Genomic DNA, 113,992 nt, shown 5'->3' on the forward strand with positions numbered 1-113,992 from the left:
GGAGGTGGCGGTCGTCGCGCACGGCGGCGCCCTGACCGTCACGGTCGGCGACGACGGGGTGGGCATGCGGAACGGCGGCAGACGAAGCGGCCTCCGCAACCTGAGCGAGCGGGCGGAGCGGCTGGGCGGCGGCCTCGACGCGCACACCCGGCAGCCACCCGCGCACGGGACGACGCTCACGTGGCGGGTCCCGCTGGAAGAAACGGAGGACTGACGGCTATCCGGAGTCGGCATCGTTCTCGTGCACATGCGCGGCGATGACCGCGGCCTGGACACGCCGCTCCACGCCCAGCTTCCCCAGAAGCCGGGAGATGTGGTTCTTGACCGTCTTCTCCGAGAGGTACAGCCGCTCTGCGATCTGCCGGTTGGTGAGCCCCTCGCCGATCAGCTCCAGAACGGAGTGCTCCCGCTCCGAGAGACCCGCGAGCCGCTCGTCCTCCGGGGACTTCCGCTCCTCGGGCCCCCGCAGCGAACGCATCAGCCGGGCCGTGGTCGCCGGATCGAGCATCGACTGCCCCGTCGCCACCGTGCGGATCGCCGACACCAGATCGGACCCGTTGATCTGCTTCAGCACGTAGCCCGCCGCCCCCGCCATGATGGCGTCGAGCAGCGCGTCCTCGTCGTCGAACGAGGTGAGCATCAGACAGGCCAGCCCGGGCAGTCCGGAGCGCAGTTCCCGGCACACCCCGATCCCGTTGCCGTCGGGCAGGCGCACATCGAGGACCGCCACATCGGGCCGCAGGGCCAGCCCTCTGGCGAGACCCTGCTCCGCCGTCGCGGCCTCGCCCACCACTTCCATGTCGGGCTCGTCATCGATCAGGTCGCGCAGCCCCCGGCGTACGACTTCATGATCGTCCACGAGGAAGACCCGCGTCAGTGCTCCGGGAACCGGCGGACCGGACATGGTGACCTCTCTGCTCGGCGGACACACAACCGCCCCCACTCGAATTGTCCGCCATCACGCGACTTCCGGACACCGGTGGAGCCTCGACCCGGTTCCACGGCACACGGTCGCGGGGCCGTGTCAGTGGGCCCGGTTACGGTGCACGGCATGACGCATTGGATACACCGCGCGCTCCCGCACCACGAGGAGACCAACGTCGTCTTCTTCCGGGGGTTGTCCCTGGACACGCTCGTGCGAGGACTCCTCGACCAGCAGCGCATGCCACTCGCGTACGCCGGGGGAGCCGACTGGGGACTGGTGATGCACGACATGTCCAGCTGGGAGTGCGGCGAGTACGACCTCGCCGATTACGGACGGCTGTGCCAGGACGGCGGCGAACTCGGTGTCTTCGTGACCGAGCCGTGCTGGGCGAAGGCCCACGGGCCCTCGTTCCAGTACTACCGCGACGGGCGCCTGATCACGGGCTTCAGCTTCGAGACCCCGTACTTCCGCGCGGGTGAGGAGCCCGATCTGCTGTTGCCCGTCCTCACAGCGGCCCGTCCGGCCGGGCCGGCGGATCACGACCGGGAGGACGACGAGGAACGTACGGTGCGGGCCGTCAGCGGCTTCTTCTCCTTTCCCGAACTCGAAATGCCTTGACCGGGGCGCCCGGAGGAAGATCGCTAATCTGAACGAGTGCTTTCATACGACGAGTTGACTTCACCGGAGCGCGAGCTGTGGGACGCGTTCCCCGAGGGACGCCGTGTGGACCTGCGCACGGGTGTGCCCGAGGACGACCGGGTCACCGAAGGGGGCGCGTGGGGTCCCGGGCGGACGGTTCGTGCCGCCGTGATCGCGGCGCTGCTCTCGGGTGGGAACGCCGTGCGGCCCGGCGCCGTCGCCTGCGTGGAACTCGTCGGCGCGCGCATCAGCGGCCGTCTGGACCTCTCGGACGTGGAGATCGGGCAGGCTCTCCGGATCGAGGAGTGCTGGTTCGAGCGGGCACCGAAGCTCGTCGGGGCGTCCGCCCGGACGATCCGCGTCGTGGACAGCCTGCTGCCGGGCCTCGAAGCTGCCCTCGTACGGGTCGAAGGGCACCTCGATCTGTCCCGGTCGCGCGTGGAGGGGTGCCTGGACCTGCTCAACGCCTCGGCGGCGGGCGAGTTGGTGCTGAACGGTACGCGGGTGTGCGTGTCCGAGGGCTGGGGCGTGATCGCGGACGGCCTGCACACGGGCGGCGGCATCTTCTGCATGCACGGGTTCACCGCCCGGGGCGGGATACGCATGCTGGGCGCGCAACTGTCCGGCGGACTGTTCATGCAGGGCGCGCACCTGGAGCGCCCCGTGCCGTTGGGGCGCCCGGGTCCGGGCGGAGTGGCCCTGGCCCTGGACAACGTCGTGGCGCCGACGCTCAACTTCTCCGGCGGTTTCACCTCCGACGGGACCGTGCGGCTGCGGGGCGCCCGGGTCTCGGACCTCCTGACCTTCGAGGGAGCGTTCCTGAGCGCGGCACCCGGCGGCGACGGCAGGGCCCTGGTCGGACGCGCCATGCAGGTGTCCGACCTCGACCTCGCCCTCACCCGACGACCGCTCGGCACCGTGGATCTGCGCGGCGCGCAGGTGGCCTCGCTCCACGACAACGAGCACAGCTGGCCGGACGTGGTGGAGCTGGAGGGCTTCGTCTACGACTCCCTCAGGGCACCCGGGCCGAACGGCCGCCGGGGGTCCGCGCCCGGCCGGGTGGCGTGGATCCGGCGCGGTCCCGGCTACAGCCCGCAGCCGTACGAGCAGTTGGCGAACTGGTACCGGAAGGCGGGCCACGACGACGACGCCCGCCGCGTACTCCTGGCCAAGCAGCGCCACCGGCGCCGTACGCTGTCCCCGGCCGCGCGTGCCTGGGGGTATCTGCTCGACGGGTCCATCGGCTACGGCTACCGCCCCTGGCTGGCCGGTGTCTGGCTCTTCGTGCTGACCCTCCTGGGCACCCTGGCGTTCGCCGCGCACCCTCCCGTCCCGGCCAAGGAGGGCGAGGGCGCCCCGTTCCAGCCCCTCGTCTACACACTCGATCTGCTGATCCCCATCGGCGGCCTGGGGCAGCGCACGGCCTGGTACTGGGCCGACGGCTGGCTCCAGTGGCTGGCCTACCTCCTGATCGCCTTCGGCTGGGTGCTGGCGACCGCCGTCATCGCGGGGGTCACGCGCACCTTGCAGAAGAACTAGCCGGTGCCGGCGCGGCGGCACCGGTCACACCGTGGCGGAGCCGCGCGCCGGGCGGCGGTTTCCCCCTCGGGTACGCGGAAATGCCTTCGACCGGTCACCGCTGGTGCGGCACGCTCTGCGGTATGACCACGCCATCCTTCATTCCCGGACTGGAACTCTCGCGCCGCTTCTACCGCGAAGCCGTGCTGCCGCTGCTGGACGAGACCGTCCCCGGGCTGGCGCACTCCGCCGCCCGGCTCGGCAGCGGTTCGGAAGTCCTCGGGTTCGACACCGCCCGCTCCGCCGACCACGAGTGGGGACCCCGGTTGGAGGTCTTCCTGCACCCGCGGGACGCCGCCCGTCACGCGGCGGACATCACGGCGCTGCTCGCCGAGCGCCTGCCGAAGACGTTCTGCGGCTACCCGACGCACTTCGCCGAGGCGGGCGACGACGGCATCGGGGTCATGCGGGAGACCGGGGGACCGGTGCACCACCGGGTGACGGTCACCGACTCCGGCACCTGGTTCACCGAGCGGCTGGGATTCGACCCGGGCCAGGGCGTCGCACTGGCGGACTGGCTGGCCGCCCCCGCCCAGCGCCTCGCCGAGGTCACGGCTGGTGCGGTTTTTCACGACGGCCTCGGCGACCTCGTACCGGCCCGGACCGCGCTCGGCTGGTACCCCGATGACCTCTGGCGGTACCTCCTCGCCTGCCAGTGGCGGCGTATCTCCCAGGAGGAGGCCTTCGTCGGACGCTGCGGCGAGGTGGGCGACGAACTCGGCTCCGCCGTCGTCGCCGCCCGGCTGGTGCGCGACCTGATGCGGCTCTGCCTGCTCATGGACCGCCGCTACCCGCCGTACGGCAAATGGCTCGGCAGCGCCTTCGCGCTCACCGCCCAGGGGCCCGCCCTGACACCGGTGCTCACCGCCGCCCTGGCCGCGACCGACTGGCACACCCGCGAGCAGCACCTCGCCCGTGCGTACGAGACCGTCGCGGCGGCGCACAACCAGCTGGGCCTCTGCGACCCCGTCGACCCCACGACACGGCCGTACCACAACAGGCCGTTCCAGGTCCTGCACGCCGAACGCTTCGCGGGGGCCCTGACCGCCCGGATCACCGACCCGGCCGTCCTCGTCCTGCCACCGGCCGGCGCCGTGGACCAGTTCATCGACAGCACCGAGATCCTCAGCCGCCCGGACCTCTCCCGCGCGGTCACTCACGCGATTGAACTGCCTTAGCCGGTGCGGGGCTGGAGGAGCTTGAAGACCAGGCGGGCGGCGGTGCGTCGGGTCGCGTGCCGCAGCCGCACCGGGGCCGGCAGGGCCGGAGGCGGCGTCGGGGGAGTGGCGGCCAGGCGAGGGAAGAGCGCTTCGGCGTTGGTGCGGTTGACGGCGGCGAGTGCGCCCCGGTCGAGGTTGCTGTCGAGGCCGCCCACGAAGTACTGCCCGGCGGGGGTGGGGGCGAACGGCCAGTCGCTGCCGAACAGAACGTGCCCGGGGCGGGCGAAGGTGAGCAGGGTGGGCAGGGCGGCGGGGCTGGAGGACAGGGCGGTGTCGAAGTAGAAGGAGCGGAAGTCGTCCAGTACGTCGAGCGGGCTGCGCGCGGTGTCGTTGGCGATGGTCAGCGCCATGCGGTGTGAGGAGTAGGGGACGAAGCCGCCCGCGTGGCTGAGGATGAACCGGATGTCCGGGTAGCGGCGCGGTATGCCGTTGCGGACCAGGAGGTACGCGGCGCGGGTGGTGTCCAGCAGGAAGTCCGCGGCGAAGGCGGGGATGCCGTCGACCGGGGGAGCGGGCAGCTCGGCCGGGTGGACGAAGACCACCGCGCCCCGGTCGTTCAGCGTCCGCCACAACGCGTCCTGGCCCTCCGCGCCGAGATAGGTCCCCCGGTTGTTGGCGAGCAGGGTGACGCCGTCGGCGTGCAGCTCGTCCAGCGCGCGCCCGGCCTCGGCGGCCGAGGCGTCGGTGTCGGGCATGGGCAGGGTGGCGAAGAAGCCGAAGCGGCCGGGGTGGCCGGAGACCAGGGCCGCGGAGTGGTCGTTGAGCCGTCGGGCCAGACCGGCGGCCTCGGCGGGTCCGGTGAGGAAGCCGGTGCCGGGCGTGGAGACGGAGACGATCGACGTGGTGGTGCCGAGCAGGTCCATCAGGCGCAGGGCGGACTCGGCGCTCCAGTCGGGCAGGGCGCGGCCCCCGGCGTCGGCGATGCCGGCCCCGGCGAGCGCGTCGCGGTAGAAGCCGGGCACCACGTGCTGGTGGACGTCGATGCGCTGTGCCGAAGGGGACACGAAGGAGCCTTTCTCACGTTGTCGGTCGTTCGCCGGGCTCACGCCTCGCTCCTCGCCGCCAGGCGTGCCGCCGCCTCGTAGACCAGCTGGGCGTGCAGTTCGAACATCGCCACGAGGTCGACGTCGTCACCGTTGATCTCCCGCTGGACGAACAGCCCGTCGGCGCCCGCGACGGCGTACGTCGTGAGGGCGTGCAGGGACTCCTCGTCGAGGCCCGGGACGAGCTCCCGGGCCGTCTCGGCGATCTTCGCGCGGGCGATGTCGCGGACCTGGAGGAACACGGTCCGGCCGCGGGGTTCGGCTGGGCGCCGTTCCAGCGCGAGCATCAGACCGAGCCGGAGGAAGTCGGGGGCGTCGATCAGCGACTTCGCCACGCCCCCCGCCATGGCGGTGACGCGTTCCAGCGGGGTCCCCGTCCCCTCGCTCGGAAGCTCGACGGCCGCGAGCCACGTCTCGAAGCTGCGCTCGATGACCGCGGCGATCAGATCGTCCTTGTCCTTGAAGTGCCAGTAGATCGAGCTGGCGGGCAGCCCGCACTTGGCGCTGACGGCCGCGATCGACGTGCCCTCGTACCCCCGCTCACCTGCGATTTCCACGGTGGCGTCGAGGATCCGCTGCCGCGACTCCACTCCGTTCGCGCGCTTCTTGCGGGTCGTCTGCGGCTTGGTCATGGGAGGTGCCCCTCTGGGTGTGCGCTCGTTCGCCGGCGGCTTGACCGTATCCGGCAGCGGCCCTACCGTAGCACTCGTTCCAATTGGAGTGAACGCTACAGCAAGAGCCGAGCGGCATGATCGACAGTGAGGTGGCCCGATGAGTGGGACCGAGGCCGGGGCAGAGACCGAGGACAGCGCCTACGACGTGGCGGTGATCGGTTACGGGCCCACGGGCGTGACCGCGGCGAACCTGCTGGGTGCGAGGGGGCTGCGCGTCGTCGTCGTGGAACGGGATGCCGAGATCTTCACGCGCGCACGGGCCATCTCCACCGACGAGGAGGTCGTCCGCATCTGGCAGCGCACCGGCCTGGCCGAGCGCCTCAAGCAGGACATGCTGACCGAGCGGCCGGTGGACTTCGTGGACGCCAGGGGCCGAACGTTCATCAACGCGCACCCCACGTCGCGCGGGCACGGCCACCCGCCGCAGATGTTCATCTACCAGCCCGCGCTGGAACAGGTCCTGCGCGACGGCGTCGACCGCTACCCGAACGTGAAGATCCTCCTGCGCCACGAGTGCCTGCGCCTGCGCCAGGACGCCGACGGGGTGGAGCTGACCGTGGTCGGCACCGCCGACGACGCGGTCCGACGGCTGCGCGCCTCGTACGTGATCGCGGCCGACGGCGGCTCCAGCCTCACCCGCGCCCAGCTGAACATCGGCTACGAGGGGCGCACGTACGAGGACCGCTGGGTCGTCATCGACACCAAGATGCTCAAACCCTGGCCCGACCACGACAAACTGCGCTTCCACTGCGACCCGGCCCGCCCGGCCGTCGACTGCCCGACCCCGCTGGGCCACCACCGCTACGAGTTCCCCCTCCTGCCCGGGGACGACGAGAAGCACCTGGTCACCGAGGACGCCGTGTACCGGCTGATCTCCCGGTACGGGATCGGCCGCGACAGCATCGAGGTCCTGCGCGCCACCGTGTACAGCCACCACGTCCGGTTCGCCTCGCGCTTCCGCGTCGGCCGGGTCTTCCTCGCCGGTGACGCCGCACACGCCATGCCGCCGTGGATCGGCCAGGGGATGGCCGCCGGTGTGCGGGACGCGGCCAACCTCTGCTGGAAGCTCGACTCCGTCCTGCGCGGCGAACTGCCCGAGAGCGTCCTCGACAGCTACGAAACCGAACGCAAGCCGCACGTCAGAGAGGTCACCAAGCGGGCGGTGCTCGTCGGCCGCGTGATCACCGAACGCCGCCGCCCGGTCGCCCGCGTCCGCAACACCGCCCTGCGCGCCCTGGACCGCATCCCGGGCTTCGGCGACCGGATGCAGGACTCGAACTGGATCCCCGTCGCCCACTACGACGCGGGCCTGCAGGCCCGCCCCCGCACCAGGGCGACCGGCCACCAGATCCCCCAGCCCTGGGTGACCGGGCCCGACGGAGAACGCGTACGGCTGGACGACGCCCTCGGCGGCCGCTGGCTGCTGCTGCACGCGGGCCCGCCCACCACGCAGCCCGCGTGGGAGCGCCTGGGCGTCGATTCGCTGACCGTGCTGCCCGCGGGCTCCCGCCCGGCCGAGGGCGCCCTCGTCGACAGCGACGGCGTCCTGCTGCCCTGGCTGACCGGGCGCCGCGTCTCCACCGTGGCGCTGCGCCCCGACGCCTATGTGTACGCCGCCGCCCCGGCCGGGGGCCAACTCCCGCCGCCGCCTGCCGGATTCGCCCCCGCGCCACGGCCTTCCGCGATCACCGCCCAGTGAGGACCACCATGACCACACCCACCGAAGTCCCCGCGATGCGCGAGCGCCTGCTCGACGTCCACGGCAAGAAGATCTTCGTCGCCGAGACGGGCCGGGGAGCGCCCGTCCTGCTGCTGCACGGCGGCGGCCCCGGCGCCTCCGGCCTCTCCAACTACAGCCGCAACATCGCGGAGTTGGCCGAGGAGTTCCGGGTCATCGTGCCCGACCTGCCCGGTTACGGACGCAGCAGCAAGGGCATCGACCCCACCGACCCCTTCGGCGCCCTGGCCGCCGGCATCCGCGGCGTGCTCGACCGACTCGGCCTGGAGAAGGCCCACGTCGTGGGCAACTCCTACGGCGGTTCCTGCGCCCTCCGGCTCGCGCTGGACACCCCGGAGCGGGTCGACCGCATGGTGCTCATGGGCCCCGGCGGCATCGGCACCACCCGGGCGCTTCCCACCCCGGGCCTGAACAGCCTTCTGAACTACTACACAGGAGAAGGGCCCTCGCGGAAGAAACTGGAGACGTTCATCCGCGACTACCTGGTCTTCAACGCCGCCCGCGTGCCCGATTCGGTCATCGACGCGCGCTACCAGGACAGCATCGACCCCGAGGTCGTCGCCGCCCCGCCGCTCAGGCGCCCGAAATCGCTGCGCACGCTGTGGAAGATGGACTTCACCCGCGACAAGCGCCTGAATCGGCTGGCCGTGCCCACCCTGGTGCTGTGGGGCGCCGAGGACAAGGTCAACCGCCCGTCCGGCGGCCGGATGCTGGCCGAGCGCATGCCCCACTGCGACCTGTACGAGGTCGCCAACACGGGCCACTGGGTGCAGTGGGAACGCGCCGAGCTGTTCAACCGGCTCTGCGCCGACTTCCTGGCGGGCCGCCGATGAACACCACACCCTCGGTCTTCGGCTCCGTCCACCTCGGCTACCTCGTCATCGAGTCCAACCGCTTCGATGACTGGCGCCGGTTCGGCACCGACGCCATCGGCATGCACCACGACGACGTCTCCCGCGACGTGATGCGCTTCCGCCTCGACACCCACGCGTGCCGCTTCCTCATCCGGCGCGGCCCCGCCGAGGACGTGGTGGCGATCGGCTGGCACATAGACGACCACACCTCCTTCGAAAACATCGAGGCCCGCATCCGGGCCCACGGCGTCCCCGTCGTACGGGGCTCCGACGAGGAAGCGGCACTGCGCGGCGTGGAACGGCTGCTGCGCTTCCCCGGCCCCAAGGGCATCGTCCAGGAGATCTACACCACCCCGGTCATCTCCCCCGAGCCCCTGCGGATGCTCGCCTCAGGATGGGTCACCGGCGACGCGGGCATGGGCCATGTCGCGATCACCTCTGCCAGGCCCACCCTGATGCGCGGCTACTACAACACCGTCTTCGACGCCCGCTTGACCGACTACATCGACGAGACGATCAGCGGCGTCAAGCTCAAGATCCGCTTTCTGCGCGTCAACGAACGCCACCACTCCATCGCCATCGCCGCGGTCCACGGCCTGCCGATCGACCCGATCCGCACCCGCGTCCAGCACCTCAACATCCAGGCCGACAGCCTGGACGACCTGGCCCGGAGCTACGAGCGCGTCCACGAACTCGGCTTCGACATGGCGCTGTCGGTGGGACAGCACACCAACGACAAGGAACTCTCCTACTACGCCCGCACCCCCTCGGGCTTCGAGTGGGAGGTCGGCTGGAACCCCCTCGTCATCGACGAGCGCACCTGGGAGCCCACCACCCACCAGAGCATCAGCATCTGGGGCCACCGGCCCGTCGGCCGGACGATCATCGACACACTCGACCAGTTCCGGCTCGGCGCCCGGTCCCTCGTCCGGCCGGAGCGCACCGTCCCGGCCCTCAGCGGCACCGGCATCCCCGACGACTGACCCGGCACGGTCAGGTGCCCACCGCCCGCGCCCCCAGCACCGGCAGCAGCCGCAGCTTCTCGTCGTCCGGCGAACCCGGCGTGGCGGTGTACACCAGCAGCGTCTGGTTCTGCTCCGGGTCCAGCAGGACCTGGCACTGAAGGGTGAGGACGCCCAGCTCGGGATGGCGTACCAGCTTGGGGTCCACCCGCGGTACGTCGATCTCGTGCGCGCTCCACAGGGCCGCGAACTCCTCGCTGCGTTCCAGCAGGAGGTCGCGCAGGTGCTCGGCGCGGCCGCCCGCACCCTGCCGCGAGTACGCGTCCCGCAGGCCGGAGGTGAAGAAGCGGCTGTGCAGCGGGTGGTCCTCCTCCGGGTACAGCAACCGGGCGGCGGGATCGGTGAACCAGCGGTAGGTGAGGCTGCGTCCAGGTCCGGTGAACCGCGTCTGGTCGCCGAGGAGCGCGATCGCCGCCGGCGTCTGGGCCAGGGTCTCCGCCACATCGCTGACGACCTGCGCCGGGGTGTCGTCCAGCCGCCCGAGGATGCGCATCAGGCCGGGCGTGATGTGGTCGGAGCGCAGGTTGCCGGGGCGGGAGGGGGTGTTGTGCCCGGCGATCCGGAACAGATGGTCCCGCTCGGCGAGCGAGAGGCGCAGACCGCGGGCGATGGCGGCGAGCATCGGCTCCGACGGCTGCGGCCCGCGCTGCTGCTCCAGGCGGCTGTAGTAGTCGGTCGACATACCGCTCAGCGCCGCCGCCTCCTCCCGGCGCAGACCCTGGGTGCGGCGGCGCGGCCCGCGGGGCAGCCCCACGTCCTCCGGTTGCAGGGCTTCGCGTCGGGTGCGGAGGAAGTCCGCGAGTTGTGCTCGGTCCACGGTTCCAGTCTCCCTCGTGGCCCCGGTGCCTGACATCCGGGGCGCGGTCGTGAAGGTGTGCGGGCCCGGCCGGGCCCGGTCCCTCAGAGCAGCATGCCGCCGGACGCCTCGATGCGCTGTCCCGTGACCCAGGAGGTGCCCTCGGCGAGCAGCGCGGCAGCGGCGGCACCGATGTCGTCGGGCTCACCGGGGCGGCCCATCGCGGTGACACCGCTCAGCATGGAGCGCATGCCCTCGTCGTCGCGGACCCCGCCGCCACCGAAGTCGGTTCCGGTGGCCCCCGGCGCCAGGGCGTTGACCGCGATGCCGCGCGGCCCCAGCTCCTTGGCGAGGTACCGGGTGAGGATTTCCACTGCGCCCTTGGCCGCGGCGTACGCGGCGGTCGGCGCGGCGATGAAGCGGGTCAGGCCGGTGGAGACATTGAGGATGCGGCCGCCGTCCTCGATCAGGGGCAGCAGGGCCTGGGTGAGGAAGAAGACGCCCTTGACGTGGACGTCCATCAGCCCGTCGAACTGCTCCTCGGTCGTCTCCGCGAACGGCGCGTGCACGCCGTGTCCGGCGTTGTTGACGAGGATGTCGAAGTGGTTGCGGCCCCACTCCCGGTCCAGGGCCTCACGCACCTGCGCGGTGAAGGCGGGGAACTCGCCGGTGTCCCCGGTGTCCAGCCGCAGGGCGACCACCGTGCGGCCGAGCTTCCTGGCCGCCTCCACGACGGCCTCCGCCTCCTCGGCGTGCGAGCGGTAGGTGAGGATCAGGTCGGTACCGGCCTCGGCGAGATGCAGGGCGGTGCTGCGGCCGAGGCCCCGGTTGGCGCCGGTGATCAGGGCGATGCGGGTCATGGTGGCTCCGTTCGGATCATGGTGCGGGCGGACCGGCCGGTCCGTCGCCGCCTACTCCTCAACGATCGCGCGGCCAGAAGGTTGGATGAAGGCCGCGGTTATCCAGGGATCACGGATCCCCCTTTCCGGCGGAGTGGGAGGGCGAGGTGCCCGAGGTCATAGGGTGACTGAGCGTGTGAACCGACTTCGAGGAGCCGAAGGTGACCGGAACCGGCGTGCGGTGGCTTGCGGGGGCGCTGGTCATGGCCTGCCTGCTGCTCGCCGGGCCCAGCGCCTCGAACAGCGTCTACACGGCCCAGCCGCTGCCGGCCGGCGCTCCCGAGGAGATCGTGCCGAACCGGGTCATGACCTGGAACATCTGCAACCCCTGCAGGGGGAGCGGGCAGAACGGCGGCCGAGCGGCGGAGATCGCCACGTACGCGCCTCAGGTCATCGGTTTGCAGGAGGCGTGCGTGGGTGATGTCGAGAGGATCCGGGACTATCTGCGGTACAGGTACGGGCTGGTCTACCACGTCGCGTACGGATCGGTGCTGCCGAGTTGGAGCCGGTGCGGGGGACTGCCGTGGAGCCCGGGAGGCTTCGGCCAGGCGATTCTCTCGGCCGCCCCGATGACGGACCGGGTGAACGTGGAGTACCCCGAAGGCGGTTCCGAGGACCGCGGGTACATGGCCGTCACGACCCTCGTGGACGGCCGGCCGGTCCGGGTCTTCAACACGCACCTGGCCGAGCGGCGACAGGCACCGGTCCGCGCGAAGCAGACCCCCGTGCTGGCGAAAGCGATCGCCCGGTATGACCGGACGATCGTTCTCGGCGACTTCAACGCGGTGCCCGACGCCCCCGAACTCACCGCGATGTGGGACGTGGCGCAGGACGCGGACCCCGGGTGCGGCCCCTCCGGGACGGGCGCCTGCGAGCCCACCACCGACTGGCGCAGCAAGTTCGACTACATCTTCCTTCGCGGCTTCGACCCGTTGAAGCAGCAGGTGCACCTCACGCCCTGGTCGGACCACGATCTCGTACAGGCCGACCTGAGCCGGACGTAACCACGACGCCGGCTACCCGCTCCGGGTCAGCAGCCCGGCAGCGATGACCTCGGCGACAACGGCGGCGCCGCGGCTGTTCTGGTGGATGTGGTCCGTCGTGAGCACGAGACCCCGCCGCCGCGAGATCGCGTCGAGGCTGCGGCGCAGCACCGCGTGCTGGACCAGGACGCCGATGGTCGCCGCGGGCGTCGCCTCCTCGTAGGGGACCGGCGGCGGGTCCGCCCGGCGCAGCTCCTCGATCTGGCGTTCGTGGAGCGGCAGGTAGGCCACCTCGCTGTCGGCGGCGACCTCGGAGATCAGACTGCTGTACGCCCGCGAGGCCTGTGCCGCCGGTCCGTCGAGCCGCTGGCCGAGTACCGGGAGCGACAGCAGTCCGATCGTCGCGTCGGTCTCCGCCCGCAGCCGCGCGACAACGGCTCCCAGGCACTCCTGGAACCAGCCGGCCGACGGGCGCGCGGGGAGCCTCTTGCGCTTCATGGCCTGCTCGACCCGGTACCCGGCAAGGCTCGCCCGGGCGTCGTTGGTCCCGATCAGCACGGTGATCACATCGGGCGGGTTCGCGACGACGGCGTCGAGGCGCTGCAAGAGGTTGTACGCGAAGTCGCCGTTGACGCCGAAACGGGCGGGCCGTACCTCACCGGGAGGACCGAGTCGTGCGAGTAGATCCAGGTAGTCGACGCTGAACTGCGCACGGGTGAGGCTGTCGCCGAGGCAGGCGACGCGTGTCGTCACGACGCGTCCTCCGGCCCGGACGTGCCGACGCCTTCGGCCGGGCGGCTACCGGTCCGGGGGCGGTGGTCGGTGCCGAGGGTCGCGGTGACGGCCAGGAGGGACGTCGGCCCCGCCATGTCGACCGTGTGCCACACCCCGGCCGGATTGATGCTGGCCTCGCCCGGCCCGAGCCGAACGTGATCGTGGACCCCGTTCACGTCGCGCGTGATCGTGACGGACCCGCTGAGGCAGACGACCAGCTCGTCGCCCGCCGGGTGGCTCTCCCAGTGCTCGCCGGGCCCGTCGCCGTCGAAGATCATCACCATCCGGCCCTCGGCACCGTCCGCCGCGACCGCGGTGCTGTACGCACGGAGCACCTCCGGGTCCCAGGCGAAGCCCTCGATGGATCGCGCTCTCGATCCCAGCCCGAGGTGGACGGGGGTGGTCCGCAGGTCCACGGCCTTGTGTTCGTGATTGACGAGTCTCATGCCGACGATCGTCCACGCCGGTGATCGGGCGGTCTTGAACAAATGGGAAGAGCGGCCGACGGCTACCCGGCTTCGAGGAGGACTTCGCCGCGACGCCAGGCCGTCGGTGACCGGCCGGTGAACTCGCGCCAGTCCCGTACGAGATGGGCCTGGTCCGCATAACCGGCGACGGCTGCCACGTCGCCCCACGGGAGCGGGTCCCGCGCAGCCGCCAGCTCGTGTGCGTGCTCGAAGCGCAGGACCCGGGCGACGGTCTTCGGTGAGAGGCCCAGCTCACCGCGGAACCGCTCGGTGAGGTACCGGCGGCTCCAGCCGAGCTCCGCGGCGACCGCGCCCACCTGCACGCACCCGCGCGCGGCGACGAGGCGGCGCCACGCCTCGGCCACCTCGGGGCGCACCCGGCGCACGGGCCCGACAGCCCGCAGCAGCAATTCGTCCAGCACGGCGAACCGCGCCGCCCAGGTCCTCGCCGACCGCAGCCGGTCGACCAGCTCGACGGCGAGCGCCCCGAGAAGTTCGTCCAACGGGACCAGCCGGTGGGCGAGCTCGGCGGCAGGCATGCCGTAGACGGCCCGGGCCCCGAGCGGTGTCAGCGCGATCTGGACACCGCGCTGACGTCCGTCGTGGTGAATGGCGACGGACCGGCACATCAGACCACCGGCCACACCGCCGAACCGGTCGAACGGCGACCCGTCGTCAACACCCGCCGCCACCTCCAGAGGATCCGACAGGCTGATCACCGCGGTGAGCGCACGGCCCGGCGGTCCGCAGTGCACTCCTGCGGGGAGGGCGCGGAGGTCGAAGCCGACGTACGAGTCGACGTACTCGCGCAGGGCGGGCGCGGGACGTGCACTGATCCCGGTGGCCGTGGGGTCCTCCATTTTCCCGAGCTTACGAGCCGCCCGGCCGCGTACGGCGACCGGTCAGCGGGTGCGTTCGTAATGACGGCGGGCCTTCTCGCGGTTGCCGCAGACGGCCATCGAGCACCACCGGGCGCGGTTGGCGCGGCTGCGGTCGATCAGGAACAGCCTGCACGCGTCATTGGCGCAGGGGCGCAGCCGGCCGGGCAGTTGCTCCTCGGTGGCCGCCCAGCCGAGAACGGCCTCGACGGCCAGCCGGGCGTGCGGCGGAGTCCTGACCGACCAGCGCAGGCCGTCGGAGCTGATCTCCGGAACCTGGTGGACGCCTTCGAGCAGCGGGCTCAACGCGGACGGCGGGCTGTCCCCGCGTACGACGTCCCGCAGCACGTCGCGGGCCTCGCGCAGCAGTGCCAGCTCCGCGAGGCTGCCGTCGCCGCCGTGCTCCCGCGCCCAGCGTCGGCCTGCCGCCGGGTCGTGGAGGGCGTCCTGTTCCTCGCCGTTGACCAGCGGCCTGCTGTTGAGCAGGTCCAGCAGGGTGTCCATCGGCCACCGCTCTCTCTAACCGGATCGATTCGTTTGACAGGTTAGCGCGCTCGCCGCATGCTTGCACCACGACGCACTAACCAGATCAACGACTTAAAGAGGTTAGGTATGAGCTCCGTACGCCACCGGACCGCCACCGTCGACGGTCACGAGATCTTCTACCGCGAGGCAGGCCCCGCCGACGCCCCGACGATCGTCCTGCTGCACGGCTTCCCGACCAGCTCGTTCATGTTCCGCGAGCTCATCCCGCTCCTGGCCGACCGCTACCACGTCATCGCGCCGGACCACCTCGGCTTCGGCCACTCCGACGCCCCCCTCGCCACGGAGTTCAACTACACCTTCGACGTCCTCGCCGAACTCACCTCCCGACTCCTCGACCAACTGGGCCTGGACCGCTACGCCCTCTACGTCCAGGACTACGGCGCCCCCCTCGGATGGCGCCTCGCGCTCCAGCACCCCGAACGGATCTCCGCCCTCGTCACCCAGAACGGCAACGGCTACGAGGACGGCTTCGTCGAAGCGTTCTGGACCGACGTCTGGGCGTACGGCGCAGACCCCGGCCCCGACACCGAACCCGCGGCCCGCGTCGCGCTGAGCCACGACGCCATCCGCTGGCAGTACGTCCACGGCGTACCCGACCCCAGCCTGGTCAGCCCGGACACGTGGGAGCACGACTTCGCCCTCGTCTCGCGCCCGGGCAACGACGAGATCCAGCTCGCTCTGTTCCGCGACTATCGGAACAACCGCCCGCTCTACCCGCTGCTGCACGAATACCTCCGCACCAGCGGGGTCCCGGTACTCGCCGTGTGGGGCCGCAACGACGAAATCTTCGCCCCGGCCGGTGCGCGAGCCTTCGCCCGCGACGCCAAGGACGCGGAAGTACACCTGATCGACGGCGGCCACTTCCTCCTGGAAAGCCACCTGCACGTCGTCGCGGGATATGTGCGCGGCTTCCTCGGCCGGGTGCTGGGACAACCCGAATCCCGCCCTCAGGACGTGCTGAGGGAGACTCCGTCAACGGTCCAGAACCAGTTGTTGCCGCCGGTGTAGCGGAAGCGGACGCGGGCGCTGGTGGCGCCGGACGGGACCCGGAGCGTGACGGCCTCGGCGCGGGACGGGGTGTCGGCGGTGTAGGTCTTCACCGTGACCGGGGCACCTCCGTCCCAGGACACCGACACCTCGCCCTTCTGTGGTGCTTCCTGGCGGTAGAGGGTGGTGTAGCGCAGGACGGCGGTGGACCCGCCGGTGACCGCCCAGGCGGGGCTGACGAGCGTGGAGTCGAACGTGCCGCTGGAGGACTTGTCGACCCACTCGTCCCCGTCGGCCACGGCGAAGACGTCGCGGGCGCGGATGTTGGACTCCCGCTGCTGGCCGCGCTCGGCGGCGGTCCAGAACTCGTCGGTGGTGAAGGACCAGCCGCGCCACTCCGTCATGCCGCCGGTGCCCATCGCCCCGTTCTCGACGGACCAGCCGACGGGCGGGGTGTGCGTGAAGCCGGTGAGGGTGGCGGGGATGCCCATCTCGTCCACGCGGGCGGTCAGTTGCGGGCGCAGGGTGTCGAACGCGTCGGGCACGGGCGTCTGGAGCGGTCGGCCGTCCAGGCCCCACGAGGCGTCGATCGCGATCCCGAGATGGGCGAGCGCTGAGGCGGCGACGTCCGGCATCTTGATGTCGTACCGAGTGGTGCCGGCCGCGATCGCGCCGCCCCTGGCGATGAGGAAGGTCTGCCGCTCCGGATCGCTGTTGCCGCCGTGGCCACCCGCGTCGGTGTGGCCGTGATCCGCGGTGACCATGATCAGCCAGTCCTCGGAGGCGTACGTGGACCTGCCGGTGACGGCGGCCAGGATCTGGCCCACCTGGCCGTCCGCCGTCTCGATCGCCGCCCGGTACTGGCTGCTCGCCGCGCCGTAACTGTGGCCCGCGTGGTCGATGTTGTCCAGGTGGACGAAGACCGCGTCCCGGTTGCCGTCCCGCAGCTCGGCCACGGCGCGGCTGGTGGTGCCGGTGTCGTACTCGGCGGAGGGCGTGGAGACCCGGGTGTCGACCGCGGGGGAGAGGACCGTGTCGGTGATCGGGGCCCAGGAGGAGACCGCGTACGTCGAAAGGGCGGGCTTCGCCGTCTCGGCACGGGTGAGGAAGTCCGGGTACGTCGCGAAGGCGTGCCCGGTGAACGCGTTGTCCTTGACCAGGTGCTTGTCGGGCCACACACCGGTGAGGACCGTGGCCCAGCCCGGTCCGGACAGGGTGGGGGCCAGAGGGTCCGCGTAGATGCGGCTGGCGGCGGTGACGCCGCCCGCCATCAGGGTGTCGAGGTGGGGCGCGGACGCGTCCTTGATGCGGGCGAGGAGCGCTCCGTCGAGACCGATGACGAGCACCTTGGGGGTACGGGCGGCCGCGTGCGCGGTGACGGCGGTGAGCGGTGCCGCGACGGCGGCGAGGGCGGCGGAGAGGAGCACTGTGCGGCGGGACGGTCCAGCGGACATGGAAGAGCCTCCGTGATCACGTGGGGGTGTCGGACCCGCGCCGGTGCCATGACATCGGCGTGGGTCCAGACCCGTTATCTTTCCGCGACAACGCGTCGCGGGTCCATACCTCTGCGGTGGGACAACTCCCGGCGCTCAGCTGCCGGTTGCCGACTTCCAGGCATCCACGTAGGAGTCGAGCCCGGCACCGATCTCCGCCCAGTCGGGCTCGAAGACGTCGACGCCCCGCATCAGCCGTGCGAGCGCCTCGGCGTTGGCGTCGGTGGCCTTGACATCCGTACGGGGTGAGAATCCGCCGCCGATGGCGCTGACGTTCTTCTGCGCCTCCTCGGAGAGCATGAAGTCGAGCAGCTTCTTGCCGTTCTCCGTGTGCGGCGCCTTGGCGACGAGACCGGCGGCGTACGGGAGGGCGAAGGTGGTCGGCCGGCCGTCGCCCTTCGCAGGGAACCAGATGCCGAGGTTCGGCATGTCCTTGGACTGGGCGTAGTTCATCTGTACGTCGCCGTTGGCGGCGAGCAGTTCGCCCTTGTCCACCTTGGGGGCGAGCTTGCCGGTGGAGGCCGAGGGGCCGACGTTGTTGGCCTGGAGTTTCTTCAGGTACGCCATCGCCGGCTCCTTGCCGCCGAAGTCGTGCATGGCCTTGATGAGCACGGCCGTGCCGTCACCGGCCACGCCCGGGGTGGAGTACTGGACCTTCTCCTTGTACGAGGCGTCCAGCAGGTCCTCCCAGGACTTCGGCGCGGTCTTCAGCTCCTTCTTGTTGTAGATGAAGCCGAAGTAGTTGTTGACGACCGAGGTCCAGGTGGAGTCCCGCGCCTTGTCCGCGCCGTCGACCCGGTCGGAGCCGGCGGGTGCGTACGTCGCCAGCAGCCCCTTGGCGCCGGCCTGCTGGATGAAGGGCGGCAGCGTGACGAGGACATCGGCCTGGGTGTTGGTCCGCTCGCGCTGGGCGCGCTGGACCATTTCGCCCGAGCCGCCCTCGACGTACTTGACCTTGATGCCGGTCTTCTTCTCGAAGTCGGTGAAGACCTTGTCGTACCAGCCGTCGTTGTTCTCGCCCTTGAGGCCGTCCGCGCTGTAGACGGTCACGGTCTTCTGGTCCGAAGCGGAGGAGGAACCGCAGCCGGAGAGCGAGGCGGCGAGGGCCAGACAGCCGGTGACGGCGGCGAGGGGCGTGAGGTGATTGCGCATGGGTGGGTGACTCCTGGTGGGTGGGAACGAGGGTGGGTGCCACGGGTGTTCACCCGCGGGCCGGGTGCGCGGATCAGCGGTAGGAGGCCCTGGTCCGGATACGGGAGACGCCGAGCAGCACCAGCAGCGTCGAGGCCATCAGGACTGTGGCGACGGCCGCGCCAGTGAAGAGCGAGCCGCGGTCGGTCGCGGCGAAGACCTGGACCGGCAGCGGTGTCCAGTCCGGCGGGTAGAGCATCATCGTGGCGCTCAGCTCCCCCATGGACAGGGCGAAGCAGAGCCCCGCGGCAGCCGTGAGCGACGGCAGCAGGAGCGGCAGCCTGATCCGCCACAGCGTGTACGCGGGTCCGGCGCCGAGACTCGCCGCCGCCTGTACGTACACGGGGTCGAGCCGCACGAGGGCCGCCGAGACCGACTGGTGGGCGAACGCCGTGACGAGCACGGTGTGCGCCAGGATGACGATCCACGGCGTCCCGTTCAGCAGCAGCGGCGGCCGGCTGAAGGCGACGAGGACCGCCAGGCCCACGACCACGGACGGCACGGCGACCGGCAGGACGAACAGAGCGTCCATGAACCGTTTGCCCCGTCTGCCGAGGGACGCTCCGGCGAGGGCCGCCCAGGCGCCGACGAGCAGGGCGAGCAGACCGGCGGTGACGGCGGTGACCAGACTGGTGGTCAGCGCCCGCAGCGAATCCCCGCTGGTGGCGGCGGCGTAATGGGCGACCGTGGGACCGGAGGGAAAGGCGCCGGACCAGTGGGTGGCGAAGGACGCGGCCAGGATCACCAGCAGCGGCACCGCGAAGAGCGGGAGGAAGAGCAGGAAGAAGACGAGGCGGATCGCCCACCGGGCGGCCCTGCTATGCACCAGCACGTCGGCTCACCACCCGGTACAGGCCGTACAGGCCCACGGAGATCGCGATGTTGACGACGGCGACGACGCAGGCGGCCGGATAGTCGGATTCCAGGATCGCCTTGCTGTAGACGAGCATCGGGAGGGTGGTGACGCCCTTCGCCCCGGTGAAGAGCACGATGCCGAACTCGTTGAGGCACATCACCAGGACGAGGCTGCCGCCCGCCGCGAGCGCCGGCAGCGCCTCGGGAAGGATCACCCGGCGCACGATGCGGAGCGGTCCGGCACCCAGCGAGGAGGCGACCTCGATCTGCGCGGTGTCCAGCTGCGAGAACGCGGCCAGCAGCGGGCGCATCACGAACGGGGTGAAGTAGGTGATCTCGGCGAGCAGCACCCCCCAGGGCGTGCCCAGGAAGTGGAAGGGCCCTTCGGCCGCCCCCGTCACATCGCTCCAGACGCCGTTCGCCATGCCGGTGTTCCCGTAGACGAAGAGCAGCGCCAGGGTGATGAGGAAGGACGGGAACGAGAGGAAGACGTCGATGAACCTGGCGACGAGACCGCCGCCGGGGAACGGGACGAAGGCGATCACCAGGGCCAGGACGAAGCCGAGGACGAGACAGCCGGCGGCGGAGCCCGCCGAGAGCCAGACCGTGGTGACGAGCGCCGAGCGGAAGGACGCGGAGCCGAAGGCCTCGGCGTACGGCGCGAACGAGAGGCCGCCCCCGTCCGGGCTGACGGACTGCCGGACCACGAGGAACAGCGGATAGAGGAAGACCAGCGCCAGTGCGACGACCGGGGGCAGCGCCCAGAGGAACGCCGGCGCGCGACGCCGCTCACGCGGTCCGGGCCCGGTGGCGGGCAGCGAGGGCCGGGGGCCGGCCGGCACCGTGGCGGACTCCGGTACGCGGGTGGGCGCGGCGCTAGACATCGGAGCCTCCGGACGGCCCGGCCGCCGGGAGCAGCACGGCGTCCTCGGCGGCGAAGTGGAGGGTGAGCTTGTCGCCGGGTGCCGGAGTCTCGCGCAGTTCGCGCACATCGGCCGTGAGGCGGTGCCCCGAGACGTCCACGCGGAGACGGTGGGTGTCCCCGCGCCACTGGACCTCGGCGACGGTGCCGGTCAGGGCGTTGGGGCCGGCCCCGAGCGCGACCCGGTGCGGGCGTACGCAGAGCGTGGCGTACTCGCCGGAGCGGGCCCCGCCGGTGGTGATGGCGAGCGCCTGCCCGGCGAAGTCGACGGTGTCCGCTCCCGGGCCGACGCGCACCGGCAGGAGGTTGGCGCTGCCGACGAAGGACGCGGTGAACTCGGTGCGCGGGCGCCGGTACAGCTCCTGCGGGGTGCCGCAGTCCTGGAGCCTCGCCCGGTCCATGACCGCGATCCGGTCCGCCAGCGTCAGCGCCTCGATCTGGTCGTGGGTGACGTAGAGGATCGACACCTCCGGAAGTTCCCTGTGCAGCCGCGCGAGTTCGGCCAGCATGCCGGAGCGCAGCTGCGCGTCCAGGGCGGACAGCGGCTCGTCCAGGAGCAGCACCGAGGGCCGGATCGCGAGGGCGCGGGCGATGGCGACCCGCTGCTGCTGGCCGCCCGAGAGCTCCCGGGGGTAGCGCTTCGCGTAGGCGCTCATGCCGGTCATCTCCAGCGCCTCGCCGACCCGCACCGGTAGGTCGGCCCTGGGTGTCCTGCGCGTCCTGAGGCCGAAGGCGACGTTCTCCTCGACCCGCATGTGCGGGAAGAGCGCGTACTGCTGGACGACCATGCCGATGCCCCGCTTGTGCGGGGGCAGGTCGGTGACGTCACGGTCACCGAGGCGGACCCGCCCGGACACGGGGCGCACGAATCCGGCGACGGCGCGCAGCGCGGTGGTCTTGCCCGACCCGGAGGGGCCGAGCAGGGCCATGACCTCGCCGGGCTCGACGGTGAGGTCCAGCCGGTCGAGGACCACGTTGCCGTCGTACGCGACGGTGACCTGGTCGAACCGGATCCCAGGTGCGACTGCCCCGGCCGTCATGCCTCGGCCCCCGCGATCAGTCCGGGGAGCTCGGCGACGGACCCGAGGACATGGGTGGCCCCGTGCCGGAGCAGCTGCTCCCGGTCGTGGGCGCCGGTGAGGACGCCCGCGACGATGCCGGCTCCGGCGCGCACCCCGCTGAGCATGTCGTACGCGGTGTCCCCGGCGACCGCGATCCGCCGTACGTCGTCCACGGCTCCGGTGCGCAGCAGCGCGGCGAGCACCATGTCCGGGTAGGGGCGGCCCCGGCCGCCCGCGTCCGCCGGGCAGAGCGTCAGCGTGGCCAGGTCCTGCCAGCCGAGGGCGGCGAGGATGGCGTCCTGGGTCACTCGGGCGAAGCCGGTGGACAGGACGACGGTGCGACCGGCGGCACGGAGTTCCCCGATGGCCTCGCGGGCGCCGGGGACCGCCGCGATCGCCCCGGCGTCGACGAGTTCGCCGTACGCCTCCTCGAAGGCGGCGTTGGCGCGCTGTGCCTTGTCCTCGTCCCCGAAGAGGTGCCGGAAGACGGAGATCTTGGACTCGCCCATGGTGGCGCGGACGTAGTCGAGCTTCTCGGTGTGGTCGGCGGAGCCGGCCTCGACACCGAGGCGTCCGGCGGCGACGGAGAACGCCCGCTCGACGAGGCCGCCGTCGGCGACCGTGGTGCCCGCCATGTCGAGGACGACGAGTCGGTAGGAGTGGTCATGCGTGGTCATCTTCACCAGCCCAGTTCGTCGGCGGTCTGTTCGGCGATGGCGGGGGAGCAGGTCATGCCCCGTCCCCCGGGCCCGGTGACGAGCCAGACCCCGTCGGCCACCTGCTGGCGGTGGACGACGCGGCCGGTGTCGGTGCACTGGGCGTACACCCCGGCCCAGCGGTGCCGGATGCGTGGCAGCGGGCGGCCGAGGAAGGACTCGACGACGCCGGTGAGGTGCTCGTACGGCTCCTCGACGGTGTCGAACGAGAAGGGGTGCTCGTACTCGTGGGTGTCCCCGATGGTCAGTCCGCCATCCAGGCGCTGCACCATCAGCAACTGCATCCGGTGTGCGGACGCGGTCGGGGCCTGCGCCTGCCCGTCGTTGAGGGCGTCGAGCGCCGGGCCGCCGTACGCGGGGTAGTAGCGGAAGCTGTCGGCGTCCGCGACCGAGGTGGTGAGTGTCTCGCCGAGCGGGTCGGTCTGCATCATCTGGAGACGGACCCGCCGCACCGGCAGACCGGGGCCCGCCAGCTCACGGACGAGGCCGCCGAGCCAGGCGCCGGTCGCCAGGACGACGGCGTCACCGGTGTGTACGTCACCGTGGTCGTCGCGCACCGATGCGGTGCCGACCACCTCGCGGACCTCGCGGCCGCCGAGGAAGGTGTACCGGCCGGACGCCAGCAGCGCCTGTTTGAGGACGAGTTGGGCGGTGCGCGGCTCGACGGCCGCGTCCCGCTCGCACCACAGGGCGGAGCCGAACGCGCCGCGCAGGGCGGGGTTGATCGCGCGGGCCTCGTCGGCGGTGACCAGCTTGTAGCCGCGCGCGGCGGCGTCGTCCCGGGCGACGGCCGCCTCGGCGACGGCGACCTCCAGGTCGGTGCGCAGTGGGGTGAGCGAACCGCAGGGGCGGAAGCCCAGACCGGGCACCTCCGCGCCGATGCCCTCCCACAGCTCACGCGCCCGCAGCGCCGTATCCAGCTCCTCGCCACCGGCCCGGCCGCTGACCCATATCTGTCCGAAGTTGCGGAGCGATGCCCCGCGCGCCTCACTCTCGCGCTCGATCTGTACGACCTCGTGGCCGCGGTTCACTGCGTGCCAGGCGTGCATGGTTCCCACCACGCCGGCTCCTACGACGATGACCTTCACGGCGGCAACACTCCTCGGGGCCGGTGACTCTTTTCGGACTGCGGAGCGACGAGACGGTAAACGGACTCGCAAGCTTGGACTAGACCCGTTATCTTTCCGTGACCACGAAATCGGGAGGAAGGCCGCATCGGCTCCCATCCGGCCGGTCAGTGCGGTCGCGCGTGACCCAAGTGCGTACGGAAGGAGAACCGGTCGCCCCGGAAGAGGGTGCGGACCCGTTCCAGCGGACGGCCGTCGGCATCCCGCGACAGGCGGTGCAGCAGTAGCATCGGCAGGGCGGGCGGGGTACCGATGAGCAGCGCCTCGCGAGGCGTCGCCAGCACGGTCTCGATCCGCTCGTCCGCGTCCCCGAAGGAGAGCGAGAGCTTCTCGGTCAGGTACGCGTAGAAGGAGGAATCCGGATCGAACCCGGTGTCCAGGGCGGGCACCCGGGCGACGGTGACATAGGTGCTCTCCAGCCCCACCCGCTCGTCGTCGGCGAGCAGCACCCGCTCCATGTGCCAGACCGGTTCGCCGGTCTCCACCTCGATCTCGGCGGCCAGCGCCGCCGGGCAGGGGAAGCGTTCGAGACCGATGAGATTCCGCCCAGGCCGCCGGCCCTGCCGACGCACGCCCTCGGTGTAACTCGCCAGCGAGAGCGGCTGCTCCAGCTTGGGACCCGCCACCACGGTCCCGCGCCCCTGCCGGCGCAGCCGCCCCTCCAGCAGCAGCTCACGCAGCGCCTGCCGGACCGTCTCCCGCGACACCTCGTGGCGCAGCGCCAGGTCCCGCTCGGTGGGAAGCGTGTCTCCCTCCCTCAGATCATCGATGAGGGAGAGGAGTTGTGCCTTGACCGCGTAGTACTTCGGAATGCGGCCGTGCTCCGGGATGCCGGAGCGCACGGGGGCGCCAGGTGCCTGATCGTTCGGATAGTCCACCCGCCGATGGTGGCACGGGAGCGCTGCCTCCACGCAGGCGGCAGGCCCGCTGGCCCTTCGGCTCGGGAATCGTGTGCTGCGGGCTCTAGGCCAGCCGGAACACCGGGCCGCGCGGGGTGAACGGCAGTGACGCGCCCTGTGGGATCAGGTAGGCGTGCTCGCGCCGGATGCGGAGGACGTCGCACCAGCCGTCGGTGATGATGAGCACCGGCGCGCCCGGCGGGAAGTCGTCCGCCCGCTGCAACAGGTCCACACCGGGCTGGAGTTCGGTGCCGCCGCGGCCGCGTACCCGCACCCGGCCGGCGATCTCGGTAGGCGGCAGGTAACCGGCGTCGTAGGGGGCGGCGTCGCAGAAGACGACGCGTGCCGCGGGTACGTCGCGGGCCTCGGCGTACGAGGCGATGGCGCCGAGGGCCTTGCCGAGCAGGGTGCTGTTCATCGAGCCGGAGGTGTCCAGCACGACGCCGAAGGTGCAGCGGGCCGTCTCCTGGGGCGGGAAGTACCGTCCGGCGCGCGGGATGTCGGGGGTCGATGCCTGCCGCCGCGCCGGGCGCGCGTACGACCGTACGGGCTCCGGCCGGGGAACGTACTCGTCGAACCAGCGGGCCAGCCGCGCGTCCCACGGCACGGGCGGGTGCGCCAGGGCGCGGATCTCCTGGATCAGCCCGGCGGGCAGGAGGCCGCGCTCCCCGTACTGGTGCAGGTCGAAGCCCTGCACCAGCCCCCGCCGGTAGAACTCGTCCAGGTCGGTGTACGGACCGGCACCGGCATGCGGCAGCGGCTCGCCGAGGATGTCCCCGGCGCCCTTGCCCCGCAGCGTCGCGAGCCTGCGACGGCGGCGCAGGTCGTGCGCGATGCGGTCGTACACCTCCTCGGTGGACAGGCCCCGCAACTCCGGGTCGTACAGCAGCCCTTCGGGCATGTCGCCGACGCGCATCTGGACCAGCCAGTCGTTGACGACGTAGTCGGCGGCGACGTTGAAGAGGAACGGGTCGCGGCCCCCTCGGCGTTCGCCGTGCCGCAGCGCGGCGTGCAGCATCTCGTGCGCGAGGACGAAGCGCCATTCCTCGTCGGTGAACGCGCGCAGCGGGTTGATGTAGATCTCGCCCGCGACCGGACTGACCGCGGCGATGGCGATGTCCTGCGTCCGGGCGAGTTCGGCGTCGGCCACGATCTTCAGGCCCGCGGCGAGCCCGCCCAGCAGGGGGTAGGAGGAGACGAACCAGTTCAGGGCACGGTCCCAGGGCCGCTGGGGCGTGAGCGTCCCGGTGACCCGGTCGCGGCGGCCTCCGGCCACGTCCATCGCGGCGGACACACTGCGGGTCAGCGCGTGCGCGAAGGCGGTCTCCCAGTCCGGGACCGCCGAGTTGTTCCAGGTCTTCCAGGTGGTGAGCACCTGGTCCGGGTGCTCACCCGCGGTGCCGCAGTGCTCGTGAACCGCGGGGATGCCGTCGCGGCGCCACCGGGCGGCGAGCAGTTCCTCGTCGCCACCCGGAAACGACTCCGGCAGGGCGAGGGGCGCCCGGCCCATCGGGTGGCTGGCCAGGAAGCGGTTGACGACCACGCAGCGTGCCGCGAGGTCGAAGCGGTCGGGCTGTTCGCGCGGTTCGTCCGCCGAGGCGGGCACATGGCCGAAACCGAGATGCAGCAGACAGTGGGCAAGCGCCCACGCCCACTCCGCCGGATCGGCCCGTTTGGTGGGGTGTACGTGGATGGTGCCGTTCGACGTGACGGCGGCCAGTCCACCGGCCGGGGTCAGCTCGCACGTGGCCTGGCGGCACACGGACGCCTCCACAGCGGCGAACGCCGGGTTGCGCTTGACGAGCGCGAGCCCGGCGGCGAAGGCCTCGGTGGCCGGGTCGACCGTGTTCTTGTTCTTCCCGTCCTTGCCCCCGCCCCCGCGCCCGGCGGCCCCCTTCACCGCCGGGCCTCGACCAGCCGGGGCATGTCCCGCGCGGCGTCCACGAGGAACCACGCGGGCAGCACGGGCAGCCCGTCGGCGTCGTCCGCGATGACGGTCTGCGCGACCTCGACCGAGATCTCGGCCAGCTGGACGAGCAGCGACTTGGCCCGGTAGGCGGTCTGCCGCAGGGACGGCGAGACGTGCTTCTTCTCGCGCGGCAGCTCCTTGACCAGGCGGCCCCGGAACGCGTCGGCCAGGTAGTAGAGCAGGTCGCGGTCCTCCGGCCGCTTCGGCCAGGAGGCGTCGCCCTTGAGAATCGCCTCGATGCCGAAGGCATGACGGACGATCTTCGCGTAGCCGCAGAAGGAGACGGCATGAGCGGGCGTCAGCGTGCCGTGCACCACGACCTTCAGGGTCTCCTCGTCGATCTCCGGCCCGAAGGAGTGCAGGGCGTCCGAGAGCATGTGCCAGGAGCGGGGCGTGGAGAACGGCTCCTCGGTCTTGGGCGGCTGCGACCACAGGTGGTCGGGGCGGTCCACGAGGTAGTCCGTCACCCACGGGTGGACCCCGTTCTCGCCCGCCCACACGAGCCAGTCCGCCGCCGAGGCCCGGAGGTGGACATGGGTGAGCCGGTTGACCAGGGCGGAGGCGATGGGCCGCGCCAGCGCGTTGTCCGTGGCACGGTTGCCTGCCCCGATGACGATCGAACCGGCGGGCAGCTCGTAGGACCCGATACGCCGGTCCAGGATGAGCGAGTAGAACGCCTTCTGCACATCGGGGGTCGCCGCGTTGAGCTCGTCCAGGAACAGGCAGTACGGCTCGTCCCGGGCGATGGACTCCGGCGGGCAGAACACGGACCGGCCGTCGCGGATCTGGGGCACCCCGATGAGGTCCTCCGGCGCGAGCTGGGTCCCGAGCAGGCTGACGCACTCCAGCCCCAGGGACTCCGCGAACTTCCGTACGAGCGACGACTTGCCGATCCCGGGCGCGCCCCACAGAAACACGGGCCGCACGGTGGCGAGGCCCAGCAGCAGTTCGGGGATCTGAGCGGGGGTGACGGTGACGGCAGCCTGCACGCGGGAACGTTCCTTCGGATTCCGGGAGTCGGAGACCGCCAGTATGCGGAGGCGGAATGGCGCGCGCAGCCCAATTTCGAAGCAACCCGGACTAGGGCGTGTTTCGAAAGTCCCGCCTGCCGGGCGGGCGGACGGCGCTACTTTCGAAACACGCCCTAGCACTGGCCCCGGGCATCGATCTGCCGGGAGAGCCCCTGGAAGAACTCCTGAAGACTGGCCGCGGCAAGGTCGAACTGATCGGACCAAGAGGCGGTGGCAGACCTCCAGACGCGTCCCGAGCCCGCCAGCGCGAACAGATGCCCGCCCCCGTCACTGGCGAACACCAGGGCGGGCTCCTCCCCGTCGATCGAGACGGCCCCGTAAGCGCGGAAATGGTCCGCGACCAGCGAGGCAGGGTGGACGAAGCAGCCGTTGTCGACATCGGGCAAGGAGACCTCGTCGATCACCCAGTACATCGTCGTCAGGTCCGACGGGACCGGCGTCAGCTCCACGAGCGCGCCGGTGGCTCGGTGGCTCGCATCCGAAGCGCGCACGACCACGTTGCTGCCCGGATCGAAGCCGAACCGTGCCTGGAACGATGTCATGAGCTCCGCGAGCGCCGCATCCGTCCGCTCACACCAGGCGCGAAGCCACTCGGCATCAAGCCGTTCGTCGGCCACAGCCACCACCTCTCCTTGCCTCGGCCGCGATCTTGCCGGCAGCCGGCCACTGGTCTCACGGTCTACTGACCGGTATACAGGCGGGGTTGGATCCGCTGGGCACCAGCGGCCGGGTGCCGTGCGACGTCCTGTGCACCTTGGTCACCGCTGCCCTTCCGCGGATTGTCGGAACTTTCGGGGAGGGCATCATGACGCAGCGGAATCGTCCGGGCAGGGCCGTATCCAAGCGACGCACCGCCGTCGCGCTGGCCGCGTTGAGCAGCTGCGCGCTCACGGCCGGCTTCACCGGCACGGCCTCGGCCGCGACGGGCGGCGCGCACGGTTCGCCCCGCACCTCCTACGTGGCGCTGGGCGACTCGTACACGTCCGGGCCTCTGATCCCCACGCAGGTCGACGCGAACTGTGCCCGTTCCGACCACAACTATCCGTCGGTCACCGCGCGCGAGCGCCACGTCACCTCGTTCACCGACGTGAGCTGCGGCGGGGCGACGACCGTCGAGATGTGGGAGGCGCAGGGCACCAACGGGCCGCAGTTGGACGCGGTGAAGAAGGACACGGACCTCGTGACCCTTCAGATCGGCGGCAACGACGTCGGCTTCGGCTCCATCATCGGCACCTGCGCCACCCTCAGCGCCAAGGACCTCGCCGGCAACCCCTGCCAGCAGTACTACGGGGCCAAGGGCTACGACCAGTTGACGCTGAAGATCCTCCAGACGGCCCCCAAGGTCGCCCGCGTGCTGCGGGAAGTGCACCACAAGGCCCCCCACGCACGCGTGGTCGTCGTCGGCTACCCGGACCTCCTTCCCGACGACGGCACCGGCTGCTTCCCCCAAGTCCCGTTCGCCGCGAAGGACTTCCCCTACCTGCGGGACACGGAGAAGCGCCTCAACCTGATGCTGCGCGCGGTGGCGTTGCTGAACCGGGCCGACTACGTGGACACGTACGGGCCCACCGTGGGCCACGACATGTGCAAGGCACCCGCCGACCGGTGGATAGAGCCGCTGAGCCCCGCGGCGCCCGCCGCTCCGGCCCACCCCAACGCGAAGGGCGAAGAGGTCATGGCACAGGCCCTCCTGAGGACCCTCGACAGGGGTGCCGGACGCCACTGACTCATTCCGCGGGCACGCGGGAGAAGTGGAAAGCGGCCTGGACCACGAGCACCACGGGCAGGGCGAGGAGCAGGGACCACGGCACCGCACCGACCGCGGCCAGGAGGCAGATGACGGGAAGGGCGAGGAGGGTGGGGATCGTTGAGATCAGCGCGAGGCGCGCACGGATCCGTCGGTTCATCAGCGGACTCCTTGGGGCGGACGAGAACGCGGGGGCAGCCACAGCGGGTGCGGGTCAGGAGGAGCTGTGGCGAGCCCGGTCCAGATACTCGGCCAGTTCTCGCCAGTCGTCGGCCGGAGCATCGGGGTCTCCCGACATGGCGGCCGGATCCTCGTGCCAGGCAGCCCTGACTCCGGCGGAGATACGGGCATCGCCTCCGCTGAACAACGCGCTCAGCTCATCCATCCGGGCCACCAGGAGGCGGACCTTCCGATCCGTGGCGGGAGTGCCGGCCGTACGGAGTCGTTCGGCTCTCCGGTACAACTCGGGCCACTCGGCTTCGAGCAGGTAGTGCATGGCGGGTCCCAAGGCGGCGGCCCGGGTCCGCAGGACCTGCATCTCGTCGGCGTCCAGATGGCGGCGCAGCGTGTGCTCGCCCTCCGGACCGGCGCCGCCGATCGCCCGCAGCGCGTCGAGCAGCGCCGCGGCCGCCGGAGCCTCGTCGGCCGACAGCTCCTCACCGAGCCGTACGAGCCGCTCACGCAGGACACCGAGCGCCTTGATGGACGCCTCCACCCCCGCCAGATGATCCCGGACCAGCCGCAGCGGATCGACACCCGCGTCGAGGCAGACAGCGATGGAATCCAGCGCCAGCCCGAGGCCGCGCAGCGCCAACACCTGATAGAGACGGACGAGGTCGTCCTCGGTGTACTCCCTGTGGCCTCCCGCGGTGCGCCGGGAGGGAGTGAGCAGCCCGATGGTGTCCCAGTGGTGCAGCGTGCGCACGGTCAGACCGCTGGCCTCCGCGAGCCGGCCCACTCTCCAGGTTGCAGAAGTGGTCATGGAGCCACCATGCATCCTCACGCCACGTGAGGTTCAAGCTCTGGCGGCTCCTTTTCGTAGGACGTCCGGTGGCTAGGCCGCCCGCCGCCCCGTCCGCAGCTCCCGGCCGTTGGCCAGGGCCTCCGGGTCCAGCGACAGGGACACGGCGGCCGTCGCGCCGACGTCCGCCAGGCTCTCCGCGTCGGGCAGCAGCTCCACGCCGTCCGCGCCGGGCCGGTGGATGAGCACGGGGACGTACTCGCGGGTGTGGAAGGCGTGCCCGGCTGTCGGGTCGTTGCCGTGATCGCCGGTCACGATGAGGCGGTCGCCCGGTGCGTCGAGGAGGGCGACGAGCGCGGCCAGGCCCGCGTCCGCCTGTTCCAGGAGGCGTCCGTAGCGCTCGGTGTCCTGCTGGTGCCCGGCCAGGTCCGTCTCCTGGATGTTGGACACCACCAGGCCGTCGCCGCAGGCGCGTACCGCTTCGAGGGTGTGCGTGAGGACGTCGGCGGTGTCCACGGCCGGGTGCCGGGCCGCACCCTCGCAGGCCAGGATGTCGGCGGCCTTCCCCACCAGGGTGACCGGGATGCCCGCGCGGGCGGCCAGGTCGGGGAGCTGGCGGGTGTGGTCGATCGGGGCGCCCAGGTGCTGCACTTCGAGACCGCCGTTGCGGTAGAACCCGGTGGCGGGGGTGTCGAGGCCCACCGTGCCCTCCTCACCGGCCCGTACGAAGCGGTCGAGCGGGCCGTCCGCGTGCCCGCCCACCGCGATGACCCGCGCCACGGGAGCGACGGCGCGTACCGTGCGGGCCACGGCGAGGATGCCGCCCGGCCCGTCGAACGGCAGGTCCTCCAGCCGCCCGGAGGCGTTCCAGTTGATGCCCGGGTCGGCCTCCAGGTTGTCGTGGACCAGCACCGCGCCGTCCACGACCAGGAGCGGCCTGCCGTCCAGCCGGCCGACCCGGTGGCCCGCCGCTTCGAGGGCGGCGGTCACCTCGTCCAGGTGGTCGGCGAGCCGCGCCACGGTCACCCGGCTGAAGTCGGCGCCCATCATGGTCTGGTGCCCGGCGAAGGTGTCGGCGCCCGGATAGCCGAGCGCGGCCCGGCCCGCGGCGACGGGCAGATGGGTGCGCCGGGCGAGATCGGGGTGCGGGTGGACCAGGCCGAGGCCGAGCGAACCCAGCACGGGCAGCCGCAGCGGGCGGCCGAAGGCCTCCCGGCAGTGGTCCAGCACATGCCCGCAGGTGTCGGCGGTCAGATCGCCGGGGCGCGTGGTGCCCGCGTCGGGCATGGCGCCGATGCCGAATCCGTCGATCACGACGATGACGGTCTTGGCCATGGGGTGCCTCCTCAGCTCAGGGACCGGCCCTGGGCGTCGTACAGACCGTTGAGACGGGGCGTCCCGGAGGAGAGTCCGGAGACGACGGCGACGGTCGAGCGGGTGACGAAGATCTGGGTGCGGAAGGCGAGCAGCGCGGTGTCGCCGATGCGGACGTCCTGTCCGGGGGCGGGCGCGTCGAGCAGCCGGTAGTAGTCGATGTTCTCGGCGGGCGCGTCCAGCACGTTCAGACGTGCCCCGGTGCGCGGCAGCAGGGCGCTCCTGATGTGGGAGCGGGCGTAGAACCCGCCGCCGAAGACGGCGGGGCGGCCGTCGTCCAGGGTGTGGGCGACCTCGGTGACGTACACGTAGGCGGGGGTCTCGGGCTGCGCCGGGTCGACCGCGTGCAGCGGGGTCGTGCCGGTCAGCGCGTGGCCCGGCTCCCCGTGGGTGGCGCCGAGGTCCGCGAGGAGCGGCAGGGAGGCCATCGAGGTGGCGCTGGGGGCGCTCAGCAGGAGGTCCTTGTGGCCGCGGCCGGTCAGTGTCTCGCGGGCCTTGAGGGCGAGGGCGAAGTTGGGCGTGGCGTACGGGGCACCCGTCGCCGGGTCGCACAGCACGCACGGGAAGGCGGTGACCCCCGCGATCCGGATGCCGGGAAGGCGTTCGGCGGCGTCGGCGAAGGCGTCGAGCCGGTTGAGCGGGACGCCGCCCTCCTGGCCCGGGTAGACGGTCCCCTCGGCGCCTTCGAGACGGATCAGGATGTCCTGGACGAACCCCAGCCGCCTCGCGGTGTCGGAGACCGCGCGGGCGTTGTCCAGGTCGTAGACGGTGACGGTCTCGGGACGCCACGCCAGCATCTCGGGCAGGGCGCGGCGCGGGATCTGGACGAGGTGGCCGAGGTTGCCGGCACGGGCGCCGGAGGCGTGCAGGGTGCGCGCCTCGGGCGGGTCGATGGCGGCGTAGCGGGGGATGTGCCGGGCGACGGCCCGGATCAGTTCCGGGTTGCGGCCGAGCTGTTTGACGACGAACCAGAGTGAGAGGCCCAGCCGTTCGGCCTCGGCGGCCAGCAGCGCGGCGTTGGCCTCGACGGCGTCCAGGTCCATGACATAGGTGTCCGGCGGGATCGCGCCCTCGTCGTGCAGTGCGGCCGCGGCCTCGACGAGCCCGGGATTGCGGGTCAGTACGGTGTCGAGAAACACGGTCAGTCGCCCTTCCGGTCGTTCAGCGCGGCCAGCGACCGGCGCAGGATCTCGATGACGAGGTCCGCGCCCGCCCGCATCGGGTTGATGCGCACGGTCCAGTCGGTCAGTTCGGGCGAGTCGTCCAGGGCGGAGCTGGACATCCGGTAGAAGAGCGGCGTGATCTCGTAGCGGGAGTTGGAACCCACCGGGTACGGGGCCGCGCCGAAGCGGGCGGCGACGGCGGGCAGCTCCCTGGCCACGGGCCGGTCGAGCCGGACGAGCAGGCACCGGTCCTGTGCGTTGGCGAGCCGGACCTCGGCGACCCCGGGCACCTCGCCCGCGGTCAGCCGCTCGGCGACCTCGGCGCCGACCTGGGACTGCACGGACCACATGAGCGGTACGTGGGTGAGCGCACGCAGCGCGTCGAGCGCCTGGTGTCCCTGGACCTGGCCGCCGCCGGAGTAGTTGTCGCGGCGGATGTGCTCGATCAGGTCCCCGGCGCCGACGACGATGCCGACGCCCTCCGGGCCGTGCAGCTTGAACAGCGAGAAGCAGGAGGCGTCGGCGCCCAGTTCGACCCCGGCCGCCGGGGTGCGCATCACGGCGTAGTTGTCGTCGACGACCGTGCGGACGCCGGCGGCCCGGCAGGCGGAGAGGACCGCGCCGGGGTCGTAGGAGTCGGCGAGCCGCTGCCGGGTGTGCTGGACGTAGGCCCAGCGGAACCGGCCGGATTCCAGGGCCCCGCGCAGCTCGTCGGGATCGTTGAAGTCGGCCTGCACGGTCTGGACGCCGAGGCCGCGCAGCGTGACCTCGGTGGTGCGGTAGACGGGCGCCCGGTGGATGAGGAGGGGGTCGCCCGGCCGGACGGCGGCGGTGAGGGCGGCCCGGATCGCGCCGGTGCCCGCGCCCTGGACGAAGGCGGCGCCCTCGGCGCCGAAGAAGTCGGCGAGGACGGACTCGACGCGGGCGGTGGTGGCGGGGCGTCCGAGCCCGGGCACGACCCCGGCGTCGGAGGCGAACAGCTGCGGGCCCTCGAAGTGACGGGCGGTGGCCTCGATGAGCCGGAACTGCCGGGCGACGGCGTCGGCCGGGGCCACGGTCGCCAGCGGGTAGGTCCGGGGGAGTACGGGGTGCATGGTCAGCTCTCTTCCACGTTCACGCCGCTGAGGAAGCGCAGCGGATTGCGGCGGGTCAGCAGGTCGATCAGGTCGTCGTCCACGCCCGCCGCACGGACCTTGGGCAGGAAGCTCCCGAAGAGGTGGCCGTAACCCTGGCCCCCCTCGGAAGTGAGGTAGCCGTGGCGGGAGATGTCGCAGCTGAGCAGGACCCGGTCGGCGTGCCCCGCCTCCAGGAGGGCGAGCAGGAGCCGCAGCCGGGTGTCGTCGCTCTGGTAGCCGTCCTTGCCGACGGTGTCGAAGGCGACGTACGCGCCGCTCGCGGCCAGCTCCCGGTGCACCGCTGGATCGTCCAGCAGGTCCTGATGACCGACCGAGATCCGGTGCGGGGGCAGCCCCTCGGCGGTGAGCAGTTCCAGCTGAGCGAGGCCGCCGCGGCCGAGCTGGGCATGGGTGGCGACGGAGAGCCCGGTGGCGAGGGCGGCCCGCGCCGAAGCACGGAGCACCTTGTTCTCGGGCGGCGTCGGGACGTCCCCGTGGCTGCCGATCTCGCCGAGGACGCCGGGACGGATGCCGGTCGTGCCGATGCCGTCCTCGATTTCGCGGACGAGGGTGGCGGTGAGGTCCCCGACGCTGCCGCTGTCGATCTCGGGGGTGTGGAACGGCTCGTAGTACCAGCCGGTCGCGGCGACGACGGCGACCCGGGCATCCCGGGAGATCCGGGCCAGGGCGCGCACGTCGCGGCCCATGCCGCGGCAGGTCAGCTCGATGACCAGGGCGAGTCCGTACTCCTCGCGGAGTGCGGCCAGTTCGGCGGTGACGGCGGCGGCGTGCCGGCCGGCGGCGAGCACGGCGCCGCCGTCACCCCGGTGGTCGAGGTCGAGGACGAGGTGTTCATGGGCCAGGGCGGGGCCCCGTACCGCGTCGGGGACGATGTCTCCGAGAACGGTACGAAGCACGGGGGCGGGGCTGTTCATCGTGGGGGGTCCTTCTTGGGTCGGCCTGTGTGATCAGGGGCGTGGGGCTATCCCTTGATCGGTGTGAACAGGTCCATCCAGTACAGGAGGTTGAGGAGGATGCCGCCGACGATCACCGCGGCCGGTGCCGCGGCCATCCGGACGACCGGCCGGCCCATCGCCTCGTTCAGCAGGTAGAGCCCGCCGACGACGAGGATGCCCAGGCCGCCGCCCATGGCGTTGGCCGCCATCAGCGAGCCGAAGAGGATCGCCAGCTGGAGCGTCTCGCTGATCGCGCTGCGCAGGTGCTCCGAGGAGTCGCGGACGCTGGGCAGCCGCCCGAGGAGCTTGCCGATGTAGGACAGGGCCAGTACTTCGGCCGCGAAGACCAGGGCGCCGACGATCGCGGCGAGGAACGGGTTCGGCATCAGGTACCCGATGGGGTACACGAGGGTGAAGCCCGCGATGCCGTACGCGCCGGAGGCCAGCGCGGTGGTCGCGATCAGGGGGATGAAACCGAAGACGCGGTAGAAGTCGACCTGCGCCGCCTCCGAGTACTGCCCCTTCGCGATCAGGAAGCTGGTCGCCTCGCCGCCGCCGAATATGTGCATCTGGGCGAGCACACAGACCCCGGCGCCCAGCACCATGAACAGGGGCAGGTACCGGCGCAGCCGGGCCGCGCTGGCGCTGAAGAGGGAGGCCATCGGGTCGTCACCCTCGATGAGGGGTTCGCTCACGCCTGCGGCCCTGTCCGCCTTGCGCTGGGCGAGGTCCTTGGCGACGGCGAGACCGATGAGCATCAGCACACCGACGGCCATCGCCAGCGCGCCGGCGAACATGTTGGGCCACAGCTTCATGGTCATGACGACCAGGGCGAACTCCAGGACCCCCGCGATGCCGCCCCACTTGCGGCCGAACTGCTTGGTGATGGCCAGCACCGGGAACAGCGTGAAGAGGAAGAGGATCGGGGTCGACATCTGCTGCATGGCGGTGATGAAGTCGACCGGCAGGTCATGCGCCACGTTGTTGGCGCCGTTGAGCCCGAAGACGACGACCGCGCCCCAGGCGCCGCCGAGGATGGGGGCGAGCCACTTCTTCGGCGACAGCATGCCGAGGATGTCGGTGGGCAGGAAGAGGAGCCACGGGTTCAGCACACCGGTGGACAGGGCCATCGGGGCGCCGAGCCCGAAGATGAACCCGGCCGAGAGGCCGAACGAGACCGCCGTCGTCGCGCTGCGCGTGGTGCGCCCCTGGATGAAGTCCAGGAGGAACGGGCGTACGCCGTCGTTGAAGACGGCCAGCGCCATGTGGGAGATGTACGCGGTCAGCGCACAGAGGGCTATGACGGTCAGTTGCTGGGCCAGCGAGAAGTCGAGGCTCGTACCGGCTGCGAGTGTCGTACTCACGGGGTCACTCCTTCGTGCCCGGGGTGATCAGAGCGGGGTGGCTGGAGTCAGCCGCGGGCGGCGATGGCGCGCGCCATTAGGGGAGCGATGGTGTCGATCTGGTCCATCGAGAAGCCGAAGACCTTCTTGCCCTCGTCCAGCAGGGCGGTGATCTGCTCCTCGGTGGGGACGGTGCGGCCGAAGGTGTGGCAGACGGCGCTGCCCATCAGGCCGACGAGGACGCCGAGCGAGGCACCGGCGCCCGTGTGACAGGTGCCCAGGTAGTAGTCGGCCTGGGCGACGCGCAGCTTCATCGCGGCGTCCATGTCGCTGGAGGCGGTGACCTCCAGGCCCTCGATGCCGAGCTGCTTGATGGTCTGGGTGACCTCGGTCTTGCCGACGCCGCCGGCGAGGATCTTCGTCATGTCCTGCTTCTTTCCAGAGGGTGGGGACGGGGTGGTTCAGGAGGAGGGGGCGGCGGGCGTCTGCTGCGCCAGCACCGCGAGGTGCATGCCGAGGAAGTTCACCTCGGACTCCGGGAGGGCGGCCCCGAGCTCGTGCCGGGCGCGCTCGGCGACGGCACGGGCGCGATCGACGGCCTGGGGGTGCCCGGCCAGTTCGGCGGCGACCTGGTCGTCGGTGAGGAACTGCTCGATGGCCTCGCCGTTCAGCAGCCGGGTGAGCGCCATCATCAGGTGGCTGGTGAGCATGCCCGCGGTCGCCTCGGTCACGGTGTTGCCCTCCGCCTCCAGGGCGGCGAGCTCGGCCGTGACGAAGTCGGCCACCTCGGGCTTGATCTGTCCGCCTTCGCGGAAGAGCTGAAGCCGCAGGGCCAGCTGGTCGTCCATGGCGATCCTCCTAAAATCGACAGTAACCAGGATTTTGTATTTTGATGAGGCCGAAGGTCCCGTCACGGGCAGGACCTTCGTCCCGATCGGCCCGGGGCTCAGTAGGAGGGCAGGCGTGTGCCCTCCAGCACCTCGCGCTGGAGCGAGGTGATCAGGGGGAGATCCAGGGAGTCCCGGACGGCGGCCAGGGCCTTGGCCCCTTCGGTCCGCCCGATGATCGCCGCGCTCGAGTTGCGCAGCGACAGCTCGCGGGTGACCTCGTCGCCCAGCGGCAGCACGTCGACGCCGAACCCGAGCCGGTCCTGCACCTCGTCCAGGTTCCAGACGGTGGCGTCGACCTCTTTACGGGCGAAGAGGTCGGGCAGCTGCATGTACGAGGCCTCCAGCAGCTGGACGTCCGGGCGCCCGGCGAAGACCCGGTCGACCAGCATGCGCAGGTCCTCCGACGCGTGGTCGACCGCGACCCGCAGGCCCGGGGTGTCCAGGTCCACGCCGTGGCGCAGGAGCATGCCGTGCGCGCCGACGTAGGTGGCCGGCCCCAGGTCCGCCACCAGCTCCACCGGATGCTCGGCGATCAGCTCGTCGGCGGCGAAGCGGGACAGGACGACGAGGTCGACCTTGCCTTCGAGCAGGGCGGCGGTACGGGCCCCGGCGCCCCGCATGAACGTGATCGCGAAGGGTGCGCCCGCCTTCTCGAAGGCGCCGCGCAGTCCGGTGGCCAGGCCCTCGTACCGGCGGGAGTACGGCAGGGGCATCGCGGCCAGCAGCGTCCCGAGCCCGGAGAGCCGCCAGAGTATGGAGCGGTCCGAGTGGGCGAGGAAGGTGCCGAGGTGTCCCCGGGCGGTCGTCCTGATGGCGCCGGACTCCTCCAGCAGCTGAAGGGCCGCCTGGACCGTGCCGTTTCCGCAGCCCAGCTCCTCCGCGTAGTCCCGCACCCGGGGCAGCCGCGTGTCCGGCTCATGGTTGAGCAGCAGGACCGCGAGCTGGCGGGCGGCCAGTCCGTTGCGCGTGAGGAAGCGCTCATCAAAGGCGTTCACGAAGGGAACAGTAAACAGGATTCTGGATATTGACAAGGATCCTCGCCGAAACCACGCCGTGTGCGAGTAGATGGTCCGTAATAGCCTGATTCATGTCTTTTGTTCCCTGTGGGCGCCTCGCCCCGGACAGGCGTACGTATCGAAGCGGAGGAGAACCCCATGAGAGCCGCTGTTGTCCGTAGCTTCACCGAGCCGGTGACCGTCGAGGACCGGCCGGTTCCCTCGCCCGCCGGCCATCAGGTCCTCGTGCGGATGGAGGCCTCCGGGCTGTGCCACACGGACATCCACGCGGCGCACGGCGACTGGCCGGTCAAGCCGTCGCCGCCCTTCGTCCCGGGCCACGAGGGCATCGGCATCGTGGAGGCGACCGGCGACCAGGTCGCCCACCTCGCCGTGGGGGACCGGGTGGCCATTCCGTGGCTCGGCGAGGCGTGCGGACACTGCGACCACTGCGTGTCCGGCTGGGAGACGCTCTGCCTCCAGCAGCAGAACAGCGGCTACTCGGTCGACGGCAGCCACGCCGAGTACGCCCTAGCCCACGGGACCTACGTGGTACCCGTGCCCGACGGCATCGACCCGCTGGACGCGGCACCGCTGACCTGCGCGGGCGTCACGACGTACAAGGCCGTCAAGCTCTCCGGCGCGCGCCCCGGCACCCGGGTGCTCGTCTCCGGCATCGGCGGACTGGGGCATCTGGCCCTGCAGTACGCCCGGATCTTCGGCGCCGAGACCATCGCGGTCGACGTCACCGACGAGAAGCTGGCCCTTGCCGGGGAGCTGGGCGCGGACCACGTCATCGACGCGCGCGTGCAGGACGTGGCCGAGGAGACGCAGCGGCTCGGGGGCGCCGACGCGGCCGTCTCCCTGGCGGTGAGCAACGCGTCGTTCGAGGCCGCGTACGCCTCACTGCGGCGCGGCGGCACGCTGGTGCTCGTGGCCCTGCCCGCGGAGGGCAAGCTGGAGATCCCGGTCTTCGACACCGTGCTCAACGGCACGAAGATCGTCGGATCGATCGTGGGCACCCGGCAGGACCTGGCCGAGGTCTTCCGCCTGCACAGCCTGGGCCGCACCCGCGTGGTGCGCGAGACCCGGGACCTGGCCGACATCAACGCCTCGATCGAGGAGGTGCTGGAGGGCAAGGTGCCCGGCCGCCTCGTCTTCGACATGACCTGAGGGAGCGCCGGACTCGCCCTTGACCTCAATCGGACTTGAGCTTCTACGTTGGCCGTGTTCCGTTGATCACGAGGAGGGGCACATGAGCGCGACGCTCAAGGAGTACTCACAGCAGGAGTTGGCGGCTCAGCCCATCGGGGCGTGGGCCGGCGTGGCGGCCCGGCTGGTGGTCGGGGCCCTGCGGGAGCAGTTGGCGGTGGAGCACCTGACCCAGCCGCACTGGTGGACGCTCAACCACGTGGCCGGGGAACCGGGCAGCTGGAACCGTGCGACGCTGACCGAGCGGCTGACGAAGTGGGACGACCTCGGGACCGACTTCGACGCTGTCTTCGACGACCTCGTCGACCGCGGCTGGCTGACGGAGAACGCGGGACTCATGACGTTGACCGAGGCGGGGGAGGAAGGGCGGCTCCGGGCAAGGGAGCGCAACCTCCGCGTCCATCGACAGGTGCACGAAGGCGTCGACACCGCCGACTTCGCGACCACCATCGACGTTCTGCGCCGCATGGTCGCCAACCTCGGCGGTGAGGGCAACTTGCCCGACTGACGGAGGGCGCTGCTCCCGCAGCCCCCGCACGTCGGCCGTCGCCGTCCCGCCTCCGGCAGGGGCGTACGCGCTGCCGCCCCGATGCCCGCAGCACCGGGGCGGCAGCCCTCGCATCCCGGCGTCAGCCGCGCGTCAGACGCAGCGTCACCAGCTCGAACGGGCGCAGCGACAACCGCACGCCCTCGCCGTCGCTCTCGGGCACCGGGGCATCGGTCAGCGGCCGCTCCAACAGGTCGGTCGCCACGACGCCCGCGGCCCGGAAGCCGGTGGCCAGGTTCACCTTCGCGCGGCCGCCCGTCGACTCGTAGAGCCGCACGACGACGTCGCCGCTCCCGTCGTCCGCCAGCTTGACCGCGCTGACCACGACCGCGTCGTTGTCGACACCCACCAGCGGGGCCACCTCGCGCTCACCGGTGACCCGGCGCTCCGGCAGGTTCACACGGAATCCCTCGCGGACCGCGTCGCCGATCGCCGCTCCGGGCACCAGTGCGTGCCGGAAGCGGTGCACGCCCTGGTCGGTCTCCGGGTCGGGGAAGCGCGGCGCGCGCAGCAGCGAGACCCGCACGGTGGTCGTCGTCCCCGCGTCCGCGTCCCGGACGGTGCGCGTGACGTCGTGGCCGTACGTCGAGTCGTTGACGAGGGCGACGCCCCAGCCCGGCTCCTCCAGGTGCACGAAGCGGTGGTTGCACGCCTCGAACTTGGCCGCCTCCCAGCTGGTGTTCGTGTGGGTGGGCCGGTAGAAGTGCCCGAACTGGGTCTCGGAGGCGTACCGCTCGGCGTGCACGTCCAGCGGGAACGCGGCCTTCAGGAACTTCTCCGTCTCGTGCCAGTCGACCTCCGTGTCGATGTCGAGCCGCTTGGCGCCCGGCTCCAGGGTGAGCAGCTGGGTCACCTTCGATGCCCCGAAGCTGCGGACGATCCGCACGCCGTTCTCCATCGGGGCCAGTTCGTCCACGTCCGTCAGGTCCGTGACGGTGTTGCGGTAGAACGCGTCGACGTCCCACGCGTCCCACATGTTCGGGAAGTCGGGGTGGATCTGAAGCAGGTTCGCGGCCGCGCCCGGCGCCACGGTCTCGCGGTCCGCGGCGATGTCGTACGCCGAGACGACGAGGCCCCGGCCGTCGATCTCCACCCGGAGCAGGCCGTTGTCGAGCACATGGCCGCCGCCCTCGCGCGGGGCGGCAGGGGTGGTCCCGTCCGTCGCGGCGACGGCCGCCGCTCCGGCGGGAACGCCGCCGCGGGAGTGCGGCGCGGCGTTGAACACGAGGGCGCGTCCGCCCGCCGGGTCACCGGCGAGCGCGCGCTGCGCGGCGTCGATGATGCCGCGCAGCTCCTCGGCGACGGCCGCGTACGTCTTCTCGGCCTCGCGGTGCACCCAGGCGATCGAGGAGCCCGGCAGGATGTCGTGGAACTGGTGCAGCAGCACCGTCTTCCAGATCCGGTCCAGCTGCTCGTACGGGTAGGCGAAGCCGGTTCGCACAGCGGCGGTGGCGGCCCACAGTTCGGCCTCGCGGAGCAGGTGCTCACTGCGACGGTTGCCCTGCTTCGTCTTCGCCTGACTGGTGAGCGTGGCGCGGTGCAGCTCGAGGTAGAGCTCGCCGACCCAGACCGGAGGGTTGGTGTACTCGGCCTCGGCCTTGGTGAAGAAGTCCGCGGGGGTCTCCCACGTCACCGTCGCCGAGCCCTCCAGGCTCCGCAGCCGGGCGGCCTTGGCGATCATCTCGCGGGTGGTGCCACCGCCCCCGTCACCCCAGCCGGTCGGCGCCAGCGAGTGCTGCGCGACGCCCTTGTCCTTGAAGTTCGTCGCCGCGTGGGCGATCTCGCTGCCCTTCATCGAGCAGTTGTACGTGTCGACGGGCGGGAAGTGCGTGAAGATCCGGGTGCCGTCGATGCCCTCCCAGTTGAAGGTGTGATGCGGGAACTTGTTGGTCTGGCTCCACGAGATCTTCTGTGTGAGCAGCCACTTCGAGCCCGCGGCCTTGATGATCTGGGGCAGCCCGGCCGCGAATCCGAAGGTGTCGGGCAGCCAGGCCTCGTCGTTCTCGATGCCGAACTCGTCGAGGAAGAACCGCTTGCCGTGCACGAACTGCCGGGCCATCGCCTCGGAGCCCGGCATGTTGGTGTCGGACTCGACCCACATGCCGCCCGACGGCACGAACCGGCCCTCCGCGACGGCGGCCTTGACCTTCGCGTAGACCTCGGGGCGGTGCTCCTTGATCCAGGCGAACTGCTGGGCCTGCGACATCGCGAAGACGAAGTCCGGCTCGTCCTCCAGGAGCGCGGTCATGTTCGACGTCGTACGGGCCACCTTGCGGACCGTCTCGCGCAGCGGCCACAGCCAGGCGGAGTCGATGTGCGCGTGGCCGACCGCGCTGATGCGGTGGGCGGAGGGCGCGGCGGGCGTCGCGAGGACGTCGGCCAGCTCCGCGCGGGCGGCGGCCGCCGTGCCGCCCACGTCCTGGAGGTCGACCGCGTCCAGCGCCCGGCCGACGGCGCGCAGGAGGTCCCAGCGGCGGGCGCCCTCCACGGGCAGCTCCTGCATCAGCTCGCCCAGCACCTCCAGGTCCTGGACCAGATTCCACACGTCCTCGTCGAAGACGGCGAGGTCCATCCGGGCCAGCGTGTACTGCGGCTCGCTGCCGGCGGTCTCCTTGTCACCCAGCTGCGTGGGCAGGAAGGGGTGGTAGTCGAGGATCACCGGGTTGGACGCCGCCTCGACGTGCAGCAGCACCTCCTCGCCGCCCGCCACCGGGGCGCCCACCCGCACCCACTGGTTGCGCGGGTTGAGGCCCTTCACCGGGGTGCCGTCGGGGCGGTAGACCAGGCCCTCGCACTGGAAGCCCGGCATGTTCTCGTCGAAGCCGAGGTCGAGCAGCGCCTCCACGGTCCGGCCCGCCCACGCCTCCGGCACCGTGCCGGAGACCTTGAACCAGGAGGTGCCCCACGGAGCGCCCCACCGGTCGCCGACCGCGATCGGCTCGGTGGGCCCGGCCAGGCCCTCGGCGACGGGGACGGGCTCGCCCGGCGCGTTCCAGACGGCGACGTCCAGCGGGACGGACTCCGGGTATACGGCGGGCCGGATGCGCTCGTCCAGGACGCGCTTGAGACGGGCTTCGACCAGGCTGCGGTCGTCGTGCATGAGGGGGACTCCGTTGTGAGTGGGTGGGTCGGGTGGGGGGTTACCAGCGGTGCGCGGTGGAGGCGCTGCCGGAGGTCGTGTACAGCTCGCCAACTGCCCTGACCTGGAAACGAGCGGCTTTCTCGCCCGGTTCCCGGCGCAGGCCGGGCACGAAGAACGCGGTGGAGGCGGTGGCGCCCAGGAAGCGCCGGGTGCCGTCGGGCAGCACGCGGTGCAGCTCGTAGTGGCGCGGGGTGCCGGGGGAGCGGTGCCAGCGCAGCCGGAGGTCCGTGCCGTCGGCGCCCCGGGACGCTCCGGTGACGCGCAGTGCGGTCGGCGGGGTGGGCGTCTCGGCCCGGTCCCGTACGGCCACGGCGCCGAGCCGCCAGCGCACCGGACCGGCCGCCGTGAGGCGCACCCCCAGCGCGTGCACCGTACCGGCCGTACCGGAGAGGGAGTTCAGCCGCAGCGTGGAGGTGGTCCACCCGCTGCCGCCCGTCCGGACTTCGCCCGCCGGAATGTACGTGTACGCCACCGGATCGCCCGGCCGGTCCGGCTCGTGCAGGGCGACGGCCAGCTCGACGGTGACCGGGCCCGAACCCGCGTCGGTGCGGTGGGTCAGCTCCACGACCGTGCGCCGGGACAGCGGCAGCCGGGTGCGATGGAGGTCTACGGTGACCGGGGCGTCGAACTCCCCGGCGACCAGGAGACTGCTGCCCCCGCGCCAGGCGTCCTCGAAGTCGAAGCCCACGGACGGGCGCGAGCCCTCGGTGCGGACGACCCAGCGGCGACCCGGCAGCCGGTCCTGCACCCCGAGGTGGTTCCACTCGGCGTCCGAGGCGACCCGGCCGTTCTCGTACCAGCGCAGGCCGTGGCCGGTGTTGAAGGTGGTGGCGAACGGCAGCCGGTTCACCGTCGAGCGGTCGGCCACGGCCTGCGCGGGCGCGCGCCAGCTGTCCGTGCCGTCCGGCCGGGCCGGGTCCAGGGACCGCCCGGTCCAGAACCGTTGGTCGGCGGCGTGGAACTGAGCGGGCGTACGGTCCTCCGGCAGGTGGCCGCGGGTCCACTCCGGCCGGTAGAAGCCGTAGCCGACCGTGTGCGGCCGGTCGGCCGGAATGATCGCGTCCCAGTCGACGGGCGCGTCCCAGCCCTTGGACTCCACATCCACGCCGGCCCACAGGGCGTACCGGCTGCGTCCGGCGGCCTCGGCGTTCGCGGCGGAGGAGACGAGCGACGCGGGCGTCCAGCGGAAGTCCACGAACATCGAGTCCGCCTCCCGGAACAGCGCGGTGTTCTCGGAGTTGAGCGCGCCCTGCCAGCCGACCTCGCCCTTCACCGTCATCGCGTCGTACCAGGTGATGCGCAGCCCCGCCGCGTCGCTGCGCGCCCGGAGCTCGGTGACGAAGGCGAGCATCTCGGCGCCGAGCTCGGCGTCCCCGCCCTCGGTCTCGGCGTTGAGGAACCAGCCGTCGAAGCCGTGCGCGACGGCCGCCTCGACCAACTTCGCGGCCAGCGGGAAGCGCCCGGCCGCGTCCCGCTGCACGAGGTCGCGGGTCCACCGGAGGTCGCCGCCGTGGTGAACGGGCGGCAGGAACACGGTCCCGAGGACGGGCACCCCGTGGCGGTGGGCCGCGTCCACGACCGGGGCGTTCGGCGCCAGGATCAGGCCCTCACCCGCCGAGCCGCCCCAGAAGACCAGCTCGTCGATGTACGCCCAGTGGTTCAGGGCGTAGTAGTCGGCGGTGGCCGAGCCCTGCGACGGGTTGCCCGCCGTGTTCCCGAACGCGACCAGCGAGGTGATCCGCGCCTGGTCGGTCCGGGCCGTGGTGTTGGCCGGGACCGGGGTGAAGCGGTCGGCGAGCGGTACGGACGCGGTGTTGAACGGCAGGTCCGGGTCGGTCTCGGGGCGCCAGGCCTTCAGGCTGCGCCAGGTGATGCCGTCGCCGGGCGTGCCGGTGGGCAGCGAGTCGGGGAACCAGTACGAGGCGCAGGGCTGATCTGCGACAGGTGCGGCGGCATGGGCGGTCGTGGCCAGGCCGGGGGTGAGCAGAGCGGCTGCGGTTCCGGCTCCGGCGAGGACCACGGTGCGGCGGCTGGGTGCGGACGGGCGTCGCGGGGACTGGGTCATGGTGTGCTCCGTATCGTGCGGGTTCGATTCCGGTGCGGTGCGGGTGACGCGGGGTCAGCTGACCTCTTCGGGCGTGACGACCTTCGTGATGCCACGGGCGGCCAGGTGGTCCTGGTCGAAGGCCCTGCTCGCGAGGACGGTGGTGGGGCGGACACCGTCGGCGGTGAGCCGGGCGAACGCCTCGAAGACCGCGCCGCCGGGGGCGCAGACGGAGCGGCGGGGCGCGGTCTCGTCGTCCCCGGTGTCGACGACGAGGGCCGTGGTCCGGGGCGCGGGGCGGTGGGTGCGGTCGCGCTGCTCCTGGACGATGCGGGCGATGGTCCGGCCGGCCGGCTTGACCCGGCGGTCGTTGGTCAGCAGCCCGAGGCTGTACTCCAGCTCCGGGAAGTCGGCCAGCGAGCGCGACACGTCGTGGGAGCACCACCAGGTGACACCCCACACGTCTTCGCAGTCCAGGGCGTTGGCCACGGTCGCCTCGGTGAACGCGGCGGCGTGCTCGGCGGGGATCAGCGGGGCGGGCGCGCCGACCTCCTGGAGCCAGACCGGCCGGTGCGGGTCGAGCGCCCACGCCTTGGAGAGTTCGATGAGGTAGGCGGCGTGGTGCTCGGTGGCGGTGCCGGTACGGCCGTGGCGCTGGGCGGTGCCGTTGAAGACCCAGGAGTGCACGGCGGTGACGGCGCCCCTGCGTGCGGCCTGTGCCGGGGTGAAGGCGTGGTCGTCCTGGTACCAGGCGGCGTCGTACTCGGCGTGCAGGTGGAGCTTGCCGGGCGCCCCCTCCTCGCAGGCCGCCAGCATCCGTGTCAGCCAGGCGTCCGCCTGCTCAGGCGTGATGCGGTCGGGGTCGGGGTGCGGGTCGCCGGAGAACTGGTTGATCTCGTTGCCCAGGGTCATCCCGAGGAAATGCGGCCGGTCGGCGAGAGCTGCGGCAAGGGTGCGCAGGTACTCGGCCTGCCCGGCGAGGACGTCCGGGTCGGTGAAGAGGTTGCGCCGGTGCCACGTACCGGTCCAGGCGGGCAGGAAGTCGAAGCTCGACAGGTGGCCCTGGAGCCCGTCCACGTTGACGTCGAGGCCGCGTTCGGCGGCGGCGTCGGCGAGCTGCACGAGCTGCTCGATGGCGCGCGGGCGGATCAGGGTGCGGTTGGGCTGGAAGAGCGGCCAGAGCGGGAAGACCCGGATGTGGTCGAGGCCGAGGCCGGCGATCGAGTCCAGGTCGGCGCGTACGGCGTCGAGGTCGAAGTCCAGCCAGTGGTGGAACCAGCCCTGGCTGGGCGTGTAGTTGGCGCCGAAACGCAAGGGGGAGGTGCTCATACGGAACAGGAGTCCTGGTTCTAGTGGTGCGAGGGGGCGGTCCGGGTCAGCCCTTGACGGCGCCTTCGCCGACGCCCCGGAAGAAGAAGCGCTGCAGCCCCGCGAAGAGGATGATGAGCGGCAGCACGGCGATGATCGTGCCCGCCGCGACGAGCCGTTCGTCGTTGGCGAAGGTGCCGTGCAGGTAGTTCAGACCGATGGTCAGGGTGAAGTTCTCCGGGTCGCTGAGGACGATCAGCGGCCACAGGAAGTCGTCCCACGAGCCCATGAAGGCGAAGATCGCGACGACGGCGAGGGTGCCCTTGACGGAGGGCAGCGCGATCCGAAGGAAGCGCTGCCAGACGTTGGCACCGTCCACGAACGCCGCTTCCTCGATCTCCACGGGGAGGTTCAGGAACGCGTTGCGCATCAGCAGGACGTTCATCGCGCCGACCGACCCCGGCAGCAGCACACCGAGCAGGGTGTTGTTCAGCCCCAGGTCACGCATGGTGGTGAACTGGGCGATGATGATGCCCTCCACGGGTACGAGCATGGCGAGGATGAACGCCAGCGTCGCGGCCCTGCGCCCCCGGTAGCGGAGCCTCGCCAGGGCGTATCCCGCGAGCGCCGAGCCGACGCAGTTGGTGACCACGTTGGCGGAGGCGACCTTGAGCGAGTTCAGCGCGTAGTCCCAGACCGGGATCGTGTCGGCGACCCGGCTGTAGTTGTCCAGGGTCGGATCGCTCGGGAAGAACTTCGGCGGGGAGCTGAAGATGTCCTCGTTCGGGCCCTTCAGCGAGGTCGACAGCTGCCACAGGAACGGCCCGACGGTCAGGGCCAGGACCGCCAGCAGCAGCACGTACCGCAGCACGAGCTGCCAGACGGGGATGCGCCGGCCCTCGGCGTCGGTGGTCTTCAGGAAGCTCACGCGTCCTCCTTGCGGTCGGCGCGGAGCACCAGCAGCATCAGGCCGACGGTGACGACGAAGATGACGACCGAGATGGCGGAGGCGTAACCGACCCGCCCGCTCAGCCCGGTGCCGACCCGCTGGACGAGCATCACCAGGGTGGTGTCCTCGCCGGCAGGTCCGCCGGAGGGGCCGGCCATCAGGTAGACCTCGGAGAACACCTTGAAGGCGGAGACCGAGGAGAGGGCCGCGACCAGCACCATCGTGGACCGGATGGCGGGCACGGTGACCGTGAAGAAGCGGCGTACGACACCGGCACCGTCCACGGACGCGGCCTCGTGCAGCTCCCTCGGTACGTTCGCGAGGGCGGCCAGATAGATGATCATGTAGTAGCCGAGGCCCTTCCAGACCGTGACCGTCATCGCGCTGCCCAGCAGCAGCCACTGGTCGCTGAGGAAGCCGACCTTGCCGATGCCGACGGCCTCCAGGACCGCGTTGATCAGCCCGCGGTCGTCCAGCATCCACACCCAGATCAGGCCGACGACCACGATGGACGCGACGACCGGGGTGTAGAACGCCGACCGGAAGAAGGTGATGCCGGGGATGTGCCGCTGGACGAGCATCGCCAGCAGCAGCGGCAGGATGACGAGCGCGGGGACCACGCCGACGACGTACAGCACGCTGTTGCGCAGGCCGGTCCAGAACATCTCGTCGTGCAGCAGCTCCCGGAAGTTCGCCAGGCCGACGTACGAGCCGGGGACCAGCGTGCGCCGGTCGGTGAAGGAGTTCACCAGCGTGCTGAAGAACGGGTAGAGGCTGAAGGCGCCGACCACGATCAGACCGGGCGCCGCGAACAGCCAGGGGCTGAGGGGCAGATGGCGGCGGATCCGGCCGGTGGGCCGGCCCGCCGCGGCGGTGGGGGAGGGGGATTTCACGGGAGGGCTCAGCTCTGCTGCAACAGCCGGTCACACGCCTTGACAGCGTTGTCAAGCGCTTCCTTGGGGCTCTGCTTCCCTTGCAGCGCCTTGGCGATCTGGTTGCGGAGCTCGGTCTTCATCTGCTCGCTGAACAGCACCGGGGTGTAGTTGACGGCCGTCTTCAGGGACTTCGCGGCGGCGACGCGGACGCGGGTCTCGTCCGTCCCGTCCTCCTTGGTGAAGTACGGGTCGTCGAGCGAGCCGGCGGTGCTCGGGAAGATGGCGACCTGCTTGGCGAACTCCATCTGCCGGGTCGCGTCGGTCACGTAGTGGGCGAAGGCCACGGCGGCGGGCTTGCGCTTGGACTGCGCGTTCACCATGACGCCCATGACGTACATGTTGGCCTTGCCGGTACTGCTGACCTGGTCGGTGATCCCGATGTTCTTGTAGAGGCTCGGAGCCTGCTTCTTGAAGTTGGCCAGGTCCAGCGCGCTGCCCGGGTTCATCGCCACGGACTCGGTGAGGAACTTGTGGCCCGAGGACTCCGGCGTCGCGGTCAGCGCCTGCGGGTCGAGCGCCTTGGCGTCGTACAACTCCTTGTAGTGCGTGAGGAGTTCGACGCCCTTCGCGTCGTTGAAGGCGAAGCCCGTGCCCTCCTTGTTCATCAGCTGACCGCCGTACCGGCCGAAGTCCTCGATGGTGGGGACGTTGGCGAGGGTGGCGACCTTGCCGTGGCTCTTCTCCGCCAGCTTCAGACCGTCCGCGAAGACCTCGTCGTACGTGGTCGGCGGCTTCTGCGGGTCGAGTCCGGCGTCCTTGAACAGCCGCTTGTTGTAGAACATCGGCCCGGTGTTGAGGTACCAGGGGAAGGCGTACGTGCCCTCCGTGCCGGGTATCTGGTGGCTCTTCCAGGCGCCGTCCAGGTACTCCTTGCGGTACTTCGGCGCGGCCTTGTCGAGGTCGAGGGCGAGACCGGCCTTGGCCAGCGGAGCGACCAGGTCCGGCGAGACGTTGACGACGTCGGGCAGGGTGCCTCCGGCCGCGTCCGCGCTGATCTTGTCCGCGTAGCCCTCGCCGGGGCGGTCGACCCACTTGACCTCGGTGCCCGGGTACTTCTTCTCGAAGTCCGCGATCACCCCGTTGAAGTAGTCCTTGAAGTTCGCCTGGAGGTTCCAGGTCTGGAAGGTGATCTTCCCTTCGACCTTGCCCGAGGCGTCGGACGAGTCCGAGCCGGATCCCCCGCCGCAGGCGCTCAGTGGCAGGACGGTGGCGAGGACGGCGGCAGCGGCGACTGCTCTGCGGGAGATGTGCACGGTGAACGGCTCCTTTGCTCGGACCAGGCGCGCGGACGGTGGTCCCGGGGTCCCTGACCCGGCGGGCCGCGTTCGCCCGACAGACCCTGCAATGCGCCTGTGCTCAAAGTCAATACATTCACCGGAACATAATCTCCCGTTGTCGCATCTGTGCAGGTCAAGGGCCTGTGCAGAGCTATTGACAGCTGCTTACTAATGCGCTTTAGCTAGGCACAGCTCAAGCGCTTTAGTCGGTTGGGCGTCCACTCTCGACCAAACGGCCGGGGAAGCTCTACGATGCCCCGGGGGCCAGCGGGCCCGACGGCCCGTCAGTACCCGCGGGCGAGGCAGGAAGTGAGGCACGGGTGGCTCCGAAGCGGCCGACCATGAAGGACATCGCCCAGCGGGCCGGTGTCTCGGAGAGCGCCGTCTCCTTCGCGCTCAACGACCGTCCGGGAGTCTCCGAGGTCACCCGCGCCCGGGTGCGGCGCGTCGCCGAACAGCTGGGCTGGCGCCCGAGCGCCGCGGCCCGCGCCCTGTCCGGCGAGGGATCGGCCACCGTCGGCCTGGTCGTGGCGCGCCCGGCGGCCAATCTCGGCGTGGACTCCTTCTTCCTCCAGCTGATCTCCGGCATCCAGGAGGTGCTGTCCGAGCGTCATCTGGGTCTGCTCTTCCAGGTGGTGGACGACGTGGCGGACGAGTGCGGGGTCTACCGGCGCTGGTGGGCCGAACACCGGGTCGACGGCGTGCTCGTCGTGGACCCGCGCACGGACGACCCCCGCGTCTCCCTCCTCGACGAACTGGGCCTCCCCGGCGTCATCATCGGCGCCCTCCCCGGCACCGACACCGGTCCTCACCCCGGCCTCTCCCAGGTCCGCGCCGACGACGCGGGCGCGATGGCGGCGATCGTGGGCCGCCTGTACGAGCTGGGGCACCGGCGCATCGTGCACATCGCCGGCCTCCCCTCGCTCGCGCACACCGACCGCCGCATCCGCTCGCTCCGCCTGGAGGCGGACCGGCGCGGCCTGACCGGGGTGCACTCGGTGACCACGGACTACTCCGACACCGAGGGCGCTGCCGCCACCCGTCGGGTCCTGAAGCGGACCGACCCGCCGAGCGCGCTGATCTACGACAACGACGTGATGGCGGCGGCCGGGGTGGCCGTGGCGACCGGGCTGGGCGTCCGGGTCCCGGGCGATGTGTCGGTGGTGTCCTGGGAGGACTCCGCGCTGTGCCGGCTGACCGCACCCTGGCTGACGGCGCTCTCCCGCGACCCGGTCGCCTTCGGCCGGCTCGCGGCACGGGAGCTCACCACCCTGCTCGACGGGGGTCCGCCGCGCACCGTGCGGGTGGCCCTGCCCGACCTCATCGAACGCGGCAGCACGGCGCCGGCGCACGAGACCGCCGGGACGCCCTGACTCCGGCGCCTCCCACCGGCCACCGACCGCACGGCCGAGTACGGCGAGGCTAGCGACCCGAACCCGGGCGTCACCGTCGTGATGCCACGAACGCGGCCGCTCCCGGCCCGTCGAGCTCGTCCCGTACGACCTGCCGACCGGAGACGGCCAGCAGCAAGGAAAGGGCGGGCCCCCTGACTTCCGGACCGTCCCCTGCGGACAGGTCGGCGTCCGTCGCCGTGAGCCGGACACGGGCCGTCAGTTCCTTGGCTCCGCCGAAGGAGGCGGGGGTGCGGAGCTGCAGGCGCAGTGACCGGGCGACGGCCTCCGGCGGGTAGGAATGGGCGAGCCCCAACGGCCTGCGGATGTCCTCACCGTGCACGACCTGCTCGACGAGCCGGCTGTCCAGGGGCGCCGGTGGCGTCGACGTCCGCGATGCCACCCGACGAAGTCGCTGCAACGTCTGCTGCGGTGAGGCGCCTCGCTCCCGCTCCACACCGCGTGCGTTCTGACGGTCGAAGTCGAACCGCTCCCTGGCAAGGCCGACCACGAAACCGATCCGTGTCGTCCGGGCGGTGTCGACCAGATGGGCGGCCACGTCACGCACGGTCCATCCCGCACACAGCGAAGGAAGCTCCCACTGCGCGTCATCGAGTCGCGCGAGGTCGTCGATCAGCGCCGCACGTTCCGCATGCACCATCGGCCAGACATCGCTACTCATGGGGTCTCCTTCACCCAGAACTGCCCTATCCGCCCTGTAGGACCCCTGGCCCGGTGAAAACTCATCGCTCAGCACGTGTGACCGGGCGCGGCCGGCAGACCCGGGACCTGCGCGGTCGGTGCCCTCGGTGTGGGTCCCGGCTACGGTGGCGGGGTGCTGTGAGCGATAACACCCCTCCATTCTGCGGGTTGTGGGGGAGGTGGGCTGCGGGGTGATCCGGACGGGGAATTGGCCCGAGCGGTCTTGACTGGGTCACGTCAAGTATCCATAGTGATGCCCGGCCGTACGGCAGGTCGCGCATCCCGCCCATGCCTTCGGGGCGGTTCGCGGTCTCGATTGTTAGCGCTAACAATCGGCAATGCCTCGGAACAGCCCGCCACCAGCAAGGAGTCCACCCTTGACGATGCAGACCTGGCTGCGCCACGCACGGCGCAGCCTCCTCGCCACCGGCACCACCGCCGTACTGACCGTCGCCCTCCTGGTCGGTACCGAAGCCACCTCGCAGGCCGCCTCACAGGGGCCCTGCGACCTCTACGCCTCCGGCGGCACGCCCTGTGTGGCCGCCCACTCGACCACGCGCGCCCTCTACGGCGCGTACAACGGCTCGCTCTACCAGGTCCGGCGGGCGTCCGACAGCGCCACCAAGGACATCGGGGTGCTGAGTGCCGGCGGATACGCCGATGCCGCCGCCCAGGACGGGTTCTGCGCCGGAACCACCTGCGTGATCACCGTCATCTACGACCAGTCCGGCCGGGGCAACAACCTCACCCAGGCCCCCGCAGGCGGCGCCGCTCCCGGCCCCGACAACCTCGCCCCCGCCACCGCCGCGCCGGTCACCGTGGCAGGCCACCGGGCCTATGGCGTATACGTCGCCGCCGGAACCGGCTACCGCAACAACAAGACCAACGGCATCGCCACCGGCGACCAGCCGGAGGGCATGTACGCCGTCCTCGACGGCACGCACTTCGGCGGAGGATGCTGCTTCGACTACGGCAACGCCGAGACGAACAGCCTCGACACCGGCAACGGCCACATGGAGGCCATCTACTTCGGCGACAGCACGATCTGGGGATCGGGCACCGGCAACGGCCCCTGGGTGATGGCGGACCTGGAGAACGGCCTCTTCTCGGGCCCCAACGCCGGCTACAACGCCAATGATCCCAGCGTCAGCCACCGCTTCCTGACCGCGATCGTCAAGGGCGCCCCCAACCTCTGGGCCATCAAGGCCGCCAACGCCCAGTCCGGCGGCCTGTCCACGTACTACAGCGGAGCCCGGCCCAACGTCCAAGGGTACAACCCGATGCACAAGGAGGGCGCGATCATCCTCGGTATCGGCGGCGACAACAGCAAGTCCTCCAGCGGCACGTTCTACGAGGGGGTCATGACCTCCGGCTACCCGACGGACGCCACGGAGAACGCGGTCCAGGCCAACATCACCGCCGCCGGCTACCAGGCGCCCGCACTCACGTCCAGCGCCCTCACACCGGGGGCCCGGGTCTCCTTGAAGGCCACCACCACCTGCTGCAACGCCGACTACCTGCGCCACCAGGCCGACGGCAGCGTGGCCATCTCGCCGGTCACCGCCGCGAGTTCGAGCGCCGACAAGAGCGATGCGACGTGGATCGTACGTCCCGGGCTGGCCGACTCCGCCTGCCTGTCCTTCGAATCCGCCGGCACCCCCGGACAGTATCTGCGTCACGCCGGATTCCAGCTCCGCACCGCGGCCTCCGACGCCACCGCCCTGTTCAACCGGGACGCCACCTTCTGTCTCCGGGCAGGACACAGCGGGCAGGGCTACTCCTTCCAGTCGGTCAACTACCCGAACCGCTTCATACGTCACTACGCCTACACCGGCTACCTCGCGGGGGACGGGGTCGGCGGCAACACGTGGGACAGTGACGCCCTGTGGAGTGAGGACACCTCCTGGCTGACCGCCCAGCCCTGGTCCTGACCTCGTTCCGGTGGCACACCCCGCGCAGGCGGGTGTGCCACCGGTTCAGGAGCGGGCCCCCAGCACTTCGGCGAGGAAATGGGCCTCGTTGCGCCCGAGTCGGGTCGCAATCACGACCTCGCTGCCCGTGATGCGGCCGACGACGGCGACCTTGGCGAGCAGCCGGCCCTCGCCCTGGACGATCGCCAGGGAGTTCGTGGGCTCGGTCCGCCCCGTCACTCTGCCGGTCAGAGTGGTGAACGCCTTGGCGTCCTTCTCCTCGAACGTCACGCGCACCGACCATCCCCCCGGAGCGCCGTCCCCCGTGTCCTCGAACGCCGAGACCTCCCTGAACCTGTTGACCGTCATACCGGGAGCGGTGGAGACGACCACGCACTGCTGCCGGTCGTCCGAGGTGAAGCCGCGCCCCGAGGGCACTCCGGGCTGCGAGGTTCCGAAGGGGGTGGCTTCGGACGTCCCGCTGCCGGGGCACGCCCCCTGCTGCTCGCGCTCCACTTCGAGGAAGCGCACGGGCCGGTCGGGGGCCCCGGCACCGCCCTTGGCATCCCCGTCGCCGGACCCGTCCCAGGGGCTCAGCACCAGCAGCGTCGCGGTCAACGCGCCGACCGCGACCAGCCCGCCGACGGCCAGCCGCACCCGTCGGCCCCGACCGGACGCGGCGGTGGGCGGCGGGCCGGGGAGACGTACGGTCCCGGCGGCCCCGGCCACGGCCTGCGTGGGCTCGTCCGGTCCACCGCGCCCGGGCGGGGAGGCCGGTCCGGTGGCACCGACCTGGCGCAGCGCCGCACGCAAGGCATCGGTGCGCTCGGCACGGTGCCGCTCGATGGCCTCGGTCCACCGGGCATCCAGCACACCCCCGTTGCTGCGGGCCGAAGGCTCCTCACCGAAGTGGGCGGCACAGTGGGCGACCAGCTCGGCAGGGGTGGGCCGCGCTCGCGGATCCAGAGCGAGACAGGGCAGAACGAGGGCGTCCAGAGCGGGCGGGAGGCCGGAGACGTCGGTGTCGCCGGTGGCCGCGCGCATCAGCAGCTCCAGGGCCGAGATCTCCTCGATGTCCCGGTACGGCGGCCTCCCCACCGCCAGGTAGTACAGCGTCGCCCCCAGGGAGAACACGTCGGACGCCTCCGTGGTCGACTCCCCCCGGGCCTGTTCCGGAGAGGCGTACGCCACGGTGCCGAGCGCCGACTGGGTCCGCGTCAGGTCGTGTGCCTGAGAGATGCCGAAGTCGATCACGCGCGGCCCCTCCACGGGCAGCAGCACGTTCGACGGCTTGATGTCCCGGTGCACCAGCCCTGCCGAGTGCAGGGACGCCAGCGCCTCCGCCATCCCCGCGGCCACCCAGTGCAGCGCATCCGTTCCCAGCGTGCCGCAGTCCTCCACCAGTTCCTTCAACGAAGGCGCCGGCACGTACTCCTGAGCCATCCACGGCACCTCCGCCGTGGGATCGGCGTCGACGACGCTCGCCGTGTAGATCCCGCGTACCCGCTGCGCACACGCGACCTCCCGGGCGAACCGGCGCCGATCGTCCGCGTTGTTCGTGATCAGCGTCTTCAGCGCGACCGTACGCCCCGCCGGTGACCGCGCCAGGTACACCCGCCCCATGCCGCCGCTCGCCAGTTCGGCCAGCACGGTGAACCGTCCGACCCGTTGGCCCGGACGTACCGCTTCCGCCCCACCCCACCGCATGCCCCGTCCCCACCCGTCTCCCCGTTGCGGGGAAGCCGCAGCCCAAGCGGTCGCACCGCACGCGACTCGACCGCTCTGCATCGTCACGTACGAACGCGAACGGCGCATGCGTTTCACTGAGTTGGCCCACGATGCGGCGCGAGGCCCCGTCGCGGCGTGCCCCGGCCGGGGGAGCGGTGTAAGGTACCCCACCGGGGTATGTCGACCCCGGACGGGCGCAGACAGGAATGAGAGTGCGGGCATGAGCGGCGGAGCGGCAGACAGGCGGGGCTTGCGCCGACTGGTCGCCGTGTGTGCGCTGCTGCTCGGCCTGTTCCTGATGCACGGCGCTCCGGCCACCGCTGCCGAGGGCTGCCACGGTGCGGTGCCCTCCGTAGCCGCTCATGCGCTGGACGGTCATGCCGCGTCCGCTCCCACGCCGGACGGTCATACCGCGTCGGCGATGGCCCCGGCGCAGATGCGGGCCACCGCGCAGACGCAGGCCATCGCGCACAGTGCCCCGGCCTTCCGGGCCGCGCCCAGTGCGGGAATGAGCGGCGAACGGTGCGTGTCCACCCCGGCCCAGGAGCGCAACCCGCTGCCGGCTCCGGCCCTTCTCGCCGCTGTCGCCGCCTTGTCGGCCGAGTGGTCGTCGGCTGCCTGGCGGGCGGCCATCGGCCGGCTGTGGCGGCGCGGTCCGCCGACCGGCGGGCGAGATCTGCTGACGCTGGTGTGTATCGCGCGGACGTGACAGGTGCCGCCGGCCCCGGCCCCGGCCGCGACCGGCACCGTGTCCTGCCCTTCCCGCGCGCCACCGGTGTGGTGCGCCCACCCCGAAAGACATCGCGATCCCATGTTCTTCTCTTCCCGTCCCACCACGCACCGCCGCGCCCTGGCCGCGGCCGGAACCGCTGTCGCCCTCGCGCTGACGGCGGTCGCCTGCGGCTCCTCCGACGACTCCACGTCCATGCCCGGCATGGACCACGGCGGCGAGTCATCCGCGGCCTCCTCGCCGCGTGCGACAGCCTCGACGGACGACATGCCCGGCATGGAGCACATGGCCACGGACAAGGGCCTGTCCGATGCCCAGGACGGCTACCGACTCACCTCCTCCCAGCGGTCCCTCGCAGCAGGCAAGCAGGCCGACTACCGGTTCACGGTGACCGGCCCGGACGGCAAGCCGGTCACCGGCTTCGCCGTCGACCAGACCAAGCGGATGCACTTCTACGCCATCCGCTCGGACCTGACCGGCTTCCAGCACATCCACCCGGCCATGGCGGCCGACGGCACCTGGACCGCCGGCCTCGCCGCCCTGACCCCGGGGGAGTGGCGCATGTTCGCCTCCTTCACCCCCAACAGCGGGGCCGGTAAGGGCAAGGACTTCGTGCTCAGCCGCTCCGTCACCGCGCCTGGCCGGGCCACCGAGACGCCGCTGCCCGCAGCGGCCGGCAGCACTCGGGTCGACGGATACACCGTGACCGTCAAGGGCGAGCCGATGGCCGGGATGGCGCACCCGCTGACCGTCTCCGTCGCCAAGGACGGCGATCCGGTCACCGATCTGCAGCCCTACCTGGACACCTACGCCCACCTGACCGCCTTCCATGAGGGCGACGCCGCGTTCGCCCACCTCCACCCCACGACGAAGCTCAACGGGAACCACGGCGGGCCGGACCTGTCCTTCCACGCGGAGCTGCCCACCGCGGGCAACTGGCGGCTGTTCCTGCAGTTCCGGACCGGCGGCACGCTGCACACGGCAGCCCTGACGCTGCGCGTCGGCTGAACCCCTGCGGGCGCCCCGGCCGGGGGCGCCCGCACCTCCCGGGACCGGACCGCCCGGCCTGGGTTCGGCCGGTAGCCGCCGATCGAATCGCCGAGCCCCGATGACCGCGGCACATCGGGGTACACGAGTGCGCATGGCACCGAAGAAGACCGAGCGCATCCAGTTCCTGCGGGCCGTGCGGCAGCTGCACCGCGCCCGTTCCTTCTACGCCGTCGGCGCACTGCTGTGGGCGGCGTCCGTCGTCTGGACCGGCTGGCAGGCCCCCGGAAGCCGTCAGATGTGGGTATCGGCCCTCCTCCTGACCGTCTTCACCGGCCTCCTCATCACCGCCGCAGTGTCTCTGCGGCGCCTCGCGGCCCACACCACGTACCGGCCCGCACACCACGGCGTCTCGCACAAGGCATCGCACCCCCGCGGGGCGCACACCTGACACGTGAGGAACTCGGCCTCCCGGGGCGGCGATTCGCCACCTGGACCCACGTATCGGCTGTGAAGACGCGCCGTTTCGGGTCGGGCAGACTACGCACATGCGCCTCCCCGCCGAAGCCGTTGACGGCACCGTACTGATCGAGGTCGTTCGACTCTCCGGCCTGCCCGCCGGGCGGGACGACCCTTATCCCGGCACGGTTGCGGCCCACTGGGCCGGAAGCGATGCCGCCGCCGCACTGTCGCTGATGGCGAGTCTGCCCGGCAGCGAACAGCACCGCTGCGGGTTCTCGCCCGGCTGGAGCGTCCGGGCGTACGACGAACACCTCGGCGCGGCCCTGTTCGAGGCGGCGTTCTGCTTCACGTGCCACGAGGTCCGCATGCGGGGCACGGCCGTGCCGCCCGCCCTGGCCACGCAGTACTTCGATCCGGAGTCGACTCAGGCGCAGAACCTCTTGTCACTCTTCCGCGGGGCGCACGCGTAGCAACGGCGGGCTGTTGTGCCACCGATCCCGGGTGGGCCTTGTCCTTCCCCGGCGGCGAACTCGGCGCGTGGGCGCGCGGTTCAGTCACCCTCCTGGGCCGCCACGGGCGGGCGGAAGCAGGCGATCACCATCTTGCCGTCGTTGCAGGGGCGGGTCTCCCACTCGTCGGCCAGGGCGTCGACGAGGAACATGCCCCGGCCGCCGGGCCGGTCGGAACTCGGCGGGCGTGGTGTGGGCAACGCGGTCGAGGAGTCGTGGACGGCCACGTGCAGACAGCACTCGTCCCAGGTCATGACCAACTGCGCGTTGCTGTCGGCGTGGACATGGGCATTGGTGACGAGCTCCGAGACGGTCAGAAGCACATCGTCGACCACCTCCGAGGCGTCGGCGGCCCACGGCAGCGTCTCCAGGTGCCCACGTGCCCATTCCCGCGCGATCCTGATCTCACTGTGCAGGGGCAGCGACCGGGCCCAACCCACGGCGCGCAGCGATTCCCCCATGGTGTTCCCTTCATCGGTCCGGTACCTACGTTCCGCGTGTACCCCTCGCGGAAGCATTGACGCGGTGCCCCGTCGCCATCGGGGGCGCGGCGCCTACGCCTGCCCGGGGCCGCCGTCGCGCAGGGAACCGATCATGCTCCGCAGGATGCGGAACGCGCCCGTCTGTTCGGCCTCCGTCAAGTCGGACAGCATTCTGACCTCGACAGCCCTGACCGCCGCGCTCGCCTCTTTCAGGCTCTCGCGGCCACGCGGTGTGAGTCGCGCGGGGAGAGCCTTTCCGACGCGCTCCTCCACGGGCCGGGTCACGTAGCCGTCCCGCTCCAGTGTCTGGAGCAGCACGTTCATGGACTGGCGTGTGACGAACGCGCCGCGCGCGAGCTCGGAGTTCGACAGGCCGGGGCGTTGGGCCAGCAGTTCGAGGCAGGAGTAGTGCGTCACGGTCATCCCGAGTGGCCGCAGCACCTCCTCCATGCCTGCCCGCAGCGCGCTCGAAGCCTCCTTCAGCAGGTAGCCCAGTGATTTGTCGAGGTCCACACCGCCACTGTTTTTGCCCATGTCAGGATTCTGACATACGGTGGGTGTGTCAGGAATCTGACATGGGATTCCGGCGTGACGGAAGGAGCATCACCATGCCCGCCATCGGCCCCGACTTTCTCTCGCTCCAAGTGCGCGACCTCGGTGTCTCCCAGGCGTTCTACGAGCAGTACCTCGGCCTGGTGCGCTCGCAGGCCGGGCCTCCGCACGCCGTCGTCTTCGAGACCAACCCGATCGCGTTCGCGCTCCGCGACCTCGTTCCCGGCACCGACCTCGCATCCGTGGCCCAGCCCGGCATCGGCGCTGCCATCTGGCTTCGCGCCACCGATGTCCAGGCCATCCACGACGCCCTCGTCGCCGACGGTCACACCATCGTCTCCGCACCGATCGACGGCCCCTTCGGCCGGACCTTCACCTTCGCCGACCCGGACGGCTACCACATCACCCTCCACGACCGCGCCTGAATGGCGGGCCGGTTCACTCCGCAGGGGGGATCGGGAGGGGCGCGAGCCCGAGCAGCCCCGCAGTCGCCTCGGCGGCGAGTCGCTGCCACTGGCGGGCACCGCGGATCATGGTGTGGCCCCCGTGGGGCATACGAAAGCCGTGGGTCCGCGCCCCGGCGTCCCGGGCACGGGAGAGATACGCCCAGGTGTCCCCGGCCCGGGTGACGCGGTCGCTCTCGTCGTGGAGGGCGACCACGGTGCGACCGCCCAGGTGCGCGGCGGACTCGCCGGGCGGACACCAGGGGGCCAGCGCCACCACACCCTTCACCTGCGGATCGACGGCCGCCCGTAGCGCCGCACGAGCGCCCATGGAATGACCGACGAGCACGACGGGCACCGGGCCGGCGACCTCGTACAGCTCGCTCAGCGCACGGCGGGCGTCGGCGACGGGATGGGCGTGGTGGCCGTTCCAGCCGCGGTGCTGGTAGCGGACGTGACCCACGAAGACGTCCTCCCGGGCCACGGCCCTCTGGATACGCGTGGCGAACGGCTTCATGCGCAGCGCGGGGAGGTTGAGCGCCGCAGGAGGTTCCAGCGCGTCGACGCGCCCGCCGTGGAGCAGGAGAACCGCGGCCCGCGCGCCCCGCACGGGGCGCCGACCGTCGGCGGGTCGCAGAGCGGCGCCTTCGGGGGCACCGTTCGAGCGATCGAGGAAAGGCATCTTCAGGTCCCTACGCGTCAGAGGTGGCGGGGCCACGCCCACCTCCAGCCCGGCGACGAGGCGTGCTCATACGCCCATCATGCCGTGGTGATGAGGGGACCGTGGACGTGCGGCCCGACGGCGGAACCACCACGACCGTACGGCACTCAACGCACAACCCGGCCCGGCCGCGTACCCGCCTCAGCGGCCCGGCGGGGTGAACTCCGGCTGGTCGAGCAGCCGCAGCCAACTCCCGTCCGGCTGGCGCCTGACGACCTGCGCCCGCGCACCGGCCCCGTCCTTCGGCGGGGTCGAGGTGAGGGCGATGTCACCGCTGATCAGCGTGGGCAGCGGCTGTTCCGGCTCGAAACGGGGGCCGTTGGCCAGCACCTTCTCCCACAGCGCACGGATCGCGTCGCGCCCGACCGTCCGTTCGCCGGGCGGGTAGGCCATGACCGCGTCCTCCTCGTACAGCGCGGCGACCCCGGCCGCGTCACCGGCGTTGGACCGCTCGACGAACAGGCGGGTGATGTCCTCGGGCCGCATGGCCTTCTCGTACTCCGGCATGGGTTGCTCCTCACGTGGTGTTCCGGCACTTTCCAGCGTGATCGGCCGCCGGTCAGAAGTCCAACAGATGGTTCTTCTGCAAACTAGAATGTGAAGGCATGGAACTGAGGCAGCTGGAGTACTTCGTCGCCGTCGCCGAAGAGCAGAACTTCACCCGCGCGGCTGAGCGGGTACACATCAGCCAGTCCGGCGTCAGCGCCCAGATCCGGCGGCTCGAGCAGGAGCTTGGTGCCGAGCTGTTCGACCGATCGGCCCGGACCGTCGTCCTCACCGTCGCGGGCAAGGCCGCGCTCGCACACGCCCGCGCCGCCCTCGCCGCGGCCGGAGCGGTCGGTCAGTCGGTGGACGAGGTGACCGAGCTGATACGGGGGCGGCTCACCGTCGGAATGGTCATCGGCTGCACCCTCACCCCGCTCTTCGAAGCCCTCGCCGCATTCCACGAGGCACACCCCGGCGTGGAGATCGCGCTCCTGGAGGACCATTCCGACCGCCTCTCCGAAGGGGTGCAGACCGGAGCCGTCGACCTGGCACTCATCGGGACCGCGACGGCGGCCCCCGACGGGCTGCACGCGCTGACCGTCATCAGCGAACGGCTCGTCGCTGCGGTCCCGGCCGGGCACCCCCTGACGAGGCGGCGGCGGCTCACCTTGCGGGACCTGGCCGCCCACCCCATCGTGTGCATGCCCACCGGCACCGGCCTGCGCGCCGTGTTCGACCAGGCATGCGCCGCGCAGCACCTCCAGCCCTCGATCGCGATGCAGGCCAGCGCCGCGGACGCCATCGCGGACCTCGCCGCCCGCGGCCTCGGCGTGGCCGTCCTCAGCGACTCGATGGCCGCGGCCCACCGCGACCGGCTCACCGCCCGCACCATCGACGACGTCGAGACACCGGCACTGCTCGCCCTGATCTGGAAGAGCACACACAACCCGGCGGTACGCGAACTCCTCACGCACACCCGACGAGCCTTTCACGCGTAGGTCAAATCCGGACGGAATCACCCGATCGGAACGTTCCTTTCGACGGTCGGCATCGTTGGGGAGTCTGGAATCCCGTAAACGATCACGAGCGAACCACGCACCGCCGTCCCCTGTACGGTCCGGTCCCCATCTGCCGAGTCGGCATGGCGGGCGCCGACGGTGGGCGTGGCTACAGGAGGTATGGAATGTGCTCTCTGCTGGAGAGCTTCTTCGACACGATGGATGAGCTGCACGTCGACTTCTGCCGCCGCCTGGAGAACATCGAGCGGGAGGCGCGGACCGTACCGGTGCCGGGCGTCGGCACTGCAAGCGGCGACACTGCGCACGCGGACAAGTTCGAAGAGATCCGGTACCCGCTCGGGCTGCGACCGCTCTGGACCGATGAGTACCTGCCGGCCGAATCCGTGAAGAACAGAGAGGAGAAAGGGTTCCTCGGGCCGGTCACAGCACTCTCCGACCCATCACTCCACGCAGAAACGATCGTCCGCGTGATGAAGCGGCAGGCAGGAACGATTCGCCGCGACTAGACCCGGACCAAGTGGTCAGCATTCCCGTCCGCAATGAGGAATACAGAGACTTTGACGAAGCTCATCGCAACCGTGCTGTTCACCACGGCCTTCGTGCTGGGTACAGCCATGGCAGCCCCCGCGAACCTGACCGACTCCGCCGCCCACCTGGTGAAGGACGCCCCATGAACCCGTGACACGGGGGCGGATACGACCCCGTCCTGCCGAGTCACCCCAACTCGGCAGGACACGCGGTCAGTTCGGACCGGGACCCGCTCCCCCATGCTGCACTTCAGTGCGGGAACGTCCTCGGCGGACGCTGACGGGGCAGCGTGGTGCGGAACTCCTCGATCGCGGAACTCACCTGCCGCATGAGCGAAGTCCGTTCCAGCTGACCGAGGTAGAGATTGCGGCGGGCGAGTCCGGGCAGGTCCACGCAGAAGTACAGCGCCATCAGCGGGTTGATGAACAGCTCGCTGTCCTTGGTCCTTTCCGTGAACCGTACGTTGCCGAAGTCACCGCGCACGGCAGCGGCCACGGATCCCTGCACGATGCTGGGGTGGCTCGCGGTGTGGCGCTGGGCATGTGCCACCGCGTCGAGATACAGCGCGCCCTCCCGCCCCGCCCCGAGCAGCGAGAACGCGCCGAGATAGGAGCCGTCCCGGTCCAGAGCGGCCAGGTTCTCCAGCACGAGCGAGTGGTTCACGCCGTGATACGCGTCCACCCCGAAGCCGAGGCAGGCCACCAGCCGGTGCTCGACCTCGTCGAGCCCGCTCACGGCGGCAAGGCTGGCCATGTCCTCCTCCGGGGTGCCGAGACCGTGCTCGTCGCCGCGCATCAGGATGTCGGTACCGCCGTCCACCAGCACGATCGCGTCCACACCGCCGAGGTGCTCGATCAGCGTCCGGTAGGCCGCCCGAAGCGGCCCGACCCCGATGCTCGGGAAGGCGTACACCGTCGACGGCAGATCCTGCGTCACGAGCCACTGGGCAAGCGTCCGTTCAGGGAAGTAGTCGCCACGCATGGGAGTGTCGGGCCCGATGGCCGCGACGTCCTGGTCCACCCACACATCGAGGTCCAGGCCGTACAAGTCGGCGAAGGACAGATTGGCAAGGTGTACCTCCTTGCCCGCCGACCGCAGCGCGCATGCGAGCGGCAGCCCTGCGTACACGTCGAAACCGCCGCCCGCACCGGCGATGAGCACCCGTCGCGCGTCGCGCAGACGAGTGAAGAATGCGGGTTCCCCCAGAGAAATCACCGCATGACGCTAGCAGGAGTGCGCGTCGGCACCAGACGTCGGCAAGGCTGGTGGTCAGCATGAGCCGCGACGTCGCTGCCGCCTGGGCGTGAGGCCCGGGTACGAGTGGATGACGTGGGCCCCTGCCGACGAGAGCGACCCGCGCATCGAGGCGTGGCGCACCGTCCACCGCTGCTTCGTCTCCGTCCGCCACGGCCTGCCGGCCGGAGCCTTCGACCTCGACCACGTCACCGGCGACGTCGAGATCCGCTACGCCGACGGCAGCGAGACCTTCACCCCGCTCGGCGAACCCGACACCACGACGGACACACGCTCGAAGCCGCCGCCGAGGAACTGCGCAGCCTGCTCTCCCATCACGCCGAAGCGACCACCGTCCACTACCTCAAGGTTTCGAGATCACTTGACCTTGCCCCAGGGGGAAGGGCGACGGTGTCTGCGTAGATCACACGAGCGAGCGGAGTCCGAGTGAAGGCGACCTGCGTCATTCTTGATATCGGTGGCGTGCTGGAGATCACGCCGGAAACGGGGTCGACGCAGCGGTGGGAGGAACGGCTGGAGCTGCCGTTCGGCACCGTGGATGAGCGGATGCGCGACGTGTGGCAAGCGGGGTGCGTCGGGAGTATCGGTGAGCGAGAGGTCCATGAGCAGGTGGCAGCACGCCTGGGGCTCGACGCGCCCCAGGTCGAAGCCTTCATGGCTGATCTCTGGGCGGAGTACCTGGGAACGCCCAACGAGGAACTCATCGCTTATGTGCGGGGGCTGCGGGGGAGCTGCAGGCTCGGCATCCTGAGCAACAGCTTCGTCGGTGCCCGGGAGCGGGAGACGGCGTTGTATCAGTTCGACGAACTGGTCGAGCACATCGCGTACTCGCACGAGATCGGCGTCGAGAAGCCGGACCCGCGTGCCTTCGAAGCCGTATGCACCGGCCTGGAGGTGCGACCGGAGAGCTGTCTGTTCATTGACGACCTCGCGGTCAATGTTGAGGCCGCGCGGGCAGTGGGCATGCAGGCGCATCTGTTCCAGGACAACGCACGGACGATTACGCGCATCGCAGCCCATCTGGCCTGACCGTCCTTCAGTCGTTGCCGGCCGGCTGCCCGGGCGCTTCCACGGACGCAGTCGCACGAGCGGGTAGCCGCCCGTGGCGACGCTCAGGGTCATGTCCATCGCATGCCGATGCCGGAAAGCAGGTTCACGCGCTCGGGGGTCAGTGCAGCGGCTCGGCTGCGTTGGTTGCTGACCCATGCCCCGAGCCGGAGTTCCCGTTCCTCTCGGTTCTCGCTGACGATCCGCTCGACATGCTTCCTCGGTACGTGGAGGTGTCCTTCGCGTTCGTAGTACTGGCGGGCGGCGGCATAGTGCATCGCCCACTTGTCGGCCTGCGTACGGGGAGGGGGCGGCTTCTCGTCCTCGGCCGCCGGGGTGATCCCGAGGATCTGCTCGCACATCCACTGCTGTACGGGCGTCAGGTCGTCCCACCCGTAGCGGACCGAGCGAACCCACCGTCCGAGGTCCTCGCCCTGGTCCCTCACGTCGCCCGGCCGGGTGGGCAGCGGGTGGCCGGCTCTCAGGTGGAGCCGGACGAGGTGGAAGCAGCGTTGCCATTCCACCGGCCAGCGCGGGCACCACGCCGGGTCGATCTCGTCCAGCTGTTCGCGCCGCTCGTCCGACAAGGCCCCGGCCGACGAGTGGACCGGCAGCCCTTCGGCCCGCCGCTGTTCATTCGCGGCCGCCTTGCGGGCCGCGGCCCGTGCGTTCTTCAACCAGATCCCCACCCGGTAGCCCTGGTGGACGGCGTCGGTGGGGGCGAGGAGGTGGCCTGCCTCGGCCGCCCATCCGCGCGCTGCCGAGAGGCCCTCTTCCCAGGCGACGTCGTAGTGCGACCAGACCATGCCCAGCTTCTCCAGCTGCGCGACGCGGTCCTCGTTCATGTCCCCACGGGCGTAGAACCTCCGGGCGTCGGCCGTCCACTGCCCGAGCGGGAACCCGGCGAGCGACGCCGGCCACACCTCGACCTCTTCGCCCTGGCCCTCCTCGGCCTCGCTGCTGTCGGTGGTGGGCACGCGGTAGGTGAACGGCACCTTCAGATCGCCGTGGATCCGGTGGTAGATGCTGGCAGCCTCGATACCGCGTCGCCAGTGCTCGTTCTCCGGGTTGAGGACGCGGAGGTTGATGAACGCGGCCAGCTGCGCCGGATCGCGTGGCACGGAGAACTTCAGCAGCTCCCGCGCCGGCCCCGACGGCCCCGCCACCCCGCCCGCCTCGATCTCGCCCTCCTGCCCCTGTACGGCCTTGTAGGCGCTGGGGGACTGCTGCTCGGCGAGGTGTTCCACGACGCGGGCGTCGTGCGCCCTGAGCGCTTCCAGGAGCTTCGCGAGTCCGCCGTACGCCCGGGAGGTGAGCATGTTGTCGACCGTCTCGCCCGGGCCGAGGAGCACCGGTACGACGAGCGAGGCGATCTTGCCCTCGCCGGGCTGCATCCGCAGCGCCCGGCCCACCGCCTGGACCAGGTCGGGCATCGCCCCGCGTACGTCCGCGAAGTACACGGAGTCGCAGTTCTTGGTGTCGACGCCCTCGCCCAGGACCTTCACCGACCCCAGGAAACCCTTCTCCACGACCGCGCCGTCGGTGGTGATCCCGGCCGCGAACTCGTCCAGCACCCGGCGCCGGTGGAGCGGCTTGTGCTCCCCGCACAGCCAGTCGGCCCAGATCGTGCGCGGGTAGAGCTCGGGTTCGGCGGTGTGCAGCCGTGCGGCGACGTGGGGGAGGCCGGCCGCGAACGCCTCGGCCTCGCGGACCTGGTGGTGGAAGGTCAGCGTGCGCCGGAAGCCTTCCTCCGAGGACGCCTTCACCAGGGCGGTCTGGAGGGCGGCGAGCCGGGCGCCGCGTACCTCGTCCGACCGGCCCTCGACCCCGAGGAGCTGCGCGGCCTGGAGCTGGGTGTCCGTGATGTCGACGCACACGACCTGGTACGGGGCACAGATGCCCCGGTCCACCGCTGCCGAGAGGGTGAGCGTGTACGCCCTGCTGCCGAAGGGGCTCTCGGGGTCGTCCTCCATGCTCGCGACCAACTCGGGCGGTGCTCCGCGGCCGGCGTCCTCGTCCAGCTGCCACATCCGTGGGGTGGCGGTCATGTAGAGGCGGCGCAGCGCGGGGATGCGGGTGTTGTCGTGGACGACGGCCCACGGCTTCCCGATCCGGCCCGATGTCCGGTGGGCTTCGTCCACGACGATCAGGTCCCAGCCCGGAAGGCCTGTGGCGTGCGCGCGCTCCATTGTGCCGAGGCCGAGCGAGGCGTACGTGGCGAACACGGTGACCTTGTCGAACGGCCGCACCCACGCGACCAGCTCCTCCACGTCCGTGGTGTTCGGGAAGCTGGCGTCCTCGCCCCGCAGCGACGAGACCCCGATCATCGGGCCCGTACGGCCGGTCTCCCGCCACGCGGCCTCGGTCTGCGTCAGCAGATCCAGCGAGGGGACGAGCACGAGCACGCGCCCGGCACGAAGCTTCTCCGCGCTACGCGCCGCGACCCGGGTCTTCCCGGACCCGGTCGCCATGACGACCTGAGTCCGCAGCCCTCGCTCCGGTACGAGCGACCGCGCAGGCAATTCGAGAGCACGAACAACCGCCTCGACAGCCTCCCGCTGCGCCGCCTCACGCGGGTCAATGCGGCCCGTACCCGACATATTCGCCTGACCTTTCCTGCTCTGATGCCCGATCGCTATGACCCGCCGGTCGCCACGTATTCAATCGAATCCGGTGGAGCGTGTTGTGGTCGGCCGGAGTCACGTACCGACATCTACCACCCGATGCCGCGGGCCCGGAGCGGGCACGTGCCGCAGTAGAAGGTGAGCCCGAAGGCAGGCTCGTCGTCGACCATGAGCAAGCGGCGCCGCGGTCCGCTGCTTCCCGTATCGAAGGTCAACCGTGCCTCGGAGGCTGGGACGCCGAGACTACAGAGGGCGCCCGTTCTGATCATCACGGGCCGACCGTACGGGACGACGCCCTCTGCCGGCGGAGCCTGATCCCCCAACGAAGGGCAGCCCGTCGTCGGCGGCTCCGCCTGGGCCCCGAAGCCATCACCGTCGAGTCGTCCTCTGGTGCCCGTCATCCCTGAGACGCAGTGGCCGGTTGTGTTTTCGCCCGCCTGGCGGAGGTTGTTCGGTCTGCGGAGCGATCCTGAACGGCCTCGCCCGCTGCGAGTCTCGAAGTGCACGGGCCGGTCCGGCCCGTGGACGTGAGGAGCGCAGATGTTCCAGGCCAGGCCGACCACGACCACTGACGAAGCAACACACACGACTCGCCGCGAGGGCCGCCTGCCTCGGGCGTGGCGTGCGGCGCACGAGCCCGCCGCAGGGGTGCCGCGCTGGGCCCGCCGGGTCGCCTACGCGGTGCCGCTGGTGGTGCTCCCGTCCGGGATCTGGCGCCTGGGCGTGCTGTTCGCCCCGGACAAGCGTGGCGGGGCGATCGAGGACTGGGCGATGAACGGCTACGTCGTCTTCCTCACCCTCATCTCCGAAGCGCTTGCCTTCACGGCCGTTGGACTGGTCGCCCGCTGGGGCGAGGTGTTCCCGCGCTGGATGCCGATATGGGGTGGGCGCCGGGTACCGACGGCCGCCGCGGTCGTCCCGGCCACGATCGGGGCGACGATCCTGACCCTGGTCTTCACGGTCGTCGCGATCGTCACCACGGTCACCCAGACCAAGATCAACGGCGATCCGCTGCCGGCCGACTACCCGAGCAAGGCGGGCGGCTGGGAGACCGTGTACTTCTATGCCTCCTACGCCCCTCTGGTCCTGTGGGGCCCGATGCTCGGTCTCCTGACGTACGCGTACTGGCGCCGACGCAGGTCGGCGACGGCCGGGCCGCACCAGAACCCGGGTCGCCGCACCCGAACGCTCCTCCGTCCGGCAAATCTTGCGTGATTCTGAACGTATTTTGCGCACCCCATGTACTGTGGCGTCATGACAATGAAGGTGGTGCAGGTAGCTGAGTTCGCGGGCGTGAGCCAGCTGACGGTCCGGCGGGTGCTGAACGGCAGCCCGAGTGTCGCCGCCGCGACCAGGGAGCGAGTGCTGCGGGCGCTGGACGTTCTGGGCCTCAAGCGGCCGGCAGGCGCGGCCGCGGAGCGTTCGCCTCTCGTGGGTGTTGTGGTCCCCGACCTCCAGAACCCGGTCTTCCCCTCGTTCGTGGAGGCGTTGGCAGGGCGCTTGAACAAGCGCGGCTATGTGCCGGTTCTTTGCACTCGTACAGCAGATGGGGTCTCCGAAGCCAACTACGTCGAGATGCTGCTGGCGCAGAACATAGGCGGGATCGTGTTCGTCGGGTCCAGCTACGCGGACGTCGGAGCGGAACAGGGGGCCGCGCTGAAGGAGCGGCAGGTGCCGATGGTGATGGTGAACGTCGCCGACGAGAACGCGGACCTGGTCCAGATCGCCGCCGACGACACACAGGCCGTTCAGCAGGCGATGCTTCATCTGGAAGGGATGGGGCACGAGCGCATCGGGCTGCTGGTCGGCCCGAGCGGCCACGTGCCGTCCGTACGGAAGCTGCGCGGGTTCGCGCAGTTCTGGCAGTCCAGGGGAGTGGAGCGGGGGCGGTGGGCGTCCTGGGTGGGCCACAGCCTGTTCGCCCTGGAGGCGGGCGCCCGCACCATCTCTGATCTTCTCGACCAGGGGGTGACCGCAGTTGTTTGCGGAAGCGACACCCTTGCGCTGGGGGCGATCCGGGGGGCCCGAAGGCGCGGGCTCGGGGTGCCGGAAAACCTCTCGGTGGTGGGCTTCGATGACTCCGCGTTCATGAGCGCGGTCGACCCGCCGCTGACCACGTGCCGGCAGCCGGTGGCCGCCATGGCCGAGGCCGCGATCGAGGCTCTCGACGAGCAGATCCGCAGCCGTCAGGCCGTACCGGGCCTGACCCTCTTTCAGGCCGAGCTGATCGTCCGGTCCTCCACCGCGAGGCCGAGTTCCGGCAGGTCACAGCCGAAGTAATCAATGTTTTGCAACATGTCATTGACTTTTTACATGGCTGACTTCTACCTTCTGCGTATCCGCCGGGGCTTCGGTTGACGGGGCGTCGGCGCAGTGCATCCACGGAAGGTAGATCAGTCATGGGCGGAATGCGCAGTCGCCGCAGGTTCATCGGCGCGGGGATAGCCTGCGTGCTTACCGGAGGGCTTGCCGCCTGCGGCGGCTCCCCTTCCTCGGGCAGCGAGGGCGGCGTGGTCACCATCTCGGTGAACGGCATGCCGCCCAAGACCCAGCCGGTGGACCGGAAGTACTTCGAGGAGGACGTCAAGGCCTTCGAGAAGGAGCACCCGAAGATCAGGATCGATGCCCGCGAGGGCCAGATGGACCCCAAGACCTTCTCCGCGAAGCTCGCCGGGGGACAGCTGGAGGACGTCTACTACGTCTACTTCACCGACCCCGCGGGTCTCATTCAGCGTCGCCAGGGCGCGGACATCACGAAGTACACCAAGGACCTGCCGCGGATCAAGGACATCAAGCCCGAGTACCTGAAGGTGTTCAGCGGGCCCGACGGAGGTCTGTACGGCCTGCCGAACGGCCAGTACTCCCTCGGTCTGGTCTACAACCGGGACCTGTTCAAGAAGGCCGGACTCGACCCGGACAAGCCGCCCACGACCTGGGACGAGGTCCGCAAGGCCGCCAAGAAGATCGCCGCGCTGGGTGAGGGAACCGTCGGCTATGCCGACTACAGCAAGAACAACCAGGGCGGCTGGCACTTCACGTCATGGGTCTACTCGATGGGCGGCGACATCGCCGCCCAGGACGGGGACGGGAAGTGGAAGGCGGCTTTCGACAGCAAGGCCGGCCGCGACGCGCTCCGGATGCTGCACGACATGCGCTGGACCGACAACTCCATGGGTACGCGGCAGCTGCTGCAGATCGATGACGTGCAGAAGATGATGGGCTCCGGAAAGCTCGGCATGTACATGGCCGGGCCGGACAACATTCCCACCATCGTCAAGCAGTTCGAGCGCAAGTACAGCGAATTCGGCGTCGCCGCGATGCCCGGCAAGGCCACCCTCGGCGGCGGCAACGGCTTCATGTTCAACCCCAAGGCATCGCCGGAGAAGATCAAGGCCGGCATCGAGTGGGTCCTGTGGAAGTACCTCAACCCGGACCGCACCGAGTTCGAGGACAAGCGCGCCTCCGGCAACGACGTCCCGATCGGCCTCCCGCTGGACCGGCTCCTGAACGGCCTGGCCGAAGACAAGCAGGAACGGGCCCACCAGAAGTACGCCAACGTGCCGCAGAAGAACTACAAGCCGTTCACCGAGCGGAACGACCTCCTCGACCAGAAGGTCGAACCGCCGAACGCCCAGCAGATCTACACGGTGCTGGACGGCGTCATGCAGGCGGTCCTGACCAAGAAGGACGCCGACCTCGACCAGCTGCTCAAGGACGCGTCCAAGAAGGTCGACACCATCCTCGCGACGGTCAAGTGACATGGCGGCTCCGACTCTCACCCGGGAACCCGTATCCCCTCCCGAGCCGCAGAAGGCGAGCATGCACAACCCGAGCAGGCGTCGGCGCCGCCTCAGCGAGCACCTTGTTGCCTACGGCTTCCTCGGCGCGGGCGTGCTCTGCTTCGCACTCTTCTCCTGGTACCCGATCATCCGCGGCTGGCTGCTCGGCTTCCAGCAGGTCACCTTCTCCCAGCCCGCCACATGGGTGGGCTGGGACAACTACCGCCGGCTCTTCGACGACCCGCTCTTCGTGACCGCGTGGAGGAACACCGGATACTTCACCCTCCTCGCCCTCGTCTTCGGATTCGCCGCCCCCTTCCTCACCGCGGTCGTCCTCAACGAGTTCCGCCACGCACGTTCCTACCTGCGGATGACCGTCTACCTCCCGGTCATGCTGCCGCCGATCGTCACCATGCTGCTGTGGCGCTGGTTCTACGACCCGGGCCCGGGTCTCTTCAACAACGTCCTGGAGACCCTTCACCTGCCGGCCCAGCAGTGGCTCGAGTCGGAGAACCTCTCCATGATCTCCCTCGTCCTGGTCTCCACCTGGGCGAACATGGGCACCACCACCCTCATCTACCTCGCCGCACTCGGCTCCATCCCCGGCGAGCTCTACGAGGCAGCCGAACTCGACGGAGCCTCCATCCGACAGCGGCTGTGGCACGTGACGATCCCGCAGATGCGGTTCATCCTGATGATCACCCTCCTGCTCCAGGTCATCGGCACCATGCAGGTCTTCATCGAGCCGTACGTGCTCACCGGCGGCGGACCCGACGACGCCACCGTGACCGTCCTGCTGCTGCTCTACCGCTATGCGTTCGTCTACAACGACTTCGGCATGGCCAGCGCCATGAGCACGGTGCTCTTCATCGTCCTCGGCCTCTTCGCGGCGGTGTACCTCCGGCTGACCCGCAGCAAGGGCTGAAAGGAACGACCATGTCCGACTCCTCCGAACGCACCCTCATCGCCCCCGCGGAGATGAACCGGCGCACCGGCCGCTTCCTCTACTGGTTCGTGCTGTCCTCGACCGTCCTCGGTTTCACCCTCGCCTTCGTCTTCCCCCTTTACTGGATGGCCAGTGGGGCACTGAAATCCTCCTCGGAACTGGCCGACCCGACCCCCACCCTCGTCCCGCACAGCTGGCACCCCGAGTCCTACTCCCAGGCATGGACGAACGTCGGACTGAGCCACTACTTCCTCAACACCCTGATCCTGGCCGCCGGCGCCTGGCTCACCCAGCTCCTCGTCGACGTGTCCGCCGCCTACGCCCTGTCCAAGCTGCGTCCCGCGCTGGGCAACATCGTCCTGGGCATGATGCTGGCCACCCTGATGCTGCCCGTATCCGCCCTGCTGGTACCGACGTACCTGACCGTCACCGACGTACCGCTGTTCGGCACCAACCTGATCAACACCCCCTGGGCGATCTGGCTGCCGGCCTGCGCGAACGCCTTCAACATCTTCATCCTGAAACGCTTCTTCGACCAGATTCCGGCCGAACTGCTCGACTCCGCGCGCATGGACGGAGCGGGACCCCTGCGCGTCCTGGTATCCGTCGTCCTGCCGTTGTCCCGGCCCGTACTGGCCGTGGTCTCCATCTTCGCCGTCGTCGGAGTGTGGAAGGACTTCCTCTGGCCCCTCCTGGTCCTCCCGGACCCGGCACGCCAGCCCATCACCGTCGCGCTCAACCGACTCGCCGAATTCATGCCCGCCAACCAGCTCCTGGCCGGCATGGTCATGGCCTCGATCCCCCTGCTGGTGATCTTCCTGATCTTCCAGCGGCACATCATCGCGGGCCTCACCGCCGGCAGCCTCAAGGGCTGACCCTCGGCCGGTACCACCACGGGCGAGCCCGGCGTACCCAGAGTGCCGCAGCCCATCACCCCCACGACGCCTGCGGCACTTCTCGACAGCGGCCATCACCGCAGCACAGCCCTGCCCCGGCCATCACCTCGGTCACTGCCCGCCGCCACCACGATCGGGCTCCGTTCCTCCCACGTCGAACCCGCACCCAGGCCCCGCAGACCTGCCCGGCCACCCCCGTTCGCCCCAGCCACCGACCTTTCAAGGGCGAGCCCCCTCCCGGAAGGACACACAGCCGTGTCGAAACTCCGCACCGTCAAGTCCCTGAAGCCCACCGCCGCCATATCCGCAGCCCTGCTCCTGGCCCTCACCGGCGCCCTCTCCTACAGCCTGGCCACCCCCGCACCCGCCTACGCCGCCACCTCCACGCTGGAGGCAGAGTCGGCGACGCTGTCGGGTGGGGCGGTCAGCCAGCAGGAGCACGCGGGATACACCGGCAGCGCGTACGTCGGCGGTCTGACCGACGGGAACAAGGGCCGCGCCACGATCGCGACCACCCTCCAGTCCGCCTACGCCGGCGCCGGTACGGTCACCGTCCGCTACGCCAACGGAACCGGATCGTCCAAGACGCTCACCCTGACCGCGGGCGGCGCGGCCCAGCAGATCACTCTGCCCGCCACCAGCGGCTGGGCGAGCTGGTCCACCATCGACGTGCCGGTCACCTTCACGCAGGGCGCCAACACCCTCACCCTCGCCTTCACCAGCAACGACAGCGGCAACGTCAACATCGACAACCTGAAGGCCACCACCCCGGCACAGCCGGACGACCCGACCCCCGTGGACCCCTCCACGCTGGAGGCGGAGTCGGCGACTCTGTCGGGTGGTGCGGTCAGCCAGCAGGAGCACGCGGGTTACACCGGCAGCGGCTACGTCGGCGGACTGACCGACGCCAACAAGGGCCGCGCGTCCCTCACCACCAGCGTGCAGTCCGCCTACGACGGGGCCGGCAGCCTCACCATCCGCTACGCCAACGGCACCGGCTCCAGCAAGACGCTGACCCTGACCGTGGGAAGCAGCACCGCGCAGGTCACCCTGCCCGCCACCAGCGGCTGGGACTCCTGGTCGACCGTCGACGTCCCGGTTTCGTACGCCAAGAGCGCCAACACGGTCAAGCTCGCCTTCACCGACAACGACAGCGGCAACGTCAACATCGACAACCTGAAGGCCACCACCCCCACCACCCCGACCGACCCCGGCGATCCCACCGACCCGGACCCGAGTGGCGCAGGTGCCACCTTGCCGTTCACCACGTACGAGGCCGAAGCCGGCAGCTTCAAGGGGTCGGCCATCGGCCCCGACCGCACCTACCTCACCGTGGCCTCGGAGGCATCCGGTCGGCAGGCCGTCAAGCTGACCCAGACCGGCGACTACGTCGAGGTCAAGCTCACCAAGCCCGCCAACGCCATCAACCTGCGCTACTCACTGCCCGACAGCAGCGACGGCAAGGGCATCGACGCCACCCTCAGCGCCTACGCCGACGGCAAGGCCCTGCCCGACCTCCACCTCACCTCCCGCTACGCCTGGGTCTACGGCGCCTACCCGTACACCAACAACCCGGGCGAGGGGCAGGGCCACCGTTTCTTCGACGAAACCCGCGCCACCTTCGGCCAGACCCTGCCCGCCGGCACCGTCCTGCGCCTGCAGAAGGACACCGGCGACACCGCCGCCTCCTACACCCTCGATCTGATCGAGGCCGAGGAGACCGGATCCGCCGCCACCCTGCCCAGCGGCTACGTCTCGGCCGCGGACCTCGGCGTCACACCGGGCGGCCAGGACGTCACCGCAGCCCTCAACAACGCTCTCAACACGGCCAAGAACCAGGGCAAGGGCCTGTTCCTCCCGGCCGGCACCTACAAGATCTCCGACCACATCAACCTCTCCGGCGTGAAGCTGCGCGGCGCGGGTGTGTGGCACACCGTGCTGCGCGGCACCGGCCTCAAGGGAGGCCTGTTCGGGCAGGGCGGCACCAGCACCATCGAGAACCTCATGATCGATGGTGAGAACACCGTCCGTGACGACGCCGGCGGCCAGGCCGCCATCGAGGGCGACTTCGGCACTGGGTCCGTCATCAAGAATGTCTGGATCCAGCACACCAAGGTCGGCCTCTGGATCTCCAGCCCGACCACCGGCCTCAAGGCCAGTGATCTGCGCATCCGCAACACCTACGCCGACGGCGTCAACCTGCACGGCGCGGTGAAGGACACAGTCGTCTCCAACAGCAGCATCCGCGGCACCGGGGACGACGCCCTGGCCATGTGGTCGGACGGCGCCGCGGTCACCAACAGCGCCTTCCGCAACAACACCGTCCAGTTGCCGTCCCTCGCCAACGGCGCCGCCGTCTACGGCGGAAACGGCAACAGCGTCGAGAACAACCTCATCTCCGACACCGTCGTCGCCGCCGCGGGCATCACCGTCTCCACCCGGTTCGGCGAACCGTTCAGCGGCACCACCACCGTCTCCGGCAACCTCCTGCGCCGCACCGGCAGCATGGAAGTGAACTGGAACACCAAGCTCGGCGCCCTGTGGGTGTACGCCGACCAGCACGACATCACCCAGCCCGTCGTCCTGCAGAACAACACCGTCGAGGACTCCACCTACAGCGGACTGCTCATCTCCTGGGAGAAGCAGGTCTCCGACCTGCGCGTGGACGGGCTGACCATCGACAAGACCGGAGCCAACGGCATCGAGGGCAACGCCGGCGGCAAGGGCACCTTCTCCAACACCAAGATCACCGCAACCGCCGAGGCACCCCTCAACATGACCGGCGGCTTCACCATCCAGCGCGGCAGCGGCAACTCCGGCTGGTAACCCGAACCGACCGCGGGTCCGGGTTGCCTCCCTGACCGGCCCGGCCCGCGGTTTCCCCCTACCCCGAAGACCCGTGGGCCCGGCCCAAGTCCCCGCCGGCCGGGCCCACGCACTGTTCGCACCACATACGAAGGCAGGCACCATGACCCCGCGCACCACCGACTGGTGGCGTCACGCAGCCATCTACCAGGTCTACCCGCGCAGCTTCGCCGACGGCAACGGCGACGGCATCGGCGACCTGGCGGGCGTGCGCTCCAGACTCGACTACCTCCAGCGCCTCGGCATCGAAGCCATCTGGTTCTCTCCCTGGTATCTGACGCCCATGGCGGACGCCGGCTACGACGTCACCGACTTCCGCCGGATCGACCCGCGCTTCGGCACCCTCGCCGAAGCCGAGAAGCTCATCGGCGAAGCCCACGAACGCGACATCCGCATCATCGTCGACGTCGTGCCCAACCACGTCTCCAACGAACACGCCTGGTTCACCGCTGCCCTCGACGCCGAGCCCGGCTCACCCGAACGCGAACTGTTCTGGTTCCGTGAAGGCCGCGGCGGCAACGGCGAACTGCCTCCCAACGCATGGCAGTCCATCTTCGGCGGCTCCGCCTGGACCCGTGTGCCCGACGGCCAGTGGTACCTGCACCTGTTCGCCCCCGAACAGCCCGACCTCAACTGGCGCAACCCTCTCGTGCGCGCCGAGTACGAAGACATCCTCCGCTTCTGGTTCGACCGCGGAGTCGACGGCATCCGCGTCGACTCCGCCGCCATGTGCAGCAAGGACCCGGACCTGCCCGACTACGACCACAGCGTCTTCCCCGACCCCCACCCGTACGTCGATCTCGACGAGAACCACGACATCTACCGCGGCTGGCGCGCCGTCGCCGACTCCTACCCCGAGCCCCGCGCGCTGATCGGGGAGGTCTGGCTCGCCGACCCCGACCGCTTCGCCCGGTACCTGCGCGCCGACGAACTCCACTCGGCCTTCAACTTCGACTTCCTCGGGTGCAGCTGGGACCCCACCGCTCTGCGTACCGTCATCGACCAGACCCTGGCCGCCCACGTCGGCGTCGGGGCCCCCAGCACCTGGGTGCTCTCCAACCACGACGTCACCCGCCACGTCACCCGCTACGGCCGCCCCGACACCAGCACCGCCGCCGGTATCCGCCAGTACAACCCCGTCGTCGACGAAGACCTCGGCCGCCGCCGCGCCCGCGCCGCAGCCCTGCTCACCATGGCGCTGCCCGGCGCCGTCTACATCTACCAGGGCGAGGAACTGGGCCTGCCCGAGGTCGAGGACATCCCCGCCCACCGCCGTGACGACCCCATCTACCACCGTACGAACGGAGAGGATCCCGGCCGCGACGGCTGCCGCGTCCCGCTGCCCTGGAACGGCACCACCGAGCCCTACGGCTTCAGCCCCGACGGCGCCGCATCCCCCTGGCTCCCGCAGCCCGCGACCTGGGCGCGGCTGACCGCGGCCGCTCAGGACGCCGACCCCCATTCCATGCTCACCCTCTACCGCCAGGCCCTCGCCCGCCGCGCGGCCGAGCCCGCCCTGGGGGACGGGCCCATGCAGTGGCTCGACTACGCACCCGACGTCCTCGCCTTCACCCGCGGTGAGAACTTCACCTGCATCGTCAACCTCTCCGCCACCCCCGTACAACTCCCGGACGGCGCCCAGGTACTCGTCTCCTCCCAGCCGCTGGGCCAGGGCGTGCTGCCCGTCGACACCAGCGTCTGGCTGCGTACCTCCTGAATCCGCACACCGGGCTGTGGTGTCGTACCTCGTGACACCACAGCCCGGTCGCGTCTGCGGCGCGGGCGCGGGGGACTGCGGACCGCTCGTCCTGGCGGGCCGGGCCGGGAGGCCGAACGGGCGGGCGCAGGGGCAGGTTTCGGCCGTTTTCCCCTGATCCGGGCCGCAGGGTGTTTGAGCGGGACCCACAGCAATTTGGTCCAGACCATTGACCCGTCGTTCGGTCGCTCTCTAGCATTTGCGGCATCACGGCACCCTCCCGGGGCAGCTGTCCCTCCCTCCTCACGCGTCACCCGCACGGGCCGTGCATGCATACGGTTTCAGCCAGGCGGCCGGACCGCCACGACCCGGCCCCCAGGAGCGTCATGCCCGATTCCAGCCAGCGGCCCTACTCCCCGACGTCCGGGTCGGAGGCCCAGGCCCCCGCCGAGGCCGTCCTCTCCGTCGGGCAGGAACGCCTCTGGTTCCTGGACCAGTTCGAGCCGGGGGACCCGGCGTACAACATTCCGCTCGTGCTCCGGTTCACCGGCGCTCTCTCGGCGGACGCCCTCGGCGCGGCGCTGGACGCCGTGGCGGCCCGGCACGAGGCGCTGCGCAGCCGTTTCCCCGCCGTCGATGGCCGCCCGTACGTCGTGGTGGATCCACCGGCCCCGGTTCCATGGGACAGCCATGATCTGCGGGGGTGCGCGGAGGCTGAAACCGCCGCAAGGACAGGGGAGTTCACCAATCGGCCGTTCGACCTGGCGGACGGGCCGCTGCTGCGTGCCGCACTGCTGCGGACCGGGGAGGACACGTACACTTTCTGTCTGGTCGTGCACCACATCGTCGCCGACGGCTGGTCGCTCGGCCTGCTGCGCTCCGAACTCGCCGCGCTCTACTCGACGTTCCGCGCAGGCGACGGGGCCGCCCTGGAGGATCCGCCCTCCTACCTGGCGCACGCCGCCGCGGAGCGCGCCTGGCTGGACGGCCCGGAGGCCGCCGCGGCCCTCGACCACTGGCGCCGGCTGCTCGACGGTGCCCAGCCCCTGGCGCTCCCCGCCGAGCGCCCCCGGCCTTCCGTTCCGACCAGCCGGGGCGCCTATCGCACCCAAGTCCTGCGCGGTCTGGGCGGGGCGGTGGAGCGCTTCGCCCGTGCCCGCCGGTTCACCCCCTTCATGGTGATCGCCGCGGCCTATCAGGTCCTCCTCCACCGCTGCACGGGCCAGGACGACTTCTGCGTGGGCGTGCCCACCGCCGCGCGCACGACGGTCGACAGCGAGCGGACCGTCGGCTACTTCTCCTCGACCCTCGTCCTGCGCGCCGACTTCTCCGGAACCCGCTCCTTCGATGCCCTGCTGCGGCAGATCCGGGGCGACTGGCTCCGCGCCCTGACGCACGGCCGCGTCCCGTTCGAACGGCTCACCGAGGAATTGCGGCACGACCGGGACACCGGACGCACGCCCGTCTTCCAGACGCTGCTGACCGTACACACCCAGAGCGGCGGCGACCTGGGCGAGCACCGTTTCGCGGACCTCCTCTGCGCCGAGGGCGACGGCGGCCACACCGCCGCCAAGTTCGAACTGAGCCTGGACGTCCGCCCGGACGGTGACGACCTGCACGCGGTCTTCGGCTACCGCACCGATCTCCTGGACGCGCCGGAGGTGGCCCGGTTCGCCGCCCGCTTCGAGATCCTGCTGCGCGCCGCCCTGGAGGAGCCCGACACGCCCGTGCACCTGCTGCCCCTGCTGGACGAGGGGGAGTCGGCGCTGCTACGGGACGAGGCGGCGGGGCCCGCGCTGCCGGAGCACCCCCCGACGGTCCTCGCCGCGATCGACCGGATGGCCCGGGCCGCCGATGCCCCGGCCCTCGTCGGCCCCGGGGAAAGCCTCACGCGCGGACAACTCGCCGACGCCTCCCGCGCCCTGGCCGCCCGGCTCCTGGCCGCCGGGGTCCGCCGCGGCGACCTCGTCGCGTTCTGCCTGCCCCGGGGACCGCGGCCGGTCGTGGTGATGCTCGCCGCCTGGCGCGTCGGCGCGGGCTTCCTCGCACTGGACCCGGAATACCCCGCCGGACGGCTCGACTTCATGCTCCGGGACAGCGGGGCAGCGGTCCTGCTGACCGAGGACGGCGCGCCGGTCCCGGGCCTCATCGCCGATGTCCCCGTCCTGTCCGCCGCCCCCAGCCACCCGTCCGGCCCGCCTCCCGGACCCGGCACCGAGGCCGGCCCGCTTCCCGACCCCGCCACCGGGCCCGGCCCGGACGATCCCGCGTACGTCATCTACACCTCGGGCTCCACCGGCACGCCCAAGGGCGTCCTCGTACCGCACCGCGCGCTCGCCGCTCGGGTCGCCTGGATGCGTCAGGGCTACGGCCTCGGCGAGAGCGACCGGGTCCTGCACAGCGCCTCGCTCTCCTTCGACACCAGCGCCGAGGAGATCTTCCCGGCCCTGGCGTCCGGCGCGGTCCTCGTCACCGCCCGCCCCGGAGCGGCCCTCGGCGACCAGCTGGCCGAGCCGTACGCGGCGGGGGTCACCGTCCTGGACCTGCCCACCCCCTACTGGCACCACCTCGTCGCCGACCTCGACGAAACCCCGTGGCCGGACACGCTGCGCCTGGTGATCCTGGGCGCCGACCAGGTGCGCGCCGAGGCGGTCGCCGCGTGGCGGGCCCGGTTCGGCGACACCGTGCGGCTGGTGAACTCCTACGGCCCGACGGAGACCACGGTCATCGCCACCACGGCGGAGCTCGGCGCGCCGGACGGGCTGCGCAGGCCGCCCATCGGCCGCCCGATCGGCGCGACCACCCTGGCCGTGCTGGACCGCCACGGCACACCCGTCCCGCCCGGCACCCCAGGCGAACTGGTCATCGGCGGGGCCGGGGTCGCCGACGGCTACCTGGGCCGCCCCGGGGCCACCGCCCGCGCTTTTGTGCCCGACCCGGACGGACCGCCGGGGGCCCGTCGCTACCGGACCGGCGACCGGGTCCGGCGCCGGGCCGACGGGCAGCTGGAATTCCTGGGCCGGCTCGACGGCCAGGTGAAGGTGCGCGGCTTTCGGGTCGAGCCCGGCGAGGTCGAGGCCGCGCTCACCGCCCTGCCCGGCGTGTCCGATGCCGTGGTCCAGGCCCGCGGCGACCGGCTCGTCGCCCACGTCGTACCGGCCCCGGACGCGCCTGCGCCGGACCCGGCCCGGCTGCGCGCGGAACTGGCCGCCGTGCTGCCCCCGCACCTGGTCCCCGGCGCCTGGGCCGTGCTCGACCGGCTGCCGCTCACCCCCAACGGCAAAGTAGACCGGGCGGCCTTGCCGGACCCCGGGGCCGCGTCCCTCGTGCGGGCCGCCTTCGTGGAGCCCAGGACCGAGGCGGAGGAACTCGTCGCCGACATCTGGCGCCAGGTGCTGGGCTCGGGTCCGGTCGGCGCCGACGACGACTTCTTCGACCTGGGCGGCCACTCACTCCTCGCGACGCGGGTCATCGCCCGGCTCCGCGCCTCCGTAGACCTCGCCGTCCCTCTGCGCACCCTGTTCACCCACCGCACCTGCGCCGCCTTCGCCGAAGCCGTGGAGGCCGCTCTGATGGCCGAGATCGACGCCTTGTCGGACACGGACGCCGAAGAGCTGTTGGCAGCGCAGGACGCACTGGAAGGAAGCCGGCCCCGCTCATGAGCGCCGACACCGCCCACCCGGCGGAACCAGCCGCCGCCCGCCTCTCGGCCGCGAAGCGGGAACTGCTGCGCCGCCGCCTGTCGGCGCGCCCCGCCGCCCGGGCCACCATCCCGCGCCGGGACCCGGACACGCCCGTGCCGCTCTCGTTCGCGCAGGAACGCCTTTGGTTCATGGAGCAGTTCGCCCCGGGCACCGCCGCGTACAACATCCCGGTGGTCCGGCGGCTGCGCGGCCCGCTGGACGCCGACCAGCTGCGCGCCGCCCTGGACGCGGCGGTCGCCCGGCACGAGACGCTGCGCTCGCGCTACCCGGCCACCGACGACGGCCGCCCGCTGCTGGTCATCGACCCGCCCGGCCCGGCGGCCCTCACCGAGGCCGTGGCCGAGTCACCGGCCGAGGCCGAACGCCTGGTGGACGAAGCGTCCGCCGTCCCCTTCGACCTGGAGCGCGGCCCGCTGCTGCGGGCCCTGCTGATCCGGCTGGCCGCCGACGACCACGTCCTGCTCCTGGTCGTCCACCACAGCGTCAGCGACGGCTGGTCCAGCGAGGTCCTGCTCGGCGATGTGCTGCGCCACTACGCCGCCGGTGTCGCGGGCGAGCCCGATCCGCTGCCCGAACTGGCTGTGCAGTACGGGGACTTCGCGCTGTGGCAGCGCGAGCAGCTGAGCGGTGAACGGCTCGCGGCCGAGGTCGCCCACTGGTCCGGCGAACTCGCCGGGATCGAACCGCTGGAGCTCGCCTTCTCCCGCCCCCGCCCGCCCCGCCAGACCTTCGAGGGCGCCGGGTACGCGTTCTTCGTCGACCGCGCCCTGCTCGACCGGCTCACGGCGCTCGGCCGGCTCCACGACGCGACCGTCCACATGGTGCTCCTGGCCGCCTTCCAGATCCTCCTCGCCCGCTTCAGCGGCCAGCGCGACTTCGCCGTCGGTTCCCCTGTCGCCGGACGCACCGAGCCGGAACTCGAAGACCTGGTCGGCATGTTCGTCAACGTCATCGCGCTGCCGGCCCGGCTGGAGGGCGATCCGTCATTCGCCGAGCTCCTGCGCCGCACCCGCGAAACCTGCCTGGACGCCTACGCGCACCAGGAACTGCCGTTCGCGCAGCTGGTCAGCGAGCTGAAGGTGGCACGCGACGTCTCGCGCCCGCCCGTCTTCCAGGCCGTGCTCGCCGTACAGAACTACGCCACCCAGCGCGACGCGACGGCGGCGGGCGGCCTGAGCGCCGAGCCCTTCGGGGTACGGGCCAGCGGCACCCGCTTCGATCTCGAACTCTTCCTCCAGGAGTGGCCCGACGGGCTGCACGGCTCCTTCAACTTCAACACCGACCTCTTCGACCCCGCCGACATCGGACGCCTCGCCGATCACCTCGGCAGGATCCTGCGCTCCGTGGCGGCCGCCCCCGAGACTCCGCTCTCCGGCCTCGCCGGGCCCACCCCGGAGGAGCACGAGACCGAGACCGAGCGGTACAACGACACCGCTGTGGACCGTCCGCCCACCACCCTCACCGCCCTGGTGGCCGAGCAGATCGCCCGGACCCCCGACGCGGTCGCCGTCGCCGTCGAGGGCCGGCCCGCCCTCACCTACCGGCAGCTCGACGAGCGGGCCGACCGGATCGCCGCCCGGCTGGCCGCCGAGGGCATCGGTCCGGGCGGCCTCGTCGCCATCTGCTCGGAGCGCTCACCCGAACTCGTCGCCGGCCTGCTCGGCATCCTGCGCACGGGCGCGGCCTACGCCCCGCTGGAACCCGGCTACCCCGCCGAACGCCTCGCCTTCCTCCTCGCCGACAGCGACGCGCCCGTCCTGCTCACGCAGCGCGGACTGCCCACCCCGCACGGCTGCACCGCGCAGATCATGCTGCTGGACGACCCCGAGGAACCGCCCCGCTCGCGCCGCGGTCCGGCCGGACCCACCCCCGACGACCCCGCCTACCTCATCTACACCTCCGGCTCCACCGGCCGCCCGAAGGGCGTGCCCAACACCCACCGGGCCATCGCCAACCGCCTCCAGTGGATGCAGGACACCTACCGCCTGGGCCCCGACGACGCCGTCCTGCAGAAGACCCCCGTCGGCTTCGACGTATCGGTGTGGGAGTTCTTCTGGCCCCTGACCACCGGTGCGCGCATCGTCCTCGCCAAGCCCGGCGGGCAGAAGGACGCCGGCTATCTGCTCGACCTCATCGCCACCGCGGGTGTCACCGTCGCGCACTTCGTGCCCGCCATGCTGACCGTCTTCCTCGCCGAGGAGGGCGTCGAACGGTGCACGACGCTGCGCCGCGTGATCAGCAGCGGCGAGGCCCTGCCGCCCGACACGGCCCGCGAACTGACCGGCCGGCTGCCGCACTGCGCCCTCGCCAACCTGTATGGACCGACGGAGGCGGCGGTCGACGTCTCCTCGTGGGAGTGCGCCGGCCCCCTGGAGACGGTGCCGATCGGACGGCCCATCGACAACACCCGGCTGTACGTGCTGGACGCCGCCCTGCGCCCCGTGCCGCCCGGGGCCCCCGGTGAACTGCACATCGGCGGCACCGCCGTGGCCCTCGGCTACCACCGCAGGCCCGGCCGGACCGCGGCCCGGTTCGTGCCCGACCCGTACGGTCCGCCCGGCTCGCGCCTCTACCGCACCGGGGACCTGGCCCGCCGCCTCCCGGACGGCACCCTCCAGCACCTCGGCCGCGTCGACGCGCAGATCAAGCTGCGCGGGCTGCGCATCGAGCCCGGCGAGACCGAGGCCGCGCTGCGCGCCCAGCCCCACGTAGCCGACGCGGCTGTCGTCCTGCGCGAGGACCGGCCCGGCGACCAGCGCCTCGTCGGATACGTCGTGGCCGCCGGCCCGGACGAGCCCGATCCGGTCCGGCTGCGTACGGCGCTCAAGCGGGTGCTCCCCGAACACCAGGTGCCCTCGGTGGTCGCCGTCGTCCCCGCCCTGCCGCTCACCCCCAACGGGAAGCTCGACCGCCGTGCCCTGCCCGCGCCGCAGCTGCGGCGGTCGTCCGGCGCGACCCGGCCCGCCACCGAGGTGGAACGCCTGCTCGCCGGGATCTGGGGCGAGGTGCTCGGGCTGACGGAGGTCGGCACGGACGAGGACTTCTTCGACATCGGCGGCCACTCGCTCCTGGCCACCCAGGTCGTCGCGAGGGCCCGCGCCCGGCTGACCGAGGCGGGCGCCCGGCCCGTCAGCGTCATGGACCTCTTCACCCACCGCACCGTCCGCGACCTGGCCGCCGTCGCCTCCCGGGACGAGAGCGACGACTCCCCGAGGCCGCTGCTGCACCGGCTCACCCCGCCCGTGTCCGCCGCCCACCGCACCCGCACCTTCGTCTGCGTGCCGTACGGCGGCGGCAGCCCCGTCGTCTACCAGCCCGTCGCCGACGCACTGCCCGCCGACACCGAGCTGTGGGCGGTCGCCGTACCGGGCCACGACGTCGGTGTCACCGAGGAGTCCGTGCCGTTCGACGAACTCGCCGAGCGCATCGCGGCAGAGGTACGGGAGCGGACCGAGGGGCCCGTCGTGGTCTACGGGCACTGCGCGGTCGGCACGGCCCTGGCGATTTCCGTCTCCCGGCTGCTGGAAGCCGCCGGGCACCCGCTGGAGGCGGTCTACGCAGGAGCCCAGTTCCCCTTCGCCCGGCCCCGCAGCCGGGTGCTCAACGCACTGAGCCGCGTCGCCTCACTCGAACCGCTGCTCGGCGACCGGGTCTACGCGAACTGGCTCATCGGGCTCGGGGTGAACACCTCCGACCTCGACAAGGAGCAGGCGGCCTTCATCATCGGCAACATGCGCAGGGACACCCAGGCCGCCGAGGACTACTTCACCCGCGCCATCGCCGACGTGGCCGCCGGCGCGCCACGGCTGCGCGCCCCGCTCATCTGCCTGATCGGCGACCAGGACCCGGCGGCCGACTTCTACCAGGAGCGCTACCGCGAGTGGCTGCTGCTGGCCGAGCGCTCCGCCGTCGCCGTGCTCGACCAGGGCGGCCACTTCTTCCTCAAGTACCGGGCCACCGAGGTCGCCGAGGCGGTGACCACCGTGCACCCCGCGGTGTGCGACGGCGTGACCGACGAACTGCCCGCCCGCGATCCGCGGAACTCGTGGTGGTTCCACGGGGACACCGGGCCGGTGACGGCTGCCGAGGAGTCCGGCAGGGAAACCCCCGCCGAGGAAGCGGAGTCCGACGCCGGGCCCGAACCCAGCATGCGACGGTTCCTCGCGGTCGCGAGCGGGCAGCTGGTCTCCATCACCGGTTCGGCGCTGACCGAATTCGCGCTGCCGCTCTGGATCCTGCTGAACACCGGCTCCCTCACCCGGTACGCGCTCTACGCGGTGATCGCCATGGTCCCCGGCATCCTCGTCGGCCCGCTGGCGGGCGCCCTCGTCGACCGGCTGGACCGGCGCACCGTACTCCTCGCGGGCGACCTCACCGCCTGCACCACGCAGGCCGGCCTCCTGGCCCTGCTCCTCACCGGGAACCTGCACTCCTGGGAGGTGTACGTCCTGCTGGGCGTGCTCTCCCTCGCCCTGACCTTCCAACGGCTCGCCTACGCCTCGGCGGTCCCGCAGCTGGTACCCAAGCAGTATCTCGGCCACGCCAACGGCATCGTCCAACTCGCGTTCGGCACCGCCCAGTTCGTCGTGCCGCTGGTGGCCGTCGCGCTGATGGCCGCAATCGGTCTGGGCGGCATCCTCGTCATCGACGTGGCCAGCTACGTCCTGGCCATCGGCGTCCTGCTCGCGGTCAAGTTCCCCCGGACGCTGCCGTGGACCCGGCGCGAGTCCCTCGTCTCCGAGATCCGGCACGGCTTCGCCCATTCCTGGCGCAACCGGGGCTTCCGGGCGATGCTGCTGTGGTTCGCCGGGCTGAACCTCTTCCTCTCCCCGCTCTTCCTGCTCATCACCCCGCTGGTCCTCGCCTTCGACGACCTCCAGGGCGCGGCGCGGGTCGCGATGGCGGGCGGCGCGGGCGCGATCCTGGGCGGGGTCGTCATGGGGTTCTGGGGCGGCCCCCGGCGCCACCGGCTGCGCGGCATGCTCGGCCTCGCCGCACTGCTCGCCCTGGCCGGGGCCCTCACCGGGCTGCACGCCGGTCTCTGGGTGATCGCCGCCGGAGCCTTCGGCATGTCGTTCGCGCTCTCCCTCGTCAACGGCGTCTACTCCACGATCGTCCAGGTCAAGGTCCCGCAGCGCTTCCACGGCCGCGTCTTCGCCCTGAACACCCTCGTCGCCTGGTCCACCCTGCCGCTGGGCCACGGGATCATCGCCCCGCTCGGCTCCTCGGTGCTGGGGCCCCTGATGGAGCCCGGCGGGGCGCTCGCCCCCGTCTTCGGCCCCTTGATCGGCACCGGACCCGGGCGCGGCATCGCCCTGATGTACGTGCTGTTCGGGTGCGCCATGCTCGGCCTGGTCGCGCTCGGCCTGCGCCTTCCGGTGCTGGCGCGCTTCGACCGGGACGTGCCCGAGGCCGAGCCGGACGATCTGGTCGGTCTGCGCGAGCGCGCCCGTATCGCCGCCGCCCGCCGCGCGAAGGAGAGCCGGACATGACACCGGCAGCGGCCACCACACTGCCCGCCCTGCTCGCCCACCGGGCCGCCGCCCATGGCGAGCGCACCGCCCTGGTCACCGGCCGCGAACGGCTCGACTTCGCGTCCTGGCACGCCCGGTCGGGGGCGTACGCCTGCGCGCTGCGCTCCGCCGGGGTGCGGCCCGGGGACCGCGTGGTGCTGCACCACGGCACGGCCCGGTGGACCGAATACGCCGTCGCCTTCCTCGCGGTGCTGCGGGCGGGCGGGGTGGCCGTGCCGCTGTCCGACCGGACGGCGCCCGCCACCACCGCCCATGTGCTCGCGGACACGCGGGCCCGCTTCCTGCTGCACGGGACGGGGGACGCCCCGCCCGCGCTGCCGGAGGGCACCACCGTGCTGACGGAGGCGGATGCCGACGGTCATCCCTCCGGGCCCGACCTGCCCGAGCCCGCCCCCGGTGACCTCGCCCAGATCCTCTACACCTCCGGCACCACCGGCACCCCGAAGGCGGTAGGAGCCCGGCACGCCAACCTGGCGTACGGCTGCACCCTGGACGAGCGCAGGCGGCCGCTGCGTCACTCGTCCGCCTTCCTGCACGCCTTCCCCGTCGGCACGAACGCCGGGCAGACCATGCTGGTCAACGCGCTGAACGCGTACGCCACCTGTGTCACGGCCCCGCAGTTCACCCCGGCCCGCTTCCTGCGCCTGCTCTCGGAGCACGACATCGGCAGCGTGTTCCTCGTACCGGCCATGGCGATCGAACTGCTGGCGTCCGCCGCGCTCACCGACGCGGGGTCGTCGGGTGCGCGCGACGCCGTGCGCCTGGTGGGTTCCACGGCCGCCGCCCTCCCTCAGCCGGTCGCGCTCGGACTCGTCCGGGCCTTCCCGAAGGCGCAGATCGTCAACTACTACACCTCCACCGAAGCCGCCCCCGCCCAGGTCACCCTGCTCTTCGACCCAGCCCGCCCGGACTCGCCCGGCCGCCCCGCCTCCCTGGCCGATCTGCGGGTGACCACACCCGGGGGAGAGCCGCTTCCCACGGGGCGGCCGGGAGAGCTGTGGCTGCGATCGGCGGCGGCTCCGCGGGCGTACGTGGGTGAGGCGGACGACGAGGTCTTCCAGGGGCGCTGGATACGCATGGGCGACCTGGGCCGCGTGGACGAGGAGGGCTTCCTCCACTTGCTCGACCGGGAGCGGGACGTCGTCAAGTCGGGCGCCCACAAGGTTTCCACCCTCCAGGTCGAGAACGCCCTGCACGCCCACCCGCTGGTCCGGGACGCCGCCGCCCTCGGAGTGCCGCACCCGGTCCTGGGAAGCGTCGTCGCCGCCGTGGTCGTCGCCGACGACGGTCTGACCACCACCGCCCTGCGGGCCTTCCTGCTCGACCTGCTGGCCGTCCACGAACTGCCGGCCACCGTGCTGTTCCACGACACCCTGCCGCGCAACGAGGCCGGCAAGGTCCTCAAACGCGAACTGCGCCGCATCCTCGCCCAAGACCACCCCGAGGCCATCCTGTGAACGCGACCCTCAGCTCCGCCCAGCACGGCGTCTGGCTCACCGAACGCACCCTGGACACCGCTTCCGCCTATCACCTGACCCTGGCCGTGCGTCTCGACGGCCCGCTCGACACCAGCCGCCTGGACCGGGCCTGCGCCGCCGTCGCCGCCCAGCACCCGGCCCTCACCACGGTGTTCGCCGCGGACGGCACCCCCCGGCCCGGCCCCGGACCCGGGCACCCGCGCACGGTCGAGTGCACCGACGGCACACTCGACGCGCTGCTCGCCCGGGAACGGGCCCAGCCCTTCGACCTCGCCCACGGCCCGCTGCACCGCTTCGCGCTCCTGCGGCTGTCCCCGGTCCGGCACGTCCTGGTCCTGACCGCCCATCACCTCGTCTTCGACGGCGAGTCCAAGGACCGGCTGGTCGACGACCTGGCCACCGCCTACCGGGGCGGGCCACCGGCTCCGGCCGCCCCGCAGCCGGCCGCCGCACCGTCCCCCGACGCCCTCGCGGACGCCGAGGCGTACTGGGCCACCCGCTGGCGCGACCCGGCCGCTCCCGTGCTGCCGGGGCTCGCGGTCTCCTCGGTGGCTGGGACCGCCCCCGCGCCGGGCGCGGAGATCACGTGGAGCCTCGGCCCCGAGCGGGCCGCGCAGCTGGGCGCCACGGCCGAACGGCTCGGGCTCACCCGCTTCGAACTGCTCACCGCGTCCTGGCACGCGCTGCTCGCCCGCTACGGCGAGGCCGCCCCCGTCACGGCCATCGAGCTGTCGCTCCGTACGCCCGGCACGGCCACGGGCGTGGGGCTGGCCGTCAACGAGCTGCCCCTCTTCACCACCGCCGACCTGGACGCACCCTTCGCGTCCTGGTCCCGGACGGTGCGTGCCGGACTGCGCGCCCTGTACCGGCACCGGGCCGTCCCGCTCGGCCGTTCCGTACGCGGACTGACCCCGCGCACCGCGCTGACCCCGCTCTCCCTCAGCTACCGGCGGCGCCCTGAGCGACCGCGCCCCGACTTCGGTGCCGAGGTCCGCGCCGAGGTCCGCTGGCTCGGCTTCTGCGGCACCGCGCGCAACCTGGCGCACCTCCAGCTCGTCGACTCGGGTACGGAGGTGGAGGCGAGCCTCCAGTTCCGCGCGGCGGCGCTCACCGCCGACGGCGCGCGACGGATCGCGGACCACTGGACGGCCCTCCTCGACGGCGTACTGGCCAGGCCCGACACCCCGGTCGGCGATCTGCCGCTGCTGACACCCGGTGAACGGTCCGCGCAATTGGCAGCGCCGAGTCCGCGGCCCGAACTCACCCGGCGCACGGTGCCCTCGCTGTTCGCCGAGGCGGTGGCCGCCCATCCCCACGCGACCGCCGTCGTCTGCGGCGACGAGACCCTGACCTACCGGGAACTGTCCGCCCTGGTCGCACACGCGGCCGCCGCGCTGGGCAGGCACGGCGCGGGCCCCGGCACCCTCGTCGGCATCGAACTGCCGCGCGGCCGCGACCAGTTGGTGGCCCTCCTCGCCTCGCTGGTCCTCGGCTCCGTCCACCTGCCGCTCGACCCCGACCACCCGGCCGAGCGGCTGGCGTTCCTCAGGGCCGACTCCCGCCTCGCGCTGCGCGTCACCACACGCCCCGAGGGCCCCGGCGACCTCACCCCGGCGGCGCTGGCACCCGTCGGCCCGGACACCCCGGCGCTGCCCCCGGGCCCAACGCCCGCCCACCCCGCGTACGTGCTCTACACCTCCGGCTCGACCGGACGCCCCAAGGGTGTCGAGGTGCCGCACTCGGCGCTCGCCAACGTCCTGGGCGCGCTGCGCGACCACCTGGGCTCCGGCCCCGACGACCGCTGGCTCGGGCTCACCTCGCTGTCCTTCGACATCTCGGCGGTCGAACTCCTGCTGCCCCTCATCAGCGGCGGGCGCGTCGTCCTGGTACCGGAAGGCGGCCACCGCGACGGGCCCGCGCTGCTCGGGCTCATCGATCGCCACCGGGTCACACATGTCCAGGCCACGCCCAGCGGGTGGCGGCTGCTGCTCGACGCGGGGCTCGGCGACGACGCGGCCGGACTCACCGCACTGTCCGGCGGCGAGGCGCTGCCACCCGCGCTGGCCGAGGAGCTGGGCACCGTCGGCAAACGAGTGGTGAACGTCTACGGCCCGACCGAGACCACCATCTGGTCCACCCTCGCGGAACCCGCCGTGGGAGCCGACGGCCAGGTCCTCATCGGCGAACCGCTCGCCAACACCCGCGCCTACATCCTGGACGCCCGGCTGCGCCCGGTCCCGTACGGACTGCCCGGCGAGCTCTACCTCGGCGGCGCCGGTCTGGCGCACGGCTACCGGCACCGCCCCGGCCTGACGGCCACGCGGTTCGTCCCCGACCCGTACGGGCCCGCGGGCGCGCGCCTCTACCGCACCGGAGACCTCGTGCGGCGGCTGCCCGACGGAGGCCTCGTCTGCATCGGCCGCTCGGACAACCAGGTCAAGGTGCGTGGCCACCGGATCGAACTGGGCGAGATCGAAGCCCGGCTGGCTTCGCACCCCTCGGTCGCGCAGGCCGCAGCCGCGGTGCACGGCGCGGACGGCGAGCGCAGGCTGAGCGCCTACGTCATCCCGGCCGGCCCGGCGCCCACGGCCCAGGAGCTGCACGCCCACCTCGCCGCCGCACTCCCCGCCGCCGCCGTCCCCGCCACGTACACGGTGCTGGAGGCGTTCCCGCTCACCCCCAACGGCAAGCTGGACCGGGCCGCGCTTCCCGAGCCGGTCCCCGCGCGCGGACCCGCGGCGGGCGGCGGCGCGGAGACCGGATCCGACCCCACCACCGAAGCGGTGCTCGCGATCTGGCGCGAGGTCCTGGAGCTGGACGATCTCGGCTGCGACGAGGACCTGTTCGACCTCGGCGGCCACTCCCTGACCATCACCGCCATCGCCGCCCGCATCCACCGCACCCTGGGCGTGGACCTCCCGTTCGACGTCTTCTTCGACGCCCCCACCGTGCGCGGCATCGCCGCCGCCGTCACCGCACTGCGCAAGGAGTAGCACCATGACCGAACCCAGCCGCTACCTCGTGGCCGTCAACGACGAGGAGCAGCACGCCCTCTGGCCGGAGGGCGCCGAACTGCCCGCGGGCTGGCGGGCGGAGGGCTTCACCGGCACCGAGGAGGAATGCGTCGCGCACGTCGACCGGGTGTGGCCGGACATCCGCCCCCTGAGCCTGCGCCGCCGCCTCGCCGACGAGGCCGCCCGGTGACCGCGCCCGCCCCCACCCCGGCGAGCGTCGCGCGGCTCGTCGAACGGGCCACCGACGGCCGGCTCGCCGCCGCGGAGCTCATGGACTCCACCGAACCCCTGGCCGCGCTCGGCGTCAGCTCGCTGTCGCTGCTGCGGCTCGCCGACAGCCTGGAGTCGGAGTACGGCGTCCTCATCGACCTCGGCGACCGGGCCCTGTACACCGAAGGTCTCGCGGGCCTGACCGCCCGAGTGCGGGCGCTGGCCGCCGAGGGCACCGAGTGACGGCGGCGACGGTAGCGACGGCGCACACCACCGTGTCCTTCGCCTTCGCGGGCGGCCGGAGCGGCGATGCCCCGCTGACCTGGGGCCAGCGCGCGATCTGGCACGCGATCGGGCGCACCCGGCCCAACGACCACTACTTCAACATCGGCCGCGTCCTGCCGCTCGCCGACCGGGGCACCCCGGTGGACCTGCCCCGGCTGACGGACGCGCTCACGGCGCTCCTCGTCCGCCACGAAGCGCTGCGCACCCGGATCGCGGACGAGGGCGGGGAGCCGCGCCAACACCTGCACGGCGAAGGGCGGGTGGAGATCCGAGTCGTCGAGGCGGACGATCCGCAGGAAGCCGCGACGGCCGCCGACGCCCTGCTGTCGTCGCTGACCGCCCACCGCTTCGACTACGCGGGCGAGTGGCCCGTACGGTTCGGAGCCGTCCGGCACGCGGGGCGGATCACGCACGCCGTGCTGGCGCTGTGCCACCTGGCAGCCGACGGGCACGCCGCCGAAGTCCTGGTCCGCGACCTGCGGCTGCTCGCCCGCCGCGGGTCGGCCGGTCCGGCCTGCGCCGCGAACCCTCTCGACCTGGCGCACCATCAGGCGTCCCCGGCCGGCCGCCGCGCGGGCCGGGCCGCGCTCGCGCACTGGGAGAGGGGGCTGCGGGCGGCGTCCCCGACGATGTTCCCCACGCCGGTCGCCGAGCCGGGCACGCCCCGCTTCTGGACGGGCCGGCTGGTCTCCGCCGCGCTTCCCCGGGCCGTCGAGGCGCTGGCCGCCGCGCACCGGGTCAGCGGCTCGACGGTGCTGCTGACCGCCTCGGCAGCCCTGGTCGCCGCCGGTCAGGGCCACCCGGTGGCGGCGGTCATGCCGATCGCGGGCAACCGCGCGGCTGAGGGCCACCGCACCCTGGTCAGCACGCTGTCCCAGGACGCGCTGTTCATCCTGCGCATGGACGAGGCGGGCCCGGACGCCGACTTCACGGATCTGCTGGCGAGCGCCTGGCCGGCCGCGCTCGCCGGATACCGCGCCGCCTCCTACGACCCCGCCGACTTCGACGCCCTGCTGGACCGGATGTCCGCGGAGCGCGGCACCGAGGTCCATCCGTACTGCTGCTTCAACGACATGCGCCTGGTGGAGCGCCCGGCGGCGCCCCGCCCCGCGCCGCGCCCCGACGAGTCCGCCGCGCTCCGCAGCCGCGGCGTCCTGGACTTCCCCGCGACTCAGGACCGCGTGGCCTGCCGGTACTGCCTGCACGTGAGCGGGGACGACAGCGCGCTCACCGTCACCCTGACCGCCGACACCGCGTATCTGCCGCCGCACACCATCCATGCCCATCTGCGCGCCATCGAGGAGGTCGTCGTGACCGCGTCGGCCGGAAACCCGCCCCTTCTGACGGAGCTGCCCGCACTCCTCGCGAAGACCGAGGAGGCCGCCCGGTGAGCGCCCGCCCGGTCCCGAGACCCCTGGCCCGTGCCGGGACGACGTCCTGCGTGCAGGGCGGGTCCATGCGCTTCGCGGTGACCTCCGGCGAGGGCACCCCGCTCACCGGCCACGTCATCGTCTCCGACGCCGTGACCGGGCGCCCGGTGGCCCGCGCGTCCGTGCACGGCACCGAGTGGACCCTCGACATCCCGCACGACTGGCCCAGTTCGCTCTACGTGGCCCGGTTCCACGACGCCCGTCCGCAGACGCCGGAGCCGGAACGGGACGCCGAACACGAGGTGTGGTTCGTCGTGCGCGCGGCCCGGCCCGGGGCCACCTCGTCCGTACTCGTCTCCATCCCCTTCGCCACCTGGCGCGCCTACCACCGCGCGGGGCAGCCCGGCCGCAGCCTCTACTACGCCGAGGAACCGGGCCGCGCCGCCCGGGTGTCCTTCACCGACCCGGGAGGGGGCCCGCCGCCCGAGCGCTGGGAGGAGCCGTTGCTGCGCTGGCTGCCCGGGGCCGGCTATCCGGTCGAGTTCTGTTCCGGTCTCGATCTGGACGACGGCGGCGAACTCCTCTCCCACTACCGGCTGCTGGTCGTCAACGGACACGACGAGTACTGGTCGGCCGGGATGCGCGACAGCGTCGAGAGCTTCGCCCGCAGGGGCGGCAACCTCGCCTTCTTCGCCGGCAACACGGCCTGGTGGCAGATGCGCCTGGAGGACGGTGGCCGCACGATGGTCTGCCATCGCGACGCCGCGTCCGACCCCGTCCCCGACCCCCGCCTCACGACCGTCGAGTGGTCCAGCTCGCCCGTCGACCGCCCCGAGAACGCGATGACCGGCGTCAGCTTCCGCAACGGCGCCGGCTCCTGGGGCGCGGGCATGGGCCTCATCGGCCGCGAGTCCTACACGGTCCGGTTCGCCGGCCACTGGGTCTTCGAAGGGACCGGCCTCCGCGACGGGGACAGCTTCGCCCGGGGCGCCCTCGGGTACGAGACGGACGCCGCCGAACTCGACTGGTCGGCCGGGGTGCCCCGCGCCACGGGCCGGGACGGCACCCCGCGCTCGTTCGCCGTGCTCGCCACCGCCGACCTGCGCCACTGGCGTACGTACGGGCAGGGCGGCTGGGCCACCATGGGCGTCTTCCGGCTGGGCGCCGGTACGGTCTTCAACGCCGCCACCATCAACTGGGGCCGGGCGCTGACCGATCCGGTGGTGGACCGGATCACCCGCAACGTGCTGGACCGTCTCGGCGGTACGGCTCCGCAGCCCGCCTGGCACACCGTGGGGCAGGCACCGGGGCTGCGCGCGCTCGCCGCCTGCGAAGGCCGGCTCTTCGCCGTCGCCGAGGACGGCGAGACCCTGCTCCACCGTGAGCCGTCCGACCAGAACCTGCCATGGGCCGCCTGCCCTCCGGCCCCGGGGCCCGCACCGCGGATCCGGTGCCTGGCCGCCCCGCGCGAGGCATGCCACCCCATGCCGCTGGCCCTGCTCGCCGTGGACGCCGACGACCGGCTGCTCGTACGCGATCCGGTGCCCGGGCCGGCGCCCTGGACCCCGGTGGGCGAGGTTCCCGCCGGCACGACGGCGCTGGCGATGTGCGACAACACGCTGTTCGCGGTGACCCCGCACGACGACACCCTGTACGGGCGACCCGCGCCGTACCCGGACGCGCCGTGGACGGTGCTGGGACCCGCGAGCGGGGCGGTCGCGCTGACCGTACTCAACGCGCGTCTCCACGCCACCGGCCCGGACGGGTTGCTGACCCGCCCGCCCGTCGTCACAAAAACCCCCTTCGAACCGGCGGGCCCCTTCCCGGCCAGCAGCGCGCTCGCCTCGTACGCGGGACGACTGCTGGCGGCGACGCGGGACGGCCTCCTCGTCAGCCATGGACCGCCGCGCCGCTCATGACCCGGACAGGGCCTAATGCGCGGCGTCCAGTTTCGCCCGCTGGTCCTGTGTGAGGTCGAGGTCCACCGCCGCCAGGCTCTCCTCCAGCTGAGCCACCGAGGACGCGCCCACCAGGGGGATGACCGGGATCTGGCCCCCCATCAGCCAGGCCAGGACGACCTGGTTCCGCGTGGCTCCCGTCTCCGCCGCGACCTCGGCCAGCGCGGTGAGCCGGGCAGCCGTGCCCGCGTTCCGGTAACCGGGGTCCAGGGGCTTGTCCGTACGGCCGTAGCTGCCGTTGAGCAGCGGGGAGTACGCGACCAGGCAGAGGGACGGGTCCTCACGGAGGTAACTGAGGTGGTCGCCGGAGACGACCCCCAGGTCGCCGTCGGGGGAGCGGAGCGTGGGCTCGTCGGTGCGGTGGCGGAGGTAGCTGTGGTGGTACTGCAGCACCTCGTAGCCGGGCAGACCCGCGCCCGTCGCGAGGGCCCGGGCGCGCTCCAGGCGCCAGACACGGTGGTTGCTCGCACCCAGCAGGCCCACCGTGCCGTCGGCGACGACGGCGGCGAAACCCTCCACCGTCTCCTGCAGGGGAACGCGGGGATCCTCGATGTGCGCGTACAGGAGGTCCAGCTTGTCCGTGCCGAGGTTGTCCCGGCTGCGCTCGGCCGACTCGCGGATCGTCTTCGCCGTGAGGCTCTCGACGTCCTTCGTGAAGGTCGAGGTGGGGTGATCGGGGCGGCCGCCGAGCTTGGTGGCGATCGTGATTCCGTCGCCCACGCCCCGGCTGCGCCGCCAGCGCCCCAGAAGCTGCTCGCTCTCACCGCCCTGGGTGCCGTTGACCCAGAACGCGTAGTTGTTGGCGGTGTCGATGAAGGTACCGCCGGCTTCGACGTACCGGTCGAGGATCGCGTACGAGGTCGCCTCGTCGGTGGTGGTGCCGAACCGCATGGCACCGAGGCTCAGAACACTCACCTCGCGGCGGGTGTCCGGATTCTGACCGATGGTGCGGTAGCGCATACGGGTGCCTTCCGAAGAGTGCCTGGGGCTTCGGCGGCGAGTCTGCCTCCTGGAGTGCTCTCGAAGTCAAGGGGCGCCGAGACAGGTTCACCAGGGCCAGCAGGAAGGCCGGACGGTGCGCAGTTCGGTCCTCAGCACGGGCGTGCCGTCGACCGGCGCCGGGTCCTCGGCGGTCGGCTCGATTCCGCCGGCAGCGATCTTGTCGAGCGTCTTCAGGCCGGCCGCGCCGACCGTGCCGAACACCGTGTAGTCCGGGCGCAGTGCGGAGTCACCGTAGACGACGAAGAACTGCGAACCGTTCGTGTTCGGCCCGGCATTGGCCATCGCCAGCAGGCCACGGCCGTAAACGCGACGGGCGCCGGTCGGATCAGTCGGCGCCGGCGGCAGATCGACCGGCAGCTCGTCCTTGTACGCGTACCCCGGCCCACCCTCGCCGGTGCCGGTCGGGTCGCCGCACTGCAGGACCTTCAGCGTCGGATACGCCGTCAGCCGATGGCACACCGTACGGTCGTAGAACCGGTGCCGCGCCAGATGCATGAAGCTCTGGACGGTGCAGGGCGCCTTTGCCCGGTCCAGACGCAGGGGAAGCGGCCCCTGGCTCGTCGGGACAGTCATATCGACCGTTCCGCGACTGGGGGTGTGCCGCGGGTCGGGCGGCAGGGGAACCGGCCGCGCCGCCGGGTCGTCCGGTGTCTGGGAGTACTGGCAAGGCCCGTGCGTGGTCCGCGGCGGGGCTTCGGAAGCGGAGGCGGTGACGCCACCACCGGACACGACCAACGTCAGTGCCGCCAACGCGGTCATGAGACCTCGGTTCATCCTGCACACCCTCCAAAAGACCGTCAGATTTCGGAGCGGTCGCAGTCTAGTCAGTCGGCGCTCCGCTCCGCAGGCGAGCCGAGATTCTGAGTGGCGGCCCAGGAGGCGAGGAGGCGGAGTCCCTCTTCGTGGGGCGAGCCGGGTTCGGCGGTGTAGACGGTGAGGGTGAGCCCGGGTGCGGCGGCCATCTCCAGGCCTTCGTAGGCGAGGGTGAGACCGCCGACAGTGTGGTGGTGGAATCGCTTGGTGCCGGTGCCGTGGTGGCGGACGTTGTGGGCGCCCCAGCGGGTGCGGAAGTCGTCGCTGCGGGTGGACAGCTCGCCGACGAGGTCGTGGAGGTCCTTGTCGTGGGGGTTGCGGCCGGCTTCGGTGCGCAGGATGGCCACGGCGACGTCGGCGGCCTGATCCCAGTCGGGGAAGAAGCGGCGTGAGGCGGGGTCGAGGAACTGGAACCGGGCCAGGTTGGCCTGGTTGTCGGCGGTGGCGTAGACGTCGTCGTAGAAGGCACGGGCGAGCTGGTTGGTGGCCAGCAGGTCCATACGGCCGTTGCGGACGAAGGCCGGGCCGGCCGTGATGGCGTCCAGGACCCACTGCAGGCTGCGGTGCGCCTTCCACTGCGTGGCGCGGCGGCGGGGGCGGGTGAGGGCGTCGGAGCCGTCGGCGGCCTGTGCCAGGTTCAGCAGGTGGGCCCGCTCGGCGTCGTCGAGCCGGAGGGCGCGTGCGACGGCTTCGAGGACGGCCGGGGAGACACCGGCGAGGTTGCCGCGCTCCAGTTTGGCGTAGTACTCCACGCTGACGTCGGCGAGCGCGGCGACCTCGCTGCGACGCAGGCCCGGTACCCGTCGGCGGCTCCCGGCGGGCAGGCCGGCCTGCTCGGGAGTGATCTTGGCTCGCCGCGAGGTCAGGAACTCGCGGACCTCTGCTCGGTTGTCCACGCCTTCGACGGTACGTCCCGCACGCGTCCAAAGGGATGTACTGGCAGTACACCCCTTGATGGTGTCTCGCTCCCCGCGCGAAGAGCGGGTTACCTGGATGACGTGGTGCTTTCCCGGGGCGGCAGACCTCGCTCGGACGACACCGACGGCCACGCAGACGGGGCACACGACCGTCGGCAATCACAACGATCAAGGAGACACCCGACATGGCCGACCATGACTTCGATCAGATCTTCCCGCTCGGGGACACCAATGACGCCTACGCCGAGAACTTCGTGGGGCAGAGCTACCTCGCCCCTCTGACCGGCGGGAGCGTCCCGGTCAGCAACGTGTCCTTCGAGCCGGGCTGCCGCAACAACTGGCACATCCACCACGGCAGCGGTGGCGGAGGGGACCAGATCCTGCTGTGCACGGCCGGCAGCGGCTGGTACCAGGCCGAGGGCCAGGACCCGGTCAGCATGACCCCCGGCACCGTGATCCGCGTCCCGGCGGGCACGAAGCACTGGCACGGCGCGAAGGCCGACGCGTGGTTCTCCCACCTCGCCCTCATCACGCCGGGAGACGACGTCAGCAACGAATGGCTGGAGCCGGTCACCGACGAGGTGTACGGCCGGCTGCCCAAGAACGGAGAGAACGCATGAGCATCCTGAACGAGACCTACACCCTTTCCAACGGCGTCGAAATCCCCAAGCTCGGCCTGGGCACGTGGTTCATCGACGACGACCAGGCAGCCGCCGCCGTCCGCGCCGCAGTCGAGATCGGCTACCGCAACATCGACACCGCACAGGCGTACGGCAACGAACGCGGCGTCGGAGAAGGCATCCGCACCTCCGGCGCGGCGCGCGAGGACCTGTTCGTATCCACGAAGCTGGCCGCCGAGATCAAGGACCACGACACGGCGGCCGCCGCGATCGACGAGTCGCTGGCCAAGCTGGACATCGGCTACATCGACCTGATGCTGATCCACGCACCCCAGCCATGGGACGACTTCCGCGGCGGCGACTACGCCGAGGGCAACCGCCAGGCGTGGCGCGCACTGGAGGACGCCCACAAGGCAGGGAAGATCCGCGCCATCGGAGTGTCGAACTTCCTCCCGTCCGACCTGGAGAACATCCTCGCCCACGGAACGGTGGCACCGCAGGTGGACCAGGTGCTCCTGCACGCCGGGAACACCCCGGACGAGCTGCTGGCCTTCTGCGAGGAGCGCAACATCCTCGTACAGGCGTACTCGCCGATCGCCCACGGCACGCTCCTCGACAGCCGCCGGATCAAGACGATCGCCGAGAAATACGAGGTGAGCGTCCCGCAGCTCTGCATCCGCTACACCCTGCAACTGGGCACCCAGCCGCTGCCGAAGACCGCGAACCCCGAGCACATGCGCTCCAACGCCGACGCCGACTTCGAAATCTCCGAGGACGACATGGCCACCCTGCGCACCCTCGACGAGCGCGACTACGGCGAGCACGCCGCCTTCCCCGTCTACAGCGGCAAGTAGGACCACACCCGGGCCGGGCCGCCACGCACCACGTCCGGGGTGGCGCGGGTCAGCCAGGCCATGGCCGCGAGGGCGGCACCCCGCTTGATGCGCAGCAGCTCCGTGCGGATGTCGGCGCCCAACGACCCGATGCGGGTGCCGTACATCTTCTGCAGGCGCTGGGGGAGCGGGATCCCGGTGAAGCCGAACACCTCACCGGCGGTGCGGGCGGGCCGGTGGGCGCAGGTACGGCGGCAGCGTGGTGACCGGCAGTTCCGGCAGCGCGGCGGTGTCGAAGCCCGACGGGACGTCGGAACGCAGGACGATCACGAGTCCGACCGACGCCCGTCAGCCGGCGGCCCACGACCACGGGCCGGCAGACGGCCGCAGAGCCGCAGGCACCCCCGGGTGAGCGTGAGGGAGGCGAGTTCACGGATACTTCAACGGGCACGGTACGCAACAGAGCTTCCGCCGCCCCGACAGGATGTCCCTCAGGAAGGCTGAACGCGGTGACGACCGTCGCATATCAGGGTGAACCCGGCTCCAACTCGGCGACCGCCGCACGCGCCCTGTACCCGGACGCCTCGGGACACCCGTGCACCGGCTTCGAGCAGGCCCTGGACGCCGTGGCCCTCGGCGACGCCGACCTTGCCGTGATCCCGGTGGACAACTCCGCGGCCGGACGCGTCGCCGACGTGCACCACCTGCTGCCGGAGTCCGGGCTGTTCATCGTCGGCGAGTACTTCCTCGCCATCCGTTTCGACCTGATGGGTGTCCCCGGCGCCACCCTGGACCAGGTCGAGTGCGTCCGCAGCCACGTGCACGCCCTGGGACAGTGCCGCAAGCTGCTGCGGGAGGGCGACTGGCGGACCCTGGTCTGCGACGACACCGCCGGAGCGGCGCGTGAGGTGGCCGAACTGGGCGACCCGCGGCACGCGGCCCTCGCACCGCCCGCCGCGGCCGGACTGCACGGCCTCGACGTCCTGCGCGCCGGCGTCGAGGACGACCCGGAGAACACCACGCGATTCGTGGTCCTCTCCCGCAGTCCCGCTCCCGCCCCGGACCCGGGACAGCCGACCATGACGAGCCTCTTCTTCAGCGTGCGCAACATCCCGAGCGCGCTCTACAAGGCACTCGGCGGGTTCGCCACCGGCGGAGTGAACCTCACCAAGATCGAGAGCTATCAGATCGGCGCGGGGCTCAACGCCAGCCGCTTCTACGTCGAGGCCGAGGGCCACCCCGACGAGCAGCGGGTCGCCCTCGCCCTGGAGGAACTACGGTTCTTCTCCTCCGAGGTGCGCGTCCTGGGCGTCTACCCGGCTCATCCGCACCGGTTGAAGGACTGACGGGGGACGCGCCATCCGCGAAGCGCGCGGGACTCGCCGAGGGGCGCTGCTCACCGGCCTCACCTGAACCCGGAGGGGATCCGGGCCACCGAGGAACTGGAACGCGGCGCGCTCACCCAGATCCAGTGGAACGAGGCGGCCGGCCGACTCCTCGGCATCGAGCCGGAGAACCTGATGGGCCGGATCTTCGCCGATCTGCGCCCGGAGCCCCTGGTGATCGCAGCCGCCGCTGCCGCCGCGCGCCGGGCGGGGGTGAAGGTCGCCATCCCCCCCCCAACGGAGCTGGGCTTCGCTACCGTCCACGCCGTGGACCCCGCCCGCACGGTCGCCGCCGTGGCGGACCTGCTCGGTACTCCGCCGACGGGCAGGGCCCCGGACCGGAACCCCATATGAGGAGACACCCGTGAAACTCGGCCTGGCGCTGCCGACCTTCGGCCCCGACGCCCACCCGGACGGCATCCTGCGGGTGTGCCGCACTGCGGAGGAGATGGGGTACGACTCACTGTGGACGGGCGACCGCGTGCTCGCCCCGCTCGCCCCCGTAGCGCCCTACCCGAGCGGCGACGGGCAGATGCCGCGGGCCTACGAGAACCACATGGACCCGCTGGTCGCCCTGACGTTCGCCGCGTCCCACACGACCCGCGTCCAGCTGGGCACCAGCACGCTCAACGGACTGTGGCAGCCGCCGATCATGCTGGCCCGCTCGCTGACCACCCTCGACCGGCTCAGCCGGGGGCGCCTGGTCGTGGGCCTCGGCCTGGGCTGGATGCCCGACGAGTACACAGCGGTCTCCGTGCCCTGGAAGGGACGCGGTGCCCGGCTCGACGAGACGCTGCAGATCCTCCGGGACTACTGGGCCAACGACGTCTTCTCCCACGAGGGCGAGCTGTTCACGATCCCGGAGACGGTGGTGGGGCTCAAGCCGTCCCAGCAGCCCGCACCGCCCGTGCTGCTCGCGGCGTTCACCCCCAGCGGGCTGCGGCGCATCGGCCGACGGCTCGACGGCTGGCTGCCCGTGGCGATGCCGCTCCCGCAACTCCTCGGCATGTGGGACGTGATCCTGAAGGAGGCGGCAGGGGCGGACCGTGATCCGTCCACCCTGCGGATGGCGCTCCGCGTCAATCCGAAGCTGACCGAAACGACGACCGACGCCGAGCGCATGCCGCGGGCCGGCACGCTCGGCCAGTACATCGACTACGCCCGCTCCGCAGCGGAGGCGGGCGTCCACGAGCTGTTCCTGGACTTCGGCCAGACCTCGGCCACCCTGGACGAACGGGTCGACCTGGCCGGCCGCTTCATCGAGGGCGTCCGCCGGGGCTGACCACTGCGGCGTGAGCGGGGAGACGCGTCGTACGGCTGGCTTCCGTCAGCCCGTTCCGGCCTCCATCGAGTGCTCGGTCAGGCCGCCGGACTCGAAGAAGCTGTCGGCACCCTCGCGGGAGGCGGCGAGGCATCCGATCCTGCTGCCGACGAGCCGCCGGGCGTCGGAGCCGAGCACGGCGTTGGTCGCCCGGTCCAGCCACGGCAGGCCGTCGACGACGATCAGCAGCGGCGTCCGGGCGGCCCGCCGCGTCACGTCGGCCGGGACGCGTGGGCATGACGTACTCCGTCCGCGTACGAACCCTTCTCGGGGGGCGGTACGCGGACGGAGTGCGGGGGACCGGTGTCAGCGGACGGGGCCGCGGGTGGGGGCTCAGAGGTGGTCGGCGTCGACCACGGCCTGGGCGAAGGCGGTTGGCGCCTCCTGCGGCAGGTTGTGGCCGATGTCCGCGATCGTGCGGTGCGCGTAGGGACCGGTGAAGTGGTACCGGTAGAGGGAACCGTCGCCGGGCGGCGGGGTGAAGGGGTCGAGGGCGGCGTCGAGGGTGACCGTGGGCACGTGGATGGACGGCTGAGCGGCGAGCAGCTTCTCGTGGCGCGCGTACCGGTGGTCCGTGTCGACCAGGCCGATGCGCCAGCGGTAGTTGAAGAGCACGATGGCCGCGTAGTCCGGGTTCTTGAACGCCTCCGCCGTGCGGTCGTAAGTGGCGTCGTCGAAGGCCCAGTTGGGGGAGACCAGCGTCCACACGTAGCGGCACAGCGCGAGACGGCTCTTCTCGTCCTCCATGGCCGCCTTGCCCCGGGGAGTGGCGAAGTACCACTGGTACCACCACGTGCGCTCGACGGCCGGGTCGGCGGGCGCAACCTGCATCTTGCAGTCGGTGATGAGGTAGCCGCTGGTGGAGACCAGGGACGTGACCCGCTCCGGCCACAGGGCGGCGATGATGTCGGCGGTGCGCGAGCCCCAGTCGAAGCCGGCCAGCACGGCCTTCTCGATCTTCAGGGCGTCCATCAGGGAGATGACGTCCAGCGCGATGGCGGACTGCTCGGCCGTGCGCGGGGTGTGGTGGGACAGGAAGGTGGTGCTGCCGTGTCCGCGCAGGTACGGGACGATCACGCGGTAGCCCAGGTCGGCGAGGAGCGGGGCGACGTCGACGTAGCTGTGGATGTCGTACGGCCAGCCGTGCAGCAGCATGACCACCGGGCCGTGGGAGGGGCCGGCCTCGGCGTAACCGACGTTCAGGACACCGGCCTTGACCTGCTTGATCTCGCCGAGGGACGTGTGGGTGCCCGGCGTGATGGCCGGGACGGTGGGAGCCTGCGAGCCGCCGCCCGGCCGTGCGTGCGGCGCGGTGGAGGCCGACGCGTCGGTTCCCAGGCCCGACAGCGAGACCGCGGTCGCGCCGGTGCCCAGGCCGACGGCCTTGCTGAAAGTGCGCCTGTTGATCATGTCAGACCTTCCGTCATGGGTTCATACGTGTCCGGCTCATGCCTGCGGCGCCGTTCACACCTGCCGTACGGGAGTACTGGGCCGCGGGGGCACGGTGACCCTCGCACAAGGAGGCGTCACCTGTCCAGCAGGTGACGACGCAGGCGTGGCGAGGTCGATGCCCACTCTGGCCGCGGGGGGCTGCGGACACATCAGCCAGATGACGGCACGAGCGGATGCGGGAGGCGAAGTCGCCGCCGCACGGGCGATCCAAACGAGACGGCCGACGGCATCGGCCAATCCGCGCCCGCGTTCCCGGAGTCCGGCGGGGTGGCGTGATCTGCGGTCATGGATGCGTACGGCAGATACCCCACCACCGTTCGTCACCTGTTTGACAGGTGACGAACGGTGGTGCATGCTGGCATCAGTCGCCTGGGGCGACGACTCAGTACGCGATCCACGACCGAAGAAGTGGGGCAGTGCCGTGAACAAGGAACTCGCCATGGACGCCGACGCGGTGATGAGGCAGATGCGCTTCGGCAAGCTCCCCGAGCGGATCCGCCGCGAGGACATGACGGCGGAGGTGGAAGCCACGCCGGGTGGCGCGGGTGACTCCTACACTCCCGAGAACTCGTGGAAGTTCTACTCGTGCGTCGCCCTCGACCTGGGTCTTTAGCGGCACCGTCCGGTAGCTTCGCCCCGCGCGGCGGCCGCCGCGCGGGCCACAGCCGTCCCCCGGCACATTCCGGGAGACAACACCCCTGATGAACTACCCGTGCCTCTCGTCCCGGCTGATCGGACGGTCGTACGACATGGCGGCCCTGCGGTCCCGTATGACCGGCACCGCCGACGCGGCCCTCCAGTTGTTCGGCGAGGCGGGGGCGGGCAATTCAGCCCTCCTCGACGCGCTGGCGGCGGAACTGGGACGGGAGGGGGTGTGCGTGCTGCGGGCGAGCGGCGCGCAGTTCGAGACGGACATCGGCTACTCCGGCCTCAACCAGCTCCTCTGCCCTTGCTGGACTCCGGCCATCGGGACGCACTGCGCGTCGCGGTGGGGCTGGGCGGCGGCCCGCCGCCCAGTCGGCTCCTCATCTCCACTGCTGTGCTGCTACTGCCCCCGCCACAGCGGCTGCTGGTCCCCTGATGAGACACCCAGTGCTCCGGGCGGCGGCCGTCGCTGTCATCCTGCGGCACGAGCAGGAGACGGAGTACCGGGGCGCTACCGCGAGGACATCGTGACCGTCCTCAGCGCGGGCGACACCTTCGCCCACCGCAGTCACCGGGCCCTGTACTTCTGAGGGACGGGCGGGAGCCGGATGCCCCCTACCCACGCCCGCGACCCGTCAGCTCGCGGTACCCGCCGTCGCGGTCTTCTTGCGGGCCCGGTAGGCGGCGGCCTTGTACTTGTTGCCGCAGGACTCCATGCCGCACCACTGCCGCCGCATGCCCCGGGACCGGTCGATGTAGACCCGTGTGCACTCGGGGTTGCCGCACTCCTTCAGCAGGGGCATATCCGGTCCGCTGAGCAGCTCGACCGTCTGCCGGGCGACGGTGGCCAGGGCCTGGGCGGGCGTCGCGTCGGTGTGCCGGCCCGCCGGGGTGAGCTGGGGCGTCACGGGAAGCTCGCGCGCGGCCCTGTTGAGCACGGCAAGCGCCTCGCGGTCGAACTCCTCGCCGAGGCGGCGGTCGGTGATCAGCCGGTAGGAGGCCTCACGTACGGTGACCGCCGCCCGGACATCGTCCTCGTCGCCGGGAGTGATCGTGTCCACGAGCCCGGACTCCAGGTACCAGGCGTTGAGCCGGTCCGGGGTCACGAACATCTCGAAGCGCGTCGAGCGCCGGGCCCGGAGGGTGGCCGCGAAGTCGAGCGCCGGATGTCCGCAGACGAAGACGTGGTTAAGATTCACGTCACCATTCTGACAGGTGACCTTGCTGAGGTGCAAGAACTCGTCCCCGTCCGGACCGGTTCTCCTGGTCAGGCGTCGCCCGGTCCGCGCGTCCGCGTACGGTACCCCGGCTGTGGGCGACGTACGGCACTCGGATGCGCCCGCGGCGCGTAGCCGGAGCCGGGCCGGCGCTCCGCCCCGTTCCCGGTGACGCCCCGGGCCCGGCTGGATCCCGCGCCCGATCCATCGCCGGTCGCGACCGGCGGCCACGACCCCGCCCGGCCCAGTGGGGCGGCCCGACGGCCACGACGACGGCAGGAGCGGGACCGTGAAGCCGGAGAGTTGTGCCGCTGACCCTGTCGGATGGCCTGACGCGCCCTCATAGGCGCGGCCGGATCAATCAGTCACCCCACTGTCGGGTGACGAACCCTCCAGTGATCGAAGGTGGGAAGAGCGGTTCATTCGACCACGCCTCCTTCCGTCACCGCTCTAACCGGTGATACTGTCCTGATCAGTCTTCACCGCGCGGTGAGCACTCAGCTCCCGCCGCCGGCTCTGTATTCCCGCCGCACACCTGTGCCGACGCGCGGCCCCGTACGCCCCTACTTCCTGGACGGACACCCATGAAACGACGACTTCTGACCGCCATCGCGGCCGGCGTGCCCCTGGCCGCGGCGGTCTACCTGCCGGCCGCATCCGCCGAGACCCGGACGCCCACCTCGGCCACGCCGCTCCACTGCGTCCAGGCGCCGGTCAAGGCCCCCGCCGGCACAGAGGTGGAGTCCGTGACGGCGGTCCGTGACGCGGGCGGAACCATCAAGGGCACCGGCCTCCTCGGTGGCGAGGCCACCGGCGTCCCCGCCTTCTGCAAGGTGACCGTCACCCTCACCCACCCGGGGGAGGGCGACCACGCCACGATCTCGACGTGGCTGCCGGAGAAGGGCTGGAACGGCCGCTTCCAGGCACTGGGCGGCAGTGCCTACCTCGCCGGGGACAACGGCGTCGGCATGGGCAACGCCGTCAAGAGCGGCTACGCGGCGACCACCACGGACGCCGGCGTCGGCGACGCCCTCGACGTGAGCTGGGCGCTGAAGAGCGACGGCACGGTCAACACCACGCCGCTGAAGAACTTCTCCTACCGCTCCCAGCACGAGGCGGCCGTGGTCGGCAAACAGGTCATCGCCTCGGTCTACGCCGAGCGCGCCGCGTACTCCTACTTCACCGGCTGCTCCACCGGCGGCCGCCAGGGCTACGCGGAGGCGCAGCGCTACCCCGACGACTACGACGGCATCCTCGCCGACGCGCCCGCGGTCAACTGGGACGAGTTCGAGGTCGCCACCCTGTGGCCGCAGGTCGTCATGAACAACGAGAAGACCTACCCCACCGGCTGCGAGCTGGACGCCTTCACCGACGCCGCCGTCAAGGCCTGCGACAAGGAGGACGGTGCCAAGGACGGACTGGTCAACGACCCGTCCCGCTGCGACTTCGACCCGCGCCGCCTCATCGGAACCAAGGTCGTGTGCGAGGGCAGGGAGCTGACCATCACCGCCGCCGACGCATCCGTCGTCCGCAGGATCTGGGACGGCCCGCGCACCACCACCGGCAAGAAACTGTGGTCGGGCGTCCCCGTCACGGCCGACCTCAAGGGCCTGGCGGGCATCACTACCACCCCGGACGGCACGGTCGTGGGCGATCCCTTCCAGGTTCCCCAGTTCTGGGTCACCCACTGGCTGAAGAAGGACCCGTCGTACGACGTCTCCCGGATCACCTACAGCGAGTTCACCCGCCTGTTCAAGCAGTCCCAGGCCGAGTACGACAAGGTCATCGGCACGGACGACCCGGACCTGTCCGGCTTCCGCAGGTCCGGCGGCAAGCTGTTGACCTGGCACGGCCAGGACGACCAGTTCATCCCGACCCGGGGCACGGTCCAGTACCGCGAACAGGTCGAGCGGCAACTGGGCGGCTCCGCAGCGGTCGACACCTTCTACCGCGTCTTCCTCGCCCCGGGCACCAGCCACTGCGGCCTCAACGGCCAGGACGGTTCGGCCGACGGCCTTGCCGCGCTGACCACCTGGGTCGAGCACGGCAAGGCCCCGAAGACGCTGCCCGCCACCCTGATCGACGCCGACGGCAAGCCGGTCGAGCGCAACCTGTGCCGCTACCCCGAGGTGCCCCGCCACCAGGGCCACGCCGCCACCGACTTCCGGTGTGCCGTCCCGTCCCGGCACTGACCGGTCCCACGAGCCACCGACCCGAGAAAGGCCGGACCATCATGAGCACGCAGACAGAGGGACGTTCCGCCCTGCTGAGGCTGTACCTGGGCCGCGGCGTCCTCGCCGTGGCATGGGCCCTGGCGTTCGCCCGAGCCCATGACGACGTCGACGCGGTGGCCCTCACCCTGCTCGTCGTCTACCCGCTGATCGACGCGGTGTCCTCCCTGATCGACCACCGCTCCACACCCGAGGGCCCCGAGCGCGGGGTGACCGCGTTCAACGGAGTGCTCAGCACGCTCGCCGCCGCCGCGCTCGGCATCGCCGGGGCCGGCGGAGTACAGCCGGTGCTCCATGTGTTCGGAGCCTGGGCCGTCGTCTCCGGCACCACCCAGGTGATCGTCGGGGTACGGCGGCGCGGCCCCGAACTGGGCAAGCAGTGGCCGACCCTGATCTCGGGTGGACTCTCCTTCGTCGTCGGCATCCTCTACAACATCCAGGCCGCGGGCGCAGACCCCTCGCTGGACGTGCTGTCGGTGTACGCCACCGGCGGCGGGGTGTGGTTCATCCTCCAGGCCCTGCTGCTGGGATGGAAGTCCCGGCAGATGCGCACCCGCACCGCCTGACGGATCCCGCACCCGAGGCACCGCCCTGGCCCGCGCCCGTCCGGCCCGCCCAGTACGTCCCGCGCAGGAACCCGTCCCAGTCGAGTGCGGCCATCTCCCTCTCCACCGGGTCCCTCCGTGGGACGGGTCTACGGTGTCCCACTCTTCGCCCCGGCCGAGCCGCGCGCATCGGTCAGTTGAGTTGACGGTCAACGGACCCGCCTCCCGCAGGCGACCGACGACAACCTGAAGGGCCGTACGGAGGCGCGGGGGAGGGGGCCCTAAGCCAATTGGCTGTCGGCCCCACCCCCGGCAACGGCCCGACTACGGCGCCCACTCCAGCACCCGCGCGGCGCGCGCCGCCTCCAGCCACTGGGGGAACTCCTGCAGAAGCTGGTCGAACAGCTGATCGTCGTCGACGGCCCCCGGCGTGCGGCCCGCGTGAAAGAAGCCGGCGTTGTCGACGACGCGACGGGCCGGAACGGCGAGGGTGTCGAGCTTGCGCAGGAACGCGAACTCGTTGTCCTCGGGATCACCGAACCCGATGAACTGCCAGAACAGCGGCAGCCGGGCCGCTTTGCAGAGATACCGTTCGGCGGCGAACCTGCTGGTCGGCCCGCCGTCGGTCTGGAAGACGACCAGGGCCGGGGCGCTGCTGTCCGAGGCCATGTAGTGGTCTATGACCGCGTCCATCGCCCAGTGGTAGTTCGTACGGCCCATGTGGCCGAGACGCTCGTGCATCGTGCTGACATGCCCGTGGTGCCGGCCCAGCTCCAGATCGGTGGACCCGTCGACGTCCGTGGAGAAGAACACCACCGGGACGACACCGTCGTCGTCGAGGTGCGCCGACAGCGACAACACCTGCTCGGCCAGGCGCTGCATCGTGCCGTCCCGGTAGTAGGGCCGCATCGACCCGGAACGGTCCAGCACCAGGTACACGGCGGCCCGTGTGCCCTCCAGCCCGTGCGCACGCACACTGCTGCCCGCTGCCTCGTAGAGGGGCACCAGATCGGGCGCGTACTCGATCACCTTGGACAGACTGATGGCCGGGGCGGACTTCCGGCTGTTGGATGAACTCACGTCCCCATCTTGAGGCCAGGCCGCCGGATACCACCCCCGTTCGCGATCTCCGCCGACGATCCGCCTGGCCGGCACGCGCGGAATCCGCCAGACAGGGCTGTCGACGTAGTGGTTGTCGTACAGTTCCGCGGACGCTCTTTCTGGCCGGGCCGACCCCGCGCTTGAGCAGACCCGTCGACTCCTGGCGGCCGACCGCGATCGCCGAACTCGACACCCAGTGGGACAGCGACGTCCCGCTGACGGTCTTCTCACCCGAGTCCCGCGACAGCATCCGCGCCGCCCACTACGACGACCAGGTCGGCTGGGAGACCGAAGTCCGCGAACAGGCCGACGTCATCCTCTACTGGATCCCCCGCGACCCTGCCGGGGTTCACCACCAACGTCGAGTTCGGCCTCGACATCGCCCAGCGCAACATCGTCCTCGGCTGTCCACCCGACTGCCCCAACCCCGAACGCAACCGCTACCTCATCTGGGTCGCCCACCGCCACGGCGCGCCCGTGTGTCAGACGGTGCCGGACACCGTCGCGGCTTCTCTCTCCTTCGTCAACTCCCGGTAGTCCTGTATAGATCGGTCGCGGCGTCCGGCGCAGTCGGCACCGGAGGGGGGTGCCCCCATGCGTTTGGTCAAGATCCAAGGCCAGGAGACTCGTGCGGTCAAGGCGGGCCGGGGATGGAGAATGTCCGGTGCCACTGCGGGCCCGACTGCCGTTTCGTCCGGGCGGTTCAGGAAGAGGAACTTCCATGAGGATGCAGACAAGAGGCCGAATATCTGGTGTGGCCAAGTCGGCGCTCGTTTGCGCCGCATTGGCGGTGGCGGGATCCACGGCCGAAGGTAATGTCGGGACGGCAAGCGGGATGACGCCGAAGGCAAGCGCCTACCTGACTTCCGCACTGGATGTGATGGAGAAGCACTCCCTCGTCACAGCAGACGTGGACTGGCCGAAGCTCCGTCGGGACGCCGTTGCTCGTGCCCGGAAAGCACAGACACCTGCCGAGACCTATGGAGCGATCCGGCAGGCGCTGAGAGACCTGGACGACCGGCACAGCACTTTTTTCGACCCCCAGGAAGCGTCCCAAGCCCTGAACGCGCCGGCTGATGACCTCATGCTCCCCGAAGGCCGCCACCTCGCGGGTGCCTTCGGTTATCTGGCGCTCCCGCCGGTCCCGTCCGACCGTGTTGCAGCCCCGTACGTCCGCGCGGGACGTTCGACCGTCAGCAAGATCGATGAACAGGGCACCTGCGGCTGGGTCATCGACATGCGGAGCAACAGCGGCGGGGATATGTGGGGGCCGCTCGCAGCCGTGGGGCCCATCCTCGGCGACGGGACGGTCGGCGAAGCTGTCTACGCGGACGGCAAGAAGGTTCCGTGGACGATCGAGAACGGCACACCGCGCCAGTACGTGGACGAATGGGGTTCCGCTCCGTCTCTCGCACGGCCGATGCCGCCGGTGGCCGTGCTGACCAGCCGGAGGACTGCGAGTGCCGCGGAGGCCGTCACCATCGCGTTCCGAGGCCGGCCCAACACCCGCACGTTCGGGCAGTCGACAGCCGGTGTCCCTACGGCGAACGCTCCGTACCGGCTCTCCGACGGCGCACTGGTCATCCTGACCGTGGCCCGCGAAGCCGACCGGAACGGGCACCTGTACAACGGACCCATCACGCCTGACGTGAGTGTCCCGATCACGCACGGCCACGACCAAGTGTTGACGACGGCTACAGACTGGCTCAGCACTCAAGACGGTTGCCGCAAGGCTCCGTGACTACCGGGTGCCGGGCCGCCTCCCCACCGCCCGAGCACGAGCCGAAGAGCAAGCCAACAACAGTTGACGTCCGACGACTCTGCCTCAACGTTCGCCGCCCGCCCTGGGCGGCGAACTGTCCGTCACGCTGGTGCATTCTCCGACGTCCTGGGTGACTACCTGTTGTCGCCGGAAAGGGTCAAAGTCCGGCGTCAAGTACCTGCAGCCGTCAACAATGTTCGTATGACCATCTCCTCGCAGGCCCGCTCGTTCGACACGGCTGCCGCCGGCTACGCTGCGAACCGTCCTTCATACCCGTCCGAATTGCTCGACGCGGTCGAGGAACTCACCGGCCGCCCATTGGAGGGCGCTCGCGTCGCCGACGTCGGGGCCGGCACCGGACTGGCGACAATGCTTCTCCGCGCCCGCGGTGCGAACGTCATCGCTGTCGAACCCGGCCCCGGGATGGCCTCCCAGTTCCGTCTCACCCTGCCCGACGTCCCCCTTGTGATCGGGGACGGCAACAACCTGCCGCTGGCCTCCGCCTCCGTCGACGTCCTCACCTATGCCCAAGCCTGGCACTGGACCGATCAGCGCAAATCCGTTCCGGAAGCTCTCCGAGTCCTACGCACCGGTGGTGCACTCGCCCTCTGGTGGAACGACTCAGACAGCACCATTCCGTGGATTGCCAACCAGGACGCGCGCTTGCGCCGGCTTTTCGGTGCTGACGACAGCCCTCACGACCCCATGGCCCGGTTCCGCGGACTGCCGTCCGAGCTCGGCTTCGTCCATCGGCACGTGCCGTGGACCCGGAGCGTTCCACTTGACATGCACCTCGCCAACCTCGCCAGCTACTCCGACTTCCTCGTCCTCGGCAAGGAAGCAACGAACACCTTTATCGCCAAGGAGCACGACCTCCTGACTGAGGTCTTCCCGAACCGGATGGTCGAGGAGCACTACGTCGTCAGCTTGGCTGTCACCACCTGCTGACACGGCGCTGCGACACGTTGGCAACCGCCAGCGGACAGAGGCGCGGCTCTGGTCTCGCAGGCTGGCTCAGGATCGAAGGGTGGATTCGGCCCGTCGCTCAGGCGGCGTACGCGTCGGCGAAGGCCGGGAGCTGCCAGTCGCCGCCGCGGTCCTTTCTCGACATGCGGGCGACCACGTCGGGGATGTGCAGGAAGCAGGCCAGCGCGGTGACGCTCTGGAACGCGCTGATGGCGTGCTTACTGAGGGGCATGCCCACGCGCAGGATGCGGGGGTTGACCGCTCCCTGGATCTCGTCGACGAAGGGCCGCAGGACCTGTTCGTAGTTCGCCAGCGCGGCCGGCAGGTCGGCCGGGTTCCGGTTGACCTCCCCGGCCAGAACGTAGGCGCCGACCAGGCCGCCGGAGATACCCATGCCGCTGTAAGGGGAGGCGCAGTGCGCGGCGTCCCCCGCCAGGACCACCCGCCCCTTGGACCAGCGGTCGATGCGGACCTGGGCGATCTCCTGGGAGTAGAAGAACGGGCTGTCCTTCATCCCCGCGACGAACCGCTCGGTCTGCCAGCCGGCGTCCTTGAACCGCTCGGCCCAGAACGCCTGCTGCTGCTCGACGGGAGCGCGATGGATCGCGGACGCTTCCGCCGACTCCTCGCGCATCACGAAGTACACCTGGGTCTCCGTCGCGTTGTGGCTGCGCCGCATGATCTGCCGCCCGCCCGGGACCATGTAGGTGTCGCGAATGTTGGTGTCGGAGGCAATCCGCGGCACAAACCAGTACGCCATGTGGATACCCACGCGCCAGTACGGATCGAAGCCCGGCGGCAGCAGCGCCCTGCGGGTACGCGAGCCCTGCCCGTCTGCGCCGATCAGCAGGTCGTACTCGCCCGACGTCCCGTCAGAGAAGTGCGCGGTGACCCGGTCGGAGTGCTGGTCAAATCCGTCAACGCTCATACCGAAGACATGCTCGGCGTCGTCCCTCGTCGCGTTGTGGAGGATGCGCACCAGGTCACCGCGCATGATCTCGTACTCCGATGTCAGGGTCTGGCGGCCCTTGCCGGAGGTGTTGGCCATGATCGTTGCCCTCGGTTTCCCGCAGGAATCGACGAACGCCACGCCCGCCTCGTCCACCAGCCGACTGCGCACCTCCCGAAGCAGCCCCATGCGCTCCACCGCCTCGATGCCCTGCCCTCGCAGATCCACCTGCGCCCCCGAGGCGCGTAGCGCTGGGGACCGCTCGACGACCGTCACCGCGTGCCCACCGCGCGTGAGCCAGTAGGCCAGCGCCTGCCCCGCAACGCCGCCCCCGGCCACCAGGATCCGCAGGGAACGATTGGCGATCTTGTTCGTCATGATCCGCACTCCAAAATCTATCGGTGATCGGTTCTGTCTTTCCAGATTCTTCTATCACCGATAGATTGTCAACGTGACGAAGATGAACCGTGAGATCGCCGTCTCTGAGGCGCTGGACCTGCTGGACGACGTGGGCCTGGAAAACGTCAGCACCCGGCGACTGGCCAAACGCCTGGGCGTGGAGCAGCCCTCGCTCTACTACCACTTCAAGACCAAGAAGGACCTGCTGGCCGCAATGGCGGAGGCGGCCATGGCCCCGCACGCCCACGCCGCCCTGCCAGAGCCCGGGGACGACTGGCGCCGGTGGTTCCTGGACAACTCGCGCAGCTTTCGCCGCACCCTGCTGCTGCGCCGCGACGGCGCCCGCCTGCACGCCGGCAGCACGCCGACCGGCGATCTGGACCGGATCCGTCGGAAGATGACTTTCCTGATCGCCTCCGGTGTACCCGAGCGGCAGGCACAGATGGCGATGCTGGCCGCCGGCCGCTTCACCGTCGGATGTGTCCTGGAGGAGCAGGCCGACGCCGACGCGCCGGACCCGGAGGACCTGCCGGACAATGTCCCCGCACTCGATCACGAGGCGGCCTTCGAAGCGGGCCTCGCCCTCATCCTCGGAGGCCTCGAGCAGCACACCGCTGCTCCCGACACCGCCCACTGACCTCCGACGGGTGAGCTAAGGACGCCAAGGCCTCGGGGCCCGTCTCATCGCGGGTGAGACGTCCCAGGAGTCGCGCAGCCCCTCAGGGCCGCCGGCCCGATCAGCCACACCGCAGCGCCTGTCGGAAGCCGTCGGCCGAACGCGCCGCACGTCCACCATGAAGCTCGCGCCCAGCAGCCAGTTGTGGTCATCCGGTTGTGATCGACTCGGTCGACGAGCGTGACTGCCCCGCGAGCGGCGAGGTTGCTGAATATCAGCCCGCTGCGGCTGGCAGAGATGCGTAGAAGAAGCCGTCGCAGAGCATCGGGAAGAGAACATCGGCTCGGCGTTGGGCGAGACAGAGCAGGCAGCATCGCTGAAGCGTCTGTGCGGACCGTTCGCGCGCCGGCATCGCCGCACGGCGGCTGGTTGCTCAAACGGTTTGCCCGAAGGGTGGACTTGCAAGAAGTCGAACTCATGTTGCGATCGGGGTTGCTCAACAGGTTGCATGTGGAAAATCCAGCGGGGCCTTCCACTGCAGACCAGGGGCCTTGGGCCAGTCTTTCCTTCTGGCGACACCTCTTCCCCGCAGGGGAAGAGACGATCTCGCCGGGAGAAAGAAGAGCAGGAACGGTGAACCATCGGCATGTCTGATCGAGGCCC

103 protein-coding genes and 2 pseudogenes (2 of these 105 cut by a window edge) are annotated in these 113,992 nt (G+C 71.2%); 52 read left to right on the forward strand and 53 right to left on the reverse strand.

Going from position 1 to position 113,992, the window contains the following annotated elements:
- Positions 1 to 214, forward strand: the final stretch of a protein-coding gene (locus AMK18_RS07550; RefSeq protein ID WP_073862156.1) for a sensor histidine kinase. The gene continues 1,520 nt to the left of window position 1, outside the view; the window shows 214 of its 1,734 coding nt (coding positions 1,521-1,734); its start codon lies off the left edge, out of view; its stop codon occupies positions 212 to 214.
- Between the two features lie 3 nt (positions 215 to 217).
- Here AMK18_RS07550 and AMK18_RS07555 read toward each other — a convergent pair whose 3' ends face one another.
- On the reverse strand, positions 218 to 904 hold the full coding sequence (locus tag AMK18_RS07555) for a response regulator (protein ID WP_018104865.1): 687 nt from the start codon (positions 902 to 904) through the stop codon (positions 218 to 220).
- Positions 905 to 1,051: 147 nt separating this feature from the next.
- Here AMK18_RS07555 and AMK18_RS07560 point away from each other — a divergent pair, with 147 nt between their 5' ends.
- From AMK18_RS07560 to AMK18_RS07570, 3 genes are all read left to right on the forward strand, one after another.
- On the forward strand, positions 1,052 to 1,543 hold the full coding sequence (locus AMK18_RS07560; protein ID WP_073862157.1) for a hypothetical protein: 492 nt from the start codon (positions 1,052 to 1,054) through the stop codon (positions 1,541 to 1,543).
- A 36-nt stretch (positions 1,544 to 1,579) separates the two neighbouring features.
- Positions 1,580 to 3,103 (forward strand): oxidoreductase, encoded by a 1,524-nt coding sequence (locus AMK18_RS07565; RefSeq protein ID WP_073862158.1) that lies wholly within the window; start codon positions 1,580 to 1,582, stop codon positions 3,101 to 3,103.
- Positions 3,104 to 3,225: 122 nt separating this feature from the next.
- The gene (locus AMK18_RS07570; RefSeq protein WP_073862159.1) at positions 3,226 to 4,320 is read left to right on the forward strand and encodes a DUF4037 domain-containing protein; all 1,095 of its coding nucleotides are present in this window, start codon (positions 3,226 to 3,228) and stop codon (positions 4,318 to 4,320) included.
- On the opposite strand, the gene AMK18_RS07575 is transcribed toward AMK18_RS07570, so the two are convergent.
- Both AMK18_RS07575 and AMK18_RS07580 read right to left on the reverse strand, forming a co-directional pair.
- A complete protein-coding gene (locus AMK18_RS07575) occupies positions 4,317 to 5,408 on the reverse strand; it encodes an amidohydrolase family protein (RefSeq protein WP_073862160.1) in 1,092 nt (363 codons plus the stop codon). The genes AMK18_RS07570 and AMK18_RS07575 overlap by 4 nt on opposite strands.
- Positions 5,405 to 6,037: a TetR/AcrR family transcriptional regulator gene (locus AMK18_RS07580; RefSeq protein ID WP_018104861.1), complete on the reverse strand. Its 633-nt coding sequence runs from the start codon at positions 6,035 to 6,037 to the stop codon at positions 5,405 to 5,407. Before AMK18_RS07580 ends, AMK18_RS07575 begins: the two co-directional genes overlap by 4 nt.
- A 139-nt stretch (positions 6,038 to 6,176) precedes the next feature.
- Here AMK18_RS07580 and AMK18_RS07585 point away from each other — a divergent pair, with 139 nt between their 5' ends.
- From AMK18_RS07585 to AMK18_RS07595, 3 genes are read left to right on the forward strand one after another with little or no spacing between them, the layout of a single operon-like run.
- On the forward strand, positions 6,177 to 7,778 hold the full coding sequence (locus tag AMK18_RS07585; RefSeq protein ID WP_073862161.1) for a bifunctional 3-(3-hydroxy-phenyl)propionate/3-hydroxycinnamic acid hydroxylase: 1,602 nt from the start codon (positions 6,177 to 6,179) through the stop codon (positions 7,776 to 7,778).
- Positions 7,779 to 7,786: 8 nt separating this feature from the next.
- The gene (locus tag AMK18_RS07590; protein ID WP_073862162.1) at positions 7,787 to 8,650 is read left to right on the forward strand and encodes an alpha/beta fold hydrolase; all 864 of its coding nucleotides are present in this window, start codon (positions 7,787 to 7,789) and stop codon (positions 8,648 to 8,650) included.
- Positions 8,647 to 9,654 carry a VOC family protein gene (locus AMK18_RS07595; protein ID WP_073862163.1) on the forward strand — a complete coding sequence of 336 codons (1,008 nt, stop codon included), beginning with the start codon at positions 8,647 to 8,649 and terminating at the stop codon, positions 9,652 to 9,654. The genes AMK18_RS07590 and AMK18_RS07595 overlap by 4 nt, the downstream gene beginning before the upstream one ends.
- A gap of 10 nt (positions 9,655 to 9,664) precedes the next feature.
- Here the strand turns inward: AMK18_RS07595 and AMK18_RS07600 are convergent, their stop codons facing one another.
- A complete protein-coding gene (locus AMK18_RS07600) occupies positions 9,665 to 10,510 on the reverse strand; it encodes a helix-turn-helix transcriptional regulator (protein ID WP_073862164.1) in 846 nt (281 codons plus the stop codon).
- An 83-nt stretch (positions 10,511 to 10,593) separates the two neighbouring features.
- Positions 10,594 to 11,349 (reverse strand): SDR family NAD(P)-dependent oxidoreductase, encoded by a 756-nt coding sequence (locus AMK18_RS07605; RefSeq protein ID WP_073862165.1) that lies wholly within the window; start codon positions 11,347 to 11,349, stop codon positions 10,594 to 10,596.
- A gap of 200 nt (positions 11,350 to 11,549) precedes the next feature.
- Between AMK18_RS07605 and AMK18_RS07610 the strand changes: the two genes are divergently transcribed.
- Positions 11,550 to 12,392: an endonuclease/exonuclease/phosphatase family protein gene (locus AMK18_RS07610; RefSeq protein WP_073862166.1), complete on the forward strand. Its 843-nt coding sequence runs from the start codon at positions 11,550 to 11,552 to the stop codon at positions 12,390 to 12,392.
- Between the two features lie 12 nt (positions 12,393 to 12,404).
- Here AMK18_RS07610 and AMK18_RS07615 read toward each other — a convergent pair whose 3' ends face one another.
- From AMK18_RS07615 to AMK18_RS07630, 4 genes are all read right to left on the reverse strand, one after another.
- Complete coding sequence (locus AMK18_RS07615) at positions 12,405 to 13,124, reverse strand: SGNH/GDSL hydrolase family protein (protein WP_073862167.1); 720 nt, start codon at positions 13,122 to 13,124, stop codon at positions 12,405 to 12,407.
- Positions 13,121 to 13,591 carry a cupin domain-containing protein gene (locus AMK18_RS07620; protein ID WP_073862168.1) on the reverse strand — a complete coding sequence of 157 codons (471 nt, stop codon included), beginning with the start codon at positions 13,589 to 13,591 and terminating at the stop codon, positions 13,121 to 13,123. The genes AMK18_RS07615 and AMK18_RS07620 overlap by 4 nt, the downstream gene beginning before the upstream one ends.
- A 62-nt stretch (positions 13,592 to 13,653) precedes the next feature.
- The gene (locus AMK18_RS07625; protein WP_073862169.1) at positions 13,654 to 14,472 is read right to left on the reverse strand and encodes a helix-turn-helix domain-containing protein; all 819 of its coding nucleotides are present in this window, start codon (positions 14,470 to 14,472) and stop codon (positions 13,654 to 13,656) included.
- A 42-nt stretch (positions 14,473 to 14,514) separates the two neighbouring features.
- Entirely contained in the window at positions 14,515 to 14,994 is a 480-nt protein-coding gene (locus AMK18_RS07630) for a CGNR zinc finger domain-containing protein (protein WP_018104851.1), read from the reverse strand.
- 108 nt (positions 14,995 to 15,102) lie between these two features.
- Here AMK18_RS07630 and AMK18_RS07635 point away from each other — a divergent pair, with 108 nt between their 5' ends.
- Positions 15,103 to 16,044, forward strand: coding sequence for an alpha/beta fold hydrolase (locus AMK18_RS07635; protein WP_241836484.1), 942 nt, complete (start codon positions 15,103 to 15,105; stop codon positions 16,042 to 16,044).
- Here AMK18_RS07635 and AMK18_RS07640 read toward each other — a convergent pair.
- The 11 genes from AMK18_RS07640 to AMK18_RS07690 form a co-directional block, all read right to left on the reverse strand.
- Positions 15,984 to 17,477: an alkaline phosphatase family protein gene (locus tag AMK18_RS07640; protein ID WP_198956954.1), complete on the reverse strand. Its 1,494-nt coding sequence runs from the start codon at positions 17,475 to 17,477 to the stop codon at positions 15,984 to 15,986. The two genes, AMK18_RS07635 and AMK18_RS07640, sit on opposite strands and share 61 nt — an antisense overlap.
- Before the next feature lie 135 nt (positions 17,478 to 17,612).
- Entirely contained in the window at positions 17,613 to 18,668 is a 1,056-nt protein-coding gene (locus tag AMK18_RS07645) for a 2-aminoethylphosphonate ABC transporter substrate-binding protein (protein WP_073862171.1), read from the reverse strand.
- Positions 18,669 to 18,741: 73 nt separating this feature from the next.
- The gene (locus tag AMK18_RS07650) at positions 18,742 to 19,539 is read right to left on the reverse strand and encodes an ABC transporter permease (protein ID WP_073862172.1); all 798 of its coding nucleotides are present in this window, start codon (positions 19,537 to 19,539) and stop codon (positions 18,742 to 18,744) included.
- Positions 19,526 to 20,446, reverse strand: a complete 921-nt coding sequence (locus tag AMK18_RS07655; protein ID WP_073862173.1) for a 2-aminoethylphosphonate ABC transporter permease subunit — start codon at positions 20,444 to 20,446, stop codon at positions 19,526 to 19,528. Before AMK18_RS07655 ends, AMK18_RS07650 begins: the two co-directional genes overlap by 14 nt.
- Positions 20,439 to 21,524 carry an ABC transporter ATP-binding protein gene (locus AMK18_RS07660; RefSeq protein WP_073862174.1) on the reverse strand — a complete coding sequence of 362 codons (1,086 nt, stop codon included), beginning with the start codon at positions 21,522 to 21,524 and terminating at the stop codon, positions 20,439 to 20,441. The genes AMK18_RS07655 and AMK18_RS07660 overlap by 8 nt, the downstream gene beginning before the upstream one ends.
- Complete coding sequence (locus tag AMK18_RS07665; protein WP_073862317.1) at positions 21,521 to 22,222, reverse strand: phosphonatase-like hydrolase; 702 nt, start codon at positions 22,220 to 22,222, stop codon at positions 21,521 to 21,523. The genes AMK18_RS07660 and AMK18_RS07665 overlap by 4 nt, the downstream gene beginning before the upstream one ends.
- 2 nt (positions 22,223 to 22,224) lie before the next feature.
- Complete coding sequence (locus AMK18_RS07670) at positions 22,225 to 23,349, reverse strand: TIGR03364 family FAD-dependent oxidoreductase (protein ID WP_073862175.1); 1,125 nt, start codon at positions 23,347 to 23,349, stop codon at positions 22,225 to 22,227.
- Positions 23,350 to 23,495: 146 nt separating this feature from the next.
- Entirely contained in the window at positions 23,496 to 24,266 is a 771-nt protein-coding gene (locus AMK18_RS07675) for a GntR family transcriptional regulator (RefSeq protein WP_073862176.1), read from the reverse strand.
- Positions 24,267 to 24,351: 85 nt separating this feature from the next.
- Positions 24,352 to 26,187: a vWA domain-containing protein gene (locus tag AMK18_RS07680; RefSeq protein ID WP_073862177.1), complete on the reverse strand. Its 1,836-nt coding sequence runs from the start codon at positions 26,185 to 26,187 to the stop codon at positions 24,352 to 24,354.
- The gene (locus AMK18_RS07685) at positions 26,184 to 27,245 is read right to left on the reverse strand and encodes an ATP-binding protein (protein ID WP_073862178.1); all 1,062 of its coding nucleotides are present in this window, start codon (positions 27,243 to 27,245) and stop codon (positions 26,184 to 26,186) included. The genes AMK18_RS07680 and AMK18_RS07685 overlap by 4 nt, the downstream gene beginning before the upstream one ends.
- Positions 27,246 to 27,400: 155 nt before the next feature.
- Entirely contained in the window at positions 27,401 to 27,910 is a 510-nt protein-coding gene (locus AMK18_RS07690) for a hypothetical protein (RefSeq protein WP_073862179.1), read from the reverse strand.
- A 182-nt stretch (positions 27,911 to 28,092) separates the two neighbouring features.
- On the opposite strand from AMK18_RS07690, the gene AMK18_RS07695 reads away from it, so the two are divergent.
- Entirely contained in the window at positions 28,093 to 29,013 is a 921-nt protein-coding gene (locus tag AMK18_RS07695) for an SGNH/GDSL hydrolase family protein (protein WP_073862180.1), read from the forward strand.
- Position 29,014: 1 nt separating this feature from the next.
- Here AMK18_RS07695 and AMK18_RS07700 read toward each other — a convergent pair whose 3' ends face one another.
- The 10 genes from AMK18_RS07700 to yhfZ form a co-directional block, all read right to left on the reverse strand.
- Positions 29,015 to 29,194, reverse strand: coding sequence for a hypothetical protein (locus AMK18_RS07700; protein ID WP_018104845.1), 180 nt, complete (start codon positions 29,192 to 29,194; stop codon positions 29,015 to 29,017).
- 54 nt (positions 29,195 to 29,248) lie between these two features.
- A complete protein-coding gene (locus AMK18_RS07705; protein WP_241836485.1) occupies positions 29,249 to 30,016 on the reverse strand; it encodes a MerR family transcriptional regulator in 768 nt (255 codons plus the stop codon).
- 72 nt (positions 30,017 to 30,088) lie between these two features.
- Complete coding sequence (locus AMK18_RS07710) at positions 30,089 to 31,330, reverse strand: phosphopentomutase (protein WP_073862182.1); 1,242 nt, start codon at positions 31,328 to 31,330, stop codon at positions 30,089 to 30,091.
- 11 nt (positions 31,331 to 31,341) lie between these two features.
- Positions 31,342 to 32,508: an alanine racemase gene (locus AMK18_RS07715; protein ID WP_073862183.1), complete on the reverse strand. Its 1,167-nt coding sequence runs from the start codon at positions 32,506 to 32,508 to the stop codon at positions 31,342 to 31,344.
- 2 nt (positions 32,509 to 32,510) lie between these two features.
- Complete coding sequence (locus tag AMK18_RS07720) at positions 32,511 to 33,626, reverse strand: aminotransferase class V-fold PLP-dependent enzyme (protein ID WP_073862184.1); 1,116 nt, start codon at positions 33,624 to 33,626, stop codon at positions 32,511 to 32,513.
- A 2-nt stretch (positions 33,627 to 33,628) separates the two neighbouring features.
- Positions 33,629 to 34,582 (reverse strand): phosphotriesterase family protein, encoded by a 954-nt coding sequence (locus AMK18_RS07725; protein WP_073862185.1) that lies wholly within the window; start codon positions 34,580 to 34,582, stop codon positions 33,629 to 33,631.
- A gap of 47 nt (positions 34,583 to 34,629) precedes the next feature.
- Entirely contained in the window at positions 34,630 to 35,967 is a 1,338-nt protein-coding gene (locus AMK18_RS07730; RefSeq protein WP_073862186.1) for a YhfT family protein, read from the reverse strand.
- 47 nt (positions 35,968 to 36,014) lie between these two features.
- Positions 36,015 to 36,371: a DUF2620 domain-containing protein gene (locus AMK18_RS07735; RefSeq protein ID WP_073862187.1), complete on the reverse strand. Its 357-nt coding sequence runs from the start codon at positions 36,369 to 36,371 to the stop codon at positions 36,015 to 36,017.
- A 36-nt stretch (positions 36,372 to 36,407) separates the two neighbouring features.
- Positions 36,408 to 36,794, reverse strand: coding sequence for a PRD domain-containing protein (locus AMK18_RS07740; RefSeq protein ID WP_073862188.1), 387 nt, complete (start codon positions 36,792 to 36,794; stop codon positions 36,408 to 36,410).
- A 98-nt stretch (positions 36,795 to 36,892) separates the two neighbouring features.
- On the reverse strand, positions 36,893 to 37,831 hold the full coding sequence (gene yhfZ, locus AMK18_RS07745; protein ID WP_018104836.1) for a GntR family transcriptional regulator YhfZ: 939 nt from the start codon (positions 37,829 to 37,831) through the stop codon (positions 36,893 to 36,895).
- A 159-nt stretch (positions 37,832 to 37,990) separates the two neighbouring features.
- Between yhfZ and adhP the strand changes: the two genes are divergently transcribed.
- The gene (adhP, locus tag AMK18_RS07750; RefSeq protein WP_073862189.1) at positions 37,991 to 39,004 is read left to right on the forward strand and encodes an alcohol dehydrogenase AdhP; all 1,014 of its coding nucleotides are present in this window, start codon (positions 37,991 to 37,993) and stop codon (positions 39,002 to 39,004) included.
- A gap of 82 nt (positions 39,005 to 39,086) precedes the next feature.
- Positions 39,087 to 39,551: a MarR family transcriptional regulator gene (locus tag AMK18_RS07755; protein ID WP_073862190.1), complete on the forward strand. Its 465-nt coding sequence runs from the start codon at positions 39,087 to 39,089 to the stop codon at positions 39,549 to 39,551.
- Between the two features lie 121 nt (positions 39,552 to 39,672).
- Here the strand turns inward: AMK18_RS07755 and AMK18_RS07760 are convergent, their stop codons facing one another.
- From AMK18_RS07760 to AMK18_RS07785, 6 genes are read right to left on the reverse strand one after another with little or no spacing between them, the layout of a single operon-like run.
- The gene (locus tag AMK18_RS07760) at positions 39,673 to 42,690 is read right to left on the reverse strand and encodes an alpha-mannosidase (protein WP_073862191.1); all 3,018 of its coding nucleotides are present in this window, start codon (positions 42,688 to 42,690) and stop codon (positions 39,673 to 39,675) included.
- A gap of 40 nt (positions 42,691 to 42,730) precedes the next feature.
- The gene (locus AMK18_RS07765) at positions 42,731 to 44,797 is read right to left on the reverse strand and encodes an endo-beta-N-acetylglucosaminidase (protein ID WP_073862192.1); all 2,067 of its coding nucleotides are present in this window, start codon (positions 44,795 to 44,797) and stop codon (positions 42,731 to 42,733) included.
- A gap of 54 nt (positions 44,798 to 44,851) precedes the next feature.
- Positions 44,852 to 46,105, reverse strand: a complete 1,254-nt coding sequence (locus AMK18_RS07770; protein ID WP_073862193.1) for a glycoside hydrolase 5 family protein — start codon at positions 46,103 to 46,105, stop codon at positions 44,852 to 44,854.
- Between the two features lie 46 nt (positions 46,106 to 46,151).
- Complete coding sequence (locus AMK18_RS07775; protein ID WP_018104828.1) at positions 46,152 to 47,012, reverse strand: carbohydrate ABC transporter permease; 861 nt, start codon at positions 47,010 to 47,012, stop codon at positions 46,152 to 46,154.
- A complete protein-coding gene (locus AMK18_RS07780) occupies positions 47,009 to 47,926 on the reverse strand; it encodes a carbohydrate ABC transporter permease (RefSeq protein ID WP_073862194.1) in 918 nt (305 codons plus the stop codon). The genes AMK18_RS07775 and AMK18_RS07780 overlap by 4 nt, the downstream gene beginning before the upstream one ends.
- Positions 47,927 to 47,934: 8 nt before the next feature.
- Complete coding sequence (locus tag AMK18_RS07785; protein WP_018104826.1) at positions 47,935 to 49,221, reverse strand: ABC transporter substrate-binding protein; 1,287 nt, start codon at positions 49,219 to 49,221, stop codon at positions 47,935 to 47,937.
- Positions 49,222 to 49,586: 365 nt separating this feature from the next.
- Here AMK18_RS07785 and AMK18_RS07790 point away from each other — a divergent pair, with 365 nt between their 5' ends.
- Entirely contained in the window at positions 49,587 to 50,618 is a 1,032-nt protein-coding gene (locus AMK18_RS07790) for a LacI family DNA-binding transcriptional regulator (RefSeq protein WP_073862195.1), read from the forward strand.
- A 70-nt stretch (positions 50,619 to 50,688) separates the two neighbouring features.
- Here the strand turns inward: AMK18_RS07790 and AMK18_RS07795 are convergent, their stop codons facing one another.
- Positions 50,689 to 51,318, reverse strand: coding sequence for a maleylpyruvate isomerase family mycothiol-dependent enzyme (locus AMK18_RS07795; RefSeq protein ID WP_073862196.1), 630 nt, complete (start codon positions 51,316 to 51,318; stop codon positions 50,689 to 50,691).
- 403 nt (positions 51,319 to 51,721) lie between these two features.
- On the opposite strand from AMK18_RS07795, the gene AMK18_RS07800 reads away from it, so the two are divergent.
- A complete protein-coding gene (locus AMK18_RS07800; protein ID WP_198956963.1) occupies positions 51,722 to 53,269 on the forward strand; it encodes an alpha-L-arabinofuranosidase B in 1,548 nt (515 codons plus the stop codon).
- 45 nt (positions 53,270 to 53,314) lie between these two features.
- Here the strand turns inward: AMK18_RS07800 and AMK18_RS07805 are convergent, their stop codons facing one another.
- A complete protein-coding gene (locus tag AMK18_RS07805) occupies positions 53,315 to 54,955 on the reverse strand; it encodes a serine/threonine-protein kinase (protein ID WP_107422327.1) in 1,641 nt (546 codons plus the stop codon).
- 271 nt (positions 54,956 to 55,226) lie between these two features.
- Between AMK18_RS07805 and AMK18_RS07810 the strand changes: the two genes are divergently transcribed.
- The 4 genes from AMK18_RS07810 (at position 55,227) to AMK18_RS07825 (ending at position 57,625) form a co-directional block, all read left to right on the forward strand.
- A complete protein-coding gene (locus tag AMK18_RS07810) occupies positions 55,227 to 55,685 on the forward strand; it encodes a hypothetical protein (RefSeq protein WP_143202255.1) in 459 nt (152 codons plus the stop codon).
- A gap of 102 nt (positions 55,686 to 55,787) precedes the next feature.
- The gene (locus AMK18_RS07815) at positions 55,788 to 56,714 is read left to right on the forward strand and encodes a hypothetical protein (RefSeq protein ID WP_073862200.1); all 927 of its coding nucleotides are present in this window, start codon (positions 55,788 to 55,790) and stop codon (positions 56,712 to 56,714) included.
- A 133-nt stretch (positions 56,715 to 56,847) separates the two neighbouring features.
- Positions 56,848 to 57,144 (forward strand): hypothetical protein, encoded by a 297-nt coding sequence (locus AMK18_RS07820; RefSeq protein WP_073862201.1) that lies wholly within the window; start codon positions 56,848 to 56,850, stop codon positions 57,142 to 57,144.
- Positions 57,145 to 57,241: 97 nt separating this feature from the next.
- Positions 57,242 to 57,625: a c-type cytochrome gene (locus AMK18_RS07825; protein WP_073862202.1), complete on the forward strand. Its 384-nt coding sequence runs from the start codon at positions 57,242 to 57,244 to the stop codon at positions 57,623 to 57,625.
- A gap of 80 nt (positions 57,626 to 57,705) precedes the next feature.
- Here the strand turns inward: AMK18_RS07825 and AMK18_RS07830 are convergent, their stop codons facing one another.
- Both AMK18_RS07830 and AMK18_RS07835 read right to left on the reverse strand, forming a co-directional pair.
- On the reverse strand, positions 57,706 to 58,125 hold the full coding sequence (locus AMK18_RS07830; protein ID WP_073862203.1) for an ATP-binding protein: 420 nt from the start codon (positions 58,123 to 58,125) through the stop codon (positions 57,706 to 57,708).
- Positions 58,126 to 58,218: 93 nt separating this feature from the next.
- Positions 58,219 to 58,680: a MarR family winged helix-turn-helix transcriptional regulator gene (locus AMK18_RS07835; protein ID WP_026171747.1), complete on the reverse strand. Its 462-nt coding sequence runs from the start codon at positions 58,678 to 58,680 to the stop codon at positions 58,219 to 58,221.
- A gap of 74 nt (positions 58,681 to 58,754) precedes the next feature.
- Here AMK18_RS07835 and AMK18_RS07840 point away from each other — a divergent pair, with 74 nt between their 5' ends.
- On the forward strand, positions 58,755 to 59,123 hold the full coding sequence (locus tag AMK18_RS07840) for a VOC family protein (RefSeq protein WP_073862318.1): 369 nt from the start codon (positions 58,755 to 58,757) through the stop codon (positions 59,121 to 59,123).
- Between the two features lie 13 nt (positions 59,124 to 59,136).
- On the opposite strand, the gene AMK18_RS07845 is transcribed toward AMK18_RS07840, so the two are convergent.
- Both AMK18_RS07845 and AMK18_RS07850 read right to left on the reverse strand, forming a co-directional pair.
- Entirely contained in the window at positions 59,137 to 59,751 is a 615-nt protein-coding gene (locus tag AMK18_RS07845) for an alpha/beta fold hydrolase (protein ID WP_073862204.1), read from the reverse strand.
- A 252-nt stretch (positions 59,752 to 60,003) separates the two neighbouring features.
- Complete coding sequence (locus tag AMK18_RS07850) at positions 60,004 to 60,369, reverse strand: YybH family protein (RefSeq protein WP_018104816.1); 366 nt, start codon at positions 60,367 to 60,369, stop codon at positions 60,004 to 60,006.
- Between the two features lie 98 nt (positions 60,370 to 60,467).
- On the opposite strand from AMK18_RS07850, the gene AMK18_RS07855 reads away from it, so the two are divergent.
- Together AMK18_RS07855 and AMK18_RS07860 are read left to right on the forward strand one after the other, a co-directional pair.
- Positions 60,468 to 61,346 (forward strand): LysR family transcriptional regulator, encoded by an 879-nt coding sequence (locus tag AMK18_RS07855; protein ID WP_073862205.1) that lies wholly within the window; start codon positions 60,468 to 60,470, stop codon positions 61,344 to 61,346.
- Positions 61,347 to 61,489: 143 nt separating this feature from the next.
- On the forward strand, positions 61,490 to 61,873 hold the full coding sequence (locus AMK18_RS07860; RefSeq protein ID WP_241836487.1) for a hypothetical protein: 384 nt from the start codon (positions 61,490 to 61,492) through the stop codon (positions 61,871 to 61,873).
- A gap of 271 nt (positions 61,874 to 62,144) precedes the next feature.
- On the opposite strand, the gene AMK18_RS07865 is transcribed toward AMK18_RS07860, so the two are convergent.
- Positions 62,145 to 63,110, reverse strand: coding sequence for a DUF1152 domain-containing protein (locus tag AMK18_RS07865; RefSeq protein WP_073862207.1), 966 nt, complete (start codon positions 63,108 to 63,110; stop codon positions 62,145 to 62,147).
- Positions 63,111 to 63,222: 112 nt separating this feature from the next.
- Between AMK18_RS07865 and AMK18_RS35150 the strand changes: the two are divergent.
- Together AMK18_RS35150 and AMK18_RS07875 are read left to right on the forward strand one after the other, a co-directional pair.
- Positions 63,223 to 63,551 (forward strand): annotated as a pseudogene (locus tag AMK18_RS35150) (phenylalanine--tRNA ligase beta subunit-related protein); the annotation flags it as partial.
- A 24-nt stretch (positions 63,552 to 63,575) separates the two neighbouring features.
- Positions 63,576 to 64,178, forward strand: a complete 603-nt coding sequence (locus AMK18_RS07875; protein WP_073862209.1) for an HAD family hydrolase — start codon at positions 63,576 to 63,578, stop codon at positions 64,176 to 64,178.
- A gap of 89 nt (positions 64,179 to 64,267) precedes the next feature.
- On the opposite strand, the gene AMK18_RS07880 is transcribed toward AMK18_RS07875, so the two are convergent.
- Positions 64,268 to 66,796 (reverse strand): DEAD/DEAH box helicase, encoded by a 2,529-nt coding sequence (locus tag AMK18_RS07880; protein ID WP_073862210.1) that lies wholly within the window; start codon positions 66,794 to 66,796, stop codon positions 64,268 to 64,270.
- Positions 66,797 to 67,360: 564 nt separating this feature from the next.
- Here AMK18_RS07880 and AMK18_RS07890 point away from each other — a divergent pair.
- From AMK18_RS07890 to AMK18_RS07960, 15 genes are all read left to right on the forward strand, one after another.
- Positions 67,361 to 68,035: a hypothetical protein gene (locus tag AMK18_RS07890; protein ID WP_241836488.1), complete on the forward strand. Its 675-nt coding sequence runs from the start codon at positions 67,361 to 67,363 to the stop codon at positions 68,033 to 68,035.
- A gap of 39 nt (positions 68,036 to 68,074) precedes the next feature.
- Positions 68,075 to 69,100 carry a LacI family DNA-binding transcriptional regulator gene (locus AMK18_RS07895; RefSeq protein ID WP_073862319.1) on the forward strand — a complete coding sequence of 342 codons (1,026 nt, stop codon included), beginning with the start codon at positions 68,075 to 68,077 and terminating at the stop codon, positions 69,098 to 69,100.
- 230 nt (positions 69,101 to 69,330) lie between these two features.
- Positions 69,331 to 70,578, forward strand: coding sequence for an extracellular solute-binding protein (locus tag AMK18_RS07900; protein WP_073862212.1), 1,248 nt, complete (start codon positions 69,331 to 69,333; stop codon positions 70,576 to 70,578).
- A gap of 1 nt (position 70,579) precedes the next feature.
- Entirely contained in the window at positions 70,580 to 71,524 is a 945-nt protein-coding gene (locus AMK18_RS07905; protein ID WP_026171742.1) for an ABC transporter permease subunit, read from the forward strand.
- Positions 71,525 to 71,535: 11 nt separating this feature from the next.
- Entirely contained in the window at positions 71,536 to 72,420 is an 885-nt protein-coding gene (locus tag AMK18_RS07910; RefSeq protein ID WP_073862213.1) for a carbohydrate ABC transporter permease, read from the forward strand.
- A 276-nt stretch (positions 72,421 to 72,696) separates the two neighbouring features.
- A complete protein-coding gene (locus AMK18_RS07915) occupies positions 72,697 to 75,267 on the forward strand; it encodes a carbohydrate-binding protein (protein WP_073862214.1) in 2,571 nt (856 codons plus the stop codon).
- Between the two features lie 142 nt (positions 75,268 to 75,409).
- The gene (locus AMK18_RS07920) at positions 75,410 to 77,023 is read left to right on the forward strand and encodes a glycoside hydrolase family 13 protein (RefSeq protein WP_073862215.1); all 1,614 of its coding nucleotides are present in this window, start codon (positions 75,410 to 75,412) and stop codon (positions 77,021 to 77,023) included.
- 365 nt (positions 77,024 to 77,388) lie between these two features.
- Positions 77,389 to 80,664 carry a non-ribosomal peptide synthetase gene (locus AMK18_RS07925; RefSeq protein WP_073862216.1) on the forward strand — a complete coding sequence of 1,092 codons (3,276 nt, stop codon included), beginning with the start codon at positions 77,389 to 77,391 and terminating at the stop codon, positions 80,662 to 80,664.
- The gene (locus tag AMK18_RS07930; RefSeq protein ID WP_073862217.1) at positions 80,661 to 86,198 is read left to right on the forward strand and encodes a non-ribosomal peptide synthetase/MFS transporter; all 5,538 of its coding nucleotides are present in this window, start codon (positions 80,661 to 80,663) and stop codon (positions 86,196 to 86,198) included. Before AMK18_RS07925 ends, AMK18_RS07930 begins: the two co-directional genes overlap by 4 nt.
- Positions 86,195 to 87,697 carry a class I adenylate-forming enzyme family protein gene (locus tag AMK18_RS07935; protein ID WP_073862218.1) on the forward strand — a complete coding sequence of 501 codons (1,503 nt, stop codon included), beginning with the start codon at positions 86,195 to 86,197 and terminating at the stop codon, positions 87,695 to 87,697. The genes AMK18_RS07930 and AMK18_RS07935 overlap by 4 nt, the downstream gene beginning before the upstream one ends.
- Positions 87,694 to 90,711, forward strand: a complete 3,018-nt coding sequence (locus AMK18_RS07940; protein ID WP_073862219.1) for a non-ribosomal peptide synthetase — start codon at positions 87,694 to 87,696, stop codon at positions 90,709 to 90,711. Before AMK18_RS07935 ends, AMK18_RS07940 begins: the two co-directional genes overlap by 4 nt.
- 4 nt (positions 90,712 to 90,715) lie before the next feature.
- Positions 90,716 to 90,922 carry an MbtH family protein gene (locus AMK18_RS07945; RefSeq protein WP_018520704.1) on the forward strand — a complete coding sequence of 69 codons (207 nt, stop codon included), beginning with the start codon at positions 90,716 to 90,718 and terminating at the stop codon, positions 90,920 to 90,922.
- Complete coding sequence (locus tag AMK18_RS07950) at positions 90,919 to 91,185, forward strand: acyl carrier protein (RefSeq protein WP_073862220.1); 267 nt, start codon at positions 90,919 to 90,921, stop codon at positions 91,183 to 91,185. The genes AMK18_RS07945 and AMK18_RS07950 overlap by 4 nt, the downstream gene beginning before the upstream one ends.
- Positions 91,182 to 92,618, forward strand: coding sequence for a condensation domain-containing protein (locus AMK18_RS07955; RefSeq protein ID WP_073862221.1), 1,437 nt, complete (start codon positions 91,182 to 91,184; stop codon positions 92,616 to 92,618). The genes AMK18_RS07950 and AMK18_RS07955 overlap by 4 nt, the downstream gene beginning before the upstream one ends.
- A 65-nt stretch (positions 92,619 to 92,683) precedes the next feature.
- Complete coding sequence (locus AMK18_RS07960) at positions 92,684 to 94,516, forward strand: N,N-dimethylformamidase beta subunit family domain-containing protein (RefSeq protein WP_073862320.1); 1,833 nt, start codon at positions 92,684 to 92,686, stop codon at positions 94,514 to 94,516.
- Between the two features lie 12 nt (positions 94,517 to 94,528).
- Here the strand turns inward: AMK18_RS07960 and AMK18_RS07965 are convergent, their stop codons facing one another.
- From AMK18_RS07965 to AMK18_RS07975, 3 genes are all read right to left on the reverse strand, one after another.
- A complete protein-coding gene (locus AMK18_RS07965; protein WP_073862222.1) occupies positions 94,529 to 95,515 on the reverse strand; it encodes an aldo/keto reductase in 987 nt (328 codons plus the stop codon).
- A gap of 87 nt (positions 95,516 to 95,602) precedes the next feature.
- Complete coding sequence (locus tag AMK18_RS07970) at positions 95,603 to 96,316, reverse strand: peptidylprolyl isomerase (protein ID WP_241836490.1); 714 nt, start codon at positions 96,314 to 96,316, stop codon at positions 95,603 to 95,605.
- 65 nt (positions 96,317 to 96,381) lie between these two features.
- On the reverse strand, positions 96,382 to 97,266 hold the full coding sequence (locus AMK18_RS07975) for a helix-turn-helix transcriptional regulator (RefSeq protein WP_073862224.1): 885 nt from the start codon (positions 97,264 to 97,266) through the stop codon (positions 96,382 to 96,384).
- 206 nt (positions 97,267 to 97,472) lie between these two features.
- Between AMK18_RS07975 and AMK18_RS07980 the strand changes: the two genes are divergently transcribed.
- Together AMK18_RS07980 and AMK18_RS07985 are read left to right on the forward strand one after the other, a co-directional pair.
- Positions 97,473 to 97,907 carry a cupin domain-containing protein gene (locus tag AMK18_RS07980; RefSeq protein WP_073862225.1) on the forward strand — a complete coding sequence of 145 codons (435 nt, stop codon included), beginning with the start codon at positions 97,473 to 97,475 and terminating at the stop codon, positions 97,905 to 97,907.
- Positions 97,904 to 98,761 carry an aldo/keto reductase gene (locus AMK18_RS07985; protein ID WP_073862226.1) on the forward strand — a complete coding sequence of 286 codons (858 nt, stop codon included), beginning with the start codon at positions 97,904 to 97,906 and terminating at the stop codon, positions 98,759 to 98,761. The genes AMK18_RS07980 and AMK18_RS07985 overlap by 4 nt, the downstream gene beginning before the upstream one ends.
- Here AMK18_RS07985 and AMK18_RS07990 read toward each other — a convergent pair.
- Complete coding sequence (locus AMK18_RS07990; RefSeq protein ID WP_073862227.1) at positions 98,746 to 98,952, reverse strand: hypothetical protein; 207 nt, start codon at positions 98,950 to 98,952, stop codon at positions 98,746 to 98,748. The two genes, AMK18_RS07985 and AMK18_RS07990, sit on opposite strands and share 16 nt — an antisense overlap.
- A 297-nt stretch (positions 98,953 to 99,249) precedes the next feature.
- Here AMK18_RS07990 and AMK18_RS07995 point away from each other — a divergent pair, with 297 nt between their 5' ends.
- The 3 genes from AMK18_RS07995 (at position 99,250) to AMK18_RS08005 (ending at position 101,407) form a co-directional block, all read left to right on the forward strand.
- Entirely contained in the window at positions 99,250 to 100,086 is an 837-nt protein-coding gene (locus AMK18_RS07995) for a prephenate dehydratase (RefSeq protein ID WP_073862228.1), read from the forward strand.
- 174 nt (positions 100,087 to 100,260) lie between these two features.
- A complete protein-coding gene (locus tag AMK18_RS08000) occupies positions 100,261 to 100,479 on the forward strand; it encodes a hypothetical protein (protein ID WP_073862229.1) in 219 nt (72 codons plus the stop codon).
- Between the two features lie 10 nt (positions 100,480 to 100,489).
- Positions 100,490 to 101,407 carry a TIGR03619 family F420-dependent LLM class oxidoreductase gene (locus tag AMK18_RS08005; RefSeq protein WP_073862230.1) on the forward strand — a complete coding sequence of 306 codons (918 nt, stop codon included), beginning with the start codon at positions 100,490 to 100,492 and terminating at the stop codon, positions 101,405 to 101,407.
- Between the two features lie 45 nt (positions 101,408 to 101,452).
- Here AMK18_RS08005 and AMK18_RS08010 read toward each other — a convergent pair whose 3' ends face one another.
- On the reverse strand, positions 101,453 to 101,662 hold the full coding sequence (locus AMK18_RS08010; RefSeq protein WP_073862231.1) for a hypothetical protein: 210 nt from the start codon (positions 101,660 to 101,662) through the stop codon (positions 101,453 to 101,455).
- 117 nt (positions 101,663 to 101,779) lie between these two features.
- Positions 101,780 to 102,856 carry an alpha/beta fold hydrolase gene (locus tag AMK18_RS08015; protein ID WP_073862232.1) on the reverse strand — a complete coding sequence of 359 codons (1,077 nt, stop codon included), beginning with the start codon at positions 102,854 to 102,856 and terminating at the stop codon, positions 101,780 to 101,782.
- A gap of 463 nt (positions 102,857 to 103,319) precedes the next feature.
- On the opposite strand from AMK18_RS08015, the gene AMK18_RS08020 reads away from it, so the two are divergent.
- Entirely contained in the window at positions 103,320 to 103,511 is a 192-nt protein-coding gene (locus AMK18_RS08020; RefSeq protein ID WP_073862233.1) for a hypothetical protein, read from the forward strand.
- Positions 103,512 to 103,599: 88 nt separating this feature from the next.
- Positions 103,600 to 104,133, forward strand: coding sequence for a hypothetical protein (locus tag AMK18_RS35155; RefSeq protein WP_241836491.1), 534 nt, complete (start codon positions 103,600 to 103,602; stop codon positions 104,131 to 104,133).
- A 45-nt stretch (positions 104,134 to 104,178) separates the two neighbouring features.
- On the opposite strand, the gene AMK18_RS08030 is transcribed toward AMK18_RS35155, so the two are convergent.
- A complete protein-coding gene (locus AMK18_RS08030) occupies positions 104,179 to 104,742 on the reverse strand; it encodes a CGNR zinc finger domain-containing protein (protein WP_073862321.1) in 564 nt (187 codons plus the stop codon).
- 602 nt (positions 104,743 to 105,344) lie between these two features.
- Here AMK18_RS08030 and AMK18_RS08035 point away from each other — a divergent pair.
- Positions 105,345 to 106,952, forward strand: coding sequence for a tannase/feruloyl esterase family alpha/beta hydrolase (locus AMK18_RS08035; protein WP_073862234.1), 1,608 nt, complete (start codon positions 105,345 to 105,347; stop codon positions 106,950 to 106,952).
- A gap of 41 nt (positions 106,953 to 106,993) precedes the next feature.
- The gene (locus AMK18_RS08040; protein ID WP_073862235.1) at positions 106,994 to 107,557 is read left to right on the forward strand and encodes a DUF308 domain-containing protein; all 564 of its coding nucleotides are present in this window, start codon (positions 106,994 to 106,996) and stop codon (positions 107,555 to 107,557) included.
- Between the two features lie 303 nt (positions 107,558 to 107,860).
- Here AMK18_RS08040 and AMK18_RS08045 read toward each other — a convergent pair whose 3' ends face one another.
- Positions 107,861 to 108,616 (reverse strand): vWA domain-containing protein, encoded by a 756-nt coding sequence (locus AMK18_RS08045; RefSeq protein WP_073862236.1) that lies wholly within the window; start codon positions 108,614 to 108,616, stop codon positions 107,861 to 107,863.
- Here AMK18_RS08045 and AMK18_RS08050 point away from each other — a divergent pair.
- The 3 genes from AMK18_RS08050 (at position 108,607) to AMK18_RS08060 (ending at position 111,347) form a co-directional block, all read left to right on the forward strand.
- Positions 108,607 to 109,362 carry a nucleoside 2-deoxyribosyltransferase domain-containing protein gene (locus AMK18_RS08050; RefSeq protein ID WP_241836492.1) on the forward strand — a complete coding sequence of 252 codons (756 nt, stop codon included), beginning with the start codon at positions 108,607 to 108,609 and terminating at the stop codon, positions 109,360 to 109,362. The two genes, AMK18_RS08045 and AMK18_RS08050, sit on opposite strands and share 10 nt — an antisense overlap.
- Positions 109,363 to 109,472: 110 nt before the next feature.
- Positions 109,473 to 110,378, forward strand: a complete 906-nt coding sequence (locus AMK18_RS08055) for a S41 family peptidase (RefSeq protein ID WP_073862237.1) — start codon at positions 109,473 to 109,475, stop codon at positions 110,376 to 110,378.
- Positions 110,379 to 110,600: 222 nt separating this feature from the next.
- Positions 110,601 to 111,347, forward strand: a complete 747-nt coding sequence (locus tag AMK18_RS08060; protein WP_073862238.1) for a class I SAM-dependent methyltransferase — start codon at positions 110,601 to 110,603, stop codon at positions 111,345 to 111,347.
- A gap of 97 nt (positions 111,348 to 111,444) precedes the next feature.
- Here AMK18_RS08060 and AMK18_RS08065 read toward each other — a convergent pair whose 3' ends face one another.
- Complete coding sequence (locus tag AMK18_RS08065) at positions 111,445 to 112,692, reverse strand: FAD-dependent monooxygenase (RefSeq protein ID WP_073862322.1); 1,248 nt, start codon at positions 112,690 to 112,692, stop codon at positions 111,445 to 111,447.
- 82 nt (positions 112,693 to 112,774) lie between these two features.
- Between AMK18_RS08065 and AMK18_RS08070 the strand changes: the two genes are divergently transcribed.
- Both AMK18_RS08070 and AMK18_RS34365 read left to right on the forward strand, forming a co-directional pair.
- A complete protein-coding gene (locus AMK18_RS08070; protein ID WP_073862323.1) occupies positions 112,775 to 113,350 on the forward strand; it encodes a TetR/AcrR family transcriptional regulator C-terminal domain-containing protein in 576 nt (191 codons plus the stop codon).
- Positions 113,351 to 113,955: 605 nt separating this feature from the next.
- Positions 113,956 to 113,992, forward strand: a pseudogene (locus AMK18_RS34365) (IS5 family transposase); its annotated part runs 89 nt beyond the window's last position; the annotation flags it as partial.

The sequence above is a fragment of the Streptomyces sp. CB01249 genome (assembly GCF_001905735.1).
In the GTDB taxonomy this organism is placed as follows: Bacteria; Actinomycetota; Actinomycetes; order Streptomycetales; family Streptomycetaceae; genus Streptomyces.

Excerpts from the sequence above, each read along its gene's own strand:
- AMK18_RS07555 (WP_018104865.1), bottom strand. The coding sequence starts at position 904 with ATGTCCGGTCCGCCGGTTCCCGGAGCACTGACGCGGGTCTTCCTCGTG.
- AMK18_RS07560 (WP_073862157.1), top strand. The coding sequence starts at position 1,052 with ATGACGCATTGGATACACCGCGCGCTCCCGCACCACGAGGAGACCAAC.
- AMK18_RS07570 (WP_073862159.1), top strand. The coding sequence starts at position 3,226 with ATGACCACGCCATCCTTCATTCCCGGACTGGAACTCTCGCGCCGCTTC.
- AMK18_RS07580 (WP_018104861.1), bottom strand. The coding sequence starts at position 6,037 with ATGACCAAGCCGCAGACGACCCGCAAGAAGCGCGCGAACGGAGTGGAG.
- AMK18_RS07585 (WP_073862161.1), top strand. The coding sequence starts at position 6,177 with ATGAGTGGGACCGAGGCCGGGGCAGAGACCGAGGACAGCGCCTACGAC.
- AMK18_RS07590 (WP_073862162.1), top strand. The coding sequence starts at position 7,787 with ATGACCACACCCACCGAAGTCCCCGCGATGCGCGAGCGCCTGCTCGAC.
- AMK18_RS07595 (WP_073862163.1), top strand. The coding sequence starts at position 8,647 with ATGAACACCACACCCTCGGTCTTCGGCTCCGTCCACCTCGGCTACCTC.
- AMK18_RS07605 (WP_073862165.1), bottom strand. The coding sequence starts at position 11,349 with ATGACCCGCATCGCCCTGATCACCGGCGCCAACCGGGGCCTCGGCCGC.
- AMK18_RS07620 (WP_073862168.1), bottom strand. The coding sequence starts at position 13,591 with ATGAGACTCGTCAATCACGAACACAAGGCCGTGGACCTGCGGACCACC.
- AMK18_RS07625 (WP_073862169.1), bottom strand. The coding sequence starts at position 14,472 with ATGGAGGACCCCACGGCCACCGGGATCAGTGCACGTCCCGCGCCCGCC.
- AMK18_RS07630 (WP_018104851.1), bottom strand. The coding sequence starts at position 14,994 with ATGGACACCCTGCTGGACCTGCTCAACAGCAGGCCGCTGGTCAACGGC.
- AMK18_RS07635 (WP_241836484.1), top strand. The coding sequence starts at position 15,103 with ATGAGCTCCGTACGCCACCGGACCGCCACCGTCGACGGTCACGAGATC.
- AMK18_RS07640 (WP_198956954.1), bottom strand. The coding sequence starts at position 17,477 with ATGTCCGCTGGACCGTCCCGCCGCACAGTGCTCCTCTCCGCCGCCCTC.
- AMK18_RS07645 (WP_073862171.1), bottom strand. The coding sequence starts at position 18,668 with ATGCGCAATCACCTCACGCCCCTCGCCGCCGTCACCGGCTGTCTGGCC.
- AMK18_RS07655 (WP_073862173.1), bottom strand. The coding sequence starts at position 20,446 with ATGTCTAGCGCCGCGCCCACCCGCGTACCGGAGTCCGCCACGGTGCCG.
- AMK18_RS07660 (WP_073862174.1), bottom strand. The coding sequence starts at position 21,524 with ATGACGGCCGGGGCAGTCGCACCTGGGATCCGGTTCGACCAGGTCACC.
- AMK18_RS07665 (WP_073862317.1), bottom strand. The coding sequence starts at position 22,222 with ATGACCACGCATGACCACTCCTACCGACTCGTCGTCCTCGACATGGCG.
- AMK18_RS07695 (WP_073862180.1), top strand. The coding sequence starts at position 28,093 with ATGACGCAGCGGAATCGTCCGGGCAGGGCCGTATCCAAGCGACGCACC.
- AMK18_RS07700 (WP_018104845.1), bottom strand. The coding sequence starts at position 29,194 with ATGAACCGACGGATCCGTGCGCGCCTCGCGCTGATCTCAACGATCCCC.
- AMK18_RS07705 (WP_241836485.1), bottom strand. The coding sequence starts at position 30,016 with ATGACCACTTCTGCAACCTGGAGAGTGGGCCGGCTCGCGGAGGCCAGC.
- AMK18_RS07710 (WP_073862182.1), bottom strand. The coding sequence starts at position 31,330 with ATGGCCAAGACCGTCATCGTCGTGATCGACGGATTCGGCATCGGCGCC.
- AMK18_RS07720 (WP_073862184.1), bottom strand. The coding sequence starts at position 33,626 with ATGCACCCCGTACTCCCCCGGACCTACCCGCTGGCGACCGTGGCCCCG.
- AMK18_RS07725 (WP_073862185.1), bottom strand. The coding sequence starts at position 34,582 with ATGAACAGCCCCGCCCCCGTGCTTCGTACCGTTCTCGGAGACATCGTC.
- AMK18_RS07735 (WP_073862187.1), bottom strand. The coding sequence starts at position 36,371 with ATGACGAAGATCCTCGCCGGCGGCGTCGGCAAGACCGAGGTCACCCAG.
- AMK18_RS07740 (WP_073862188.1), bottom strand. The coding sequence starts at position 36,794 with ATGGACGACCAGCTGGCCCTGCGGCTTCAGCTCTTCCGCGAAGGCGGA.
- adhP (WP_073862189.1), top strand. The coding sequence starts at position 37,991 with ATGAGAGCCGCTGTTGTCCGTAGCTTCACCGAGCCGGTGACCGTCGAG.
- AMK18_RS07755 (WP_073862190.1), top strand. The coding sequence starts at position 39,087 with ATGAGCGCGACGCTCAAGGAGTACTCACAGCAGGAGTTGGCGGCTCAG.
- AMK18_RS07760 (WP_073862191.1), bottom strand. The coding sequence starts at position 42,690 with ATGCACGACGACCGCAGCCTGGTCGAAGCCCGTCTCAAGCGCGTCCTG.
- AMK18_RS07765 (WP_073862192.1), bottom strand. The coding sequence starts at position 44,797 with ATGACCCAGTCCCCGCGACGCCCGTCCGCACCCAGCCGCCGCACCGTG.
- AMK18_RS07770 (WP_073862193.1), bottom strand. The coding sequence starts at position 46,105 with ATGAGCACCTCCCCCTTGCGTTTCGGCGCCAACTACACGCCCAGCCAG.
- AMK18_RS07790 (WP_073862195.1), top strand. The coding sequence starts at position 49,587 with ATGAAGGACATCGCCCAGCGGGCCGGTGTCTCGGAGAGCGCCGTCTCC.
- AMK18_RS07795 (WP_073862196.1), bottom strand. The coding sequence starts at position 51,318 with ATGAGTAGCGATGTCTGGCCGATGGTGCATGCGGAACGTGCGGCGCTG.
- AMK18_RS07800 (WP_198956963.1), top strand. The coding sequence starts at position 51,722 with ATGCAGACCTGGCTGCGCCACGCACGGCGCAGCCTCCTCGCCACCGGC.
- AMK18_RS07805 (WP_107422327.1), bottom strand. The coding sequence starts at position 54,955 with ATGCGGTGGGGTGGGGCGGAAGCGGTACGTCCGGGCCAACGGGTCGGA.
- AMK18_RS07815 (WP_073862200.1), top strand. The coding sequence starts at position 55,788 with ATGTTCTTCTCTTCCCGTCCCACCACGCACCGCCGCGCCCTGGCCGCG.
- AMK18_RS07820 (WP_073862201.1), top strand. The coding sequence starts at position 56,848 with ATGGCACCGAAGAAGACCGAGCGCATCCAGTTCCTGCGGGCCGTGCGG.
- AMK18_RS07825 (WP_073862202.1), top strand. The coding sequence starts at position 57,242 with ATGCGCCTCCCCGCCGAAGCCGTTGACGGCACCGTACTGATCGAGGTC.
- AMK18_RS07830 (WP_073862203.1), bottom strand. The coding sequence starts at position 58,125 with ATGGGGGAATCGCTGCGCGCCGTGGGTTGGGCCCGGTCGCTGCCCCTG.
- AMK18_RS07835 (WP_026171747.1), bottom strand. The coding sequence starts at position 58,680 with ATGGGCAAAAACAGTGGCGGTGTGGACCTCGACAAATCACTGGGCTAC.
- AMK18_RS07840 (WP_073862318.1), top strand. The coding sequence starts at position 58,755 with ATGCCCGCCATCGGCCCCGACTTTCTCTCGCTCCAAGTGCGCGACCTC.
- AMK18_RS07850 (WP_018104816.1), bottom strand. The coding sequence starts at position 60,369 with ATGCCGGAGTACGAGAAGGCCATGCGGCCCGAGGACATCACCCGCCTG.
- AMK18_RS07855 (WP_073862205.1), top strand. The coding sequence starts at position 60,468 with ATGGAACTGAGGCAGCTGGAGTACTTCGTCGCCGTCGCCGAAGAGCAG.
- AMK18_RS07860 (WP_241836487.1), top strand. The coding sequence starts at position 61,490 with ATGGCGGGCGCCGACGGTGGGCGTGGCTACAGGAGGTATGGAATGTGC.
- AMK18_RS07880 (WP_073862210.1), bottom strand. The coding sequence starts at position 66,796 with ATGTCGGGTACGGGCCGCATTGACCCGCGTGAGGCGGCGCAGCGGGAG.
- AMK18_RS07890 (WP_241836488.1), top strand. The coding sequence starts at position 67,361 with ATGTTCCAGGCCAGGCCGACCACGACCACTGACGAAGCAACACACACG.
- AMK18_RS07895 (WP_073862319.1), top strand. The coding sequence starts at position 68,075 with ATGACAATGAAGGTGGTGCAGGTAGCTGAGTTCGCGGGCGTGAGCCAG.
- AMK18_RS07905 (WP_026171742.1), top strand. The coding sequence starts at position 70,580 with ATGGCGGCTCCGACTCTCACCCGGGAACCCGTATCCCCTCCCGAGCCG.
- AMK18_RS07910 (WP_073862213.1), top strand. The coding sequence starts at position 71,536 with ATGTCCGACTCCTCCGAACGCACCCTCATCGCCCCCGCGGAGATGAAC.
- AMK18_RS07920 (WP_073862215.1), top strand. The coding sequence starts at position 75,410 with ATGACCCCGCGCACCACCGACTGGTGGCGTCACGCAGCCATCTACCAG.
- AMK18_RS07925 (WP_073862216.1), top strand. The coding sequence starts at position 77,389 with ATGCCCGATTCCAGCCAGCGGCCCTACTCCCCGACGTCCGGGTCGGAG.
- AMK18_RS07930 (WP_073862217.1), top strand. The coding sequence starts at position 80,661 with ATGAGCGCCGACACCGCCCACCCGGCGGAACCAGCCGCCGCCCGCCTC.
- AMK18_RS07935 (WP_073862218.1), top strand. The coding sequence starts at position 86,195 with ATGACACCGGCAGCGGCCACCACACTGCCCGCCCTGCTCGCCCACCGG.
- AMK18_RS07945 (WP_018520704.1), top strand. The coding sequence starts at position 90,716 with ATGACCGAACCCAGCCGCTACCTCGTGGCCGTCAACGACGAGGAGCAG.
- AMK18_RS07960 (WP_073862320.1), top strand. The coding sequence starts at position 92,684 with ATGCGCTTCGCGGTGACCTCCGGCGAGGGCACCCCGCTCACCGGCCAC.
- AMK18_RS07965 (WP_073862222.1), bottom strand. The coding sequence starts at position 95,515 with ATGCGCTACCGCACCATCGGTCAGAATCCGGACACCCGCCGCGAGGTG.
- AMK18_RS07970 (WP_241836490.1), bottom strand. The coding sequence starts at position 96,316 with ATGACCGCGTTGGCGGCACTGACGTTGGTCGTGTCCGGTGGTGGCGTC.
- AMK18_RS07980 (WP_073862225.1), top strand. The coding sequence starts at position 97,473 with ATGGCCGACCATGACTTCGATCAGATCTTCCCGCTCGGGGACACCAAT.
- AMK18_RS07985 (WP_073862226.1), top strand. The coding sequence starts at position 97,904 with ATGAGCATCCTGAACGAGACCTACACCCTTTCCAACGGCGTCGAAATC.
- AMK18_RS08000 (WP_073862229.1), top strand. The coding sequence starts at position 100,261 with ATGGGCCGGATCTTCGCCGATCTGCGCCCGGAGCCCCTGGTGATCGCA.
- AMK18_RS08015 (WP_073862232.1), bottom strand. The coding sequence starts at position 102,856 with ATGATCAACAGGCGCACTTTCAGCAAGGCCGTCGGCCTGGGCACCGGC.
- AMK18_RS35155 (WP_241836491.1), top strand. The coding sequence starts at position 103,600 with ATGAACTACCCGTGCCTCTCGTCCCGGCTGATCGGACGGTCGTACGAC.
- AMK18_RS08035 (WP_073862234.1), top strand. The coding sequence starts at position 105,345 with ATGAAACGACGACTTCTGACCGCCATCGCGGCCGGCGTGCCCCTGGCC.
- AMK18_RS08040 (WP_073862235.1), top strand. The coding sequence starts at position 106,994 with ATGAGCACGCAGACAGAGGGACGTTCCGCCCTGCTGAGGCTGTACCTG.
- AMK18_RS08050 (WP_241836492.1), top strand. The coding sequence starts at position 108,607 with ATGAACTCACGTCCCCATCTTGAGGCCAGGCCGCCGGATACCACCCCC.
- AMK18_RS08055 (WP_073862237.1), top strand. The coding sequence starts at position 109,473 with ATGACGCCGAAGGCAAGCGCCTACCTGACTTCCGCACTGGATGTGATG.
- AMK18_RS08060 (WP_073862238.1), top strand. The coding sequence starts at position 110,601 with ATGACCATCTCCTCGCAGGCCCGCTCGTTCGACACGGCTGCCGCCGGC.
- AMK18_RS08065 (WP_073862322.1), bottom strand. The coding sequence starts at position 112,692 with ATGACGAACAAGATCGCCAATCGTTCCCTGCGGATCCTGGTGGCCGGG.
- AMK18_RS08070 (WP_073862323.1), top strand. The coding sequence starts at position 112,775 with ATGAACCGTGAGATCGCCGTCTCTGAGGCGCTGGACCTGCTGGACGAC.